Origin of the sequence: Nocardia cyriacigeorgica, assembly GCF_010858045.1 — a bacterium.
GTDB classification, from domain to species: Bacteria; Actinomycetota; Actinomycetes; order Mycobacteriales; family Mycobacteriaceae; genus Nocardia; species Nocardia cyriacigeorgica_E.
Map to the genome: position 1 here is coordinate 57,454 of NZ_JAAGVC010000008.1, position 115,343 is coordinate 172,796.

The following is a 115,343-nucleotide window of genomic DNA, read 5'->3' on the forward strand; positions in this document are numbered from 1 at the left end:
CAGGTTGACGGCCTCCAGACCCGATGCGCAGAAGCGGTTGATCTGCGTGCCGGGGACGGTCTCCTGGAGACCACTGTTGAGGGCCGCGGTGCGCGCGATCACCGAACCCTGCTCGCCGATCGGCGTGACGACACCGAGAACGACGTCGTCTACGTCAGCCGGGTCGAGGCCGCCGTGACGGGCCAGGACCTCGTCGATCAGACCCGAGACCAGATCGACCGGCTTCATACTGTGCAACGCGCCGCCGCGCTGCTTGCCACGAGGCGTGCGAACGGCCTCGTAGATGAATGCTTGCTCAGGCACTGATGTTCCTTTCCCACGAACCATGGTCACGTACGACCCGCAGCCCACACGATACCTATAACTATTAGACCTGATTGTACCTTAATGACCTATCAGCCTGTATCCTCCCCGTTATGGACATCAAGGGAACAAGTGCAATCGTCACCGGTGGCGCCTCGGGCATCGGCGAGGCCACGGCCCGTCGCCTCGCCAACCTCGGCGCCACCGTCGTGATCGCTGATGTGAACGCTGCGGACGGCGAACGGATCGCCAAGGAGATCGCCGGCAAGTTCGTGGCGGTCGACGTCACCGACACCGAGCAGATCAAGGCCGCGGTCGACACCGCGACGGATATCGCTCCACTGTGGGCCACCGTCAATTCCGCCGGCGTCGGCAAGGCGCAGCGCACGGTCGGTAAGGACGGCGAGTTCTCGTCGGCCCACGACCTCGACCTGTACAAGAGGATCGTCGCGATCAACCTGGTCGGCACTTTCGACATGGTCCGTCTCGCGGCGACGGCGATGAGCCGGAACACCCCGAATGAGAACGGCGAGCGCGGAGCGATCGTCAACCTCGCCAGCGTCGCAGCCTTCGACGGTCAGATCGGCCAGGCTTCCTATTCATCGGCGAAGGGCGGCGTGGTCGGCATGACTCTGCCGGTCGCGCGCGATCTCTCGGCCATCGGAGTGCGCGTCAACTGCATCGCTCCCGGCTTGATCGACACACCGATCTGGGGCTTCGGCCCGGAGGCGGATGCCTTCAAGGCGAAAGTCGGTGAAAGCGTCCTGTTCCCCAAGCGCTTGGGCTCGCCGGACGAACTCGCGTCCATGGTTCAGGAGCTGATCACCAATTCGTACATGAATGCCGAAGTGATTCGTGTCGACGGTGGCATCCGGATGCCACCGAAGTAGTCCGCGAGTGTCACCAGCCCGCGCCGCCCAGGCGCGGGCTCGGTACCGCCGACGTCCCCATGATCACCGCGATGAGGTTCGAGCGCATCCACCCTTCGAACCTCATCGCCTGAGCTTCTCGCCACGGCCGCTCCACGACGAGGAGTCGACGCCGCCGGCGTCGGACACGTCCGAAGACCATTTCTGACCGACGCCGAACATTCGCATGCTGCCATGCCACACGGCTACTGCGACTCCCCACCGAGGTTCCTCCTGGGCGCTGTACCGGTGTGCGCCGGACGCAGCGGCCGATCCGTCGGCCCTGGCGAATCCGAAGCTCGGCGCATGCGTGGTGGTTACCGCGTTCCTCGAACGCGGGGTAACCACCACTGTCTCGATGACGACCCCGTTACTGGAAGGGCGAATCCAGGTGACTCATCTTCGACGCGTACCGCCAGTCGGTACCGATCTTGACGAAGGTGTCGATGTAGAAACCGGTTGCCTGCACGCGAGGGCCGTTCTCCTCGACCACATACAGGGTGAGATTGGAGACGGCCACGACCCTGTCGTCCGACTCCTCTCTGAACCACGTGTTCGTGACGACGTGGCGCAGCGGCTCGCTGCGCACCGCGAACCGATCCACGAACCGCTCGCGCAGTGCCTCGCGGCCCACGGTCGGTCCGAACTGTTGCTTGCCGCCCTGCACGATCGTCGTGAAGCTACCGTCCTCGGCATACAGGTCCGCCAGCTCGTCGGCCTGCTTGGTGTCGTACAGCCAGGCGGAATAGGCGATGAGCTCGAGGATTTCGTCGCGTGTGCTCATCGGGCGGCACTTTCTGTGGGCTCGGCAGCGGCTACCTTCGTTCCGTTGCCCCGCAGTACCTGCACGTCCCGGCGGGCCGTCAGACGATAACCACACTCCGGGTCGTCGAGCGTCCAGTTGCGCAGGATGTCGAAGTAGGCGAGCGGTCCATCGGGATAGCGCAATCCTGTGAAGAGTTCGGCGCTGCTCTTGGCCGACCCTTCGGCGTTGAAGTAGCCAGGGGTGCATTCCTGGAGGAAGGCGAGCTGACTCTCCTGTTGCGGCGCATCGACGATCACCTTCACCCAGGCATCGACCGCATCGGAGTCGGCCTCGACGATCGCGGCGGCGTGCGTCGCTCCGACGATGGCTCGGGAGATGTAGTGGGCGTGTTCGTCGAGAAGGTGCACCGCGTTGAGAGCCGCCGCCGTCTGCGCGTTGCCCCCCATGAAGAACAGGTTGGGGAACTGATCGGTAGCGACGCCGTGCAGGGTACGAACACCATCGGACCAGTGCTCGCTCAGCGTGCGACCATCACTGCCGGTGATCTCGAAGCCGGTGAGCTGCTTGAAGGAATCCGGTGCGTCGAATCCGGTCGCCATGATCAGGCAGTCGATCTCGTGCTCGGTGCCGCCGACCACGACGCCGGTGCGCGTGAACGCCTCGATCCCGCGGCCATTGGTGTCGACCACGCGGACGTTGTCGCGGTTGAATGCTTCGAGATATTCGTCGTGCCAGCCTGCGCGTTTGCACCACCATCGGTACCACGGTTCGAGAATCGCAGCGGTGGCAGGGTCCTTCACCGTCTCCCGAATCCGGGCCCTGGCCTGGTTCATCAGGCGGAAGTCGTTCATCTCGGTGATGAGGTCGAGTTCTTCGGGCGTCGGCTTGCGGCCGAGCCGCGCAACGGTGACTGCTTCCGGCTCGGCCAGCACTGCGCACGCCTCGGTCCAACCGTCGGCAACCAGATTCTCCGCCGGCGGCACGTAACCCGGGGTCGTGGCGTTCTGGATGTGCAGCTGGAAGTTGTCGCGTCGCCGCCGCTGCCAGCCCGGTGTCGACCGGTCGACCCAATCCGATCCGACCTCGCGCTGACCGCGCACGCCGACGGTGGATGGTGTGCGCTGGAAGACGACGAGCTCCTTCACGTGCGGTGCCACCGCAGGCACCACCTGCAGCGCGGTCGCACCGGTGCCCACGACGCCGACGCGCTTCTCGGCCAGGCCGGTGAGCTGTCCATCGTCGCGGCCGCCGGTGTAGTCGTAATCCCAACGGCTGGTATGGAAGATGTGGCCCGCGTATTCGTCGACCCCCGGAAGACTCGGGAACTTCGGAATGCTCATCCGGCCGCAGGAGACCACGAAGAAGTCGCAGGTCAGCTTGTCACCGCGGTCGGTGGTGACCATCCACCTGTTGGCGGTGTCGTCCCAGCGCGCCGATGTCACAACCGTCTGGAAGCACGCCTTGTCGTAGAGGTGGTACGTCTCGCCGATCTTGCGGCTGAGCGCCCGCATTTCCGGTGCGTACGCGTATCGATGCTTCGGAATCCATCCGAGTTCCTCGATGAGCGGGAGATAGGTATGCGCCTCGATGTCGCACATGGCGCCCGGATACCGGTTCCAGTACCAGACGCCGCCGAAATCGCCGCCGACCTCGATGATGCGGACGTCGGTGATACCGGCTTCGTACAACCGGGCGCCCATCAGCAGACCGCCGTACCCGCCGCCGACGACGATCACCGAACTGTGCTCGGCGATCGGTTCGCGAGTGAGGGGTTCGGTCCACGGGTCGGCACCGAACCGCGCGTAATCGCCCTTGGGTGGGGTGTATTGGGACTTACCGTCGGATCGAATGCGGCGGTCGCGTTCCGCGCGGTACTTACTGCGGAGCGCCTCCGGATCGAAGTCGATCTCGCCGACGACTGGGTCGATTGTCATTGCGCCTTCGCGGGTGTGGTCGGGGAACGTCATGTCAGGCCGTCCTGCCGCCGTCGACGGCAAGGGTCTCGCCGGTGATGAAACTGCTGTCGGTCGACAAGAGGAATCGCACGGACGCGGCGATTTCGTCGGGACGGGCCAGACGATCCATCGGTTTCTGGCTGAGGCCGTCACCGGCCGGTGCGGTGACGCTCATCGAGGACTGGATCGACTCGATCATGCGGCCTTCCACTCCGGCGGGACAGACCGCATTCACCCGAATGCCCGCCCGTGCCGCCTCCATCGCCGCGGCGCGAGTCAGTCCGACCACCGCATGCTTGGACGCGACGTAAGCCGCCATGTTGGCGCCGCCTCGCAGGCCGGCGGTACTCGCCATGTTCACCACCGAACCGCCCGAGTTCATCCGTCGCAGTGCATGTTTGAGGCCCAGAAAGACGCCCTTGACGTTGACGGCGAGCACCGCGTCGAACGCCGGCCCCGGGTAGTCGGCGAGTGGGCCGATCCAGCCCTCGATACCGGCGTTGTTGACGAACCCGGTGATCTCACCATGGCTGCCCGCGACCTCGACGTACCGCGCGACATCGGCTTCGGACGTGACGTCGGCCGCCACCGTGACGATGTCGACACGATCGCTCAGCTTTTCGGCCGCAGCCGCGAGGCCGTCCGGGTCCCGATCGACCAGGACAAGCGCACCCAGATCATCGGCCAGGGCATCAGCCACCGCGGACCCGATCGTCCCCGCGGCGCCGGTGATGATGGTGACGCCGCTTCGGTTGTCGTTCATTCTCCTGCTTTCATCAGTCCGGCGCAGACTTCCGATGGCCTGCGCGCACCCGGCAGTCGACTCGTGACGAAGTCGGCGATCTCGTCGACGGCCTGCTGGGCCTCGGGCAGGAATGACCAGAACAGCGGCCAAATATGGAACAGGCCCGGATACACCGACAATGTGGCCTGGCCACCCGCGGCGGTGACACGCTCGGCCAGGTCGACGGCCTCGTCGTAGAAGAACTCGGTATCCGTCACGACGATGAGGAGCGGCGGCAGGTCGTTGCCCGAGCCGAAGTGCGGTGACGCGTAGGGCGTCGCGCGCGGATCGCGGCCACCCAGATACCTGCCGCCGTTCCTGCGGACGCTTGCCTGCTTCACAACAGGATCGCTGTCGCGGGGCCGCTGCCCGGCCGACGAGGCTGTCAGGTCGAGCTCCGGGCAGATCACCACACCGCAGGCCGGTGGGGCCACACCCGCGTCGCGAAGCGACATCAGCAGCCCGGTCGTCAACCCGCCACCCGCGCTGTCGCCGAGCACCACGACGTTCTGCGCGCCGTATTGCGCGGCCAACGAGTCGAATGCGGCGCGCGCATCGTCCAGCGCGGCCGGGAACGGGTGCTCCGGCGCCAGGCGATAGTCGCACGCGACAACTTCGGTTCCTGTCGCGTGCGCGAGCGCGCCGGCGAAACCGACGTATCCATCCGCGGAACCCATTACATACCCGCCACTGTGCAGCATCAGCATCGCTGCCGTCGGCGACGCGGTCGCACGAACCCGGAGACAGCGAACGCCGCCGAGGGGCTCGTCGACGATGACGAGTCCCTCGGGGACCGGCAGCCCGGCGAGCATGCGCTCGAATCCGGACCGGGTGTCGGCGAGCGTCGGATCCGGCCCCGGGGCGAAATTCGTGATCAGTGCCAGGGCGCGCACGAGCGGCGCCGGCTCATCTCCGGCTATCGCGCCGTTCTCGACATGCGTGGATTCCACCCGCATCCCTCCATGCTGTTGTCGGTGAGCGACAGACATATGTTCATGACCGCTATGTGAAACGGGATCCGCATCGATGCGTCAGCCGAACCGGCCTGCTGCCGACTCGCCCGTGCACAGATGGCGCAAGGCGCGCTCTTGACGTGGTCGGCACACCGCAAGCGTCAGCGCGTGCGCCGCTCGCCGCTAGGCAGAAAGGCAGCGCCCGGATCCGTGATCCCAAACCCTATCCTTTATAGGATTAATCGATTCAACTACCCTAGGTCTCCCCTGCTCGCATGTCAACAGCCGCCCAGGGCAGTCGACCTCGCGGGTTGCGCGACCATCGACCAACCCTTACATTCCTATACATATTTAGACCTATACATGTCCGTAACCCCGAGAGTGCTGGGAGTCGTATGCCGTCGAAGGATGCGCGGGCGTCGATGCTGTCGACGCCGGGTGTGGTCGACGAAGCCCTGATGCGTGAGATTCGCTCTTATGCCGATAAGCCGACCGAGAACGACCTCGGCGTGGTCACGGCATCGACGATCTCGCGCTACGCCCGTGCAGTGGGGCTGACCGATCCGATCCACTACGACAGCGAGGCTGCCCGTGCACACGGGTTCCGCGATGTCGTCGCCCCGCTGAATCTGCTGCCCTCGATCGTCGACTGGACCGCGGGCGCGCCGGTGGAAGAGCTTCGGCCCGACGGGACATCGGTAGACGAATCGACAGTGGGGGTGCCGACGAGCGGCTATCGCATCATGGGCGGCGGCGAGCGGATGGAGTTCCACGAACCACTCGTGGCCGGAGATCGGGTGATCGTGACTGCCCGCCTCGTCGACGTCGACCTACGACAGACACGAAGTGGGCCGATGCTGGTCGTTCGCTACCACAACGGCTACCGCACCGACGCGGGCGTCCTGCTGATGTCCTGCGAGCGCAGTGTGCTGGTGCGGAACGGAGAGGACGCATGACCGCGCAACTCTACTTCGAGGACCTCACGGTGGGCGATGAGCTGCCCGAGACCACGGAGCACACGACCCACGTTCAGCTCTTCCGGTACAGCGCAGTGACCTGGAATCCGCACCGCATCCACTACGACAAGGACTACGCCGCCACCGAAGGCTACCCGGACGTGCTCGTCCAGTCGCACCTGCACGGCGCGTTTCTGACTCGATTCTGCACCGAGGTCGCCGGACCGGCCGGCGCCGTGGAGATGATCGACATGTCGGTCCGCCGGTATGCCGTTCCCGGCGACGTGCTGACCTGCCGCGGCCGGGTCACCGCGCTGGAGCCGGACGACGATGGCCGCACGGGCACCGTCCTGATCGATGTGGAAGAGGTGCGTGGGAGCGACGGGGCGGTGTGCGCACCCGGGACCGCCCGCATCCGGCTTCCGCGACGGGCCGCAGGAGGAACGAAATGACTCGAGAGATGCTGCGGATCGCGAACTGTTCCGGATTCTACGGCGACCGGATCTCCGGAGCCCGGGAGATGGTCGACGGCGGCCCGATCGATGTGCTCACCGGCGACTATTTGGCGGAGCTCACGATGATGATCCTCTGGAAGACACGCCGCCGCAACCCGGATGCCGGATACGCGACAACGTTTCTCGCGCACATGGAAGAGGTGTTGGGAACCTGCCTCGACCGCGGCATCAAGGTGGTCGTGAACGCCGGCGGACTGAATCCCGCCGGGCTGTCCGAACGCCTGGGTGAACTGTCGAGCCGGCTCGGGCTGAACCCGTCGATCGCGTATGTCAGCGGCGATGACGTCTTGCGCGAGCTCACCACCGCGGATCTGCCCTTCGCGCACCTGGATACCGGGCGGCCCCTGCGCGACCTGGACAAGGAGATCGTGACCGCCAACGCATATCTCGGCGGGTGGGGGATCGCCGAAGCGCTCGGTGCGGGCGCGGATGTGGTGATCTGTCCGCGCGTGACCGATGCGGCGCTGGTGGTCGGGCCGGCCGCGTGGGCATTCGATTGGGCACGCGATGATTGGGATCGATTGGCGGGCGCGGTCGCGGCGGGCCATATCATCGAGTGCAGCGGGCAGGCCACCGGCGGCAACTACTCGTTCTCGGCCGATATTCCGGATATGCGCCATATCGGATTCCCGATCGCGGAGATGTTTCCGGACGGATCATCGGTCATCACGAAGCACGAAGGCACCGGTGGCGCCGTCACCGTGGGCACGGTGACCTCGCAATTGCTGTACGAGATCGCGGCCCCGCAGTACCCCAATCCGGATGTGACCGCGGATTTCACCACCTGCACGGTCGAGCAGGTCGGGCCCGATCGAGTCGCAGTGACCGGAACCCGCGGCACGCCGCCGCCGCCGGAGCTCAAAGTCTGCGTCAACTACCTCGGCGGATACAAGCAGACGCTGACCGTGCTGATCACCGGTGACGAGGCGGATCTGAAGGCACAGATGTTCCTCGACGGACTGTCCCACGAGCTGGGAGGCCTGGACTGTTTCGACGAGGTGGAGACGACCCTGCTACGCGCCGATCCGACGGCCACGCATAACGCCGATGCCGTCTCGCGACTGCTCGTCACGATCAAGGACCAGGACCAGGACAAGCTCGGACGCCCGCTGTTCGACGCCCTGGCATCGCTTGCGCTCACCAGCTACGCCGGTTTCGCGGCGGATCTGGACAGCAGCCGCTCCACCAGCGCCTACGGGGTCTACTGGCCCACGCTCATCCCCCGAGAAATGGTGCGCCACACGGTGAATTTCGCCGACGGGACCTCGACGGTCATCGTCGATCCGCCGGTCGCGCCGATCCCCCCGGCTCGGGAAATGACGAAAGAACCTACCGATCTCGGTGGGGAGACCATCCGGGCGCACCTCGGTCAGCTGGTCGGGGCGCGTTCCGGAGACAAGGGCGGAAACGCCAATGTCGGCCTGTTCGCCCTCGGCGATCTCGGACATGCCTGGCTGCGGGAGTATCTCACCATCGACCGGTTCCGGGACCTGTTGCCCGAGACAGCGGATCTGCACATCGACCGATACGAGCTTCCGAACCTGCGTGCGGTCAACTTCGTGATCCGCGGGCTGCTCGACGACGGAGTGGCCTCGACGACCAGGATCGATCCCCAGGCCAAAGGACTCGGGGAATTCGTGCGGTCGCGCACCGTCACCGTGCCCGAGAGCGTCCTCGACGAGGCGGTGGCGGCGCGGAAGGCCGAAGCGGCCGCGCTCGCGCGGGCGGCGGGGGTACCGGCATGAACGCCGCGTCGATCCGCCATCCGTGGGCGCCGCTGACCGCAGAGGCCGTGCGGAAGTGCCCGGTATCGGTAGGGGTGTACGAACTCGCCGACGAGGCGGGCCGCGTGATCGAAGTCGGCTATGCCGGCGGCCGCGCGCTCTTCGGCCTACGGGGCGAACTCCGCGACCGTCTGGCGTCGGCATCGGCGCCGTTGCTTTTCCGCTACGAGGTCAACGCCCAATACCTCGACCGCTATCACGATCTGCGGCGCACGCATGCTGCCGCGGACCGGACATGACAAGGGGAGACCTGGCAATGTCACTCGTTCTCACCGATGAGCAGCTCGAACTCGTCCAGATGGTGCGCAAGTTCGTCCGCACGGAGGTCGTGCCGCTCGAACATGACCTCGACCCGGACGCGAGCCGGATCGCGCCCGAGGTGCGGGACAGGCTGCGCGACCGCGTACGCCAGATGGGCCTGTACAACATCGAACTCGACGAGGACCACGGTGGACCCGGGCTCGACGTCTTCACCCGCAGTCTCATCGCCATCGAGACCTCGCAGCACCGCGCGGGGCTGTACACGCCGTGCTACGAAGCATTCGGCCCGATGCCGCTGGCCGCGCTGACCGATGCCACCGAAGACCAGAAAGAACGCTATCTCTGGCCGACGCTGAACGGTGACAAAATCGGTTGCTTCGCCTTGACCGAGCCCTCGGGCGGCAGCGACCCGCGCGGGTCGATCAGGACTTCGGCTCGCCGCGACGGTGGCGACTGGATCATCAACGGCTCCAAGATGTGGATCAGTCTTGGGGCCGATGCCGATTACGCGTTGGTGTTCGCTCGCACCGAAGCCGACGGTGACGCGAAGGCAGGCATCACCTGTTTCATCGTCGACACGGACTCTCCCGGATTCGAGGTCCGGCGCGTCATCCCGACCATCCGTACCGGCCACGAGGCCAGCGAACTGCAGTTCACCGATGTCCGGGTGCCGGGCCGCAACGTACTCGGGCAGGTCGGTCGCGGATTCGCGTTGGCCAACAAGAAGCTCACAGCCAACCGGATCCCGTACAGCGCAGGCTGCATCGGCGTCGCCGTCCGCGCCCAGGAGATGGCGATCGAATACGCCAAGGTCCGTTCGGTGTTCGGCAAAACGCTTGCCGAACACCAGGGCATCGAGTGGATGCTCATCGACAACGAGAGAGACATCCGCACCGCCACACTGCTCGTATTGGAGGCGGCGTCCCGCGCGGATGCCGGTCTCCCGTTCCGGGCCAACGCCGCGATGGCGAAGCTCGTCGCGACCGAGGCCGCCGCGCGGGTGGTCGACCGGTCGATGCAGATCCACGGCGGCATGGGCATGGCCAAGGAGATGCCGCTGGAACGCTGGTATCGAGAGCTGCGGATCCGCCGGATCGGCGAGGGACCGAACGAGGTGCAGAAGATGCTCATCGGCCGCGATTTGCTCGACAAACCATACCAATTCTTCCTGACTGCTACGTCCTGAGCGAGGTCGGCAGTGGTCAGCACACGCCGCAAGGGTTGCCCGACCGAGACGACCGGCACGAAATTCACGCGAATAGTCGAAGGGTGGCACCAATGGCCGCATTGTCCGGTGTGACAGTTCTCGATCTCGGCCAGGTATACCTGGGACCGTACTGCTCGATGCTGCTGGCACGCTTGGGTGCCGACGTCATCAAGATCGAGCCGCCCGGCGGTGAGGCGGTGCGGTTGCGGCGGACCGAGGAGCCGACCGCCGCGTTCGCACTGCTGAATGCCGGCAAGCGCGGGGTGCGCCTGGACCTCAAGACCGAGCGAGGACGTGAACTTCTCAAACGCCTCGTCGTCGATGCGGATGTGCTGGTCGAGAACTACGCGCCCGGGGCGATGAACCGCCTCGGTCTCAGCTACGACGTCCTGCGCGAGATCAACCCGCGCTTGGTGTACGCCTCGGGCACCGGGTACGGCAGCACGGGACCCAACGCGCACCTCAAGGCCATGGACCTCACCATTCAGGCGACGACCGGAGTAATGGCGGTGACGGGTTTCGCCGACCGCCCGCCGGTGAAGTCCGGGATCGCGGTCGCCGATTTCATGGGTGGTGTCCATCTGGCAGCCGGCGTACTGGCCGCATTGGTCGAGCGTGACCGGACCGGCGTCGGTACCCGGGTCGAGGTATCCATGCAGGACGCCGTTCTCCCGAGCCTGACATCCAATCTCTCGGGCTACCTCGACAGCGACGGCACCGCTCCGGAACGCACCGGCAATCGGCACGGCGGACTCGGCGTCGCGCCGTACAACGTCTATCCGACCATGGACGGCTGGGTGGCCGTACTCGGGATCAGCGACCGGCACTGGACCGCACTATGCGGGCTGATGGGGCGTCCCGAACTCGATGCGGATCCGCGTTTCACCTCCAACGAGGCGCGGGTTCAGTGGATCGACGACGTAGACGACTACCTGCAGGGGTGGACGTCCCAGCACTCGACCGACAAGGCCGTCGCGCTCTTGGAAGAAGCCGGCGTGCCCTGCGCTCCCGTCCGCTCGCTGAAGAGCCTCTTCGACGACCCGCACCTGCGCGAGCGCGGCATGCTGGCGCCGGTGACCACCCGCGGCGGAAACCAGCAGTGGGTGTTCGGCTCACCGGTGCGGGTCGGCGACGTTTCCGTGCAGGACAGTCCGGGCGAGGCACCGCGGCTGGGTCAGGACACCGACGATGTCCTGCGCGAACGACTCGGCATCGATACCGAGACGCTCGGGCGCCTGCGGCGTGACGGGGTGATCTGACAGCACATCGCCGTTCACCGTCCACTGAATCGAAGGGAAGAGAAAATGGGTCGACTCGACGGAAAAGTCGCATTCATCACGGGTGCCGCTCGGGGACAAGGTCGTTCACATGCGGTCAGAATGGCCGAGGAAGGTGCGGACATCATCGCGGTCGACATCTGCGACCAAATTCCTACCGTGCCCTATCCGATGGCCACGCCTGAGGACCTGGAGCTGACTGTGAAACAGGTAGAGGCCGCGGGTCGGCGAATCGTCGCCAGGCAAGCGGACGTTCGGGACCAGAATGCCCTGCGGACCGTTTTGCAGGCGGGCGTGGATGAGTTCGGCCACATCGATGTGGTGTGTGCGAATGCAGGTATCTCGGTGCTCAGTGTCGACGAACCAGATCCGATTCGATCCTTCCGCGATGTGGTGGATGTGAATCTCACGGGAGTGTGGAACACGATCCGCGCGGCCACTCCGATCATGATCGAGTCCGGCCGTCCGGGATCGATCGTGCTGACCGGATCGACCGCCGGGCTCAAGGGTTTCGGCCTCTTACGAGCAGGATTCGAGGGCTACACGGCAGCCAAGCACGGCGTGGTCGGCCTTACTCGAATGTTCGCCAATTCGCTTGCCGAGTACAATATTCGGGTCAATGCAGTACACCCAACGGCGGTGAATACTCCGATGACGGTCAACGCAGCGTCCGATGCCCTATTCGAAAAGTACTCGATGATGGGCGAGATCATGAAAAATGCGCTGCCGGTTCAGCTGACCGAGCCCAGTGACCTCTCGAATGCGGTTATCTGGCTGGTGTCGGATGAAGCTCGCTACATCACGGGAGTCAACCTTCCCGTCGACGCGGGTTGCACCAACAGGTAATGGTGCAGACCGTAGTAGCTGAACGTGTCGATGCCCGGGGTGCGGACGATGAGCTCGAGCGCTACTTCGGACCGGCCGCGGATCTCGTCGAGCGAGACGTCCGAAGGCGTCCGACTGCAATAACGTGTTCCCGCGCGCGGTCAGCAACCGACTGGCACACCAGGGCTGGGTCGCAAAGCTGGCCAGATATGTGCTCCTTCCCCAGGTGGCTCGCTCGCGCACCGCCTAGTTGCGATTGCAACCGATGCCGTCGCCATCGCGTCCAGCCGGTGCGGGTCGCCCCGCGCCCCGACCCCTCGCCCGGGAAATCGCTGCAGTCGGTGTCGGGGCCCAACCGCTGGGGCGTAGCCCGCCCTCCGCAGAATTGTTGCCATCGCGCCCAACGCTTCAGCGAGGCGAGAGATCTCATCGCGTGTCATCGGGTGACCGCCCTCGTGCTTCGGGTCCAACTCGCGAATCTGCGGCGTCGTCAGGACCGAACGGGGCCGATAGCACGAGACGCAGGCAGTGCGATCAGGCCGCCCGTCAGCACATCATCGGAATGTCCTTCGGTGTCTGATTTTTCGCTGGTGCGCAGCAAACCGTGGGTTCGGATGACTCTTGTGAGTGAAGGGGCGTTCATCAGTTCGACGCCCGCCTTGATATGCGCGCGAAGGCGGCGGCCGGAAGCACCGGTGTCGCTGCATGTCCCCGAGGACGCGGATGCTTCGCAGGTGTGCTCCCCCTCTCGCAGCGCCGAAGACGGTGTCGCTCGTCACCCCTTGACCTCAACGGAAGTTGAGGTAGGACCCTCGAGTGGTGCAACAAGATACCGAACCCCAGATCCGCGCACTCCTCGCGGACTACACAGATCTCTGGGTGCGCCACGACATGCGCGAGTGGGGCAACCTGTTCACCGAGGACTCCGACTTCATCACCCATCGTGGACTCTGGTGGCGCTCACGAGCGGAGAACGTGCATGGTCACGAGGACGTCCCCGAAACGGTGATCGCGCAGAAGCGCAACTATTCCCAGGACATCCTCGATATCCAGCACATCGCGCCCGATGTCGTTCTGGTCCACACCCGCTGGAAGTGGCCGGAGCACCGGATCCCCGCTACCGAGAAAGCCGAGGACCGCCATGGCCTGATCACCATGATTCTGGTACGGCGAGACGATCGCTGGCTTATTCGGGCTGCACACAACACGCGCGTCAACGGTCTCGACGACTTCACCCCACGGTAGAACAGATCGGCCCAGCCGGTCGGCGACGGCCAATTGTCGTAGGGACGCGCCGGCTAGGAGCGTTACGATCCGCAGGGTTTCCGCATGCCGATGGGCAGCGCGACCGACTACTTGTCGAGCGGTTTGTCCATCACCATCGATGCGACCTGGTAGCCGCTGCGTCGGTAGAGCGCGATCGCCGTGTAGTTGTCACCGACGACATTGAGCCCCAGCCGTGTTCGGCCCTCTTCCGCGACCAGATCCTCCACGGCGGCGAGGATCGCCGAACCGTAGCCGCGGCGGCGGTAGGACTCGACGACGTTGATGTCGTACAGCCATGCCGACTCGGCTGTTCCGGTGGTGCCTTCGGGATCGGGGCCGACCCATGCGTTTCCGACGACCTCACCGGATTCGTTTTCTGCGACGAGGAGATGATGGCCCTCAGTGTCGCGTCCGTCGGGAAGGAAGTGTGCGGTACCCTGCGTCACCCGATTTCGTGCCTCATCCTCGTCCATGAACCGGGTGAGCGCGCGAATGCCCTCGCATTCGCGTTGTTCGGTAGCTTGCCGGTACTCCGCTTCCGACATCTTCCGCACTGTCACCTTCGGCATCTCCATGCAATGTTCCTTCCCGAAATCGGATTCGCCGGCCATACACGTCTCCTCGGTATGGTCCGGCGTGTTCGAATGCCCGGCGCCTCCTGCTGCGATAGGCGTCGAACGTGTCTTCCTCGATGGCGGGGCAGCCGAGTCGATGGACTCGGCGGCCGGGCTCATTGCCTGCGCACGGCCGTGGCCTCCGGGTACAGCACTGCCTCAGCACGCATCTTGCGGGCCTGCGGGGTGGAGTTCCGCACCGGTCAGCGTTCGTCGGCCGCGCTGTGAAAGAGCGAGGACGCAGGCGAAAACTTCCGCGTCGTCGACTGCCTCGGGGCAGGTGTCGAGCCCCGCGTCCACGACAGGTCAGGGTGGTGGAGGACGACTTCCTCCACTCGGCCCTGCCCACAGGAGAAGCAGCCAACTTCAGGCACCTGCTCGCTCGGCTCGCGGACCTCGGCTACTCGGTCCGGCAGGCGGGGCTGTAGCGGTGAGGCAGACCGCTAGGCCCGGTCGATCGCCGGGCGCTTCAGGAGCCGGTACACGATGAACATCGGCACTCCCGCTACCGGACCGAGTTCGTCGGGCCACCGCTCGAGCGCCTCGGCGCTGGGTTGCGGCTCACCGATCCGGTCGACAACGAACCCGGCACCCGCGAAGGCGGTGACGACCGCCGACAGAGGCCGGCGCCAGAAGTGTTGGGTGACTTCGACTCCATTCTTGGTCCAGGTATCGCTGACGAGCTCGGTGGCGAAGTAGCCGCCGTGCTGATCGGGTAGCGGCGGCCCGAACGGATGATCCAGCGAGAGCACGAGCCAGCCACCAGGCCGTAGCGCGTCGGCGAACGATCGAAGCGGAATAGTCCAGTCGCGAACGTAGTGCAGGGCGAGCGAGCAGGTGATTCCGTCGAACGATTCTGCTTGGAGCCGAAGAGGCTCTGCCAGGTCGGCTACCATGAACCGGCCGCGTCCGGCGCAGCGGCGTTCGGCTTCCTCGACCATTCTCGGGCTGATATCGATTCCGGTCACCTCGGCGCCGGCATCGAGAAACCATTCGCACTGGGCACCGGAACCACAGCCGGCATCGAGTATGACGGCTCCCTTCAGTGGAGTAGGCACAAGCTCGCGTAGCGCGGGTCTTTCCAACCCTCCGTTGAAGGGACCCTCGTCGGTCGACGCGGACCAGACCGGCGCCAACCGGTCATAGGCCGCCCTGATTCGGCGAGTGTGTTCGGCTGGGTTCGACGACAGATCCGAAGACATGACGAAAATCCTTACTCTTCACGCTCGCGAATCGCGAAAAATGGCTGCCACGAGTCCATTCGACTGTTGACGGGAATCACGAACCGTGCCTGGCGTCGGGATCACCGCGTCATGGTGATGATCTCGGTGCCGTGCGACAGGACGGCTGTCGCGGTGAGCCCGAACAGGGCTCGGAATGTGTCACTGAAATGGCTTGCCGAGGCGAACCCGGCATCCGCGGCCGCGGTGGTCAGATCCTTGCCCTCGGCGACAGCGGACCCGACATACAGCAGCCGGGCCCACAACCGGTACCGACGATAGCTGGTGCCGGACTGAGCTGTGAAAAGGTGCAGGAATCGGGATTCCGACAATCCGGCCGTGGCGGCCGCGACCGTCGCGGCCGGCGCTCCTCTGGGATCGGCGAGTTGCGTTTCCATCGTCTGTCGGATCCGGTGGTCGATGGGTGAAGACGTGCGGTCACCGAGCACGATTCGCCGGATATCGGCGGGATCGGGCCGGCCAGGACCGGTCAGGTAGCCGATCAGCTTTGCCGTAGCTCCGTGTTCGGCGGGGGCCGATGTCGATCGGTCCCGCATCGCGCTGCGCACGCGCTCGATGCGGCCGCTGTCCGCATCCAGGTAGAAGAACAGCATTCGCCCGCTGCCTTCGATCCGGTGCGGCATCCGCGCTGGTATCAACACGCTGCGAAGCCGCCGAGCCGGCCTCCGGCTCGTTGTGATGGTGAAGGCGGCATCGATCCCGAATGCCAGAGTATGGACAGCGGCGGAATGTGTGTCGAGGTGGAAGGACGGGCCGAAGTAGGCAGCCTGGCCCGGCCACAGCCACACCACGCGGCGCCGCGCCGTCGCGGTCGTCGGTGTGATGGCATCGCCTGCTGTGGTGGCCACGATCGCGGCCCTGCTTCCGCCGCCGTGCACACGACGGACGCGCCGATCGCCATCCCGGCCAGCGCCATACCCACTGTCAAGGCCGCACCGCCCTGCGTCGCCCCGTCGCCGACGGCCGACCAGATCAGGACCATCGCCATCGCCAGTCCGAAACCGCCGTAGACTGCCCGGTTTTCATAACTCAGGATCGCGAACAGCAGTCCGCGGTGGCGCAGGAGGAGCCTGACATCATCGACGGGTTCGCGCTCGTCCATGGCGCATCCACGATCGATCGAGAAGACAGCCGCGGCCGGCGATTGGTTCACAACCGCGGCACACACCAGCAAGAGCCGGCCCCAGCAATGTCGTCGCATCGTTCTCCTCGGTGTCGAAGTCACCGACGATCCTTACCGGCAGATCAGCAACGTGCTTCCGAAAACCTGCTGTCCTCGCTCATCGTCGACGGATACCCCCCGCCGCCTGTCGTGTACGACCCCGCCGTTGTCGACGTCAGCCGTGCACTCCCCCTGAGGTCGATCGACGAGTGGGCAATCCGGCCCCGGACAGCCGGATACTCGGCGGCCAAGTGGTCGGCGAGAGCCCAGCCTGTCGTCGCCGTACAGCCAGACACCAAACCCGCGGTTGCGAGAACATACGCCTCTTAGCAGATCGAGGCGACCCGTGCGCCGCGTAACCCAGCACGGACACAACCCGCGGGGGCACCGGCCGGTCGAGATCGACACCGGGAACGGAAATACCGAAAGCTGCTCTGCCCCGCCGTTTCACGACCAACTACCACAACAGGATTCGGGTCGCATATCAAACAAGGATATTGGAACTCCAGCGCGAGGCGAATCGTCTGAGCCGACCCTCGCTGCTCCGCAGCCGAATCAGCGCTTTCAGTCGCCGGTGAGGTCGGTTCCGTCTCGGCTGGAAGAAAGCGAAATGACTTGCAGGAGTGCCGCGGCCGTTGCCTCGATGTCGGCGGTGGTGTGCGCTGTGCTGAGGAATATTTTGCCGGAAGGCATGAACAGGAAACCCTGCCGCAGCATCCCTTCCATGATCGTTGTCCAGAGCCCGCCGGTGCCGTGGAGTCCGGTGGTCCCGCCCGCGGGGACGTATTGGAGGAGCGAGCCGACGCGGTTGAAGCTGCCGCTGCCGGGAACCGAACCGAGAACAGCGCCGACGACGGAGTGGAACTCGGCGGAGATCGTCTCGAGTTCCTCGTAGACATCGGGGTCGGCCAGTACGCGCATCGTCGCCTCGACGGCCGCGAGTGCGATGGGGTTGGCGTTGAAGGTGCCGGCATGGGTGACGCCGTTGGTCACCTGGTCGACCAGGTCCGCTCGGCCGACGACGGCGCTCTGGGTGAATCCGCCGGCCATCGCCTTTCCGAAGACCGACAGGTCGGGGAGCACACCGTATTTCTCGGCGGCGCCGCCACGTGCGATCCGGAACCCGGCGATCACCTCGTCGAAAACGAGGACGACGCCGTGGCGGTCACAGAGATCTCGCAGCGTGGACAGGAACTCCGGCGCGGGCGCCTCGACACCGGCGTTGCTCATCACCGGGTCGATGAGCACCGCCGCGATGTCCCGTTCGCTGGACTCGCGCAGGAGACGCTCGGCCAGGTGGACGTCGTTGAAGCGCGCCACGACCAGATCGTCCAAAACGCTGGGCGATTGGCCTTTGCTGCCCGGGCGCGCGGGTCGGTCGCTGTCGTCCTCGGACATCCCGGCGTAGACGGTGTCGTGCCAGCCGTGGTAGCTCTTGGCGAACTTGAGGACGCGACGCCGCCCGGTCGCGGCTCGGGCGAGCCGCAGCGCGACCTGCACCGCTTCGGTTCCGGTATTGCTCCACAGCAGCCGCTCGCCATGCGGTACGGCGTCGAGAACCGCTTCCGCGGCGAGATATTCGAGGGCGTGGCCCGTGCCGACGACCTGCATCTTCGTCGCGGCCTCGGACACCGCGGACAGGATGCGCGGATCGCTGTGTCCGAGCACGAGCGGGCCCCAGGCCATCACGTAGTCGACGTAGCGGTCGCCGTCCAGGTCCCACAGCTGCGCGCCCCGTGCTTCTCGCACGAAGAGCGGATGGGGACGCATCGCGGCGCGCAGGCCGGACCCCACGCCGCCGCCGACGCTGCGGCGGGCTCGTTCGAATGCGGTCCGTGACGATTCCAGGGCCATGGACGACCAGCGCCTTTCTTCACAAAGCCGGGCAGGCTCGAGGATTTCAGTTCTTGATCACCGAGCGGAGGGCGATGCCGCTTCCGGAGCCGACGTGCGCGCGTCCGCCTGCGCGTTGAGCCGTTCGAGGGCGAGGTAGCCGCGCGAGAAGGTCACGATCATCAGTGCCCAGATCGTCAGCGAGATGATGTAGAACAGCGTGTGCTCCGCGTCGTCGCCGGGGATCGGGAAGTAGTCGTAGATGATGGCCACGTAGGCGCCGAGCGCGGCGCCCAGCGCCACCCAGGTCGCGTTGCCGCGATCGCCCCCGCGCCACAGCTTCGGCACCAGGTAGACGAACACGAACAGCGCGGCGGCGAGGTTCATCACGAGGTAGAAGATCGCCCAGCTCGGTTCCACCGGCCGGGGCTCGAGGGCACGGTTGAGGCCCACCGCGATACCGGCCACGATGGCGAGGGCCTCCACCACCCAGCTCGGGCGGTATCGGTGCGTCACCGCCATCAGGCCGACGACGAGGATCACCGTCATACCGAACGAGCGGGAGAAGGCGTCGAAGAAGACCATGGCGTGGTAGCTGAGGCTCTCGTGATCCACGTTGATCGCGGCGAGGTACAGCACGTTCACGCCGGACACCGCCATCACGACCCATTCGAGACCGAGGAGGAAGTTGCGGAAGCCGCGGAGCAACCTGATGCCGTAGTAGAACCCGGCCCCGACCATCGCGAGGTCGGCGAGCAGGACGAGAATCATGCGGGTGGTGCTCATCAGGACTCCTCGAGTGCGGTACGGACAGCGTCGGTGACCCGATCGAGCGCAGCGCGGGCCGTGGGGCTGATGCGCGTCATCGAGACATAGCCGTGCACCAGGCCGCTCTCCCGGAAGACACGAACCGGGATGCCTGCCTCCTCGAGTCGCGCGGCGTAGGCGAGCGCCTCGTCCCGGAGGGGATCGAAACCGGCCACGGTGATCAGCGTCGGCGGCGTGCCGGACAGGTCCTCGGCGAGGATCGGCGAAACCCGCGGGTCGAGTGCGTATGTCCGGTCCGGCAGGTACAGGTCCGTCAGCCAATCGATCTGCTTGGCCGACAGTGCCGCGTTGTCGGCGAACTCCTTGCGCGAGGCGTAGTTTCCCACCGCGTCCACGACCGGGTACATGAGCACCTGTAGGAAGGGCCGGACCTGTTCGCCCGCCACGATGTTGGCCAGCACGGCGCACAGATTGCCGCCTGCGCTGTCGCCGAGCAGCACGATCCGCGCGGGGTCGATCCCCCACTGGGCGCAGTGCTCGACGGCGAACCGCCAGGCGGTGACCGCGTCGTCGACGGGCCCGGGGAACGGTGATTCCGGCGCCAAGCCGTACTCGACCGAGAGCACGTTGACGCCCGCACCGTCGGCGATCAAGCGGACGGGCACGTCGTAGTCCTGCCTGCTGCTCAGGACGAAACCGCCGCCGTGCAGGAACAGAACCAGGGCATTCGAGGGCACCGCCGGCCGATACATGGTCGCGCGCAGGCCGGTCGGCAGCACGATCTCGGGCTCGACCCGCACGCCCGCTGGTGCCTTGTCGGCGAACACCCGCGAGTCGTTCGCGACCATCGCTCGCGCCTGTTCCGGAGTGCCGTCGCTGAAGTCCGGTGCGCTTGCGGTGGCCTTCAGCAGTAGCGCGATCTCGGGCGCCATCACGTCGCCGTCGGCGTTGACCACCCGCGGCGCGATCCGGCGGAGCAGACCGCCGGGGATGCTGCCGAGCGCGGCGCGCTGCAGCCGCTCGGCGACGCTCAGCGCGGCGGGCGCCTGTGCGGGCGCGGCAGCCTGCGCGGTCACGGTCATGACCGTGCTGCTTCCACGACGGTGCGGCCGCTGAGCTCGCGCTCGAGGCGGGAGCTGAACCGGAGGTTCTCATCGATCACGGAGCCGCGATACATCTTCCGGTCATCGAGAAAAACGTTCTCCGTCTTCCAGGGCATGGCGTCGCCCTGGCGCGGCAGATCGTTCTTGGCGCGCTGCATGTAGCCCGAGTTGAGATCGAGCATGGAGCGGGTGCCGACGCCTGCGGGTGCGTGCGGGACGGCGGTGTCGTAGCCGTGGGTGTCCATGTGGCGCAGCAACTCGACGATGCTCTTGCCGAGCAGTCCGATCTTGAGCGTCCAGGACGACTTGGTGTAGCCGATCGCGTTCATCCAGTTCGGCACGCCGGAGAGCATCATGCCGCGGTACACCACGGTGTTGGGCAGGTCGACGGGGCGCCCGTCCACGGTGAGGTCGATGCCGCCGAAGAGGCGCAGGTTCAGCCCGGTCGCGGTGATGATGACGTCGGCGTCCAAGTGCTCGCCGCACTCGAGTTCGATACCGGTGGCGGTGAATCGGCGAATGCGGTCGGTCACCACCGAGGCGCCGCCGTCGCGGATGGCCTGGAAGAAGTCACCGTCGGGCGCGAGACACAGGCGCTGCTCCCACGGGTTGTACGGCGGGTTGAAATGCTTGTCGACGTCGAAGCCTGCGGGCAGCTCCTTGACGTTGACGCTGCGGATGAAGCGGCGGGAGGCGTTCGGGAACCGAGTCAGCAGCTGGACAACGGTCCAGTCGGTGAGGATGTTCTTCCACCGGGTGGCCAGGTAGCCGCCGCGCTCGCCGAGCAGGCGGGTGAGCTTCAGACTCAGGGAGTCCACCCGCGGCAGCGTCAGGATGTAGGTCGGCGTGCGCTGCAGCATCGTGACGTGCGCGGCCGCGCCGTCGCCCTTGAGCATGGACGGGATCAGCGTGATCGCGGTGGCGCCGCTGCCGATCACCACGACCTTTTTCCCGGAGTAGTCGTAGCCCTCGGGCCAGTGCTGCGGGTGGATGATGTCGCCGGTGAAGTCTTCACGGCCCGGGAACTCCGGGGTGAAGCCCTTCTCGTAGTCGTAGTAGCCGGTGGCGCCGAACACCCAGCCGGCCTTGACGACATCCCGGCGCACGGTGCCGTCGGTCTCTGTCACGTCGACGTTGAGCAGCCACTCGGCGTCATCGCTCGACCATGCGGCCGAGACCACCTTGTGCCGGTAGCGGATGCGATCGGCGAGGCCGTACTCGTCGACGGTTTCCGCGAGGTAGTCGAGGATCAGCGGGGCGTCGGCGATCGCGTTCTCGTCCTTCCAGCTCTTGAACTCGTACGCGAAGGTGTGCAGGTCCGAATCGGAGCGAATGCCGGGGTACTTGAACAGATCCCACGTGCCGCCGATGGAATCGCGCCCCTCGAGGAGCACCACCTTCTTGTTCGGGAACTCCTGGGTGATGTACGTCGCGGCGCCGATACCCGAGATTCCTCCGCCGATGATGACGACGTCGAAGTACTCCGGGCCGGGTGCTGTATTGCTCATCCCCTCGCTACCTTCCTGTGCCGAGCGCGTCGTGAGGTATTCAGGTTGCCGGTCCCTGTGTGGCGCACACCACAACGAATCTCAGCGTCTTGTGGGGCGCAGTGGTGGAAATCTCACCCCTCCCGGCTCGCGCCGGACTCGGACTGGTGCGCGGAGTGCAATCTGCACCGCTTCGCCGCGCAAGTGGCTGAAACATGCTGTGGCCGATCCACGCACCGAGCCGCCACAGTGAGATGCACGCCACACCGCTTCAGCAGCTGAGCCGGCCCATGACGGGTGTGTGGTCCCACCAATCACCTTGCCCCGCAAAGGAGTCGAGTCATGCGCGCCGCATTGTTCACCGACAAACACACCGCCGTCGAGACCACCGACATCGACCTCGCTGCGCCCTTGCGCAACGAGGTCCGCGTCCGGATCGCGGCGGCGGGGGTGTGTCACTCGGAATTGCACCTCGTCCGGGGTGAGTGGCCGGTCCCCGCGCCCCTGGTGCCGGGTCACGAGGGCTCGGGTGTGATCACCGAGGTCGGCCCAGATGTCACGCATCTGGCAGTGGGCGACCACGTCGTGCTGTCGTGGAACCCGTACTGCGGTGAATGTCGCGAATGCCGCGCCGGGCGGGAGACCCGGTGCCATCAAGTCGCGACGGTCATCAACACCACCGGCAGCCTGCTCGACGGCACCAGCCGGCTCAGCCGCGGTGGGCAGCGCGTCAACCATTACCTCGGAGTGTCCTCGTGGGCCGAGGAGGTCGTCGTCCCCGCGACCGGCGCGATCAAGGTCCGCGACGACGCACCGCTCGAATCCATCGCGCTGGTGGGGTGCGCCGCCGCCACCGGCGTCGGTGCTGTCGTCAACACGGCCAAGGTGACGGCCGGATCCACCGTCGCGGTGATCGGCTGCGGCGGAGTCGGACTCAACATCGTCCAGGGCGCCCGCATGCAGGGTGCGGAGCGGATCGTCGCCGTCGATCTCTCCCCCGAACGGGCCGCGCTCGCGAAGACCTTCGGCGCCACCGACGCGATCGGCCTCGATGGCGCGGACGCGGTCGACGCGTTGCGCGACCTGATGCCCGACGGGGTGGACTTCGCCTTCGACGCGATCGGGCACGTGAGCACCACCGAGGCCGCGATCCGTGCCCTCGCCCTCGGCGGTGCCGCAGTCGTCGTCGGGCTCCCGGCCGCGGGCGCGACGGCCTCCTTCGAGCCGCTCGCGCTCGCCGAGATGGACGCGCGGATCCTCGGTTCCAACTACGGCAGCATCCGGCCGCAGTTCGACATCCCGAAACTCGTCGACCTGTACATGAGTGGCGAACTGCTCCTCGACGAGCTGATCACGGCCCGCAGGCCACTCGACGAGGCGGCGCAGGCTCTGGCGGATCTCGCCGGCGGTGCCCAGCTGCGCCAGCTGCTGATCCCCTGACCGCGGCGGCGCGGCGAATCATCGCATGAAGGATGACATGACCATCAGGACCCACGAGAGCGCGGTGTCCGAGCGTCCGGCCCGTCTGCACGGCAAGCTCGGCGTTGTCGCGATCTCTCTCATCATCATCGCGGGCGCGGCCCCGCTCTGCGTCGTCGGAGGGCCGATGGCGCTCGGGCTCGCGCTGGGCAACGGTGCAGGCCTGCCGACCGCGTACCTCGCGACGCTCGCCGTGCTCCTGCTCTTCGTCATCGGATTCACCACCATGACGCCCTTCGTCCGATCCGCGGGAGCCTTCTACTCCTACGTGCACGCGGGGCTCGGCCGGATGGCCGGGATCGGCACCGGCTACCTGGCCATGCTGTCCTACATGTGCATCTACATCGGCCTGTACGTGCTGCTCGGGATCGGCACCGATGCGATGGTGACCGCGTACGGCGGACCCTCGATGCCGTGGTGGGTCTGGGCCGCGGCCGGGCTGGCGATCATCGCTTTCCTCGGCCACCGCAACGTCGAGGTGTCGGGGAAGGTGCTGGGCGTCCTGCTGGTCGCGGAGGTAGGCCTCGTCGTCGTGTTGAACGCCGCGATCCTCGTGCGCGGCGGCGGCCCGGAGGGTCTGTCCGACGGCGTCGTCTCCCTCTCGGACACTTTCAGCGGCGCGCCCGGCGTGGCTCTCATCTTCGCCGTCCTCAGCTTCATCGGCATCGAGGCCGCCGCCGTGTTCCGCGACGAGGCGAAGGACCCCGTGTGCACCGTGCGCCGGGCGACCGTCGTCTCGGTGACCGTCGTCGGCCTGTTCTACGCGGTCAGCTCGTGGGCGGTGATCAGCGGAATCGGTGACGGTCAGGTCGTCGCGGCCGCCACCGCCGATCCCGAGGGGCTGCTGTCGTCGGTCGCGCTGCAGTACCTCGGCCGGGTCGGCGCGGACCTGATCGTGCCCCTGTTCGTCACCAGCACCTTCGCCGCAGCCCTGACCTGGCACAACATCCTGTCCCGATACACCCTGTCGCTGTCGTCGCGTGACCTGCTCCCGCGCCGCCTGGCAGCCGTTCACCCGAAACACAATTCACCGCACCGCGGTTCACTCGCCGTAACGGCGGCGGTGGTCGTGGTCGTGGCGCTCGCCGTCGCGATCGGCCTCGATCCGATGAGTCAGCTCTACACCTGGACCTCGGGGCTCGGCTCGGTCGGATACGTGATCCTGCTGGTGCTGACGTGTTCGGCCGTGCTGGCCTTCTTCCGCCGCGAGTCCCACGACACCTCGGTCTTCCGGGCCCTGGTCGCACCCGTGCTCGGCCTCGGCGGACTGCTCGTGATCCTGGCGGCGATGCTGCTCAATCTCGATCTCCTCGCGGGGGCCGAGCAGAGCGTCTCCGTCGCCATCATCGTCGCGCTCCTCGGCTCCCTCGCCCTCGGACCCGTGGTCGGGCGACTCCGACCGACTGCGGGAACCCAGGAATAGCCCCTCTCCGACGCCGGCAACCATTCTCCCTGAAGGACAAGACCTTTGACTCACACGATCGTCGTGGTCGGCCTCGGCGCCACCGGGCTAGCCATGGCCGAATCCCTGCTGCGGCGCACCGGCGTGCGGATCGTCGGCGCGCAGGCCTGCGGAGCGGTGGTCGGCCATGACGGCTTCGAACAGACCATCAGCGCACCCGCCTTCGAGTCGTTCGTGAGCACGATCGCGGCAGCGGCGAACGTCGCGACCGCGATCGTCGACGCTCCCCCCGGATTGCTCTCCATGGGCGACCTCCCGGTCGCGCGGATCGCGTCGAAGGGCACCCACCTGGCCGAGGCGGAATCGCTGTGACACATGCGTTCTCCGCGCTGACTCCGGTGCGATTCCTCGACCGCGCAGCATCGGTCCACGGCGAGCGGACCGCCGTCGTCGACGGCCCGCGCACGCTCACCTACCGCGAACTGCACGACCGCTGCCGCAGCCTCGCCGGCGCCCTCGTCGACCGCGGCGTCCAGCCGGGCGATCGCGTCGCGGTGCTCTCGCACAACACCCTCGAAATGCTCGAAGCCCACTACGGGATCCCCTATGCCGCAGGCATCCTGGTGCCGCTCAACGCCCGGCTCAGCGCGACGGAGATCGCCTTCATCCTCGATCACAGTGGGGCGCGGGTGCTGATCGCGACCGACCCGTTGACCTCGCTCGCGCTCGAGGCTGTCGCACTGACCCCGGGTCCGATAACGGTGATCGCCGGTGCCGAGGAATACGAGGCGATCGTGTCCTCCGGTGCGCCGGTGGACATCTCGTCCCACGACGAGCTCGCACCGATCGCCATCAACTACACCTCCGGGACCACCGGGAAGCCCAAAGGCGTGGTGTACACCCACCGCGGCGCCTACCTGCAGTCCGTGGCGATGGCCTTCCACTCGGGCATGGACCTCAACTCGGTCTACCTGTGGACGCTGCCCATGTTCCACTGCAACGGGTGGTGCTTCACGTGGGCGGTGACCGCAGCGGGAGCGACCCACATCTGCCTGCCCAAGGTCGAAGCGGACGCGATCTGGGCGGCGATCGGCGATGCCGGAGTCACTCACCTGTGCGCTGCGCCGACCGTCATCTCGACCATCACCTCGGATGCTCCGACGACGATCTCGCCCCGGAGGGTCTGGGTCGCCACCGGCGGCGCCCCACCCGCACCCGCACTGCTGGCGCGGGCCCGTAGCTGCGGCCTGGACGTCACGCACCTGTACGGCATGACCGAGACCTACGGGCCCGCGGTGATCAACGAGTGGGACCGCGCGTGGGACGCGGCGCCGGAGGCCGAACGCGATCGGCTCAACGCACGCCAGGGCGTCGGCAACATCATCACCGGCGGTGTCCGCGTGGTGGACGAGGCCGGTGGTGACGTACCCGCCGACGCGACGACGATCGGCGAGATCGTGCTGCGGGGGAACAACGTCACCGCCGGGTACTACCGTGATCCCGCGGCCACCGCGGCGGCGGTATCCGACGGATGGTTCCGGACCGGAGATCTCGCCGTCCGGCATTCCGACGGATATATCGAGATCCGCGATCGCGCGAAGGACCTCATCATCTCCGGCGGGGAGAACATCAGCTCCATCGAGATCGAGCGCGCGATCCTCGAGCATCCCGCGGTCCTCGAGGCCGCGGTGGTCGGTGTTCCCCACGAGCACTGGGGCGAGCGCCCCGCAGCGTTCGTCTCCCTCCGCCCGGGCGCGGAGCTCAGCAGCAGCGAGCTGCGCGCCCACCTGCTCGATCGCCTGGCGAAGTTCAAGGTCCCCGACCGGATCGAGTTCGCGACGCTCCCCAAGACCGCCACGGGAAAGATCCAGAAATTCCAGCTCGAACAACAGCTGATCGCTCACCCGCCGGACTGAGTTCCACCGGCCACCTCACCCCACCGCATCCGACAACAGGAGATCACCATGCTCGACCCCAGTGCCTACAGCGCGAACAACCTCATCAACGGCGAACTCGTCGCCGCCGAATCCGGACGGCTGCTCGATGTCCTGGAACCCGCGACCGGCGAGGTCCTGGCCCGGGTTCCCGCCAGCGGAAAGGAGGACATCGACGCGGCCGTGACCGCGGCCACGCAGGCATTCCGCTCGTTCCGGCGCACCACCCCGGGCGAGCGGGCGGAGATGCTGCTGACCCTGGCGGCCAAGATCGAGGAACACGCCGAGCACATCGCAGTGCTGGAGTCGCGCAACGTCGGCAAACCGCTCCCGGTCGCCCGCGACGAGGTGCCCTTCGCGGTGGACAACCTGCGATTCTTCGCGGGTGCGGCGCGGACGATGGAGGGCCGCGCCGGCGGTGAGTACCTGCGCGGCTACGAGTCCTACATCCGGCGTGAGCCGATCGGCGTCGTCGCCGGCATCGCCCCCTGGAACTACCCGCTGCTCATGGCGACCTGGAAGATCGGTCCGGCCCTGGCGGCGGGGAACTGCAGCATCCTCAAGCCGTCCCGCCAGACCCCGCTGACCGCCCTCTATATCGCCGCGCTCGCGCAGGACGTCTTCCCGGCCGGTGCGTTCAACGTGCTGTCGGGGTCGGCGGCCGACATCGGCGATCACCTGGTCGCCGATCGCCGCATCGGCCTGGTCTCGCTGACCGGCGACACCAGCACCGGGCGCCACATCGCCGAGGTGGCCGCGGCTCACGTCGCGCAGACGCACCTCGAGCTGGGCGGCAAGGCGCCGGTCATCGTCCTCGACGATGCCGATCTCGACGCGGTCGTCGCGGGCATCGCCACCGCGGGTTTCGCCAACAGCGGCCAGGACTGCACCGCGGCGTGCCGGGTGATCGCCACCCCGGGGATCTACGACCGGCTGCTCGAGGCGCTGGTGCCCGCGGTCCAGGCGATCCGGGTCGGCGATCCCCAGGCCGGCGACGACATCGACATGGGTCCGCTCATCTCGGCCGCGCACCGGCAGTCCATCCTCGACGTCCTCGCCAAGACCGACGGCACCATCCTGACCGGCGGCAAGGCACTGCCCGGCAACGGCTTCTTCCTCGAGCCCACGGTGGTGGCGAACCCGAGCCAGGCAGACGTGCTAGTGCAGACCGAGCAGTTCGGACCCGTCGTCACCGTGCAGCGGGCCGACGATATCGACCAGGCCTTCGAGTGGGCCAACGACGTGGAGTTCGGCCTGGCGTCGTCGATCTGGACGCAGAACCTCAGCCACGCGGCACGCGCGGTTCGCGATCTCGACTTCGGCTGCGTCTGGGTGAACGACCACATGCCCGTCCTCTCGGAGATGCCCCACGGCGGGTTCAAACAGTCCGGATACGGCAAGGACATGTCGATCTACGCACTCGAGGAGTACACCCGCATCAAGCACGTGATGACCAAGACGAACTGATCCGCTCAAATCCTCACCAGTAGAAGGGAACACACCATGACATCAGTCGATGCGACTCTCCAGCGAGTCGGCAACACGACCGGCATCACCGAGATCCGAGAGATCGTCGATCGCGACGGCGGCGTCATCATCGAGGGCCTGCTCACCGCCGACCAGGTCGCGCGGTTCAACGCCCAGATCGAGGAACCGCTGGCCGCGCTCACCCCCGGCGGGAAGCACGAGCTGGAGATCGTCAACGAGTTCCACGGCGCCAACACCAAACGCCTGACCAACCTCGTCACGCACAGCCAGGTGTTCCGGGAGGAGGTGATCGACCACGACCTGGTGCACGCATTGTGCGAGGCGACCTTCCTCGAGGAGTCCGGTACGTTCTGGATGACCACCGCCCAGGTCATCGAGATCGGCCCCGGCAACCGCGCCCAGATGCTCCACCGCGACCTGGAGAACTGGTTCCCGTTCGTCGGGATGGGTCCCGCCGGCCCGGAGGTGACCGTCAACTTCCTCATCGCACTGACCGACTTCACCGAGGAGAACGGCGCCACCCGCGTCATCCCCGGCAGCAATCACTGGCCGGACTTCCAGGACCGCGGCACCCCGGATCAGACCGTCCCGGCCACGATGAAGGCCGGCGACGCACTGTTCTTCAGTGGCAAGACCGCCCACGGCGGCGGTGCCAATATCACGACCGACCAGTACCGCCGCGGGCTCGCGTTCGCCTTCAACCCCGGCTACCTGGTCGGCGAGGAGGCGTATCCCTTCCTCGTGGACCGGGACATCGTGAAGATCCTGCCCGAGCGCGTGCAGCGCATCCTCGGCTTCCGGTCCCAGTACCCACTGGGGTCGCCCGGCCTCTGGCAGGTCGATTACCGCGAGCTCGGCGAGTACCTGGGTCTCGACTGACTCGTGCGGTCCGCGCGCGCCGCCCGATCGCCGGGGCGGCGGCGCATACTCGTTGTCACGGCGAGCGATGGAGGTTGATGGAATGACCGTGACATCCGACGAGCTGTGGCCCGAGCCCTCCGACCGGGTGCGCGAACTCTTCCGCGACGTCGCCGAGACCATGCTCACCAGGCACACCGAGATCCTGGCCGACATGGAGGAGGCGACGCTCCGGGACCCCCGTTACCTGGCGATCGCACAGGACCCCGTGCTGGCCGAGTCCAGCGACCGCGTCGGCGTCTTCGCCCTCAAGAAGTGGCTCACGTCGAACATCGCCGCACCCGGCGCGCGGGTCCCGCCACCGGACAGCGAGGAGACGCGTACCTACGCGCGCAACGTCGTTCTCCGCGGCCTCACCACCGACGAGGTCACCTCGTGGCGGGCCGGACAGTACGTCGTGTGGCGGTGGTGGCTCGCCGAATGCTTCAGGGTAGCCCGCGATCTCGACGAGCTCGAGTCGCTCGTCGCGGTCTCGGCCTGCTCGCTGACCACCGCCGTCGACGACGCCATCGCGGCACTCGCACAGCAGGTCGACGATGTCCGCGAAGAGTTCGCCGGCGGCGCGCAACTGCAGCGCTACGCCACCGTCGAACTGCTGCTGCAGGGTGCCGACATCGCGCCGGCACGGGCCGAGGCCCAGCTGGGCTACGCGCTGACCGGCTCGCACATCGGCGCTGTGGTGTGGACGGATTCGGAGCGCGACGCGCACGCGCTGGAAGCCGTGAGCGAGCAGTTGATGCGGGCCTGCGGCGCGGCGAGCCGACTGACCGTGGTGGCGGGGACCGCTGCGCAGTGGCTGTGGATTCCGGCGAAAACGGTACCGCCCGCCGCGGATCTCGAGGAGATGCTCAGTCGGCACCCCCGTGCTCGCGTGGCGCTCGGCCGCGCGGCATCGGGTATCAACGGATTCCGGCGGACTCACCTGGATGCCGCGGCGGCGCAACGCCTGCTGTCGCGGCTCCGCTCGAACCTGGCCGTGATCCGTTACGAGGACGTCCAGATGATCGACCTGATGTCGGCCGATGTCAGCCAGCTCGATCAGTTCGTCACCGATGTCCTCGGCGACTTCGAGGCCGCGAGCCCGGTCCTGCATCAGACCGTGCTCACCTACGTCGAGGAAGGCCTCAACCGGTCGAGTACCGCGGATCGGCTGTTCACCCACCGCAACACGATCGACCGGCGGCTCGCCCGCGTCGACGAACTCCTCCCCCGCCCCTTCGCCGACCGGCCGACCGAAGTCGCGACGGCGTTGACGGTCCTGCGGATCCGCGGCACGGGCTGACCGGCGCCCGCTGGCGACGGCAGAGTCGCCCCCGCTGCAGCTTGCCCGAGCCAGCGGAGGCGACCTCACGTCAGCGCTTCGCGCGTCCTCGGCGACGCAGCTGCCGCCGCGCCAGCATCTTGCTGCCGCTGAAGAAATCGTTCATCCGGTCCACGATCCAGACCAGCCGCAGCACCAAGGGGTTCATCACCACGTCCATCGATGCCGGGTACTTCGAGACGTCCGACCAGATGCCTGCGAGATCCTCGGGCATCTCGTCGTCGACGATGTAGTCGGCGAGCATCTTGCCCACATACGGAACCTGACAGAGGCCGTGGCCGTTGCAGGCCATCGAGTAGTAGACGTTGTTGCCCACCTGGCCCGCGACCGACAGCCAGTCCGCGCTGATGCCGATCCAACCGCCCCAGGCCTGCGCGATGGATACGTCGGCCAGCGTCGGGAACCGGGCGGCCAGGTCGGCCGCCATGTCTTTCACGAGGCTCGGGGACGGAATCCGATCCGGCAGCGGGTAGCCCGCGCCGCGCTCCGGCCTGCGGACTCCACAGACGATGGTGTTGCGCTCGGTGAGCCGGTAGTGGGTCATGACCTGGTGCTGGGTGATGATGCCCGACCGGCTGGTCCACTCCAGCTCGGCGAGCCGCTCGGGCGCGATGGGTTCGGTCTCGATCTCGATGACGTACAGCGGCACCGAGAGATTCTTGGGCGTGATGTCCCATTCGCCGGCGTAGGCGCTGGTCGCCAGCACCACCTTGTTCGCCCGCACCGTGCCGTTCGGGGTGGCGAGTTCGACGATGCCGCCCGTCCTGCGGACATCGCTCACCGGGGTCCGCTCGTAGAGCCTGACCGGCGAGTCGAGCACGGCGCGCCGTACACCGCGGGCGAGTTTGCCCGGGTTCAGCATGCCGCCGATGCTCTCCCGCATGCCGCCGACGAAGCCGGTCGGCAGGCCGAGCTGTTCACGGTTGCCGACGGTCCCCTTCCCGCCGACGGCGCGCAGAATCGCCGCCTGTGTGCGGACCCGGAGCATCATGATGGGAGAGACCGCACCCCACACCAGACCGTTCGGCACATAGTCGCAGTCGATGTCATGGGTCTTCATGAGATCTTCCACGTAGTGGCCCGCGTGCTCCGCCAGCTTGGCCATCACCGACAGCTTGCTGCTGGAGAACAGGCCGAGCATTCGCAGGTCCCCACCCGGCGCCCCGGCGATCTGACCGCCGTTGCGTGAGGCCGAGCCGTAACCGCAGAACTCGGCCTCCAGCAGGACGACGTCCTTGCCGCGTTCGGCGAGGCGCAAGGCGGTGGCCATGCCGCCCATGCCGCCGCCGACGACGGCGATGTCGCAGGCGAGGTCACCGTCCAAGGCGGGTCGCACATCGTCCGGGCGATCGATCCAGCCGGTGAAATTGCTGTACCTGGTGGCGTCGGTTCTCATGCTCTTCGATCTCCCTCGAATCGTGGGTATGACGGTGCGGTAGAAGCCGCGCTGAGATCACGTAATCGGGACCGTTGCCGGTGCACTATCTCTTCCTCCACTATCGCCATCCCTTCATCGGGTCACCATGGTGAGACGTGGCAGGTTGGCGAGGATCGCGGTGCGAATTGCACACACCGCCCGCTACGATCGGCTGGTCAAGGCCTACCGCGCCGACGCGGCCGCGGTCACCGCGCTGTCGCGCTGGCTCAATGGACAGATCCAGCCCTTCGCCGCAGCGGACGACGACGCATGGCCTACGTGCCGGAGACGAAGATCCGCACCCTGCTCGGGCAAAGCGGCGACGGCGCGACCTCAGTCGCGCGGGGACTGCTCGCACTCGACTCGGTGCTCACCGGTCTGATCGAGGTCGACTTCGATCGGAGCGCGACGGGCGCGGGACCGATCGAGACCGCCGGCGACCTGACCCAGCTCATCGCCGACCTGCGCACCCTCGCCGCCGGTCCGACCCGAACCCTGCTCACCCAGCTGAGCAACAAGCTCAGCGGTGCCCGGCCAGTGTGAACGATCAAGAATCGCTCCGCCAGGGCTTGGGGCTGCCGAAACACCCTGCTGCCGAGAGGAATTGACATGTCGACCACCACAACGGTGACCGTCGGCGCTCGGCTCCCCCACCCGAGCAAAGTCGCGATGGCGACGGCGGGCCTGGCGATCGGCATGCTGCTCTCGGTGCTCGACCAGACGATCGTCAGCATCGCCTGCCCGATATCGGTGCCGGCGCGTTGTTCGCCGTCCCGACGATCGCCCTCGCGGAACTGTTCCCGGTCGAGCTCCGCGGGCGAGTACAAGGCGCGGTGGGCGCCATCTTCGCCATCGCCGCCGTCGGCGGCCCGCAGCTGGGCGGCTTGATCACCGACACCGTCGGTTGGCGCTGGATCGTCTACATCAACGTGCCGCTGGGCGCGCTCGCAGCGGTTCTCGTTGCGCTAGTGCTTCGGCTGCCGCGTCCCGAGCACCGGGCCGGCTCGATGTGATCGGCTCGACCCTGCTGGTCGGCACGGTGATGGGCGTTCTGCTGATCGGGCAGATGCAATCCCGTCCACCCTGCTCTGGGTTCTGCCACTGGCAGGGGTACTGGTGCTACTGGCCATGGCTCTGCCGAACCCTGGTCGGCCCCTTCGACCCGGGAGCTGACGCCATGAGCGCCCGATAGGGTCGAGCACATCGTGTTCGGAAGGGGGCCGGCGGGCTTCGAACCGCCAGGACCGGTCAGCCCGGTTCGCAGTCGCTGTCTGCGGCCGGAAGTCTTCCCTCGGCGAGGTGGGCGCCTGTGGGCGACCCGCCGCCGGCGGTGGCGAACTAGCATCCGGCATCTACTCGGCCAGCTGAAGCGCCAGCGTCGCCGCGGCCGGTGCGAGGTACAGCAGTGGAAACACCGTGGTCTTGTAGGAATGCGCCCGCACCGTGGTAGCCGCTGCTCCGAGGAAGTACAGGATCAGGCCCACCGCGGCAACGACACCGATCGCGGGAATGAACAGTCCCAGAATCAGTCCGAGGGCGCCTGCGGATTTGGCCAGGGCCAGCCAGGGCCACCATGACCGCGGGACTCCATATTGCTCGAGTGGCTCGATGACGAACTGCCGTTGCGTGAACAGCGAGAACCCCGAGAAACCGATCCACAGTCCGGCGACGACAGCGACGATGTGGTAGGCGTTGCTCATCGAAATCTATTCCATCCTTTGCGATGCTCGCGCAGATTGCGCTAGTGGTCAGTGTCGTTGGCGTGCGTGCTTCGAAAAAGAGGAGTTCGCTGACGAGACTGTTAACCTGCAGCTTCACAATGTGGAGGACCGGTGGAGTTACGGGATATCGAGATCTTTCTGACGTTGGCGCAAGAGCTGCACTTCGGCCGCACAGCCGAACGGCTGCACGTCAGCCCGGCTCGGGTGAGTCAGGCCATCAAGCAGCAGGAGCGGCGCATCGGTACAGCGCTGTTCGAACGCACCACGCGCAAGGTCCGCCTCACTCCCGCCGGGCAGCAGCTCTATCGGGAGCTCCACGCCGGATACCGGACGATCATGCGCGGCATCGAGACAGCGTCGGCAACCGCCAGGAACTCCGGCGCGACCCTGACACTGGGCACCATGGGACCGCAGGCCTGGATGGTCGACAAGCTTGTCGAGCTGTTCCGGTCCCGCTTCCCGGACGTACTCATCGACCACCGCGATATCAACCCGGTTTCTCCGTTCACCCTGCTCCGCTCGGGCGAGATCGACATGGCGCATCTGTGGTTGCCCGTCCACGAACCGGACCTCACCGTCGGGCCTGCCACCCACACCTCGGCGATCCTGCTGATGCTGGCCACAACCCACCCTTACGCCGACCGGACATCGGTCCGGTTGGAGGACTATGGCGATCTCACCTTCGTCAACCCGACCTCGCCGGTCCCCGCGTCGATGGAAGCCGCGTTTCAGCCATTCCGGACCCCTTCCGGTCGCCCGGTCCCACGCGGTCCGGAGGTCTCGAGCTGGGACGACCAGGTCAAGGCGGTCGCCTCCGGCCAAGCCGCCCTCGCGGTTCCAGCCGAGGCTGCCCGCTTCTACGCGTGGCCCAACCTCGTGTACGTACCGGTGCTCGACGCCCCGCCTGTTCGATGGGCCTTCGCATGGCAGACCTCGGAGGAAACGCCGCTGATTCGCGCGTTCGCCCAAACCGTCCGTGAGCACGCGACGCTCACCTGATCCCAGCCGAGGTGCGCTGTACGGGCAAACCAACAGGCACCGAAACGAGACCAGCGGTGCCGCAGCCATCCTCCTGCGTGCCCTGGTAAGTGTGTCGGCGGGCGCAGCTGCCCAGGAAGCTCTCTGCCACACGGTGATGCCTCGTTCACAAGCCTGTTCACACCGTCGTCGCGTGCGGCGATCAGCTCTGTGACCGAGGTGATCGGTCCAGTTACGGATCTATCCGGCGCCCGGTGACCGTCGAGCGTGGTAGCCGGCCTGCTCGGGAATGACCCGACATGGTGGCGCCTGTGATGACGACGTCGAAGTCCAGGTTGAGTCGCATCGGCTTGGTCACTCGCTGCGACCAGGTGACGCGGTGGCCGTTGGCTGTCGCGGTGGTGCGGATATCGGACAGCGGCACGGTTTCCTTCGAACTGGAAGCGGTCCCTGCGTAACCGCCTGCGGTCGCTGCGAAGTGGTATCGAACGTGCAGTGTTCCCACAGGGGTTTTCAGGTCGAGGTCCCAGGTTCCGGGCAGGCTGCTCATGGGGCTCACAATCGTTTACAGTCGATGGGTGGGGTGCTCGTTCATCTGAATGCGGGCAGATCCCGGTGTACCCGCCAGACAGTGCCTCGGCGCTCGTATTCGAAGAGGTCTTCGACCGCGCGGGCGACCGAGGGACCGAACTCGCGATCGAGCAAATACAGTGCCACGTCCAGACCGGAGGTGACCCCGCCACCGGACACCAGGTCGCCATCGTCGACCACCCGCGCGCGCACTGGAGCGACTCCGGTGGCTTCGAGCACGTCGATACCCAGATGGTGGGTGGTGGCGTGGCGACCCTCCAGCAGGCCTGCCATCGCCAGCCCGAGCGAGCCACCGCACACGGTCCAGACCTGCACATGCGGATCGGCCAGAGCCTGGCCGATCAGTGGGATAGCCGCGCTGTCGGCGAACCTGGCCAACAGCACCGGGATCGTTTCATCGCCTGCGTCCGGGTCGCCATCGACCGGGCCGGACGCGCCCGGCACGATGATGTAGCCGCGACGGCGGGGGTCGAGGGCCGACGTCGCGGTCAGCGTGAGTCCACGGGTGCCGGACACGACCGCGCCGGGCCCGTCCGCGCAGACCAGTTCGACATCGAAAGCTCCTCCGAGCACGTCACTCCCCGCGGCGAGCACCTCGAACGGCGCGATCACATCGAGCGGGTCGAAACCGTCGAAGAGCACGATCTGAGCGATAGGGGGCCCTGCGGCCTCATCGGATTCGTGATTCATCAACCGCAATTCTGGTTTCGCCGGTTATCCGCGACCAGTGGCAGCAGTGCCACATTCCGACTGGATCTGGCCACCTCGAACGCGGCGCACGGGCGGTACAGTCGCCCCTGGCAGACTCCTGCCAATGCACACTGTCGCGGTCATCGCCGTCCCTGATGTGATCGCGTTCGATCTCGCCACACCGGTCGAGGTTTTCGGCCGCGCCCGCCTGCGGAACGGCCGCCCGGCCTACCGGGTAGTCGTATGTAGCGACCGGGCAACCGTCACCGCGGGCTCGTTCCGCATCGCGGCCGATTCGGGCCTCGACGTGCTCGATCGAGCAGACACCATCATCGTTCCGGGCCGCAACGACATCTCGGTGGCCACACCGCCGCCGGTCCTCGACGCCCTGCGGGCAGCGGCGCGGGCCGGAACCCGAATCGCCTCGATCTGCGTCGGCGCTCTGACGCTGGCCGAAGCGGGGTTACTCGACGGACGTCGCGCGACCACACACTGGGCGGCCGCCGACCTGCTGGCCGAACGCTACCCGGCGGTCGAGGTGGACCCGCAGGTGCTGTATGTCGACACCGGTGACATCCTCACCTCGGCCGGCGCAGCGGCCGGGCTCGACCTCTGCCTGCATATCGTCCGACGAGACCACGGCGCCGCGGTGGCCGCGGATACCTCGCGCGTAGCCGTCGCTCCCTTGCACCGCGCCGGGGGACAAGCGCAGTTCATCGTCCGCAACCGCCCGGCGGGGCCCGCGTCATCCCTCGACGAGGTGCTGACGTGGATCGAGGAGAACGCCCACGACAACAGTTTGTCGCTGACCGCTATCGCAGCCGCCGCGCACACCAGTGTGCGGACGCTGAACCGGCACTTCCGCGCCGTCACCCGGCAAAGCCCGATGGAATGGGTGGCGGGAGTCCGTGTGCGCCATGCGCAAGGACTCCTCGAAACCACCGACCATCCCATCGATCGCATCGCCGTCCAGGTGGGATTCACCAGCCCCAGCACCTTCCGCACTCACTTCCGCCGGCTGGCCGGGGTCACCCCACGCCAGTACCGAAGCACCTTCGCACGGCAACGAACGCCCGAGCACGGCCCGCATCGGCTCGAAGCCGAGACCACCGCGCGATAAGCGACATACGCGGATATCGTTCGGCACCGCCGAGGCGCGACGCGGGCGGCAGACCGTCGGTGCCGAGACTTCGATTCAGGCGACGACGGCCAGCAATGTCGTTGCCGCGTCGGTCAGTTCGGGGTCGCCGTCGAGATCGGCACGTCGACGTGCATCGTCGACTGTGATCCCGCGGGTGGCCAGCCGCCAGACCGTGTCCTGATTCATTCGCACGGACGCGGCGGGCGCTGTGGTCGGCGTAACCGTGAGTTCCCAGTTCGCGCCGTCGGACACGGCCGTCCAGCAGCCCCCTGCCGGACCGGTGATCTCGAATCGTACTGCGGTTCCGGACCGGCGAGTGCGTTCCCGCAGGGCGGTCGGCAGTGCGTGCAGGAACGTGACGAGCACCGGATGCATCATCGATACCTCGTCCGCGCCCGGACGGGATACCGCGTCCCGGATCTGCTGCTGATGGACCCAGAATTCGGTGTATTCACGTGCGATGTCGAGCCAGGCCGGGCTGTCACCTGAACCTGCCCAGGAGACGTCGAGGGCGGCGGGTCCCTCGAGATCGGTTGCCGCCCACAGACGATCCAGCTGCGGGCCCAGATGGTCCAGCAAGTCGATCATCAGCTGCGGGCTACATTGACGCATCGCGCGAACGAACTCATCGTTGACCCGTGCCAGATAGGCAGGCAAGGTTTCGTCGTCCTCGAAGATGGCGCCCGCGTAACCATCGCGACCGCCGGAGATCCGCCGCAGATAGTCGTTGAGGATGTGCGCCGTCACGTCATGAACCGTCCAGCCGGGGCAGATGGTCGGCTTCGCCCAGTCGGCCGCGTCCAGCGACCGCAGCAGCTCCAGCAACATCCGCCGTTCCAGCGGAAACAGCGGCCGGGTATCGAGTGGGATCACTGATTCAGTGAACCGATCATGCCGTCGTCCCGCCAGCGAATTTTGATCTGGCCGCTGCCTGTCGCCGGCGGCGATGTCGTCCAGGCACGGCAGTTGTTGTGGTCGAGGCGGAGCAGCGGGGAGCGGGCGTAGGCTTCTCCGAACCGCCCACGAGCCGCTCGAGGGCGCGGCCGGATCAGTGGTCGTGTGCTGTGTGACTCATGGCGAGTTGAGTTCTGCATGCGTTCTGTATCGCACGCTCGAGTTGCTGTTCCGTTCGGCCCCAGCCCCCTACCCACTCGTCTTCGAGATGGACTATTCGGCCGAGCGGAAGTGCGATGACGCTGTCGGCATAGTCGGACCGGGCGACGATCTCGCACACCTTGGCGAGTACCCATCTCTCGGTTGCTCGGTTGTCGGCGTGCATGCGGGCGAGTGTGGTAAACGCCACGTGGGCCGCGGCTGCGTTCGAGTCCGGGATGGCTGCGCCGCAGTCGGTCAGGGCCGCGGGCAGAATGTCGCGGACCTCGTGAGGATCCGCGCCACTCAACCCGGCCAACACCCGCAGCGTTTCACCGTCGTAGCCCTGCGTCAGCCAATGCGCTGCCCAGAGTGGGATTCGTTCGGATGGGAGAGTATCGAGCGCTACCCACGCGGCGACCAACTCCGGGCTCGGGATCTCGCCCGAGTCGGGTGCGGGCCAGTCGTGCATGCCGGCCATGATGCCCGATCGCATCCGAGGGCACACGGCTTGGCGGCCTCGGCGGCCAGATTGTCGAATGCGGCCCGAAGGGAGTGCGCCAGGGCCGAGGCGAAGTGCGCTCTGTCGGCACGAACCCGTAGCACGTTCCGCGCCATCGCCTACCGGAGGCGCAGCATGCGAAGCGCGAAGTCCGCGTACTCGGCGGCGATCTGTTCCGGGGAGGCCGGGCCGTCGAGCCGGAACCACTGCGGCAACGCGGTACACATCGTCGCGATCGCTCTGCCCGCCACCCGAGCATGCTCCGCGGGCAGGTTCGCCTCGGCGAGTGCGGCACCGATATCGGCGTCGAGAAGGTATTGAAGCTCGTTGCGGGAGGCGGTGATCCGCTGCCGATCGACAGGGTTCAGGCTGCGCATCTCGCTGGCGCCGATGAAGGCGAGTTCGCGGCGGTGGGTATGGAACAGCGCCAGGGATTCGACGACGCGCGTCAGCCGTTCGAGACCGGTGGTGGCGTCACGACGGGCTGCGCGGACCCGTCGATGCAGTTCATCCATGGTCAGGTCGAGGGCGCGGACGAGTAGATCCTGCTTGTCCCGGTAGTGGTGGTAGACGCCGGGCACGCTCATGCCCGCGCGGTCCGCGATCGAGCGCATGGTGGCCCCGTGGTAGCCGGTGTCGACGAACGAGTCGATCGCGGCGGCGAGCACAGGATCGATGGCCAGCGGGGGGAACTCGCGCCACGAGCTGAACATGCTGTCGCCGACGTCCTGGTCGGCCTCGACGTCGATGCCGGCAACCGCATCGGACCGGTATCGGCAGGACTCGCTGGTTCGGCTCGTCGGCCCGCCGACGATCAGCCAGGAAGCCGTCGTACCGAGCTCGGTGGCAAGAGCCATCAGGCGGGCGACCGATGCGCCGGTCTTGCCGTTCTCGATCGCGCTCAGTGTCGCCGGGCTTACACCGATGCGCCGTGCGGTGTCGCGCAGCGACAAGCCCGCCGCGGTCCGCGCCTGACGTACCCGCGCCCCGATCTCTTGCTGATTGACACCCAAATCCGGCATGTGTTCAGGATATCTGAACAGCAACGGCCGACGAAAATCTGTCTTTGACAGGAAATATCCGACTGTGCCACCCTCGTGGCAGTCCAACCGCCGAACGAACGTTCGGCCCGTGATGTCGAGGAGTTGAGCCGTGGCGATCGATCTGTCCCCTCCGCCCGAGGTGCGTGATCTGGCCGACCGCACCCGCGCGTTCATCCGTGAGCGCGTGCTGCCGGTCGAGGACGCGCACGACGGTGACATCGCCGCGGGTGGTGGTGAGCGGTTGCGTCTCGAATTGCAGCGGGCCGCCCGGGATGCGGGTATTTTCGCCCCGCACGCGCCGGTCGAATACGGCGGCCACGGACTCGGCATGTGCGACCGCGCCCCGGTGTTCGAAGAGGCCGGCTACTCATTGTTCGGCCCGACGGCGCTCAATATCGCCGCGCCGGACGAGGGCAACGTGCATATGCTCGCCCACATCGCCGATCCCGACCAGAAGCAGCGCTTTCTCGCCCCGCTCGCCCGTGGTGAGGTGCGTTCGGCGTTCGCGATGACCGAACCGGCACCAGGCGCGGGATCGGACCCGTCCGCGCTGACCACCCGAGCGGTCCGTGCCGCGGGCGGCTGGCGGATCACTGGGCACAAGTGGTTCATCACCGGTGCCGACGGCGCCGACTTCTTCATCATCATGGCCCGCACCTCCGGTGAGCCCGGCGACCGCGGCGGCGCGACGATGTTCCTCGCCCCCGCCGACACCGCTGGTCTGCGCGTCGGCCGTCATCTCGACACGCTCGACAAATCGATGATCGGCGGTCACTGCGAGGTGTTCTTCGACGATCTCCTCGTCCCGGATTCGGCGGTGCTCGGCGAGGTGGACCGGGGCTTCGACTACGCCCAGGTCCGGCTCGGCCCCGCCCGCATGACACACGTGATGCGTTGGCTCGGTGCCGCACGCCGCGGCCATGATGTGGCCGTGGCCCACGTCGCCGATCGCCAAGGCTTCGGCTCTCGCCTCGGCGATCTCGGCATGGTCCAGCAGATGATCGCCGACAACGAGATCGACATCGCGGCCACCCGCGCCCTGCTGACCCGCGCCTGCTGGGAACTCGACCGTGGCGAACCTTCCGGCGACGCCACCTCGATCGCGAAAACCTTTGCCGCCGAGGCGATCTTCCGCATCGTCGATCGCAGCATGCAGATGTGCGGCGGTCTCGGCGTGGCCGCCGACCTGCCGTTGGCGCGCCTCGCGCGCGAGGTGCGCCCGTTTCGGATCTACGACGGGCCCTCCGAAGTGCACCGGTGGGCCATCGCCAAGCGCGCGGTGCGCGCCGCCAGGCGGGCCGGGCGGGAGTCGGCATGACGCTGCCCGGTATGGATGTCGCCGCGCTGGCCCGCTTTCTCCGCGAGCAGGGAGTGGAGGTGCGGGGCGAACTCCGCGTCGAGCTGATCAGTGGTGGCCGATCGAATCTGACGTTCACCGCCGCCGATGACGTGTCGCGCTGGGTGGTGCGCCGCCCGCCCGTCGCCGGGCTCACCCCCTCGGCGCATGACATGGCGCGCGAGTACACCGTCACCAGTGCGTTGCAGGGCACGGCGGTGCCAGTGGCCGCGACGATCGCATTCGACGCCGCCGGTGCGACGCTCGGCGCGCCGATGACCGTTGTCGAATTCGTCGACGGAACGGTGGTCCGCGATCACGACGATCTCGCCGCGTTCACCGATCAGCAGGTCGACGCGAGCGCGGACGCACTGGTCCGGGTGCTCGCCGACCTGCATGCCGTCGAACCCGCCGCCGTCGGCCTCGCCGAGTTCGGCCGCCCGGACGGCTTCCTCACCCGCCAGGTGAAACTGTGGGCGTCGCAATGGGATCGGGTGAAGACCCGCGAACTGCCCGACGTGGCGACCTTGCACGCCGCCCTCACGGACGCGGTGCCGACCCGGTCGACGGCCGCGATCGTGCACGGCGACTTCCGTATCGACAACACCATCCTCGACAACGACGACCCGGCACGGGTGCGCGCGGTGGTCGATTGGGAGCTGTCCACGATCGGTGACCCCCTCACCGATGTCGCGCTGATGTGTGTCTACCGATCACCGGTCTTCGACCTGGTCCTCGGCTCCGCGGCGGCTTGGACCAGCGACCGGCTACCCACGCCCGACGCGCTCGCCCAGGCCTATGCCACAGCCTCCGGCCACGACCTCGACGACTGGGGTTTCTACCTCGCCCTGGCCAACTTCAAACTCGGCATCATCGGCGAGGGCATCACCCACCGCGCCCGCCTCGGCTCCGATTCCGGCGCGGCCGCCGAACGCGCGGCCGACGCGACGCCGGAATTCATGGCCGCCGGCCTGCGCGCACTGAAGGGAGCACGAACGTGAGCAGTTCCACCACCGCGCTGATCAGCGGTGCGTCCCGCGGAATCGGCCTCGGCATCGCGAACCGGCTGGCCCAGCAAGGCTTTTCCCTCACCATCACCGCCCGCGACGCCGAACGCCTCGACTCGGTGGCCGCGCAGCTGCGCGCCGCGGGCGCACCCGAGGTCGTCACCGTCGCCGCGGACATGTCCGACGAGGACGGGATCGCTCGCGTGCTCGATGCGCACACGGACCGGTTCGCCACCATGTCGGCGCTGATCCTCAACGCCGGAGTCGGCACCGGTGGCTCGCTGGCCGAGTCCTCGATGCGTCGCTACGACAAGACCTTCGCCGTGAACGTCCGCGCCCCACTGCAACTCGTCCAAGGCGCCCTGCCGCTGCTGCGCGCGAGCGCCGCCGCCCACCCGGCCCGTGGCGCGAAGGTGATCGCCCTCGCCTCGATCACCGGGGTGTACGCCGAGGCGGGCCTGTCGGTCTACGGCGCCGCCAAAGCAGCCCTCATTTCGCTGCTCACCACCCTCAACACCGAAGAATCGGGCAATGGCGTCACCGCCACGGCGATCGCCCCCGGCTACGTCGACACCGAGATGAGCGCCTGGATCCACGACCGCATTCCACCCGAGCACATGCTCGCGGTCGATGACGTGGTCGAGATGGTCGACTCCCTGCTGCGGTTGTCCGCCCGTGCCGTGGTCCCGACGATCGTCATGTCCCGGGCCGGCACCGACGGCTACCGCGCCTGATCGCCCCGGCATCGTGCACCGCGCCAACACGATGACGCTCACCGCCCGGCGGCTTCCTTCAGGTCGGGGTGGCCGCGGGCAGGTTCCGGCAGCTGTCGTGCCGGGTGGACCCGCGGCAGCAGTACGCCCGCCATCGCCGTCGTCACCAGTGCCATCACCACCATCAGCGAGTACAGCTCGGAGCCGATGACGCCGAGCTTCAAGCCGAGAGTCAGGGCGATCAGCTCGGTCAGCCCTCTGGTGTTGAGGAGGATCGCGAGTGTGCTCGCATCGCGCGGCGGCACCCGGCGCGCCCGGGCACCGAGATAGGCACCGATTCCCTTGCCCCCGATGGCGACCAACAGGATGAGCAGCAGATCGGTGAGGGCGACGCCGGTCGGTGTCGAGAGGTCGACGGCGAGGCCGGCGATGGCGAAGAACACCGGCAACAGCAGGGCGGACACCCGCTGGATCAGCGGCAGCGCGCACGAGCGGAGCCGGCGTCCGGCCTCGCGCGGCATCACGACACCGAACAGGAAGGCGCCGAATATCAGATGCAGGCCCATCCACTCGGTCGCCGAAGCGCACAGCGCGAGGCCGAGGGCCAGCACCGCCGTGGCACCCGCCCTCGCCAGGATGGTGCGCATCGGCCGCTCGGCGCGCTCACGCCCGTCCGCCCACGCGCCCCACCGCGCCAGCAGCGGCCGCAGCACACCGAACAACACTGCGACGAACGGCACGACGAGCGCGATCCGCCACGGCGCCGTGTCGCCGCCCGCCACGATCGCCACCACGGCCAGCAGCGACCAGGCCACGACGTCGTCGACTGCCGCGACGGCCACGGCCAGCGCACCGACCCCGGTGTGCAGCATCCCACGGTCGGTGAGGATGCGTGCCAGCACCGGGAACGCGGTGACCGACATCGCCGCGCCGAGGAAAAGCACGAACGCGAGGCGGTTGTCGGTGTGATGCCGGTTCAGCAGGTGCAGCGCCAGCACCACCCCGAGCCCGAACGGCAGCACGATCGAAGCGACGGCGACGCCGGAGGCAGTGCGCCCGCGCCCGCGCAGTAGCGAGCCGTCCAGCTCGATCCCGACGAGAAACATGAACAACACCACGCCGACGGTCGCCAGCGCCTGCAGGGACGGGCGGATGTCGGCGGGGAACACGGCGTCGGTCAGCGCACCGCCGAGCAGGGTGGGTCCCAGCAGGATTCCCGCCACGATCTCACCGACCACCGGTGGCTGCCCGATCCATCGCGCCAAGCGACCGAAGAGCCGCGCGAGCACGACGATGATGGCGAGGCCGAGCACCAGGTGCCCCACCGTCTGCGCGGTCATCCTTCGTTCCTTCCCCCGGTGGACCGGCATGATCGCAATGCGGCTGCCTCGCGCCGGCTCCGGGACGATCGAGCGACGGATGATCAGGCAATGACCTCGGCTACGCCGTCGCGGTGCGGGCCGGAAACCCTCCGACCATTATCGGTAATGATAACCATATTCATCAGCGCGATGTGAGTCACCGGTGGGAAACCCGACAGCGGCGAGGTTCGAACATCCGGCTGCGCAACGTCTTCCAGCCCGCCCGGGCATACCCCTACCCGATCGCCGCCGGGCAGCCGGGCCGGCGGCACCGCGCAGGTGCGCCGAAGGCTCGGCCACCACGATCGGGGCGGCAGCGAAGTGTCACAGCAGCACCTCCGCGCCGAGCCCCGTGCCCGCACCGAACTTCACCACGGCGCCCTCGTCCGCGCCGCTGCCCGCCGCACCGACAGCGGGGTGAGCCGCTCGGCCGACACGGGCCAGGCCGGCGCGGAGAGCCGGTGCAGTTACTGCGCGGACGACGAATACTCCGTGTCGCCAGTCATGACCGGACCTCCTGCACTGCGACGGCATTTTCCTTCGGCTCGGCGGCCGTCCGTGGGACGAGCAGGCCCGCGATCACCGTTCCGATGGCGATCAGCAGGCCACCGAGCAGGAACGCGACGGAGTAGCCGTCGCTGAGCCCGGCGGGCGAGCGGTCGTCACCCGCGACGGTGGCGGCCACCGTGGTGAGCACCGCCAGGCCGAGCGCGCCGCCGAGTTGGCGGGAGCTGTTCAGCAGGCCGGAGGCCATGCCGGCCTCCTCGGCGGACACACCGCGCATCGCGATGGTTCCCATGACCACGAAGCTGATACCGATGCCGACGCTGGCCACGATCGACGGGCCGAGGATGTCGGTGAGGAAGCTACCGCCCGGTCCACCCGCACCGAACCAGGCGATGCCGACCGCGCCGAGCAGGCCGCCCGTCACCAGGGCCGCTCGGTAGCCGAACCGGCCCACGATCGGCGCGACGAGGCGCATGCCGATCACGGCGCCGAGCGCGAACGGAACGAAGCAGACACCCGCGACGGCCGGCGAATACCGCAGCACCGACTGCATGTGCAGCGAGACGAAGTAGAACGCGGTCAGCTGACCCGCGGTGATCATGAAGCCGAAGATGTTCGCGCCCGCCACACTGCCGTGCGCGAGCAGACCGAGACGCATGAGCGGTTCGCGAACCCGCAGTTCCACCACGACGAACGCGGCCAGCAGCAGCGCCCCGGCGCCGAGCGTGCCGAGCGTGACCGCCGATGCCCAGCCGTGTTCGTCGGTGCGAACAACGCCGAAGATCAGCAGCAGCATGGCCGCGGTGACCAGTACGGCGCCGAGGACGTCGAGCCGGGGCCGCTGCTGCTCCACCGCGCCGCCGATGCCCCGCACGGCGGTGCCCAGCGCGGCGAGCACGATCGGGACGTTGATCAACAGGACCCACCGCCAGTCGGCGAAATCGGTGAGCAGACCGCTGGCGACGACGCCGAGGGCGCCGCCGAGCATGGTCGCCGCCGCCCACAGGCCCACGGCCTTGGTTCGAGCGGGTCCCTCCTCGAACGTCACGGTGATCAGCGCCAGCGACAGCGGCGAGAGCGCGGCTGCGCCCAGACCTTGCACCGCACGCGCACCGATGAGCACCGATTCATGGGTGGCCAGACCACCGGCGAGGCTGGCCACACCGAACAACACGAGCCCGGCGATCATCGTGCGGCGGCGGCCGATCACGTCGCCGAGCCGCCCGCCGAGCAGCAGGAAACCGCCGAAGACCACCGCGTAGGCGTTGACCACCCACTGCAGCATGGTGGCCGGGATGTCGAACTCGGCCTGGATGGCAGGCAACGCGACGTTCACCACCGACAGATCCAGCGACACCATGAACTGCACGATCACCACGGTCGCCAAGACGGCGGCCGGTTTGTTGACTTGCGACATCCGACTCTCCACCACGTGATTCGATTTTACGAACGCGTATTTTTTCTAGGTCAGCATAGCCTCGCCCTGGCTTGCGTGGGCGTGCTCCGTGGCAGCCACGAATCGGACGTCGTCGTGGTCATGGAGCGGCACCGGGTATCTAGATGCTAATGATAATCTTTTTCATTAGTGAGATTGCGCGACAACGAAACAGGAGATGCGCATGGACGACTACTACTCCCCCGTGGCCGAGTTCTACGACCTCGTTCCCCGCGCGCACGCGGAAGGCGAAGCGGCGCTGCGCAAGATCCTCGCGGAGGTCGATCCGGACGCGGGCACGGTGGTCGACATCGGAGCGGGGACGGGACGAACCTGCCGGGTGGTGGCCGAGGTGCTGCCGACCGCGAAAATCCTGGCGAGCGAACCCTCTCCGGCGATGCGCGCGGTGCTGACCCACGACGTGCTCGCCGACGAGGACCTGCGCCGCCGGGTCACCATCGTCCCGGAACCCGCGGAATCGGTGCGGCTGCCCGAGTCGATCGCGGCGCTGATCCTGTTCGGGGTGCTCGGCCACATCGGCGCCGAGGACCGCCGAGCGCTGTGGGATCGGGTGCTGCCCCGCCTGGCTCCGGGCGCGCCGGTACTGGTCGAACTGCTGCCGGTCGCGCGGCCCACCGTCCTGCCGTCGATGCCGTTGGGCCGCGAACAGATCGGGGATCTGACCTATGCGGGCACCATCGAAGCCGAGCCGATCGGCGGCGATCTCATCCGGATGACCTCGACATGGCACGTCACCGGAGACGCGGCGCCGGCGCGGACGGTCCGCAATGTCAGCGAGTGGCACACCTTCGGTATCGAGGATCTGGCCGAGGAAACCGGACTGGCCGGCGAGCAGCTCACCGAGCAGGCGGGAGTGCTGCGCGTTCGACGCTGACCCGGAGCGGGCACCCGCGCTCGGGTGCCCGCTCATCGCCTCGCCGTGATGCGCACGGTGATTCCGTCCGCGGGGTACATACCGATCAGCCCTGCGGGACGGGCATCGGTTGTCACCAGCTCCGCGTCGATACGTGCCGCGACGGCGGTGAAGGCGGCCTTGATCGCCATGGTGGCGAAGTTGGCGCCGATGCAGCGGTGCGGTCCGACCCCGAACGGCAGGAACTCGTGCGGCGCCGGACGGCGGTATCGCGCGGACCCGGGGTCCCACCTGCCGGGGTCGAACCGTTCCGGTTCCGGCCAGACCCCGGCCAGCCGGTGGGTGTGGAACGGGCTGAAGATCAGCAGGTCGCCCGGCACGAAATCGGTTCCGGCGAGGGTGAATCCGGTAGCGACCTTCCGGGAGATGACCGCCGTCGCGGGATACAGCCGCATCGCCTCCGAGACGAGGCGGTCGAGTTCGGCGGGGTCGAGCCCGGCGGTGGCCCGTGCCCAGATCTCGCGGTCGCGCAGTGTGCAGTAGAGCAGCCAGGTCAGTTGCGCAGCGGTGGTCTCCGCGCCTGCTTCGAGGAGACTGACCAGCTGGTCGGTGATCTCGTCGTCAGTGAGCCGGGAGCCCTCCACCCCGCGCAGCAGCACGCCGAGCACATCGTCGCCCGGTGTGTCACTGTCGCCGCGCCGCCGGATCTCGGCCACCACCCAGCGGTGCACCGAGGACCTGGCCAGCAGCGCCCGTCGCCAGACCCGTGAGCCGGACCCACGGTCCATGCTGCCGCCGACGACATCGGTGTCGATGGCACGGTGGATGTCGTGCAGCCAGTCGTCGAGCCCCTCGGATCGATCGACGGCGGCCGCGCCGAACAGGCTCTCCAGTGTTGCCGCGCGGGTGGCCCGGCGCAGCGGCGGGTGGATGTCGACGAGGTCGCCGGGCGCCCAGTCCGCCATCGCGGCCTCGAGGTGCCGAGTGACGGTTTCGAGGTGGCCGCTCACCCGGCGCGCGGTCAGGGCCGGGGTGACCAGTCGGCGCAGTCTGCGGTGCCGGTCGCCGTCGTTGACCAGGAGTGCGGACGGTCCGGTGAGCGGGGCCAGCGCGGTGAACGCCGCTTCCCAGCTGAACAGGTCGCTGTTGGCGAGGATGAAGGCGCTCGCCTCGGGGCCGAGAGCGAGGCGGAAACGCATCGGCCCCGCACCGAGTTCGGAGATGGCTCCGTTCTCCCGGTAGAGCCGGTCCATCGTGGTGAACGGGTCGGCCGAAAAGTCGTGCAGATCGGCCAGTTCGCGCGGTGATCCGGTCGTCGTCATGCGGAATCACCGGCGTGGCTGCGGTTCTCGGCGAGTAGCTCCGGCAGCGGCACCGGCACCGGGTCGGGCGGCCGGATCAGCTCCGGCGGGCCGAGTGCGGTGGTGAGCCGCTGCCACAGGGCGGTGACCGTCACGGCCCACTGGGCGGCGGCCGTGGACCGGCCCGGATCGGCGATATCGGCACGCAACTCCCCCAGCGCGAATCGGACGCTGCCGGGCCACACCTCGTCGAAGACGGCCCGGAAGGTCGGCGTCTCGGCCGGTCCCAGGATCTCGGTGCTGGGCACGTCGAGCCGTTCGGTACCGGGCCCGCCCATGATCAGCCGCCCGGTCGCGTCGCGGCCGGTGTGCAGGCGCGGGCTCCACAGCACCGGGCCGTGGGTGTCGGCGAGGGACAGGACGCCGCCCTCGAACGCGATCGCCAGGCGGTGCAGCAGTAGCGCGTGGTTGTCCGGGTCGCCGGGGTGGATCTGGTTCTGCACCCGCAGCGACACCGGGACACCGCCGATGACCGCGTGCACCGGCGTGTAGGGCGGGCGGGTACCGGCGAGTGCGGCGATGTCGGCCGGGAGGGGCGCCGGGTCGGCGATCGTCCACGGCCGGAGTCCACCGACGGCGCGGCCGATGATGTCGAGCAGTGAGTACACCACCTGGCTGCCCGCCGCCGCGTCCACGTGCAGCGGCCGCCCCCGCTCGCGCAGGATCTCGGCTGCCGCAAGGAACAACCGCACCGGCGGCAGGTGCGGATAGAACGCGTTGAGCCGGTAGCGCACACCGTGTTCGCGGGCGGTCCGCAGGCAGGCGGTGAGTTCGTCGGGATGCAGCAGATGCTCCTGTAGCACGTGGATGCCGCGGCTCAGCAGGCGCTGCGCCAGCTCGGCGCCGTCACCTCCCGCGGCGCCGGCGCGCACCGCGACGCAGGCGATGTCGATATCGTCCGGTAGTTCGTCGACGCTGGTGAAGTGCGGCACCCCATAGGATTTCGCGTACCCCGCCGACGCCGCGCTGCCCCGGGAGACGACGCCGGCGAGCTCGACCTCCGGGTCGTCGTGGACCGCGCGCAGATAGACCCGCCCGAATGCGGTGCCGCACACGACGATTCTCGGTGTCGCATCGTTCACAGGCAGCCTGCCTCCATCGGCTCGTCGTGGGCATGACGGTGGGTGTGGAAGACCGGCAGCGCGCCGAGGGCGGTCACCGCGTCGAGCAGTCCACGGGGGTCGAGCACGTCGTCGGCGTAGTGCAGGCCGGGGGCGACCGCGCCGGACAGCACGGCCCGCACCGTGTGCGCTGCCGTGGCCGCGGTGAGCTCGAAGCTGCTGTGGGTGCGCAACACCGCGGTATCGGTGTGGTGTGCCCGGTGCAGCGTGAACGCCATCAGGTAGAAGGGATCGAGTCCGGTCAGGTCGAGTTCCGCGGCTGCGGTGATCTCGGCGACGACCGCGGCAAGGGCCGCGGGGGTGGTCGAGACGCGGCCGCGCAGCCTGCTCAAGGTCAGCCGCAGCGCGTTGCCCACGAAGACGTTGTGCCAGTGCAATTCGGCCAGGCCGGTCGAGTGGGCCAGCCGTTCGGCGTCGGCGGTGAGGAACGGCATGGTGGTGACCCGGCCGGGGAACCCGGCGACCTCGACGTCCTCGCGGGCCGGCAGGGCATGGCGGGCGCGCCGACCAGCTATCCAGGCGGCGAGTGTTTCGCCGTACCAGTGACCGGCGCCGTCGGTGCCATCGGAGCTGTCCAGCGACAAGGCCAGATCGCCCGCCGAGGCCGGTGCGAAGGGCTCGATACCCCCCGCGTAGACGACCAGCCGGGCGTCGGTCAGGTCGGCGGCCAGCATCCGGGGCACGACGTTGGCCAGCCCGGGCAGCATGCCCGCGGAGAGCACCGCCGTCCGTTCGCCGTCCAGCAGCGGCGAACCCTCCAGCAACCGGTACGCCGGACCGTCGCCGGAGACGTCCACGTAGTCGCTGCCGGCCGCCAGCGCCGCCCGCGCCACCCGATCCGCCAGCAGGTAGGAAGGGCCCGCGCAATTGAGCACCAGCCGTGTGCCCGCGCAGAAGCCGGCCAGCGAATCCGGGTCGTCCGCATCCACCGGCCGCCAGTCGACGCCGGGTGAATCACGGTGTCGCCGGGCCGAATCCACTCGGCGGGCACCGACCCGGACCCTGTCGACGCCGAGCCGGGTGAGCATCCGCACCGCCGCCCGGCCCACCACACCGGTGCCGCCCAGCACCGCGACCTGTCCGCGTGGTTGGTCGGTCGGGGCCGGGCGCCGTCGGGTGGTGACGAGCGGCGTGGACTCGCCGTCGATGGGTGGGTGCCCCACGGAACCGGTCACGACGCGGTGCCCGCGGACGGAAGCGGCGTGGTGATCCGGGCGGCGAGCGCGGCCGCGTTGGCGGCCGACATGCTGGTCAGGTGGTCGCCCGGAATCTCCTCGATGACCAGCTCGCCGAGCCCCACCCGGGACCAGAACCGTTCCACCTCTTCCCGTGTGCCGAGCAGCGTCGCGGTGCCACTGTTGCTCAGTACCCGCACCGCGCCGAAATACGGCTCGGCCCGGTGCGCGCCCATCGCGCGCAGGTTGTGCGCGAAGATCTCGAACTGTGCGCGGAACTGCGCGAACGGGGTCCCGTTCGCCCGGTAGGGCCCGGTGCCCGCCTCCGCCGCGGCGTGCAGCGCGGTGAGGCGCTCGGCGCGCGGGACGGACGCCAGCTTCCGGAATTCCGCCGCGGGCAGCGCCGGGTCACCGTTCAGCCCGGCGAGCGCACCAGCGGGAACCCGGTCCGGGGTGCGGTCCAGGATCGTCCGCAGCGCGGCCGCGACCGCCGCGTCGTCGGCGGGGAAGCCGACCGTGGCCGGGTCGATGCCGATGGACTGGGCGAAGACGTACTCGGTCAGCAACTCGTCGTGGACGGCGGGCGGCTGGTAGGAGCCGATCACGGTGAGTTCGTCGACCGTCGCGCCCGCCTCGGTGAGGGTGCGGGCGATCTCGGCGGCGAGCAGGCCGCCGACCGAGTAGCCGATGATCCGGAAACGCCGGTCGTGGGTGAGCAATTCGGTCGCGTAGTCGGCGGCCTGTCTGCCGATCACCGTGTCGGCGGGCAGGTTCAGGTATTTCGCCGGGTCGGTGACCTCGAGCCCGAGCAGCGGCCCGGGATGCGCGGCACGCAGATGCGGTAGCAGCGCGTCGTAGGGCGACAGCGTGCCGGTCCCGCCGTGCACGAGCACCCAGGTACCGCTCGGGTGCCCGGGCTCACCGCCCAGGGAGCGCACCGCGGTCCGCTCGTGCGTCGGCGCCACGGGGTGCTGACCGCGGCGGCGGGCGGCGAGCGCGGCGACCGTGGGGTTGCGCAGGACATCGCGCAGCAGTTCCTGCCATTCGATATCGGCGACCTCGGGCACCCGATCGCGCAGCTTGCCGACCATCTGCGACAGCAGCAGCGAATCGCCGCCGAGGGTGTAGAAGTTCTGGTCGCGGCCGACCTTCGGGACGCCGAGCATCTCCTGCCACAACTGCGCGATCCGCTCCTCGATCTCGTCGGCGGGCGGAGTGTAGGACGGGTCCGCCGTCGCGGCCGGGGCGGCGGTGACGCGGGCGACCAGTGCCGCTCGGTCCAGCTTCCCGTTCGCCGAGCGCGGTAGCGCATCGAGCAGGTTCAGTTCGCCGGGCACCATGTGCTCGGGAACCAGGGTCGCGACGTGCTCGAGCAGCTGCTGTTCGGTGACGGTGCGGCGCTGCCCCTTGAACCTGGCGAGGAAGACACCCTGACCGGAGGCGGCGAGGGGGGCGTCCTCGGCGGGCAGCACCCGCACGTGCTCGGCCCCGGCCGCGTCGAGCTGGCGCAGCCACTGGTCGCGGGTGAAGAACGCCTGTCCGGTGCCCGCCCGGACGTCGGTGAACGCGGTGAGCTCACTGAAGAATTCGAATTCCATCGACACCAGCAGCGCGTAGTTGTGGCGGCGGGTGGGTTCCAGGAACACCAGCCAGCCGCCCGGGGCGAGCAGGTCCCGCAGCCGTGCGAGCACCTCGTCGGCGTTCACCGAGTTGTGCAGCACGTTCGCGCACAGGATGACATCGGCGGAGTTGGGGCGCAGCCCCTGCTCGAGCGCTTCGGCGTTGATGTCGAAACGCCCATAACGCATCCATGGGTACTGCGCGAACTTCGCGCGGGCCTCTCCGAGGAAGTACTCCGACAGATCGGTGAACAGGTAGTCCGGCTCGAACTCGGCCAGCGCGGGAATCAGGTCGGTGCTGGTGCCGGCGATACCGGCGCCGACCTCGAGCACCCGCAAGCGGTGCGGCAGCCGCGCGGCGATCTCGCGCACGGTGTCGATGACGACGCGGTGCGAGCTGCGCGCCACCAGGTTGGTGCGGTACACCGCGTGCGCCGCACCCGCCTTTCCGGCGGGGAAGAGCAGTTCGCGCACGTCGAGCTCGCCGCGCAGCAGGTCGTCGAGGCGGGAGCTGCAGGCCCGGATGTAGGAGAGGGTTTCGCTGCCGTATCCGACGATCGCCTCCAGTTCATCGATCCGCTGCCATGCCTCCTCGACCGCGCGCGGCCCGGCCGCGATCAGATCGCGGTAGCGGCCGGTGTGCGGATCGTGTTCCACCGCGCCGCCGTCCGTGAGCGCGGCGAGCCACCGTTGCAGCAGGCCGTGCTGGCGGTCGGAAACGCCGGTGGCCGTGGCGATCTCGGTGAGGTCGTGGGAGTGCTCGCGATCAGCGAACAGTCCCTTCGCGCGCAGTTCGGCGGCGATGGAGAGCATGGCCATCTCGTCGACGGCGTTCATCAACGCGACGAACGCTGCGCCGTCGATGTCGCGGTGGGCCGCCGCGGTGGCGTTCTCGGCGGCAGCGAGGACGTCGGCCGCGGCCTGGTCGCCGAGTCCCTGCTCGCCGTCGGTGGCGATCTCGGCGAAGCCGACCAGCCGCGCTGCCGGGCCTCGTCCGTCCACGAGCACCGCGGCGTCGGCGACGGCGGGGTGGCGGCGTAGCGCGGATTCGATCTCGCCCAGTTCGACCCGGTGACCACGGATCTTGACCTGGGTGTCCTCGCGGCCGAGGAACTCCAGCCGCCCGTCGGGGTGGAACCGGCCGAGATCTCCGGTGCGGTAGAGCCGGGCGCCGGTGCGCGGATGGCGGAGGAACCGGCGCGCGGTCAGCTCGTCGTCGCCCAGGTATCCCTCGGCCAATCCGCTGCCGCCGATGAAGATCTCGCCGGTCACGTGCTCGGGGCAGTCCTGCAGTGCGTCGTCGAGCACGTGCATGGTCTGGTTCCGCAACGGGGTGCCGTAGGGAATGCTGCGCCATCGGGGATCGATGTCCCGGATCGGGTGGTGCAGCGACCATATGGCGGCTTCCGTGGCGCCACCGAGACCGATGACGTCGGCCTCCGGGCAATGTGCGTGCATCCGGCCGGGCAGGTCGACGGGGATCCAGTCGCCGGAGAGCAGGACCAAGCGCAGCGACTCGGCGCGGGCTCCCGGGGTGCTCTCCAGCACGTCGAGCAGCATCTGCAGTTGGCCGGGCACGCTGTTCCACAGTGTTACCGCGTGCCGCTGCACCAGCTCCAGCCAGTGCGACGGGTCGCTCACCCGGTCCTGTTCGGGCAGCACGACGGCGCCGCCCGCGGCGAGCACGCCGAAGATGTCCCACACCGACAGGTCGAAGGCGAGACTCGCCACGCCGAGGACCCGGTCGGCTGGTGACACGGCGAAGCGTTCCTCGATGTCGTCGAGGGTGTTCGCGGCGGCTCGATGACTGACGACAACGCCTTTCGGTTCGCCCGTGGAGCCGGAGGTGAAGATGACGTAGGCGGGCGCGTCGGGATCGCCCGCCACCTCGGGCACGGTGTCCACACCGGCCAGCAGGTCCACAGCGAGCGGCGCTGCGGCCGCGGGGACCTCGCCTGCGTCGCGCAGCCAGGACTGGGTGAGCACCACGGCGGCCCCGGCGCGGTCGATGATCCGTTCCCGCCGCGCCATGGGCTGGGTGATCGCGATCGGCACGTACGCCGCGCCGAGCACCGAGGTGGCGAGCACAGCGATGACCTGTTCCGGCCCCTTGTCCATCAGGACCGCCACCTGGTCGCCGGGCCGCACCCCGGCCTTCCGCAGCGCGGCGGCGGTGGCGGCGACACGTCGGCGCAGTTCGGCGAAGTCGAGGACGGTGTCCCGGTGGATCACCGCTGGGGCGTCCGGGTCGGCGTCTGCCCGCGCCAGGATCCGTTCATGCAGCAGACGCGGCGCGTGCTCGGCGGCGGTGTCGTTGTAGGCGTCACGGCGGGCGCGTTGCGCGGGTGGCAGCGCGACCGGATACGGCTCGGTCCAGGTGCCGGGTTCCTCGGCGAGTCGGGTGAGCAGGTCGAGGAACGCCGCGAAGGCGTCGGCGGCGGTGTCGCCGGCCAGTACGCCGCGCCGCACGTCCCAGGCGATCATCAGGCCGTCGTCGTAGGGGGTGACCTGGCAGTCCAGCCAGACCTGGGGGGTGCGGGTGATGCCGCGCCGGATGCGGCCGCGCAGGGCACCCGCGTCGTCGGAGCCGAGGGTACTGGTGAAGACCACCGGCATGAGCACCGGACTGCCCGCGCGACGGGTGAGTTCGCTCAGCACCTCCACGCCGTCGAAGGACCGGTGGTCCAGATCGGCAAACAGCTGTGCGGTGATGGCGCGCGCCCGGCCGGCGAAACTGTCCTGGGCGTCGAGATCGATGCCGAGCAGTTCGACCGAGGTGAAGTCGCCGAGTACCGCGCCGATGTCGGGGTGCGCCGGAAGCCGGTTGAAAATCGGCAGGTTGAGCGTGAACTTTCGCTTGCGGCTCCAGCGGCCGATGATGTCGGCGTAGGCGGCGAGCACGGCGCCGGACGGGGTGAGCCCGTGCGGTGCCGCCGCGCGGGTCAGCCCGGTCAGTACGGCGGCCGGGAGGTGGTAGTGCAACCGGTCGAAGCCGGGGTCGGTCTCGGCGTCGTCGTCGGTCCGGGTCGGCAGGTCCGGGGCGGCGGGCAGGGTGTCGATCCGCGCCTGCCAGTAGTCGCGGTCGCGCTGGTAGCGGGCACCGTTGCGCAGCTTCTGGACGCCGAGGACGTAGTCGCGGAAACCGATCGCGGGGGCGGGCCGGACCGCTGCGTCGGCGCCGTCGGCGTGCACGAGTTCGTCCAGCTCGGCCAGCAGCAGCCGCATGCTTGCGGCATCGACCACCAGCAGTTCCACCAGCAGATGCAGGACACACCCGGTGTCGGTGCGGGTGAGCCGGGCCGCGAACGGTGGCCAGGTGCCGGGGGCGGCTGCGGGGCCGAGCAGTTCGTCGCGCTGACGGTCGAGCACGGCGTCGACGCCGACAGCGTCGCCCCGGATGTCGGTCACCGGGATCGGGTAGTGCGGGACCGTCGCGGCGACCTGCTGGTAGCCGTCGGGGTGCACGGTGGCGCGCAGCATGTCGTGACGGCGCACGAGCGCGTTCCACGCCCTCTCCACGCTGTCCGGTTCCACAGCGTCGTAGTGGATTTCGAGATAGTTCGCGCAGGCGACGCCGCCGAACGGATAGGTGGGGTCGCGGCCGACGAGGTAGGCCTGCTGCACCGGGGTGAGCGGGAACGGTTCGTGCGCGGCGGCCGGATCGGCGGTGACGGTGAGCGTCGCCTGATCCTCGGCGAGGTAGGCGAGTACGGCGGGTTTGTGCGCTACCAGGTGCTCCCGGTCACCGGCGGTCAGCACCCCCTGCGGGGCGCGGAATCGCAGTTGGTCATCGTCTGCCCACAGGTGGACGCCGCGCTGTCGCAGGTCCGTTACCAGGTCGGGGATGTTCACAGAGCACCTTCTTCGATATCGAGCGCGTTGTGCGAGTGGTTGCCGGCAAGGCCGGCGATGGTGGGTGCGAGGAAGAAATCGCGGAGGTTCACCGGTAGGCCGAGTTCGCGGGCGAGGCGGCCGACGAGCCGGGTGGCCGACAGCGAGTCGCCGCCCGCGCCCAGGAAGCTCGTGTGCCGATCGGCCGGAGGCGTGCCGAGGATGTCGGTCCAGATGCCGGCGATCCGGGTCTCCAGCCCGGCGCGGACCGGCTCGCCCACCTCCGGAGTTGTCGTACTCGAACCGTTGTCGGCACGGAGGACCAATGCGGCGTGGTCGATTTTGCCGTTGCCGGTCAGCGGCGGATCTGGCAACGCGATCAACTCGGGCAGCCAGCCCGTGGGAATCCGCTCCGCGAGGAATCCCGAAAGAGCCTGCGGCACAGTTGGTTCGACGAACGCCACCAAACGTGCGTGCGCGCGTTGGCCGATCGCGAGGACGAAGGATCGCCGCACCTCCGGATGGGCAGCAATCGCCTGCTCGATCTCACCGAGCTCGATCCGATGCCCACGAATCTTGACCTGACGATCAGCACGGCCCAGGAACTCCAGCAACCCATCCGAGCGATACCGCCCCAGATCCCCCGTCCGATACCACCGGGTACCGTCGGCGTCCTCGAAGAACGCCGCAGCCGTCAGATCGGGCCGGCCACGATAACCCCGCGCCACCCCCGCACCACCGATCAGCAACTCCCCCGGCACCCAATCCGGGCGATCATCACCGTTCCCATCGACCACCCGGAAACGCTGATTGCGCAACGGAGTTCCGTACGGAATCGACGTCCACGCCGGATCGACCGAATCGACCTCGAAGAAGTTCGACCAGATCGCCGCTTCGGTAGCTCCGCCCAGAGCGACGAATCGGCAGTGCGGTGCCCGGGCCGCGAGGCGGGCGGGAAGGTCGAGGCCGATCCAGTCGCCCGACAGCAGGGCGAGACGTAGTGATGGCAGTGCGGTGGCCTCGGTGTCGGTGACGGTGAGCAGCATGTCCAACATCGCCGGCACCGTGTTCCACACGGTCACCTCGTGCTCACGCACCAACGCCAACCAGCGGTCCGGATCGCGGCGGTCCTCGTCGGCCACGATCACCGCGCGTCCACCGGCCCCGAGGACACCGAACACGTCGAACACCGACAAATCGAAATCCGCAGCCGCAACGGCAAGGACACAATCGTGCGCGCCGAGACCGTACCGATCCTCCAGATCGGCAAGAGTGTTCACCACCTGCCGATGTTCGACCTCCACACCCTTCGGAACACCAGTCGAACCCGACGTGAAAATCACATAAGCCACATCACTCCCACCACCCCCATACAACGGCACAGGCTCACACGCGCCAGCATCCGCGATATTCAGCACCGGGACCGGAACAGCCCGGTCAGTGCTGATCACCCCCGAACCCGCGGCCTCCCCGCTGACGACCACCGAGCCCGCAAGCTCCGCGGACCGAGCGGTTGTGGCCGCCGCGTCCGGCGCACCAAGGGGCGCCAGGTCAGTGGGATTCGCGCTGCCCGCGCCCACTCCTGGCGCCTCCGCGCCGTCTGGGGCCACCACGCCCTGCGCGCCACGAGGCCCCGAAGCAGTGAAGCGGCGGGTGTCGTCGGTCAGCACCGCCGCCACCCCGGCCTGGGCCAGGATCGCGGCCCGCCGCTGCACCGGCTGGTCCACCGCGATCGGCACATACGCAGCCCCAGCGGCGAGCACCCCGTACAGCGCGGCCACCAGCGCGGAACCCTTTGCCGCGCATACTGCCACGGCGTCGCCCGGCCGGACTCCATGCTCGGCGAGCAGGGCGGCGATGCGGCGGCTGTGCTCGGCGAGCGCACCGAACGACACGGTCACCTCGCCGTCGATGAGCGCCGTTCTGGCGGGATCGGTGGCGGCGACCTCGAACATGGCCGTGTGCAGCAGCCGATCCGCCGGAAGGGCGGCCGGTGGCCGGGTGTCGTTGACGCGGTCACGGATCGCGCGCTGCGGTTCGGGCAGCACCGGTTTCAGCGGTCGCGCCCAGTCGAGTTCGCCCAATTCGAGCAGCAGTCGGTGGTAGGCGTCGAACATGTCGTCGACCAGGCCCTCGGGGAACAACTCGTCCACCGAATCCCAGCTCAGCACGAGCCCGTCCGGCAGCTCGATCACCTGGTGATCCAGCCACACCTGCGGTGTCTGGGTGCGCGTGAAGTCGGGCCAGCGCACCGAGCGCGCGAGCTCGTCGTCCACGCCGAGCATGGAGGTGAACACCACCGGTACCGGTTCGGCCGGTGTCGCGCTGTCGCGGGCGAGTTCGCGCAGGACACGGATCGCCGACACCTGTTGGTGGTCGAGGTCGCTCCACAGTTGTTCCTGCAATCGCCGCGCTCGCTGCGCCCAACTCTCGCCTGCGGCCGGGCGGTCGGCGACGAGCAGCAGGGAGCTGAAATCACCGACGATGCGCATGATGTCGGGGTGCACGTCCTTGCGGTCGAAACGCGTCAGCGTCACCGACAGGTCACGTTCGGCACTCCACTGCCCGAGAATCCACGTGTAGCACGCCAGCAACACCACGCTCGGTGTCACGCCGAGATCCCGCGCCCGCCCCACGATCCGCGCCCAGACCTCCGGTGCGAGCTGCACTTCCCGGCGAGTGAACCGCTGACGCTCGATCATCGCAGGCGACAACCGCACGGGCAGCTGCGGACCCGGCGGCAAGTCCGGTAACCGCTCCCGCCAATACGCCAGCCCCGCAGCGACTTCCGCCTCCGTCGGCGCGGACCCGAGGACATAGTCCCGGAATCCGAGCGCCAGGGGCTCGGGTTCGAATGCTGGATCGTGGTACCACTGGGTCCAGTCGGCGATCACCACCAGCGCACTGAGTCCGTCGACGACCAGGCTGTCGAAGACGACACACACGCGCGCCCGATCGCCCTCGCGCAGCACTCGGATGTCGAAGAGCGGTCCCGCCGCGGCGTCGAGAGCACCGCCGGTCATGTCCTCGCGCAGCGCGGCCGCGGCCGTGTCGAAGTCACCTCCGGCCGCTTCGACGTCGCCGGGCGTGACGACCGGGATCCGGTGGACGGACGCGTCGGGCAGGATCCGCTGCCGGCCGTCGGCGTCGATGACCGCCCGCAGCATGGGGTGGCGCAGGATGACCCGGTTCCACGCCTGTTCCAAGCGTTCGGGGTCGAGGCCGGGCCAGTCGTACTCGAAGTACAGTTGCGCGCCGATCCCACCGAGGTCGAAGTCGGCCGAGCGGCCCAACCAGTACGCGACCTGAATGTCGGTGAGCGGGAACGAGTCGAAGCGGTGCGCCGGGTCGGCGGACGGCGTGCGGGTGTTCCTCGACTGAGCTTCGCCGGTGCCGGAGCGGGCGAGTGCGGAGACGGTCGGGGCGAGGAAGAACTCGCGCAACCGCACGGTGATGCCGAGTTCGCGGGCAAGGCGGCCGACGAGCCGCGTGGCCGACAGCGAATCTCCGCCGGCGGCGAAGAAGTTGGTGGTGCGGTGCGGTATGTCGCCGCCGAGCACGTCGCCCCAGATCTGGCCGATCCGGGTCTCCAGCCCTGGTCGGAGGACCTCGTCGTGCCCGGCGTCGGATGTGGTGGAGACGGCGGCCGCCATCCGGCTCAGTGCGGCGTGGTCGATTTTGCCGTTGCCGGTCAGCGGCGGATCTGGCAACGCGATCAACTCGGGCAGCCAGCCCGTGGGAATCCGCTCCGCGAGGAATCCCGAAAGAGCCTGCGGCACAGTTGGTTCGACGAACGCCACCAAACGTGCGTGCGCGCGTTGGCCGATCGCGAGGACGAAGGATCGCCGCACCTCCGGATGGGCAGCAATCGCCTGCTCGATCTCACCGAGCTCGATCCGATGCCCACGAATCTTGACCTGACGATCAGCACGGCCCAGGAACTCCAGCAACCCATCCGAGCGATACCGCCCCAGATCCCCCGTCCGATACCACCGGGTACCGTCGGCGTCCTCGAAGAACGCCGCAGCCGTCAGATCGGGCCGGCCACGATAACCCCGCGCCACCCCCGCACCACCGATCAGCAACTCCCCCGGCACCCAATCCGGGCGATCATCACCGTTCCCATCGACCACCCGGAAACGCTGATTGCGCAACGGAGTTCCGTACGGAATCGACGTCCACGCCGGATCGACCGAATCGACCTCGAAGAAGTTCGACCAGATCGCCGCTTCGGTAGCTCCGCCCAGAGCGACGAATCGGCAGTGCGGTGCCCGGGCCGCGAGGCGGGCGGGAAGGTCGAGGCCGATCCAGTCGCCCGACAGCAGGGCGAGACGTAGTGATGGCAGTGCGGTGGCCTCGGTGTCGGTGACGGTGAGCAGCATGTCCAACATCGCCGGCACCGTGTTCCACACGGTCACCTCGTGCTCACGCACCAACCCCAACCAGCGATCCGGATCGCGGCGGTCCTCGTCGGCCACGATCACCGCGCGCCCACCGGCCCCGAGGACACCGAACACGTCGAACACCGACAAATCGAAATCCACAGCCGCAACCGCAAGAACACAATCGTGCGCGCCGAGACCGTACCGATCCTCCAGATCGGCAAGCGTATTCACCACCTGCCGATGCTCGACCTCCACACCCTTCGGAACACCAGTCGAACCCGACGTGAAAATCACATAAGCCACATCACTCCCACCACCCCCATACAACGGCACAGGCTCACACGCGCCAGCATCCGCAATGTCCACCACCGGGACCGAGACCGCCTGGTCGGTGCTGATCACCCCCGCGTTCACGGCTTGCGAGCCGGCCACACCCGCGCTGCGCACACCGAAACGCGCGGTGTCCGCAACCACAGCGGCCGCCACGTCCTGCGCACCAACCGAATCGGTGAAGCGCCCGGTGTCGTCGGTCAGCACCGCCGCCACCCCGGCCTGGGCCAGGATCGCGGCCCGCCGCTGCACCGGCTGATCCACCGCGATCGGCACATACGCAGCCCCAGCGGCGAGCACCCCGTACAGGGCAGCCACCAGCGCGAAGCCCCTGGCCCCACACACCGCGACAGCGTCACCCGGCCGCACACCGCGATGCGCGAGCAACGCCGCGATGCGGCGGCTCTCGTCGGCGAGTTCACCGAAGGAGACGGTGGCCCGGCCGTCCACGAGCGCGATCCGGTCGGGGTCGGCGGCGGCTACTTCGAACATCGCCGTGTGCAGCAGCCGACCGGCCGGAACAGCTGCGGCCGTGTCGTTGACCCGATCGCGCACGGCGCGCTGGCCGGGCGGCAGCACCAGTTCGAGCGGGCTCTCCCACTCCAGGTCCGCCAATTCGAGTAGCAGCCGGTGGTAGGCGTCGAACATGTCGTCGACCAGGCCCTCGGGGAACAACTCGTCCACCGAATCCCAGCTCAGCACGAGCCCGTCCGGCAGCTCGATCACCTGATGGTCCAGCCACACCTGCGGTGTCTGCGTGCGCATGACATCGGGCCAGCGCACCGACCGCGCCAGGTCGTCGTCCACACCGAGCATCGAGGTGAACACCACCGGTACCGGCTCGGCGGCGAGTTCGCTCTCCCGTCCCAGTTCGCGCAGTACCCGCACCGCCGACACCTGCTGGTGGTCGAGATCGCTCCACAGTTGTTGTTGCAGGCGCCGGAGACGTGCCGCCCAGCTCTCCGCTGGGCCGGGGCGGTCCGCGACCAGCAGTAGTGAGCTGAAATCGCCTACGACTCGGATGATGTCGGGGTGCACGTCCTTGCGGTCGAAACGCGTGAGCGTCACCGACAGTTCACGTTCGGCACTCCACTGCCCGAGAATCCAGGTGTAGCCCGCCAGCAACACCACGCTCGGTGTCACACCCAGGCTTCGCGCGTGCGCCGCGAGCCGCGTCCAGACCTCCCGGTCGAGCCGGACCTCCCGACGGGTGAACCGGGGACGCTCGATCATGGCGGGCAGCACCCGCATCGGCAGTTGCGGGCCCGGTGGCAATTCCGGCAATCGCTCCCGCCAATACCGCAGCGCTGCGCTGACTTCTGCTTCCGATGGCGCACAGCCGAGCACATAGTCGCGGAACTCGAGCTCGGGTACCGGCAGTTCGAGGTCGGGTTCCGCATAGAGCCGCGTCCACTCCGACAGCAGCACCAGCACGCTCAACCCGTCGGCGACCAGCGTGTCGAAGGCGGCGCAGACGGTGACGCCGGTGCCGTCGCGCACCACCCGGATGTCGAAGAGAGGCCAGGTCGCAGCGTCGAGCAGAGCGCGCGAGACCGCCTCCCTGACGGCGGTGACGTCCCCGTCGATCACCGGAATGCGGTAGGCGGGCACCGATTCGAGTACCCGCTGGGTGCCGTCCGCCTCGATCACCGCACGCAGCATCGGATGCCTGTCGACCACGTGGTTCCAGGCCGTGGCCAGGCGGGCCGGATCGACGTCTGGCCAGTCGTATTCGAGGTAGAGATGGGCGCCGATACCGCCGAGGTCGAACTCGCCGGAGCGGCCGAGCCAGTAGGCGACCTGAATATCGGTGAGTGGGAAGGGGTGGTGCCTGCGTTCGGGGTCGGCCACGATCTCCACGGGCCGGTGCGCCGGTGCCCGAGTAAGGGTGGCGGCGAATCCGGCGAGGGTCGGGGTGGCGAACAGGTGCGCCAGGGTGGCACCCGCCACGCCCTCGGCGTGCAGCCGGCGGACCAGCCGGGTCGCGAGCAGGCTGTCACCGCCGAGCGCGAAGAAGTCGTCATCGCGCCGGATGCCGGCGACGTCGAGCACCGCCGCCCATGCGGCGGCGACGGTCTGTTCCATGCCCTCGCGTGGCGCGCCGCCCTCGACCGAGTTCCGGCTCGCCGCGGCGGCAAGGGCGGCGTGGACCGCCGCACGGTCGATCTTTCCGTTGCGGGTGACCGGGAGTTCCCCGTCGCGGGCGAACCGCCGCGGCACCATGTAGCCGGGCACCCGAGCGCCGAGCCAGTCCCGCAGCGCGTCGTCGGTGAGTTCGTCATCGGCGACGACCAGTGCCCCGAGCGAGCGCGCGGGGTGCTCGAGCACCGTGGCGACCGCCGCGGTGACTGCCGGGTGGTCGGCCAGGATCGCTTCGATCTCCCCCAGTTCGATGCGGTGGCCACGGATCTTCACCTGGTGGTCGGTGCGGCCGAGGAATTCCAGCAGGCCATCCGGCCGGTACCGCACCAGGTCACCGGTCCGGTACCAGCGCACCCCGGCGTGCTCGACGAACTTCTCCGCGGTGCGCTCGGGATCACCGCGATAACCCTGTGCCAGCCCCGAACCGGTGACCCACAGTTCGCCGGGCGCCCAGTCCGGACAGTCCCGGCCGCGACCATCGACAACGCGGCAGCCGACGTGCGGCAGCGGCTGCCCGTACGGCACACACGACCAGTCCGGATCGACCGCATCGACGTCGCACACGGTGGCGTGGATGGCGGCCTCGGTCATTCCGCCGAGCCCGGCGAACCGGCAACCGGGCACCAGCGCGCGCAGCCGATCGGGCAGGTCCACCGTCACCCGGTCGCCGCCGAGCATGACCACCCGCAGCGCGGTACCGAGCCCGGATCCCACGGCCGCGGTCAGCAGCATGTCCAGGAGCGCCGGAACCGCGCTGATCACGGTGACGTCCCAGCGCCGGATCAGCTCGGCCCAGGCGACGGCGTCCCGCCGACTCGCCTCGTCCACCACGACCACCGAGCCGCCGAACGCCAGGAAGGCGAACATGTCGTACGCGGAGAGGTCGAAATCCAATGCCGACAACGCGATCGTGCGGTCGCCCGCGCCGATCCCGAACCGGGCGTTGACCGCGTCGACGGTGGCCGCGACCGCCCGATGCGGCACCTCGACGCCCTTCGGCGCCCCCGTCGAGCCCGAGGTGAAGATGACATACATCGTGTCCTCGGCGTCCACCTCCGCGATCCGCTCCGCCGGGGCCACCATGCGGGCCTGCTCCAGGAGGACCGCCTCGATGTCCTCCGGCCATCCCGCGGCCACGGTCGCGCGATCGGTGAGAACCAGCCGCGTGCCCGCGGTGCGGTAGACCCGTTCGCGCCGGGCAGGCGGCAGGTCGATACCGGACGGCACATAGGTCGCGCCCGCTGCCAGCACACCGAGGACCGCGGCGATCTGCTCGATCCCCTTGGGCAGGGTGATACCGACGCTGTCACCGCGTCCGATCCCCTTGGACCGCAGTAGTGCCGCCACCCGCCGGGCCCGTTCGGAGAGCGCGCCGTAGGAGACCGTCGCGTCGTCGGCGAGCAGCCCGGGCCGCTGCGGCTCAGCGGCGGCCAAGGCGAAGAACCGCTGATGCAGCGGTACGCCGGGTTCCCCTGTGGCCGGCAGGGATTCGCGAGGGGTCGCCGGCCACGGAGCGGGCCGGTGCCACGCGTTCTCGTCGTCCAGGAGCAGCTCGACGAATCGGGTGTAGGCATCGAACATGGCGTCCAGCAGACCGGGCGGGAACAGCGATACCCGGGCGTCCCAGTTGAGCAGGATGCCGCCGTCGAACTCGGTCACCTGCGCGTCCAGCCACACCTGCGGGCCCTGCGAGATCGTCCAGACCGGCTCACCCACACAGGCCCGTACCTCGGGCGCGTACAACTCGCCGAGGCTCAGCGCACTGGTGTAGACCACCGGTGCGTAGACGCGGTCGCCGCTGCGGCCGAGGTCGCGCAGCACCTCGACACCGGTGTAGGCGGTGTACCCCAGCACCTCGCGCAGCCGGCGCGTGATCGCGCCGGCCCGCTCGGTGACCGTCATCGGATCGGTCAGATCCACATCGAGCAGTACCGAACTGGAGAAATCGCCGACCAGTCGGTCCACGTCGTCGTGCAGCGGCTCCCGATCGAAGACCGGCAGGTTCAGCAGGAACCGGTCGGCGCTACTCCAGGCGCCGATGATCTCCGCAAAGACGGTCGCGAGCACACCAGCGGTGGTGAGCCCGGCCCGCTGCGCCCGCTCCCGCAACAGATCCGCGCGCTCCGGGGCGAGCCAGTGGTGCCGCCGGTCGACCCGCGGCCCGCCGCCCGCCTCCGCGGTGAGCAGCGGAAGCTGCGGCGCGGCAGGCAATTCCGGCAGCTGGGTCTGCCACCACCGCCGTGCCTGCTCCCGCGCGGTAGCCCGGGCGATCGCACGGTCGGCGAGGTACCGGCCGTAGTGGTATCTCAACGGGGGCAGCGCTTGCGGGCCGTGCTCGTAGGCGGTGGCCAGGTCGGCGAGCAGGTTCCGCAAACTCAGTGCGTCACCCGCGATCATGTCCAGGTCGAGATGCACACGGCTCACGCCGCCGGGCAGCAGTGAGACCCGCACGTCGATGACTTCGCCTGCCGCCACGTCCATGGCCCGGTGCGAAAGGCTGTCCCGGATATCGGCAAGACGCGCAACGCGCTCCGGCTCCGGCAACGTCCGCAGGTCCTCGACCACCAATCCCGCCGGGTGAGGGTCGACCACCCGTTGCATACCGGTGGGGTCGACAGCCACCCGCAGCATCGGGTGCCGGACCAGCAGGGCGCGCACAGCGTCCTCGAGCCGCTGCGCGTCGAGCCCTCCCGCATGGTCGAACTCGCAGTAGAAGTGCGCGGCGACCCCGCCGAGCTCGTGCGTTCCGTCGCGCCCGATCCAGAAGGCGTGCTGCATCACTGCCAGTGGAAAGGGCTCGGTGAGATCGACCGCGGCAGGTTCCGCGACGGGCGGGGCGGCGCCGGGTTGCCGCGCACGTACCAGCTCCGACCAGGCCCGCAGCGTGGGTTCGCGCACGAGATCGCGGAACTCCACCCGCGTGCCCGCACGGCGCAGCTGCCCGGAGATCCGCATGACGGTCACCGAGTCCAGGCCCAGCTCCAGCAGATTCGCGTCGTCGGCGAGTTCGTCGGTGGCCAGCCCGGCCAGCTCGGCGACAACGCGGCGCAGGCCGCCGGCTTCCTCACTCCCGGCCGTCGAGCGAGTGGGGGCGGGGAACACACCGAGCTTATGCTGCATCACGATCCTAATTCGAAACGACAATCATTTTCAGTTACGTTAGAATCTACGACGCCCGAGCAATTCGGTCAAGCGAGATGGACCGTTCGGGGACACGAAACCCGCAGGTGGACAACATCTTCGGCGCGGTACAGGAAGCAGGCATGGCAGCTCACCAGCGACTCATGAACATGATGTTCGGAACGATCTGCTCCCAGGTGGTCGGCACGGCCGCCCGTCTCGGGCTGGCCGATCACCTCGGCGACGACGAACTCGATCATCGGGAACTGGCCGCCCGCACCGGGGCCGACCCCGGTGCGCTGGCCCGGCTGCTCCGGGCATTGGCGGCTTTGGAGATCGTCGTCGAGACGGGCCCGGGCCGGTTCCGACTGGGCGAGGCGGGAATGCCGCTGCGCACCGACCGCCCCGACTCCCAGGCCGCGGCGGTGCTGCTGTTCACCGACCCGGCTCTGCTGGACTCCTGGAAGCTGACCGAGGAGGCGGTGCGCACCGGCCGTCCGACGTTCGAGGGGCTCTACGGCACCGACTTCTTCGGCTTCCTCGCCACCCGCCCGGATCTGTCGGAACGGTTCAACGCGACCATGCGGCAGGTGAGCCTGCCCATCGCACAACTGGTTCCGGTGAGCTACGACTTCACCCGGCACGGCACGGTGATCGATGTCGGCGGCGGCGACGGCACCTTGATCTCGCAGATCCTTCGGGGCGCGCCCGCGGTGGGCGGCGTCGTCTTCGACTCGCCGAGCGGCGTCGCCGAGGCCGGCGCTACGCTGGCCGCGGCCGGTGTCGCCGACCGCTGCCGAATCGAGGCGGGCGATTTCTTCGCCGCGGTACCCGAAGGCGGCGACCTGTACGTGCTGAAGAACATCCTGCACGACTGGGACGACGAGCGCTGCGCCACGATTCTCGGCCGCTGCCGCGAGGTCACCCCCGCCGACGGCAGGTTGCTGATCGTGGAATCGGTGCTACCCGACCTGGTCGACACCGCCGATCCGGCCCCCTATCTCACCGACATCAGCATGCTCGTCAACATGGGCGGCCAGGAACGCACCCGCACCGAGTACGAGACCCTGTGCAGCCGAGCGGGTTTCGCGGTCGTCGCGGTGCACCCCACGGTCATTCCCACCTCGTACTCGCTGATCGAGGCCATGCCGGTCTGAACGGATACCTCACCGATGCCCGAGACACCCCGGCCGATCGTGGTCGACCTGCTCGCCGACGATTTCCACGCCCGCGCCCATACCGTCTACGACGAGTTGCGTGCGCACGCACCGATCGTCTTCGCCGAACTGCCAGAACAACCCGGTCGCGGATTCTGGATGATCACCGGATACGCCGTCGCCGAGGCCGCGCTGCGTGCGCCCGGGCTGGCCAACAATCCCCGTGCGCTGCTCACCCCGGCGCAGCGCACCGCCCGGGCCCGGGCGGGCATCACCGATCCGCCCGACTCGATGCTGCTGTCCGACCCGCCGCAGCACACCCGATTGCGCCGAGCCGCACAGCAGGCATTCACGTCGCGGTCGGTCACCGCGTTGCGCCCTTCCGTGATCCGTCACGCCGAGCGCCTGCTGGACGAAGCGGACCGGGCCGCCCGTGACGGCGACGGCACCGTGGACCTGCTGCACACCTACGCCTATCCGCTGTCGCTGACCGTGCTCGGCGACATCCTCGGTTTTCCCGCGGAATGGCACCCCGGTCTGCACGATCTCGCGGTCCGCGCCGCCACCGCCGCCACCCCGCTGTCCGGACCGGACCCCGTGCTGCGCGAGCAGCTCGACGCGTATACCCGCGAACTCGTCGTCCGCAAACGCCGCACACCCGGCGACGATCTGGTCAGCAGGCTCGCCCACCCCGCGTCCGGCCGGGACGCGCTCTCCGACCCCGAACTGCAGGCCATGATCGGTCTGCTGGTCGCCGCGGGATTCGAGACGTCGGCGAGCCTGATCGCCAGCGCCGTGCTGTCGCTGCTCGCCCACCCGGACCAATGGGCCGCCCTGTGTGCGGATCCGTCGCTGGCCGCGCCGGCCGTGGAGGAGACGATGCGCTACTGGGGTCCGGTGGAATCGGCGACCATGCGCCTCGCGCTGGCGCCGTTGCGGCTCGGCGGGCAACGCGTCGAACGCGGTGATCGGGTGCTGGTGTGCACCGCCGCCGCCAACCGCGACCCCGCCCACGTTCCCGATCCGCACCGCTTCGACATCCACCGCGCGCCGCGCCCGCACCTGGGTTTCAGCGGCGGCATCCACAACTGCTTGGGTGCGGCGCTGGCCCGCACCGAGGTCGCGGTCGCGCTCACCACCCTGGCCGGGCGCTGGCCCGGCCTGCGTCCGGCGACCGGCCCGGCCGAGCCCCGCTGGCGCCCGGGCATGGGCCTGCGCGGCCTGCGCGCGCTCCCGGTCCGCCCACCCGACTGAGCACCGAAAGCACCATCAGCACAAGGAGTTCGACCATGACATCGCCCACCGCACCCCGATACGACGTCGCCGTTCTCGGTGCCGGGATCGCGGGCAGCACGCTCGCCACGATCCTGGCCAGGCACGGCCTGGCCGTCCTGCTCATCGACGCGGGCGTGCATCCGCGCTTCGTAGTGGGCGAATCGACCATTCCGCACGCGAGCACAACCGTGCGCGTGCTGGCCGAGCGCTACGACGTCCCCGAGCTCGCCGCGCTGTCCACTTTCCAGGACACCGCGGAGAAGGTCGTCAAGACCTGCGGGCAGAAGCAGAATTTCGGCTTCGTGTACCACGAGCAGGACCGCCCGTCCGATCCGCGCAAGGCCAACCAGGTCGTGCTGGCCTCCGGGTACCGCCGTGCCGAGTCGCACTGGTTCCGCCAGGACATCGACGCGCACGTCTACCACCTCGCCGTCCGCTACGGCGTCGCCGCGCGGATGAACACCCGGATCGACGACATCGACGTCGATCCCGACGGCGGTGCGACGCTGCGCTCGGCCTCCCGTGAGACGTTCACAGCGAACTATCTGGTCGATGCCACCGGATTCCGTTCCGTGCTGGCCGAGCGTTTCGGGCTCCGGGAACTGCCCACCCGGGCACGCACCCGCTCCCGCTCGCTGTTCACCCACATGATCGGCGTCGAGCCGTTCGACGACGTCGCGCCCGTGCCCTACGATCCGCCGACCCGCTGGCACAACGGCACCCTGCACCACATCTTCGACGGCGGCTGGCTCTGGGTGATCCCGTTCGACAACAACGACGCCTCGACCAACCCGCTGTGCAGCGTCGGACTCACCCTCACCGGAGACGCCGTCGACGACGACCGCCCGGCCCCCGAGGAAGAGTTCCAGGCCTTCCTCGACCGCTTCCCCGCGGTGGCGAAACAGTTCGCCAACGCGCGCGCGGTCCGGCCGTGGGTGAGCACCGGCCGGCTGCAATATTCCGCGACCGAGACTGTCGGCGACCGCTTCTGCCTCACCGCACAATCCGCGGGGGCGATCGACGCGCTGTTCTCCCGCGGCCTCGCCAACTCCTTCCAGACGGTGAACGCGCTGGCCTGGCGGCTCATCGAAGCGGCACGCACGGGTGACTGGTCCCGCGGGCGGTTCCTCGGTCTGGACGCGGTGCAGCAGCGGATGTTCGACGTGCACGACGATTTCGCGTACTGCTCCTACGTCGGCTTCCGCGATTACGCGCTGTGGGACGCCGTGTTCCGGGTCTGGCACACCTACAGCTTCTACGCCGACGCCGCCCTGGAACACGCGCTGTCCCGGTACTACTCGAGTCGCGACGACGCCGTGTTCCGCACTCTCGAGCGCGCCGATTCCCCGCTGGCGCGCAACATCCGCGAACTGCTGGCGTCGACGCGGGCGACCTGTGCAGCCGTCGAACGCGGCGAGCTGACCTCCGAGGCGGCCGCGACCGCGATCATCGAGCGGATCAACCAGGAACGTTTCTTCCCCGAGTACCTGCCGCACGGCAATCCGGAACACAGGTACATCGACATCGGCCAGGACACGGCGATGGAGTTCATGCGCTGGACCCGCGCCGACGCGCCGAAGTGGATCAGCGAATCCTTCGCGTGATCGCGCCGGCCGGTGCCGCTGCGGCACCGGCCGCGCATCCCCATCCCCGAATCGAACAGTGAGCACGATGAACCGGCACACCACGCTCGACGCCGACGGCTATGTACACAGCGTGCGCCCGCACACCGCCGACCCGCTCGCCCTGACGACCGCGATCGCGGCCTCTGGGCAGCTCACCGACTACATCGTCTACGAACAGCCCGGCCGCTGGTACCTGGCGGGCAACCCGGTCGGCGCGATCAGCGTCGGGCCGGATCGGCTGCACAGCACCCTCGGCGGCGACCACACCGCATCCTGGTCGGGCACGCCGTGGCCGCATATCCGCGCCGCACTCGACCGGGCGTCGATCCCCGGATGGAAGGCCTACGGCTGGGCCTGCTTCGAACTCTGGGATCCCGCACCGCGACGCCGGGCGACGTCCTCGCGCACATCATGGTGCCCGGGGTGGAACTGGAGATCACCGCCACCGAGGTCCAGATCAGGAGCTACGGCACCCCGTTCGACCTCCACCTACCCGATCCCTCCGGTGTCGCGGCCGGACTCACGCCGATGCCGGTGGGCCGAGTCGACGTCGCGTACCTGGCCAGGGTGGGCGCGGCACAGGAGCGCATCGACGGCGGCGAGTTCCACAAGGTGATCATGTCCCGCCGCGTGGACCTGCCGTTCGCGGTGGATATGCCCGCCACCTATGCGGCGGTCCGGCGCGCCAACACTCCCGCGCGCTCGTTCCTGCTCGATCTCGGCGGCTGGCAGGCGGCGGGCGTCAGCCCGGAAACCGTACTCGAGGCCGACGGCGCCGGGCTCGCCACGACCCAGCCCCTCGCGGGCACCCGAGCCAGGACCGGCGACCCCGTACGCGACCGCGCGCTCCGGGAAGAACTGCTCGCCGACCCGAAAGAGGTGTACGAGCACGCGATCTCGGTCCGGCTGGCGTTCGACGAACTGGCCGGTGTCGGCACCGCCACCCGGGTCGGTGAGTTCCTGGCCGTCAAGGAACGCGGCAGCGTTCAGCATCTCGCGTCCCGGGTCGAGACGCTGTTGCCGCCCGATCGCGACGGATGGGACGCCCTGGCCGCCGTGTTCCCGGCGATCACCGCCTCCGGCATCCCCAAGGCCCCGGCGTGCGCCGCGATCGACCAACTCGAGCCCGGCACTCGCGGCCTCTACAGTGGCACCGTCCTGCGTGCCGACCACACCGGAGTCCTGGACGCCGCACTGGTTTTGCGTGCTGTGTATCAACGGGACGGTCGCGCTTGGTTGCGCGCCGGAGCCGGCATCGTCACCGGCTCGACACCGGAGCGCGAGCACGAGGAGACCTGCGAAAAGCTCTCCTGCATCGCTCCCTATCTCGTCGCGGACCGCGCCGGGCAGCCGAGCACCTCTCCCCCGCGGCCGATCCCCGCGTGAACCAATTCGAGTGAACGCTTCGCCCGCGAGGGCAGGTCGCGCTGCCGTCCGGCACGCCCTCGGAGCCCGGTGATCCGGCCCGAGGGCGATTTCCTGTGCAGACCAGTTCGGCATTCGGGTCGACACGCAGTGCCGCAATCGCTTTCGTGGGCACCGTGGCGGTGGGCCTCCCGTGCGCCCTGGTCTGGGCCACCCACGTCGGGCGCAAGCCGCCCTCTCGTCACACCGCGGCGGTGACCTTCCAGTGCCGAGCCCTGGTCTGCGCCGCCCACATCGCGCTGTAGCGCCCCTGCTGTGCCAGCAGTTCGGCGTGGGTGCCGCGCTCGGAGACCACACCGTCCTCCAGCACCAGGATCTGATCCGCCGCCACCACGGTGGACAGCCGGTGCGCGATCACGACGACGGTCTTCGCCGCGACCAATGCGTCGATGGCTTCCTGGACGTACACCTCGCTCTCGGTGTCCAGCGCTGCGGTCGGCTCGTCCAGCACCACGATGGGCGCGTCTTTGAGGATCGCGCGCGCGATCGAAATGCGCTGGCGCTCACCGCCGGAGAGCGCGCCGCCGATCTCGCCGACGCGGGTCTCGTAGCCGTGCGGGAGCCGTTCGACGAAGGTGTGCACATTGGCGGCCCTGGCGGCGGCCTCGATCTGCTCCTGGGTGGCGTCCGGTGCGGCCATCGCGATGTTGGCCTGGATCGTGTCGTCGAACAGATACACGTCCTGGAACACCACCGCGATATTGCGGTAGATCTCTGCCGGGTCGAGGTCGCGCAGGTCGGTGCCGCCGATCCGGACGCTACCCGCGTCGGGGTCGGCGTAGCGGGTCAGCAACCGGGTCACCGTCGTCTTCCCTGAGCCGGACGGGCCGACCAACGCGGTGAGCGAGCGCGCCGGCGCGGTGAAGGACACCCCGCGCAATACCGCGCCGCCGTCGCCGTACCCGAAGTGCACGTCGGCGAATTCCAGGTCGTGCGCGGTGATCCGCGCCTCCGGGGCACCGACCGGCAGCACGGGCGTATCGAGCACGTCGCCGACGCGCTCCAGCGCCGAATCGATGACCTCGAAGATCGCCGACAGGTTCGCCATGGTCGACAGCGGTTCGGCGAAGCGCACGGCGGCGGCGACCACGGCGATCAGCAGCGCCGCCGACAGCCGCAGGTCCAGCACCAGGGCCGCGCCGACGGCCACCATCGCCACCAGGCAGAGTTGAACGACGCTGGAAGCCAGCAGGCCGGGCCAGGTCAACCGCTTCTGCATCGCCGACATGGCTTCGTTCTGCTCGCGCAGAGTCTCGACCAGCCGCTGCGACGAGCTGCCCACCTGCCCGGTCGCCCGCAGCACCGGCAGTCCCTGCACGTACTCGACCACCCGGTTCGCCGCCGCGGCATCGGCCGCGTCGGTCCGGCGGGCACCCACGCCGGTGATCTGCTGGATGCGGCGGACGAAGAACACCGCGAACGGCAACGACACCGCGAGCACCAGACCGAGGCGCCAGTCGACCGCGAAGATGATCACGCCGATGATGACGGGCACTGTCACCATCTGGATGAACAGCAGCGCCATCCCGGACGATCCCATCGTCGCGTTGGCGACATTGCTGCCCATCACCGTGGTGAGATCGCCTGCGGCGCGGCGTTCGAGGTCGGCCTGCGCCATGGTCCGCAGTCGCTCACCCAGCCGCAGCCGGGTGCCCGCGAGCACGTCGGCCCAGCGGCCGAACTCGAACCGGAGCTGCCCGTAGTGGCAGGCCGCCTGGAGCACCCAGCACACCACGAGCACCGCGAACCAGCGCCATGCGGCGGTGGTGTCGACCTCGGGCCGGCTCAGTTCGTAGAGGATCGGAACGAGGGTGGCGTAGGCGGCGGCCTGCAGGATCGACGCGAGCAGCGCGAACCACAGGGTGCGGCGGAACTCGTCTCGGTAGTCACCGGCGGCGAGCAGCATGAGCCGCAGGATTCTTCTCATCGGTGCGTGATCTCCTCGGTGGTGCCCGCGCCGAGGCCCCAGCCACGGGCGCGCTGGTGGTGCTCCCAGAGCCGGGCGTAGGTGCCGCCGGCCGCGACAAGTTCGCTGTGCGTGCCGGTTTCGGCGACCCGGCCGGATTCGAGCACCACGATCTGGTCGGCGTCGACGATCGTGGACAGCCGGTGCGCGACCACGAGCACGGTGCGGCCGCGGGTGAGTTCGGCGATGGCGCCCTGGATGGCCGCCTCGTTCTCCGGATCGGCGAACGACGTCGCCTCGTCGAGGATCACGATCGGTGCGTCCATCAGAAGCGCCCGCGCGATGGTGATCCGCTGCCGTTGGCCGCCGGAAAGCCGGGCGCCGCGCTCGCCGACCGGGGTCTCGTAGCCCTGCGGCAGTTCCGTGACGATGAAATCGTGTGCCCGCGCGGCCCGCGCCGCCGCCTCGACCTCGGCGTCGGTGGCCGACGGCCGGCCCAGCCGGATGTTCGCGGCCACGGTGTCCGACAGCAGGAACGGGTCCTGAAAGACCATCGCCAGGTGCCCGAGCAGGACCTCGGACGGGATCTGCCGCACGTCGACACCGCCGACCAGCACCTGCCCGGAGTCCACGTCCCAGAACCGCGGAATCAGCCGCGCGACCGTCGATTTCCCGGACCCCGACGGCCCCACCAGCGCGCACACGGTCCCGCTCGGCACTGTCAGATCGACACCGTCCAGGGCGGCCCGGTCCGCGCCCGCGTAGCCGAACCGGACGGACCGGAATTCGATCGACCCGTCGACCGGGCGCTGCGGGCGCTCCGGCTCCGGCAACGGCGCGATCTCGAGCACGTCGACGATCCGCGCCGCGCCGGCCTTGGAGTCGTTGATCAAATTCGACAGATTCATCAACGGCACCACCGACTCCACCGGCAGGGTGCCGATGAGGATGGCCGCGATCAGCGTGGCGGGCGACATGGACCCGGCGGAGGACAACCAGATGCCCACCGCGGTCACGATGACGATGGTCGGCAGCGGCGCGACGGTCAGGTTGGCGAAGATCATCGCGCCGCGATTGTTGTTCTGCCAGTTGGTGGTAGCGACATTGAACTGCCGAACCCGGTCCACGAACCGGCGGAAGGAGACGGTGCCGTCGTCGAAGGTCCGCACCACGGGCATGCCCTGCACGAATTCCACCGTCGCCGCGTTGATCGCCTCGTTGGCCTCGTCGTAGCGGCGCCGGGTCTCGACGTAATCGCGCAAGCTCAACTGCATCCCGACGAACACCACCGGCAGGAACAACGCGACCGCCAGCAGCAGCCGCCAGTCCACGAACCCCAGGGCGATCAGCGCCGCGACCGGCTGCGCGATGGTGAACCCGGCGAGCGGCACCGCGTCGGCCACCGCCATGTGCAGCCCGCGCACATCGTCCTGGACAACCTTTTTCACCGCGCCCGAGCCCAGCCGCTGCGCCTCCCCCAGCGGAATCCGGGCCAGATGTGTGGCGAGATCGCGGCGCAGGCGCTGCTCGAGATCGAACGAGGCCAGGTGCGAGAGCAGGAAAGACCAGGCACGCAACGCGAATCGGGCGACGAACCCGGCGGCGGCGAGCACGAGGCACAGCACGACCGTGCTGCTCGCGGGATCGGCGGCCAGGAGTTCTCGCAACGCGAGTGCCAGGCAGACGAACCCGGCGACTCCCGCCGCGCCCCCGAGCGCGGCGACCGCGAGCGCGGCCCCGAGCCGTCCGCGGACCGGTTCGGTCACCCGGAAGAGCGCGCTGCCGGGCGTCACCTCGGGTGCGTCCCCGGCCTGCTGCGGCTCCTGCTCCACCTCGTCCGCCTGGAGCGTCGCTCCGGTCCCAGTCATGTCACGGCTCCCGTCGATTCCCCGCGTACAGCTCCCGGCTCGACCGCCGGTCAATGAAAACGATTATCATTAACAAGAGCTCGACCTTAACACAGTCGGAGGCCGCCCGAGAAGGCGGCGATCAGAGCCTACGGCGATTTTCCCGACGCGTGTTTTTATCATGGGACCACACCCCGGCTCTCCTGTCGAGAGCGCCATCGGAAGAATAGAGCGCCATGCCGATCTCCACGCCCCGCCGCCGCGGCCGACCGGTCCGCCTGGAGCGCGAGGCGGTCGTCGCCGCCACCGGCGACATGCTCGCCACCGACGGTGCCGACGCGTTCAGCATGCGGCGCCTCGCCGCGCGACTCGGCGTCAGCACGGCGGCGATCTACCATCACTTTCCCACCAAGAGCGCCCTGTTCTTCGCCGTTCTCGATGCCCGCGCCGACGACCTGCAGCGCCCGGACCTCCCCACGGACCCCCGGGGCCGGCTGGTGGCGATCGTCCTCTACCTCATCGAGACCCTGCACGAATTGCCCTGGGTGGTCGACATTCTCGTCACCGGCGAGACCTACGGCCGGGCGGCGATGTGGATCCTCGACGAGTTCGTCGGCTGCGCAAGGACGCTCGGCGCCACCGATGAGCAAGCGGTCTACCTGTATTCGGTGCTCTGGCGCTTCACCCTCGGTGAACTCGCCGCCCGCCGGGCAGCCGACGACCGCGCCGCCGCGACCCGCCGCGGCCAAGCGCCTCCGCACTGGACCGAGTCCGCCGCCACCGACCTACTCGACGACTACCCCACCGCCGTCGGTGTCCTGCCGCAATGGACGACCGCGGTGGCGCGCTACGACGTCCGCAAGGCCGTCAGCGACGTCGTCGACGGTCTCGTCGCGAATCTCGCATCGGCCGACGACTGACCGCGCCGTTCATTCGGCCGTCGCCCAACCGCTCACTCGACAGATCAGCCGACAGGCCCAGCGCGGACGGCACCGCTCGAGAACACACCAGAACACCGTCATCGCCACTGTCGACCAGCGACACACCGCGCAAGGTAGCCGTGATCGCCGCGCTCGCCGATAGCGTGAACGTCGGCGCCGGCCGAGCGCGGCCGGACACCCCTTTCGTCCGGGAGGTACGTGTGTCGGTGGTGCTTCGAGGTATCGGATGGATCGTCCTGTACGTCGCGGTCGCGGTGGTGCCACTGGCGTTCGCCGTTGCCGGTCCGGTGGAAGGCGGCCGGGGCTTTTGGGTAGAGTTCTCGGTCGCGCTGGGGTTCGTCGGCATGTCCATGCTGGGGTTACAGTTCGCACTCGTCGCACGCTTCCGTGCTGTGGCAGCGCCCTTCGGCGAGGACGCGCTCGTGCAGTTCCATCGCCAGATCTCTTATGTGGCACTGGCTTTCATTCTCGCTCATCCAGTCCTGCTACAGGCGGGCGGCGTCGACATCGTGGCTCTGTTGAATCTCGCCGAGGCGCCGTGGCGGGCGCGCTGCGCGATCGCATCGACGGTGCTGCTGCTGATCGTGATCGCGACCTCGGTGTGGCGGCAGCGGCTGCGCATTCGCTACGAGGTGTGGCAGCTGATCCACGGTGGTCTCTCGGTCGCGGTGGTGGCGCTGGCACTGGCGCACATGCTGCTCGTCGGCTACTACCTCGACGCGACGTGGAAGGTGTGGCTGTGGATCGTGATGACGGTGGCGCTGGTGGGGCTGCTCGTATGGGTGCGCGTCCTCGCGCCGCTGCGACGGCTGCGCAGGCCGTGGCGTGTGGCGAAGGTGACCGCCGAACGCGGCGACGCCCACACGCTCACGCTCGTTCCGGACGGTCACCACGGATTTCCCTTCGCACCCGGGCAGTTCGGCTGGTTGACGGTCGACCGGTCCCCCTTCGCGGTGACCGCCCACCCGTTCTCGTTTTCCTCCAGTGCGGAGGACACCGGCCAGATCACGATCACCATCAAGGCACTCGGCGATTTCACCGCCACCGTCGGCGACATCACCCCCGGCACCAGGGCCTTCCTCGACGGACCGCACGGCGTGTTCACCCCCGACCGCCACGAAGGCCCCGGCTTCGTCCTCATCGCGGGCGGCGTCGGCATCACCCCCGCGATGTCGATCCTGCGCACCATGGCCGACCGCGGAGATCGGCGCCCGTTCCTGCTGTTGTACGCGGTCCGAAACCTCGCCGAACAAACCTTCGACGAGGAGATCGCCGGCTTGACCGCGCTCCTCGACCTCACCACCGTCCTCGTGCCCCAGAACCCGCCGCCGGACTGGGACGGCGAGAGCGGCTTCATCGACCGGGCGCTGCTGCAGCGACACCTACCCGCCCGGTACCGGCACCACCAATACTTCATCTGCGGCCCGGCGCCCATGGTCACCGCGATCGAGGACGCACTCGCCGCCGCCGATGTCCCCGCCGACCGCGTTCACACCGAACGCTTCACCTTCGTCTGATCCCGGAGACACGCATGCGTCACACCTACACCACCCGCGCGGTCTGGATCATCGCACTCATCCTGCTCGCCGCCTGCGCCCTCTTCGCCCTCGGTTCGGCCTGAATCGGCGCACCACTTCCATAGGTCAGCGATCTGCCCGGACAGGTCGGTGATCCAGGGTGCGCTGGTTCAAGCCCTGACGCCGGTGCACTCGTCGCTATCGCCCGCAGCGATATCCGTGTCCCGGCAGAGCGCGGCTGCCGGGTGGTCGCACCCGAGCCGTCGCGGTATGCGCATCGGCTAGGAACGAAGCAGCCCGCAAAGCCCCAGCGGGCGGAACGGTTGAGTGGTCACACATCCGCCTTCGCGAGCGACAGCAGTAACTCGATCGCGTACTGCACCGACTGGTCGAGAACCGCTGCCGGGTCTCCGTCGTATTGCCGATGACTCGCTCGGGACTCGGTGCGCGAGACCACGCAGAACCACACCGACCCGGCGGGCTCCCCGTCTTCTGGACCGGGGCCACCGACCCCCGTGGTCGCGACCGCGATATCGGCATCCATCAGTGATCGCACGCCCTCGGCCATCGCCCGCGCCGCGGTCTCGGATACCACCGGCACCTCCGGAACATCCAGCACTCGCCGCTTGACCTCGCTGGAGTAGGCCACGATTCCGCCGCGGAACCACGCCGCCGAATCCGGCGCGGCACCGAGGGCCGCGGCGAGATTGCCCGCCGTCAACGACTCGGCGACAGCGACCGTCAAGCCACGGCGATCGACGAGATCAGCAAGCTCCTTCGCGGCTTCGACCATTGTCTCCCTCGCCCTTCGCGCTTCGCCCGGCCTCGCTCCCCATCGCAGCCCGGAGCCCTCGCGCATGCGCATGGCTCATCGTTCTGCGCTGAGGTGCAGGAACCCTTCAACTCCCGACAGGCTACTAGCAGCCATCGCCGGGACGGTGTCAGGACGCCCGGCGTGTGGGTGTTCAGGGGCGCATCCGGAGGGCAGGCCGCATTCAACGTGCTACCCCGTCTGGCCACCGGTGCGATCGACGTCGTCACCGAAGCTCTGCACGCCACACCCGAAGCGCTGATGGGGCGCCTCGGGTAGCGAAGTAGAGAAACCTCCAGGCGAGCCATCACGAATCACGCGATGCGGCCGTGATCGGCATCGATGATCCCGACGTCGGAACGATTGCGTGCCTTTCTCGTTGCCGGCCCGCACGCAACCGCCGACGGGCGCACGGCGCGCGAGCGAGGACGTCGGCAAGTAGATCTACGTGCCTGTCGGTCCACGCCTTTGCTGTCGTCAAGCCGATCCCGAGCCTTTCGGCGCGGGGTTGATCGTGTCGCCGTCCCAGCTCAGGTCGGATTCCTCGGTGACCTCGAAGGTCTCGAAACGTTCGTCGGCCAGCACCGCGTCGACCAGGGTGCGTGAGCCGGCGACGATCGTGGAGTCGAAGTCGATTTCGCTGGCCACGACCCATGCCTGATCGGCGGGCCAGAGCAGCTGGGGCGTCACGCCGGGGAAGTCGGTCGTCCATCCGAGGCCGGCGGCATACACCCAGTCGGGGTCGGCGAGTTCGGTGAGACCGGTGTCGAACAGCATGTAGTCGCGCCCGGGCCACGGCAGGAACGGTCCGGCGTCGAACGCTCGTCTGACCTGCGGCGAGACCGAGGCTGCCAGTTCGGCCTCGATGCGCGCTCGCTCCCGGGCAAGAGTGTTCGGATCGCCATCGGTGGACGCGATGCACACCACACCCGTTGATGTGTTCAGCTCGCCGAATCCATGCCACACGGCGGCCGTCACCTGGTCCGGCGTCTCGGTGGTCGCGCGAAGGTGATCGGTGAGCGCGGCCAGCAAGCGCGGATCGAACCAGCCCTCGTCGGACTGGCCGACCTCCCAGCCGTCGTCGAACGTCATCGCGGCCTGATTCTCACCGTCGGTGAGGTGACGCCACTGCACCAGCGGATGCATCACTCTGCCATTGCGCGCCGCGACCTCGGCCCACGGCCACATCGCCTCCTCGACGACCGCGGATCCGCCCCACTCGTCGGTGACCTCGGCGTCGCGGCGGACCGCCTCCACCGGGTGCAGGATCCGCGCGTATGCCTCGAAGCCGATCCCGGCGACACTGCCGACCCCGTGCTCGCCGGCGCGCGCCAGCAGCCACGCGCCACGCTCGACGTCCGTTGTGAATTCCACTCGGCCAGCGTAGTGATCCACATCCTTCGGGCAGCCCTGTCTCCGTCGTCGGGCCGGTGGGTGGATCGCCCGCTCCTGCCGCACGCCACGCCCTACCGGTTCGGGCCAGGCCGGACGTGGCAGGCCTATCGAGATGCGCGGCGAGGACCGGCGAGGCGGCGTTGCAGGTTCGGCGATAGTTCCCGGAACCGTTACCGCGACCACGATTCGGCGTCAGCGCGTCGGTGTATCCGGTAGTGGGTGCGTCCCGTGCCGGATCGACCCGCGTAGCGCGAAGAAGGAGCCGCCCCGATGTCCGCGAAGCTCACCACCTCCCCCAGCTCCGGCGACGACCTGCCGGCGGCGTTGCGTTGTTTCATCCGTGCCCGAGGTGCGGGCTACCTCGACGATCCCAATATCACGTCCATCGGCGTCGGCTACAAGATCACCGATGGCGCGGCGACGGATGTGTTGTCGGTGCAGTTCACCGTCGGCAAGAAGGTGGGCCCCGAGCAGTTGGAAGCGCTGGGCACCAGCATGATTCCGGAAGCGATCGACGTCGATGGTGTCGCGGTGCCCACCGATGTGCTCGAACGCCGGTACGAGCCGTCGTTCCGCATCGTGGCCGAGGCCGAGCCGCCGCAGACCAAGGTGCGCAGGGATCCAGTGGTGCCCGGTATCAGTGTCGCCAATATCAACGGGACCGCGGGCACCCTCGGGTGCATCGGCTACGACGCCGCCGACGGCATACCGCTGGTGTTGAGTAATTGGCACGTCCTGCACGGACCCGGCGCAGCGATCGGTGACATCGTCGTCCAGCCCGGCCCGCACGACGACAACCGCACCGACCGCAACCGGCTCGGTGTGCTGCGGCGCTCGCACCTCGGGATCGCCGGCGATTGCGCGGTCGCCACCATCGAGGATCGCCGGTTCGAGACCGCGATCCTCGGACTCGATCTCACGCCGACCGACATCGGCGATCCCGAGCTCGGAGACACGGTGGTCAAGAGCGGGCGCACCACCGCCATCACCCATGGTGTGGTGCGGCGCGTCGACGTCATCGTCAAGATCGGCTACGGCGATGCCGGCGAGCACCGAATCGGCTGCTTCGAGATCGGGCCCGACCCGGCGCATCCGGCCGCCGATGGGGAGATCAGTCGCGGCGGCGACTCCGGCGCGGTGTGGATGGCCACCACCGGCACCGCGCCCACCACCGTGATGGTCGGTCTGCACTTCGGCGGCGAAACCGACTCCAGCCCGGACGAGCACGCTCTGGCCTGCCTGCCACGCTCGGTGTTCGAGAAGCTCGGAATCACCCTCACACCACCGTCGGCGACGCAAACCGTCGCTGCCACCGGCTTCGATGTGGACTTCCTCGGCACCCGCGTCGACCTACCCGAACTCGATCCCGCCCTCGTCGACGACACCGTCACCCTCGACGGCTCACCGGTTCTCACCTACACCCATTTCTCGCTGGCGTTGAGCAAGTCGCGGCGGTTCGCGCGCTGGGTCGCCTGGAATATCGATGGCAGTGATGTCAAACGTCTCGGCCGCAACGGAATCGATTTCACCCTCGATCCTCGGATCCCGGCCGAATTTCAAGCCGGCAACGAGCTCTACCGCGACAACCGCATCGATCGCGGGCACATCGCCCGCCGCGCCGACCTACTGTGGGGTCCGCGCCCCGAGGCCGAACAAGCCAACCGCGACTCGTTCTACTACACCAACATCACCCCACACATGGACGACTTCAACCAGTCGGGCCGCAACGGCATCTGGGGGCAACTCGAAGACGCCGTCTTCGCCGATGTCGACCTCGACAACCTCCGCGTCACCATCATCGCCGGCCCGATCTTCCACGACGACGACCGCAGCTACCGCGGCTTCCGTATCCCCCGCGAGTTCTTCAAAATCATCACCTACATCACCAACGGCCGACTACACAGCCGCGCGTTCCTTCTCACCCAGAACCTCGACCAACTCGAAGCACTCGACCTCGACGAATTCCGCACCTACCAAGTCACCGTCACCGAGATCGAGAAACGCACACAACTCACCTTCCCCGAAACGATCCGAACCAGCGACTCCACTACCGAAACCACCACACAACCAACACCACTCGACACCGTCGAGGGCATCCGCTGGTAGCCGCCGAGCCGATTCCGGATCGATTCGGTCTGGCGCGCGGCGAACGACTCGGGCGTGCGGCGCCCATCGCCCAGAGAGGGTTCGACAGTTGGGGGTCACGATGGTCACGGCCGCGGTGGACAGCAGGAACCCGAAAGGTGTGCCCAGTTGCATGATTCCGGCCCAGCGCCCGCGGTTGCCCGCGTCGGCGTGCTCGACGACCATGAGCGCCGCGCCACCCCACTCCCCTCCCACCACGATTCCCTGCACGATCCGCAGCAGCACCAGCCCGATTGGCGCAGCAACACCGATCGCGTGATACGTCGGTAGCAGGCCGATCGCCGCGCTGGACAGGCCCATCATGACCATGGTGATCATCAGCATCGATCTGCGGCCGAGCCGGTCACCGAAATGCCCGAATGTCTCCCCGCCGAGCGGACGAGCGATATAGCCGGTCGCGAGGGTGCCGGAGGAAGCGATTGTGCTGAGCGCCGATCTCGATACTGCCGCGGCCACGCGGACGCTCGGCAAGGCTGCAACGCAGGCGCACAATGGGCAAGGCTGAGGCCCGCTCAGCGGAATGCGCGCCCGGCACGCACTTCCCGCCCACCGGGAGCAGGGCTCGCGCTGAACTCGGGGGGTCAGTGAGATGGGCGTATGCCCCATCCAGCGATCGCGACGCCCGGTCGGTTGCTGAACGGCCGGCGCGCAGTGGTCACCGGTGGTGCCGGCGGGATCGGCACGGCTATCGCGGTATCGCCGGCCACTCGTCGACGGCGGCACGCCTGGCAGCGGCGGGTGGGTACCGCGTGCCTCGGGTGGCTGGACGAACCGTCCCCGCGACCCGTGACCGAGGAGGCCCGCCGTGATCACCGCTGAGGACCGTGCCGAGCTGTCCGATCTCGTCCACCGGTACGCGAGTTGTGCCGACCGCAGGGAACTGGGCGAGCTCGCCCACTTGTTCACCGAAGACGCGGTGCTCGCCGTGCCGGATCCACCGCGCACCATGCGCCCGACGCATGAAGCGCGCGGCCGCGCCGCGATCATCGAGACCTGCCGCACGCTCGAACGCACCCACGCCACCCTGCATGCCATCGTGGGCAACGTTTTCGACATGGCCGCGGCGCCCGACACGGCGACCGGCGACGTCGCGTGCATCGCGCACCATCTCACCGGCAAGCCCGGCAATGCCGTCGATGTCGTGTGGCATCTGCGCTACCGAGACCGCTATCGGCGCGTCGACGGACGCTGGTTGATCGCGCGCCGGGTCCTGCACCTGGGATGGACGGAGCGGCGACCGGTTCTCGCACTGGGTGATCTCGACTCCTGAAAGGGTTTTCATGAAGATTCTGATCGTCGGCGGCACCGGCATGATCGGCGCGCACGCAGCTCTACATCTGCGCGAGCACGGCAACGAGGTCACGGTGGCGGCACGCAATCGGCTGGACAGCCGTTCCCCTGTCCACGATTTCCCCGTGCTCATCGGCGATTACACCGAGCAGACCTTCACCGCGACCCAGCTCGCGGCGTTCGACGCCATCGTTTTCGCCGCCGGCCAGGACTTCCGCCATATGGGTCGCGGAGCCGACGAATCACAGTTCTGGCAGAAGACGCAATCCGAGGGTGTCCCGCGATTCGCGGCGCTGGCCAAAGCGGCCGGCGTGCACCGTTTCGTCCAGATCGGCAGCTACTACCATCATGTGCGGCCCGACCTCGCCGACGCGCTGCCCTACGTCGCGGCCCGCCGAGCCGCCGACGAGGGCGCAAGGGCACTCGCCGATGAGTCCTTCAACGTCTCGACGCTCAACCCTCCGAACATCCTCGGCGCCATCAGCGGCCGCTCCGCCAAGCGCTATCGCAAGCTGTTCTCCTGGGCGGCAGGCACCGAACCACAGATCCCTGATTTCGCACCACCCGGTGGCACGAACTACATGTCCGCTCGATCGCTCGCCCAGGCGATTCGGGGTGCGTTACAACATGCCGAACCGGGAAGGGCTTATCTGATCGGCGACGAGAACCTCACCTTCCGGGAGTACTTCCAGATGCTCGTCGACGCCGCGGGCGGTAGCCGGGTGATCGATGAGCGCGATGACGAGCATCCACTCCTGCCCGACGGATTCATTGTCCAAGGCCGCGGGAATGTGATCAGCTACCAGCCGGACCCGACCGAGACCGAGCTGCTCGGCTACGACCGCAATGACTGTTCGCGAGCGATCGAGCAAATGTACGAAACGGTCCGGGCAGAACCGGCTGTGTGATCCCTCATCGAGCGACGCCAACAGACGTGCTCAACGAGCGGCAGCGCGCGGACAGGCCGTCGACCATCCATGCCCCTGAGCTGAGCCGGATCCGACCGATAACGGCCGGGCGGCGTTACCCCAGCCGAGCGGCGCGGTGCAGGTCAGACGGCTGTCGCCACCTCGCCGACCCACGGTAGGACAGCGTCACGCACGCGCACTGTGCGCGGCAGCAGGCCGTTGGCGGCCAGTAGGTCCGCCGCGCGCTGCTGCTCGTCCAGGAAGGCCTCGTCCACCGGGTGGACGCCGAAGGGGCGGCCGCGGAGCGCTGCCTCCCAGGCGTCGAGGTCCGCGCCGGCGCCTTTGGCGCGTGCGTCGTCGACGAAGTACTGGGCGGCCGCACGGGGATTCTCGGTGATCCACGTGTCGGATTCCTCTAGTGCGGCAAGGATTTCGGCGATCGCCACGCGGTTCGACTCGGCGAAGTCGCGGCGGGTGAACCACAGTGAGGGATGGCTGAACAGCGGTTCGGTTGCCACCAGGGTGTGCAGGTCGGTGGTTGCTTCCACCGCGGCAAGGCCCGGGTAGGCGCCCACCCACGCGTCGAGCGAGCCGTCGAGCAGCGCGGCGCCGCCGTCGTGGACGTCGGTGTCGACCGGGGTGATGTCCGACCAGCGCAACCCGGCCTGGTCGAGCGCGAACAGCAACAGCGTGGTCTGCCAGGAACCGTGCGCGATGCCGACTCGTTTGCCACGCAGATCCGCCGGGGTGCGGATGCCGCTGGCGGCGGTGGTGACCAGCCTGCCGTTTTCCACCCGCGGCCCGGAGATGCCGAGGTACACCAGGTCGCGGCCGTGGGCGAGGCCGGTGATGGGCGGTGTGAAGCCGGTGCCGATCACGTCGTAGCCGCCCTCGGCGAACAGCCAGTCCGAATGCAGGGTCGGCAGGCCGGATCGTGGGTCGACGCGCTGGCCTGCGGGCAGGTCACGCAGATCGACCCATTCCACGCCGGGCAGGCGGCGCTCGAGGATGCCGCGGTGACGCAGGACGAACAGGGAGTTGTTGTGCGGGAAGTAGCCGATTCGAATGGTCATGGGAGTGGCTCCTGTGGGCTCAGAGGAGGCCGCGGCGGCGGGCCTCGTCGGCCAGGCCGGTGCGGCCCCACTGCACGGCGAGGTTGGAGGGGTCGAATTCGACCGAGCCGCCGAGGGTTTCGGCGATGGCTTGATACTGTGCGCCTTCTTCCAGCAGGACGACGAACTTCGCCAGCTCGAGCAGGCCGGCCCGGCCGATGACGTTGGCGCCGCCGTTGGCCTCGAAGATGGCGACGAGGTCGGGGTCCTCGGCCAGCCGTCGCAGGATGAACTCCCCCGCGCCGATGCTGCGATCGATATGCGGCGGGATTTCCCGGGAGAGCGTGAGCCGCTGGGCGGCGGCGTAGCGGATCGGCAGCGTTCGGTGGGTCTGGGCCCAGCCGCCCAGCCAAGGGCTGTGCACGTGGACGATCGAGGTGATCTCCGGGTGACGGCGGAACACCTCGGCGTAGCCGGTGACGAAACCGGCCGGGCCGGCGCCGTCGAGCACCGTGCCGTCGAAGGCGGCCACGATCGGGCGCACGGTCTGGTCCTCGGCCCAGGGGCCCGGGGCGTTGAGTGCGATGGCGATCTCCTCGCCTGGCACCCGTTCGACGAAGTTGACGGTGCCGTTGCCGGTGACGGTGCCGGTGTTGCGGAACACCCGCAGTGCCCGCTCGGCGTCGCGGGTTGCGGCGGCGGCGAATTCGGCGACGGCGGCGGGTAGACGGGTCTCGGTGGTGGTCACGGTGTTCTCCTCTTATCGGACTGTGGTGAGCGCGGTGGATTGGGCTCGGGCGGTGAGCCGGGAGCGACCGAGCAGCGGCAGCACCTCTTCGCCGACGCGGTAGGCCTCCTCGAGATGCGGGTTGCCCGCGAGGATGAACGCGTCGACGCCGAGCGCGATGAGCTGGTCGAGCCGTTCGGCGACCTGTTCGTAGCTGCCGACCAGCCCGAAGGCCGGTCCGCCGCGGATCAGGCTGAACCCGCACCACACATTCGGCGACACCTCGAGATCGCGGTAGCCGGTGATGGTCTCGGGCACCCAGCCCTTGATGCGGGCCGCACCGACCGAGTCGCCGCGGGCCGCGCGTTCGGCGGCGCCGCGGTCGACGAAGGCCCAGCCTTGTTCGATCTCGGCCCAAGCGGCTTCCTCGGTGTGCCTGGCGACGATGTCGATGCGGACCGCGAATTTCGGTGTCCTGCCCAGGTTTTCGGCATGCGCGCGCACGCCGTCGAATTTCGCGCGCAGATCGTCGAACGGTTCCAGCCAGGACAGGTAGTAGTCGGCGTGCCGCCCGGCGGCGGCGACGGCGGCGCCGGAAGAGCCGGAGAAGTACACCTCGGGGAACGGTTGCCCGGCCAGGCCGGGCGGCAACGCGGCGCCGTGGGTGGTGAAGAACCGGCCGTCATGGTCGTAGGGCTCGCCGTCCCAGACTCCGCGCAGCACGTCGAGGAATTCGCTGGTGCGCGCATAGCGATCGTCGTGGGCGACCTTATCGCCCCACCACAGCTGCGCCGGTCCCCCGCCGCCGCTGATGATGTTGTAGACCAGCCGGCCACCGGTGGCCCGCTGCAGACTCGCCGACATCCGCGCCGCCTGCACCGGATGCAGAAACCCGGGTTGGAAGGCGACCATGAAGCGGTAGGTGGTGGTTTCGCGGGCCAGCGCCGCCGAGACCGCCCATGGATCGTCGGTCACCGGGAAGGACGGCAGCAGCCCACCGAGAAAGCCCGCCGATTCGGAGGCGCGTGCGACGGCGGCCATATGGTCGATGTAGCCGTAGTCGTCCAGCCTGCCCCCTCGAATCGCCGGGGCGATATTGCCGGGGCGGTAGCCGTTGGCGTGGCCGCGGTTGTAGCGGCGCGGGGTGCGCAGGGAGGCGTGGTCGCCCTCCATCCCGATGCGCCAGTAGATGTCGATGGTCACGCCGGAACCTCCTCGGCGGCGGTGAGCGTGCGCCCGGCCGGGTCGGCCAGGTGCAGCAGGTGCTCGCCCGCGCGATGTACTTCTTCGATGTGCGGATGGCCGCTGAGCACGACCGTGTCGATGCCCGCCGCCGTGTACTCGCGCAACCGCGCGGCCACCTGCTCATAGCTGCCGACCAGGCCGATCGGCTGCGGGTAGCCGAGATGGGTGAAGCCGGCCCAGCGCCCGTCGCCGAGATCGAGCGTGTGCGCCGCACCGGCGTCGTGACCCAGCTCCTGCCACTGTCTGCGGACTCGTGCCCACGCTTCCTGCTCGGTCTGCCTGGCCACCACCGGTACCTCCACCGCTGCCCGGACCGTGCGGCCCGCCGCGGCGGCGCGCTCGCGCAGGGCGCCGACCGCCGCGGTGGCACCTTCCGGAGATTCGGTGAACACGTGCACGTCACCGTGACGAGCCGAGAGATCCAGTGCCGCAGCCGAATCGCCGGTCAGGTGGACCAGCGGGAACGGCAGGCCGGACAGGATGCCGCGGAAGCCGCCGTCGACCACGTCGTAGAAGCGGCCCTCGAAGGCGAAGCCCGTCCCCTCGAAGCCGGCGCCCGGCACCGGGTCGGCGTTCCACACACCACGGGCCACGGTCAGGAACTCGGCCGCGCGGGCATAGCGGTCGGCCCCGGCCACGGTGTCGCCGCGGGCGGCCGCCGCGTCGTCGTCGGTGTCGACGACCAGCCGCCAGGCGAGTCTGCCGCGCGAGATCCGTTGCAGGGTGGCCGACATCTTCGCGGCGTATACCGGTGTGCCGAAGGCGGGGTCGAATTCGACCACCACGGTGGCGTAACGGGTGCCGCGCAGCGCACCGCCGGCGACGATCCAGGACTCCTCGCCGAACGGGTCGTAGGGTGCGAGCACACCGTCGAGGCCTGCGAGTTCGGCGGCGTCGATGATCTGGGCCAGATCATCGAAGGGTCCGTAGCGGCCGGGGCGCGGATCGGTGGCGGGACTCGGCGGCCGCTGCGCGCCGAAACCGCCTCGGTGCCGTAGCTCGGGCCGGGCGCGCCTGCCGTCGCCGCGAGTAGGCAGGCGCCAGAGGAATTCGGTCATGCCGCCGCCTTCTCGGCCTCGACGAGCTCGCGGGCCCGTGCCAGTGGTTCGGCCGCCACCCAGGAATCCAGATCGAAGTCCTCGGCCAAGAATCCGTGGGAGTAGAGGAACTGCTTCTGCACCCCGAGGAGTTCGAGCCGGTCCTGCGACAACGAGGGGTGCAGGCCATGCCGGAGCCCGGCGCCATAGGCGGCGAGTACGCCCTCGGGCCCGGCGAAGGTCTCCCGTTGGAGTACGTCGCGGACACCGTCGGGGTTGTCGGCGGCCCAGTCCGCCGCGCGCAGGCTCTGCGCAAGGAATCCGACGACGACCTCGGGCCGGCGGTCGAGCAGCTCGGCGTGCACCGTGATCGGGCGCGGTGTGCCGTTGTTGACGCGCAACCGGGTGTCGGTGGTGGCGTCCAGATCCACCGCTACCCGCAGCCCGTGTTCGACGGCCACGTCCTTGGCGCGTGCACCCTTGACGTAGATCGCGTCGACTCGGCCGTCGAGCAGCTCGGCCACTCCCCAGGTGGTGGACCGGTCGCGCGCAATGCCGTTGCGCACCTGTGGATCCCGATCGACGGCGAGCTCGACCACGGTCACATCGGCCAAGGTGTGCCCGCTCAGCCGCAGGGCGTTGGCGAAGCCGTGCAGCGCCATCGCCCGCGGGAAACTCCGCGCCTGGTCGGCGGCCCACGCGGGGACACCGATCCGGATGCCGGGCAGGTCGGCGGGGCCCGCGACCGCCGAGTCCGGGCCGACCAGGATGGCCTGCGCCTCGTCGATCCAGGTGAGCCCGACCAGTCGGGTGGGTGAACCCTGCGCGCGGGCAGCCAATGCGGGCACATTGCCACCCTCGCGGATCAGGCTCGGCAGCTCGTGCAGAAAGTGGTGGCCGGCCAGTTCCGGCCCGGCGTCCTGCAATACGCCGAAGTCGAGGCCCGCGGCCGACGCGGTCTCGCCGAGCCAGCCGAGACTGTGCGCCAGACCGCTGGCGGTGGGGACCGGGCAGCGGGTGTACCAGAGAGTGTCGGTCATGGGGCGCTCCTGAGGAGGGGGCGGTCGGGGTCGCCGACGCCGAGATGGGCGAGGAAATCGGTGTGGTAGCGCAGGATGGCGGGGTCGGTGCGCTGCCGCGGGCGCGGCAGGTCGATGCTGGTGTCGACGGCGAAGCGGCCGCGATCGAGCACGATCACCCGGTCGGCCAGTCGCACCGCCTCGTCGACATCGTGGGTGACCATCAGCACGGCGGGCCGGTGCCGGGCGACCAGGTCGCCGACCAGGTCCTGCATCCGCAGCCGGGTCAGCGCGTCGAGGGCGGCGAACGGCTCGTCGAGCAGCAGTAGTTCGGGATCGCGGACCAGCGCTCGGGCCAGCGCGGCGCGCTGGGCTTCACCGCCGGACAGGGTGGCGGGCCACTGGTTCGCCTTGCCGTCCAGCTGGACCTCGGCCAGCGCGGCCAGCCCGGCCTCGCGGGTGATCCGGTTGCGGCGCAACCCGACCAGCACGTTGGCCAGCACCCGCTTGGACGGGATGAGCCGCGGCTCCTGGTAGACCGTGGTCCGCCGGCCCGGCACGAGTATCTCGCCCGCGTCAGGGGTCTCGAGCCCGGTCAGCAATCGCAGCAGTGTGGTCTTTCCGGTGCCGCTGGGTCCGAGCAGCACCACGAACTCGCCGCGCCGGATGGTCAGGTCGATCCCGTCCAGCACGGTCTTGTCGCCGAAGGACTTCCGCAGGCCGGTGAGTGACACCGCGACGGGCTGGTTGCCCAGGTCCTCGATCATCGGATCGCCACCTGCTTGCGCCACGGCATGGCGAACCGCTCGAGCAGCCGGACCAGGCCGTCGAAGACCAGACCCAGCAGCGCGTAGAGCACCACGCACAGCACCATGTAGTCGGTGCGGTTGTACTCCTGAGCGAGGGTGACCAGATAGCCGACGCCCTCGCGGGTACCCACCTGCTCGGCGGCGATCAAACCGGTGATGCTGATGGACAAGCAGACTCGCAGGGCCATGAGCACACCGGGCAACGCGGACGGCAGCACCACTTCGCGCACCAGCCGCGGACCGGAGAGCCCGAAGCCGCGGGCGGCCTCGACCATCTTCCGGTCGACGTTGCGCACACCGAGGTAGGTGTAGGCATACATCGGCGCCACGGTCGCCACCGCGATGAGCAGGATCTTGTACAGCTCGTCGATGCCGAACCAGGCGATGAACAGCGGCACCAGTGCCAGGAACGGCACGGCCCGCAATATCTGCATGGTGGAGTCGACCAGTTCCTCGCCCAGCGCGGACAACCCCGACACCAGCCCGAGCAGCAGGCCGGCCGAGACGCCGATCCCGACGCCGAGCGCGGCCCGCACGAACGAGGCGGTGGCGAAATCGATCAGCTGGCCGTTGCCGAGCAGTTCGGTGAACGCCGTCCACACCGCGGGCGGTCCGGCGATGACCCGCTCGGAGATCGCGCCCGTGGCCGAGCCGATCCACCAGGCGGCGACGAACACCGCGGGCAACAGGAAGCGCAGCGGCACCGACACCCATGCGGGCCTGGGCTTGGCGGTGCGGGCACGCGGCGCGGTCAGCGGGGTCGCCTGCGCCGCTGTGGGCAGTGGTGGGGTGAGCACGGCCATGTCAGTTCCCCGCTCGCACGGCCGCCAGCTGATCCCGGTTCAGCTTGGAACGCAGATCGTAGAAGATATCCGCCGCGGTGATCGTGCGGCTGATCACGCCGTTGGCGGCGAAAACCTCCACAACGTCGGCGAGCGCGTCGGCGTCGTCCTGATCGGGCAGATGTGGCACGGTGGCCTCGGCGCCGACCCGGAGCGCGTCGGCCAGCCGTTGGCCCGACAACGCACGCGGTCCGGTCTGCTCGAAGACGTTCTCGAACTCCGCAGGGTTGGCCCGCTGCCGTTCGCTGAGCTGCTGTAGCACCTCGAGGTACTTGGCGGCGATGTCGGGGCGCTCGTCGAGCACCTCCGTCCGGAACACCACTACCGTGTTGTCGCGGGACCCGATACTGGCCTCGGTGGCGATCTCCACCCCGCCGTTGGCCTTGGCTTCCTGATAGGGCACCAGGAACGACGCCCAGGCATCCACCTTGCCGGTCGCGAAGGCGGAGGCGGCCTCCTTCTGCTGCAACGGAACCCGGGTCACCTGATCGGCGGGCACGCCCGCTTGTGCCAGAGCCCGCAGCAGGATGTACTCCCCCTTACCCGCCGGGTTCACCGCGACGCGTTTGCCGACCAGATCCCGCACCGTGCGGATGCCCGATTCCGGGGTGGCGATGATGCCGCTCTGGTCCTTGCCCGCGGGGTCCTGCGCGGCGATGATGCGCACCCCGACATCCTTGGACAGTGCGCCGACCACCGGGCTGAACGCGGCGCCGGAGACATCCAGTTCGCCGGTGTTGAACAGTTTGAGGTTGGAGCTGAAACCCGGTGTCGTGCCGACCCATTCGATCCGCGCGCCGAGCGGGGCGAGTGCCTGGTCGAAAAGACCGTCGCGCTTGCCGACGGCGAGTGGACCGGAATTGCCGGGGTCGGTCACCTTCAGGACAAAGGTGCCGGGATCGGATGCCGGACCGGACTCGGAGCCACAGGCGGCGACGAGTGCGACGACGGGGGCGATCGCGAATGCGATACGCAAGAAGGCGCGCCTGCGGGACATCGTGGGTGACTCCTGTTCGGGGACGTGATCGAGCGAATGCCCTCGAGAGTAGGGAGACCACCCCCCGGCCGACAGGTAATCCTTGCCGGAGATCGGAAAGGTTGACAATCGCTGACTGGCGTGCGTAGCCCGGAATGGCCCGATTACCCCCAGATTCACCGACCCGGTATCTATCAGCGGGCGTAAAGACGCACCACTGCTTTCCATATAGCGGAAAGGAGGACTGCTGCTGAACAGCCGGCCGTGTTACCGTCGGTCCGTGGAACCCTCCGGTGTGCAGACCGTCACCCGTGCGCTGTCGGTCCTGGACTGCTTCCGCGGCGGCGAGACCCGCGGCGTCTCCGAAGTCGCTCGCGCCCAAGGAATTCCGGTCAGCACGACCCATCGCCTGCTCACCGCGCTCGTGCAAGCGGGGTTCCTCGAGAAGGACCCCGTCTCGAGCCGCTATCGCATCGGCCGGGCGCTGGCCGAGTACGGGCAGATCGCCTACCGGCAACACCGCATCTATCTGGCCGAACCGCTGCTCGAACAACTCGCCGCCACCACCGGCGCCAGTGCCTCCATCGCCACCCGCCACGGCATCCACGCCGTGTTGCTCGGCACCAGCCGATGGCGTGAATCCGAAGGACACCGGCTACAGGGTCTGCGCCTGCCGCTGCACGCGAGCGCCCTGGGCAAAGCGCTGCTGGCCTGGTCCGCCGACGAGAACGAGGACCTGAGCGCCCTCCCCTACGAGCAGGGCACCGAGCGCTCGGTGAGCGGGCCCGCCGAACTGCGCGCCGAACTGGAGCTGACCCGCACCCGCGGCTACGCCTACAACGACGAAGAACTCGATCCCGGGTTCCGCACCATCGGCCTGCCCATTCCGGATCCGAACGGCGGCTGCCGCTTCGCGCTCGGCCTGCGCGGAGCCACCAGCCTCATGATTCCCGAGCGGGTCCCCTTCTTCGTCGAGCTCGCCAAGGTCACCGCCCGCGACATCGCGAGTGAATTCAACACGCCATGACCGCCGGTCATGACCCGGCCGATTTGCCAGGTGGCACACCGGCCGGCCGAGGTCCGGCCTTGCCGGGGGCGCTGACAAACCGAGCGACCGCGTCGAGACCCGGCTCGTACCCATCGGTAGTGGTCACTGTCATTTGCGCGACGTCCATGGTCACGGAGATGAAGGACTCGGCGGTGCCTGTTCCGGCGGCGATCGCGGCGAGCAGGCTCGCGTCGTTGTGAGCCGCCCGGTGGGTGTCGTGCTCGGCGCGATGGGCGATCCGATCGTGGAGCACCTGTTGCGGGGCCGTGCAATGGATGATGCGGATCTCGGCGAACTCAGCCAACCGCAGCAGGTTCGGGCGCCAGAGCCGGTCTTGGAAAGCGGCTTCGGCGACCGCACTGACACCGCCGCGGGCCAGCACGGCCAGCACATCGAAGAACGTGTGCAAGACGGGCATGTCGAGGTCGTCGTAGTCGCCATCGCTCGTGGGTGCGGTGGCGGCGACCATGCCCTGTTTGATCTCGTCGCGGATGATCGCCGGAATGCCGACGCGTTCGGCCAGGGCTCGGGCGAGGGAGGTTTTACCCGATCCGGGCGGGCCGCTCACAACGGTCATCACCGGAGACTGTGCGGAAGAGGACATGTGGCATTGTGGCAGGGCACGTACTGCACCGATTGGTCGAGGACCGCTGCTGGGTCTCCGTCGTAGTGCCGGTGACTCGCTCGGGACTCGGTGGCGAGACCACGCAGAACAACACCGTGCCGCAAAGCACTGCAACAGGATCGCGGCACCGACGACGGCGCAGGCTATCGCCATGACAGCCGGGATCGGCTGAAACGCCATATCGAGCCATATCCCCGATTCCGGACGCGATCGAAGGAGCCTCACGCTTCGCGCCGAGCTCATCGACGGATTCACTGAACACGACGGTGATGCCCGATATGGCGGGCAGTATTCCTGTGCTGGGCCTTAGGTCTCGTGGGGTGAGCGATGACCGCCGTGGTCCAGTGTCCTCGTCAGCTCTCAGCGAGTCGGTATCGGCGGATGGGGTCGCCTGCGCCGGTGGTGAGCAGTTGCGGCAGGCTCTTGGTGATGTAGAAGGTCCAGCCGCGCGAGCAGGCATCGAAGCATTCGGATTCCGCTGCGGTGAGGCCCTGATGGGTGAAATGCAGCGTCGTGCCGTCGGTGGTTGCCGCGATGTCGAAGATGACCTTGGTGTCGGTCCACTCCTCGTGGTCGTCGATGAAGTTGAGGTATGCGTCCACGACGTGCCAGACCATCCGGCGGCCGGGGACGGCCTCGGTGACCTGGAAGCGGGCGAATCGGATGCCTCCCCCGGCTGTGGCGGTCTCACCGGCGTACTCGGCGTCGTCGGTGAAGATGAATTCGTCGCCGACGGCGGCGCTGTCGCCGATGAGGTTCTCGTTCCACCAGCCGCGGACGTCGGTGATGGCATCGAAGAGCTCGGCCGGCGTCCGGTCGACGGTCACGGTGGCGGTCAGATGCTCGGTGTTCGACATTGTTCTTGCCTCTCTGTTCGGTGGGTTCGCCCCACCGACGAACGAGGCGGCCGGCGATCGACATCGGCCGGGAAGAATTTTTCGGCACGATCGACCGCGACGACCTTCGCCCTGGTCAGAGGTCGGAAATTCGCCGCGTCAGATAGTTGCGTTCGGCCTCGGTCGGCGCCAGGCGCAGCGCGTCGTGGTAGGACCTGAGCGCCTCGGCGCGGCGGCCGTCTCTGCGGAGCAGGTCGGCCCGGGTCGCGGGCAGCAGATAGTAGCCATCGAGCTCGCCCGACTCCGCGAGCCGATCGACCAGGCCGAGCCCGGCGCCGATCCCTTCGGCCATGGCGACCGCCACGGCGCGGTTGAGCTCGACCACCGGAGACGGCGCCAGCCGGGCGAGCTCGGCATAGAGGGCGGCGATCTGTGGCCAATCGGTAGCCGCCGCGTCGGGAGCGGTGGCGTGGCAGGCGGCGATCGCGGCCTGCACTTGATACGGACCTGGACGCCGCATCGTCAGCGCTGCCTCGAGCGTCGCGACTCCTTCGGCGATCAGCGCGCCATCCCAGCGGGACCGGTCCTGGTCTTCCAGCGTGACCAGCACGCCGTCGTCGGTGCGCCGCGCGCGCCTGGCCTCGAGCAGCAACATCAAGGCCAACAGCCCGCGCGCCTCGGGTTCCGCGGGCATCAGGCGAGCGAGTACCCGGCCGAGGTGGATCCCTTCGGCCGCCAGCGCCCGGCGCCCGTCGGCTTCGTCGTACCCGGCATTGAAGATCAGGTAGAGCACCGCGAGGACGGCAGGCAGCCGGTGCGGCAGGAGCTCGGCCGGCGGCACCCGGTACGGGATGCCGGCCTCGGCGATCTTGCGCTTGGCGCGCACCAGGCGCTGCGCCATCGCCGGTTCGGTGGTGAGCAGCGCCTTGGCGATCTCGTCGGTGCTCAGTCCCGCCAACGTACGTAGCGTGAGGGCCACCCGGGCGGGGAACGGCAACGCGGGGTGGCAGCAGGTGAAGATCAGCCGCAGCCGCTCGTCCGGGATCTCCTCAGACCACGGCTCGATCGGATCACGCGCCAGCACCGCGAGCTGCCGCAGCTTCGCCGCGCCGGCGGTCTCCCGCCGCAACCGATCGGTCGCCCGGTGCCGCGCCGTTGTCGTGAGCCACGCACCCGGACGAGCGGGAATGCCGTCGCGGGCCCACGTCGCCAGTGCGGCGGCGAACGCGTCCTGCGCGCAGTCCTCGGCCAGATCCCAGTCTCCGGTCAACCCGATCATCGTGGCGACCACCTGGCCCCACTCGTTCCGGTATGCCGCCGCGACGGCGGCACGAACCGCCTCGGGCGCGGTCATTCCCACACGGGGCGGACCTCGATACAACCCCAGCTCGCGTAGGGATGCTTGGCCGCGAGGGCGAGCGCCTCGTCCAGATCCGCACACTCGATGATGTCGATACCGCCGATGAAGTCCTTCGTCTCCGCGAACGGGCCATCGGAGATCAGTGTCTCCCCATTGCGAACCCGGACCGTCGTCGCGTCCCGCGCCGGACGCAATCGCGCACCGCCGCGCCTGGCGCCCCGCCGATCCAGCTCCGCCGAGTACGCCTGGTGCGCCGGATCCGCCGCGATCTCCGCCATCGACGGCGACACCGACTCGTCGTCACAGATCAGCAGCACGTACTTCATAGGCCCACTATGCCGGACCACGTCGCCCGCCACCATGCCGGCCGGAACGCCCCGCGGCATGTTCGAGCCGCCGGCTCGGCACGGATTCGCGGGCCTCGCCGGCCGGGTCAGCGCACGGCGAGGGCGATGAACTGCGTGGGTGTGTCGGCGCCCGGGGTGGCGCCGAAGTTGTCGTCGGCGACCAGGATCAGCGTGCGCTCACCGGAGGGCAGTTTCGGGCCCCAGGTCATGCCTTCCACGATGCCGAGGCGGGCGAGGCCGAGCGTGCCGAGATCGGCTACGAGCTTCTTGCGGGCCGGCCGAAGATCCGATCCGGCTGTGAGCGAGTCGATCTGAGCGGTATCGGTCGCGCCGCGCAGATCGGCCTCGAATATCCGGATCGTGACGCCCGCCGCGCTGACTCCGCGTTCCAGTACGAGATAGCGGTGCGGGTCCTCGCTGCCCGAGGTCAGGATCGCGGACACACTGTTGATCCCCGGGCCGGGCCCGGCCATCGGCTCCACGGGATAGGCGACTTGCTGACGGACTCCTCCCTGCCGGTCCTGCACGGTCAGTCGCACCAGCGCGCCGTGATCGGGTGTGGCCTCCGGACCGTCCTGGGCCAGCGGACCCTCGAGGATGCTCGCGATGCGGCTGCCGCCGGCACTGAAGGTGAAGCCTTCGATGCCCTGGTTGGCGCGCGGGCCCTTGCCGTTGTCGTCGATGTGGTAGTTCACGGGCAGTTCGAGTTCGCCGTCAGCGGCGCCGTCCGGTGTCGCTCGCCGGATCGAGGGATCGGTGAGCAGACGCGGTGGATTACGGTCGCCCTCCTGACTCCACCACACGTGCGCGCCGTGTGGGTCGATCCGGATGTCTTCCGGATCGACCGGAGCGAGTCGATCGCACACCGCACGCGATTCGGTACACGGTTGCGCAGCCCATTCGGCAGCCGACGGATAGGTGCTGCCGTCGGCACGCCGCAGGCTGTGCTGCCCGGTGAGCCGGATCGGTCCGAGCCCGGCCTCGGTCACCTCGATCTCGGCGGTGTAGAACCGGGCCGGATCGATCGCGGACCGATCATCCGACAGCAGTACGAACGAGCCGGTCTTCGGATCCCGGTCGATACCGGAGAGCCCGCCGACCGTCGTGCCCGCATACTCGAGCCCCGTGGGTAGCAGCTGCTCGCCGAGCAGCCGCACTCCGTCGGCGGCCGTCGCGTGTGCCGGGTACACCAAGGTCAGTAGTGCCGCTACCGCCGTCGCGGTCAAGGATCTGGCAATCATGGGTGGCATCGAAACCCGGTTCCGGTCGCGCGCCGACCCTTCCTCCCATCTGCCGGGAGGATGTTGTCCGGGTGTCGCTCAGCGCTGAGCGCGAATGGGCAACAGCCCTAGGACGGCTGGGATAGTCGCACCGTCACCTGCAGTCCACCGGCGGTGCGCGGGGTGAGCGTGAGTGCCCCGCCGTGCGCGCGAACGATGCTGTCGACGATGGCGAGGCCGAGGCCGACGCCCGCGTGGTGGGTGCGGATGCGCTCGGTGCCACGCTGGAACGGCTCGACGAGGGTGGCGACCACCTGCGGGGTGAGCATCTCGCCGGTGTTCTCGACGGTGAGCAGCACACCTGCGGAGTGGGCGCCGGTCGTGATCCAGACCGTGCCGCCCTCGGGCAGATTGTGGACGATCGCGTTGTGCACGAGGTTGGTCGTCAACTGCTGCAGGAGAGCGGACGAGCCGATGGTCGGCGCCATCTCGCCTGCGGTCTCGAGGACGACGCCGTGGCGCTCGGCCAGCGGGAGAAGCGTTTCCACGGCTTCTTCGGCGAGCAGGGACAGGTCCACCGGCTCCCGGGTGAACGATCGTCGGTCGGCCCGGCTGAGCACGAGCAACGCTTCGGTGAGGTCGATCGCCCTGGCGTTCACCGCGTGGAGGCGGTCGACGAGTTCACCCAGGTCGGCGTCGCGATCGGTGCGGGCGACGTCCAGCAGGGTCTGCGTGATCGCCAGCGGTGTGCGCAGTTCATGGGAGGCGTTCGCCGCGAACCTCTGCTGCTCGACGACATGCGCTTCCAGACGCGCGAGCATGGTGTCGAAGGCGTCGGCGAGTTCGCGGAACTCGTCGCGGCGGCCCGGCAATCGGATGCGGTGGGAAAGTGAGCCATGCGCGGCCAGTCGAGTGGCGGCCGCGATGGGTGTCAGCGGGGCGAGCATACGGCCCGCGAGCAGCCACCCACCCAGCAGACCGAAAACGAGAAGGAAGACCAGCACAAGGCCCATGAACGGAGCGAAGGCCCGCAGGAGCAGCGAGCGGTCGATCCAGAAATTGCCACTGGCGTTGATCCAGCCGGCGGGTAGGAGGTACAGGTAGAACACCAGCACAGCTGCCAGCAGGAGGACACCGGCGAGCATGAGGAAGCCCGCGTAGCTGAGCGTGAGCTTGAGGCGGGTGCTCAATCCAGGAGCTCTATCCACCGGTGTCGCCCCCACCGTTCGATGGTGCGTCGATGCGATACCCGGCGCCGGCGACGGTCGCGATGATCCAGGGTTCGCCGAGACGTTTCCGCAGCGCCGACACGGTGATCCGCACGGCGTTGGTGAACGGGTCGGCGTTCTCGTCCCAGGCCCGTTCCAGCAGCTCTTCGGCGCTGACCACACCGCCCTCGGCGGCGACGAGCACCTCGAGCACCGCGAACTGCTTGCGGGTCAGCGCCACGTAGCGGCCGTCGCGGTAGACCTCGCGCCGGAACGGATCCAGCCGCAGCCCCGCGATCTCGCGCACCGGCGGCCGGTTGTGTGCTCGCCTGCGGTCGAGGGCTCGCAGGCGGAGCACGAGCTCGCGCAGGTCGAACGGCTTGGTGAGGTAATCATCGGCGCCGAGGCCGAACCCGCTCGCCTTGTCGTCGAGCCGGTCGGCGGCGGTGAGCATCAGGATGGGAAGACCGCTGCCGGAGGCGACGATGCGCCGCGCGACCTCGTCGCCGGAGGGCCCGGGAATGTCACGGTCGAGAACGGCGATGTCGTAGGCGTTGACGCTGAGCAACTCCAGAGCCGTCCCGCCGTCACCGGCGATATCGGCGGCGATCGCTTCCAAGCGCAGCCCATCGCGGATGGCTTCGGCCAGATAGGGTTCGTCCTCGACGATCAGTACACGCATAGGCCCTCGATCTTCTCAGTCCGGGCATATCGTCGGCGTATCCGAAATCGCATACGTGCCGGCAACACCAGGCTGTCTTCACTGACCGTATGAATCACAGCGAACCAGCACGAACCGCGCCTCACCGTAGCCGATCCGGCGTCATCGCCGCCTGCGTCCTCGCCGGTGCGGCGCTGGCCGGTGCCCTCGTCCATCAGTCGCCGGCACAGCTGTCGGCTTCGACCGCGGCAGCCATCGAGGCCCTTCGCGGCGAACGCCAGGGCCCGCCGGGTGCCGCCACGTTCGACGACGGGATTCCGTCCGTGTCCGACCTCGACCCCGCGCTGCTCGACGCGCTACGGCGCGCCTCGGCCGACGCCGCGGCCGACGGCGTCGAGTTGGTCGTCACCAGCGGCCGGCGGTCCCCGGAATACCAGGACCAGCTGTTGCGTGCGGCGGTCGCGAAGTACGGTTCGCCGGCCGAAGCCGCGCGATGGGTGGCCACCGCGGAAACGTCGGCCCATGTATCGGGCGACGCGGTCGACATCGGGCCCACCGAAGCCACGGCCTGGCTGTCGGCGCACGGCGCCGAGTACGGGCTGTGCCAGATCTATCGCAACGAGCCCTGGCACTTCGAACTGCGTCCCGCTGCCGTCGACGACGGCTGCCCGGCCCAGTACGCCGACCCCACCGAAGACCCGAGGATGGGCCGGTGACCGGCACGCGGGAAGCCACGGCCGCCGGCGCCCGAGGAGCGGCCTGGCATCCGGCGACGCGTATCGCGTTCCGATTCTGCGTCCTCTACTTCGGTTTGTTCTGTCTGCTCATCCCCTATATTCCTGCCGCACTGCTCGGTGCCTTCGGCCGCTGGGTCCAGGGCCACGCCGGGCTGTGGACCACGGCCATGACCGATCCCGTCACCGGATGGGTGGGCGAGACGATCTTCGGGGTCGACGCGCTACTGCACCGGGACTCGGGAGCGGGCGACCAGACGGCGATCTGGGTGCTGGTGTTCTGCCTGCTGATCGTCTCGGCGGTGGTCACCGCGGTGTGGACGCTCGTCGACCGCCGCAGCTCCTATCCCCGGCTGCTGGCGTGGTTCACGCTATTTCTCAGGCTGTGCCTGGCCGGGCAGATGCTGTCGTTCGGGCTCGCCAAGCTGATCCCCAACCAGATGCCCGGACCCGGTCTCGCTCAGCTGTTGCAGCCGTACGGCGAGTTCAGTCCCATGTCGGTGTTGTGGTTGCAGGTCGGTAGCGCGCCTGCCTACGAGATGGCGCTCGGTGCGGTCGAAGTGGTCGCCGGGCTGCTGCTGTTCGTGCCGCGGACCGCGATCCTCGGCGCGATCGTGAGCTTGGCGGGCACAGCGCAGATCCTGTTGCTGAATATGGCCTTCGATGTTCCGGAGAAGCTGCTGTCGGCCCACCTGCTGATGATCAGCCTGGTTCTGCTCGCCCCACATCTGCGTCGTTTGTTCGACGTGTTCGTGCGGCACCGTGCCTGCGCGCCGCTGACGTCGCCCGCGCTGTTCACCGATGCCCGCAGGAACCGCATCGCGACCTGGCTCCAGGTGGCCCTCGCCGTCTGGGTCACGCTGAGCGGCATCCAGGACAACTGGCGCGTCTGGCAAGACCAGTACGGCGCCGGAAGCCCCAGATCCCCGCTGTACGGGATATGGGACGTGCGGGACTTCCGCCTCGACGGGCAGCCGGTGGCTCCGCTCATCACCGACGAGAACCGTTGGCAGCGAGTGGTTTTCGACGGGCCCGAGGAAGCGACGTATCAGCGGATGAACGGTGATCTGGTACCGGCACACGCCCACTTCCGCCCCGACGGCCGACTGGAACTCACCACCATCCCATCGAACCGCCACGCCGAACCCGGCCCGCCGTTCGCCACAGTGTCAGCCGAACAACCCGACCCGGACCGGCTGATCCTCCGGGGCACCCTGAAGGACCGCACGGTCGCGATCACCCTCGAACGCGTCGATCCGAACACCTTCACACTGCGCAGCCGCGGATTCCACTGGGTACAGGACTACCCGTACCTCCGGTAGGCGCGAGTTCCGCACTCGGCTTCTCCGGAAGCCCTGGCGTTCTCGGCGGCGGTCACATCCGGCGGCTCGTCATCAGCGACGACGAGATCGGCGGTAGGCGGAAGCCGATGCGGCCGCCGGGTCGAATTCATCCCGCCGATCGCCGTGGCTCCGATGCCTCGTCGACACGGCACTCGCCCGATCCGGGCCCTTGACTCTGTGACCCACCACACGTACTTTCATCTGAAATCATTTCACATGAAACCATTGGTGGTGGTCATGGCCGACGTCGGTCTGCTCTATGTCGGAGCCGTTCTCCTGGTCAACGGGCTCATGCTGCTCGGGGTCGTCCCGCCGCGCTCGGCCGCCCTGCTCAATCTGTTCGTCGGGGCGTTGCAATGCGTCCTGCCGACCGTCGCACTGGCCCAGGCGGGCGGCGATAAGGCGGCGATCCTGGCCGCGTCCGGGGTGTATCTGTTCGGTTTCACCTATCTCTACGTCGGAGTCAGCACCCTCGCCGGAGGTGAGGCACAAGGAATCGGCTGGTTCTCCGCCTTCGTCGCCGCGACCGCCCTGGTGTATGCCTGGATCTCCTTCGCACGCACGGAGGACCCGGTCTTCGGCGTCATCTGGCTCGCATGGTCGCTGCTGTGGGGCTTGTTCTTTCTCGTCCTCGGCCTCGGCAGGGTCGGGCTCACGCGCTTCACCGGCTGGGCCGCCGTCCTACTGAGCCAGCCGACCTGCACCGTCCCCGCCCTGTTGGCGCTGACCGGCACCTACCACCCCACCGCGGGCATGGCGGCGATCTGGGCTGCCGGGCTCCTCGCGGCTCTCGGCGGCGCCTGGTTGCTCGCCGGCCGCTACCACCTCGCGACCACAAATGTTCCCGCGGCGTCCTGAACAGCGCCAACCGCCCGCCATGGGCCCGATAAAAGGAGAAATCGAATGCGACACGGTGATATTTCGTCCAGTCCCGACACCGTCGGCGTGGCGGTGGTCAATTACAAGATGCCGCGCTTGCACACGAAAGCAGAGGTCATCGCCAACGCGCAGAAGATCGCCGAGATGCTGATCGGCATGAAAACGGGTCTGCCGGGGATGGATCTGGTGATCTTCCCGGAGTACTCGACCCAGGGCATCATGTACGACGAGCAGGAAATGTACGCGACCGCGGCCACGGTTCCCGGTGCGGAAACCGAGATCTTCTCGGCCGCGTGCCGGCAGGCCGGCGTCTGGGGCGTCTTCTCGATCACCGGCGAACAGCACGAGGACCACCCGAACAAGCCGCCCTACAACACACTGGTCCTGATCAACGACCGGGGCGAGATCGTGCAGAAATACCGGAAGATCCTGCCCTGGTGCCCGATCGAGGGGTGGTATCCGGGTGACACCACCTACGTCACCGAGGGACCCAAAGGCCTGAAGGTATCGCTGATCATCTGCGATGACGGCAATTACCCGGAGATCTGGCGCGACTGCGCGATGAAAGGTGCGGAGCTGATCGTGCGCTGCCAGGGCTACATGTATCCGGCCAAGGATCAGCAGGTGCTCATGGCCAAAGCCATGGCCTGGGCCAACAATTGCTATGTCGCCGTGGCGAATGCCGCCGGATTCGACGGCGTCTACTCCTACTTCGGGCATTCGGCCATCATCGGGTTCGATGGCCGCACCCTCGGCGAAACGGGTGAGGAAGAGTACGGAATCCAGTACGCCCAGCTGTCGGTGGCGGCGATTCGCGACGCGCGCGCGAACGACCAATCCCAGAACCATTTGTTCAAACTGCTGCACCGCGGCTACTCCGGCGTGCATGCCGCCGGCGACGGCGATCGCGGCGTGGCCGACTGCCCCTTCGAGTTCTACAAGTTGTGGGTGACCGACGCGGTCAAGGCCCAGCAACAGGTGGAGGAGATGACCCGCGACACCGTCGGCGTCGCCGAGTGCCGGGTCGGCGCGCTACCCGTCGAGCAGACCACCGAAGCGTAGGAGGACCCGTGCCGTACCTGACCGACATGCTCCACGACCAGAATCGGTCACCCGCCGCACCGGCGCGCACCGATTCGGCCACCGGATTCGATCGGCAGGCGCTGGCAGCACGTCTGAGCGAGTCCGTCCTCGGACAAGCCGACGCCGTCGACGCCGTCGTGCGCGCGGTCACCCTCGCGCACGTCGGCGCCACGGACCCGCACGGCCCCCTGGCCAGCGTGCTGCTCGCAGGACCCACCGGAGTCGGCAAAACCGAACTCGTCCGCCGGCTGGCCGCCGAGTTGCGCAGCGGCCCGGACGATGTGTGCCGAGTGGATATGAACGCGTTCGCGCAAGAGCATTACGCCGCGTCCTTCAGCGGCGCGCCGCCCGGGTACGCCGGCAGCAAGGAGTCGCTGACGGTGTTCGACCGGGACACCGTCGAGGGCACAACCTATCGGCCGGGAATCGTGTTGTTCGACGAGATCGAGAAGGCCGACGTCACCGTGCTGCGGGCATTGCTGCATGTCCTCGACACCGGAGAACTGCGTTTGGCCAACGGGAAGGAACGCATCTCCTTCCGCAACTGCTATGTCTTCATGACCTCCAATCTCGGCTCCGCTCAATGGGTGCACCGGCGGGCCCGCCGGTGGCGGCCGTCGATGCCGCGGGGCCGCACCGATGACGGCGCGCGGCATCGAGAGCTCACACTCGAGGCGGTGCAACGGTTCCTGGATCCGGAGTTCTTCAACCGGATCGACGAAATCGTCGTATTGAATTCCATCACCGCCGACACCGCACGGCGCATCGCGCGACTGGAGACCGATCGGCTCGCCGCCCGGCTCCGCCACCGGGGCGTACAGCTCACCTGTGCGGATTCGGTCATCGATCTGCTGGCCGTGGAGGGATTCGACCCCGCGTTCGGTGCTCGCGCCATGCGGCGGCGGATCCGGAGCCGGGTCGCCGCGCCGGTCGCCGACACGATCGTGCGGTATCGAACCCCTGGCGAACCACTGACGTTGTCGGCGGCCGTTCGCGACGGCCGGGTTGTGGTCTATCGCATGGACGAGATCGACTGACGCTGCGCTGATCGGCGTGCCCCGCTCCGGATACTCCCGGCACGCCGATCAGAGGCAGGTCACGATGTCGAAATCGAAACCGTTCGCCACGGCCAGGTGGATCCGCTGACGGGCCTCGTTCCCGTGGAACTCGACCGTCCCCCGCGGCCCCTCGAAGGCGATGCCGTGGGGGACGGGGTCGGGATCGTCGAACCGTCCCGATCGCCGAGCCATCGCCGCCAGCAATTGCCCTCCCTCATAACAGGATTCGGCTGCCGCGCCGATGGCGGGAGCGACCGCGCCGTGCAATCCGGTGTATCCGCGCACCAGCTCCATCGCATTGCCGTCGGTCAGCGAACGGAAATAGCCCGAGGCCACCACGAGCCCGCGAGTCGCGTCCGCACCGCTGGCCAGCAGCATGTTCTCGTCCATCAGCGGGCTGAATCGCAAGATCGAGTCCTGCAGGCCCCGCCGCGCGAAGGCTCGATTGAACTGCACGGCGTCCTGGCCGACCAGCAGCATGAGCACCGACTCACAGCCCGAACGCGCGACCCGCTCGACCACCGTGCGCATATTGCCGCCCCCGAGCTTCACGAACGCGCCCCCGACGAGATCCAGCCCGAGCTCACTCGCGAAGTGCCGCACCGCACTCAGCGATTGCTGCGGCCACACGTAATCGTCGCCCACCACGAACCATTTCCGGGTGCCGGTATGGTCACGCAGCCATCGCAGCGCCGGCGCGATCTGCTGACGCGGCGTCTCGCCGCAGCAATACACACCGGGCCGGGTCTCCCCGCCCTCGTACAGCGAGCTGTACGCATAGGGTATCCGCCCGGCCAGTACCGGAGCCAGCGCATTGCGCACCGACGAAATGTGCCATCCGCTCACCGCGTCGATATGGCCGGCATCGGCCAGCCGGGCGACCTCCGCGGCCACCCGCTCCGGCGCCGCACCACCGTCGACGATCTCGAGCTCCACTTCGCGGCCGAGGACCCCACCGCCGGCATTCAGATCGTGGGCGAGTAGTTCGCCGACCGCCTCGCAGGAAGCGCCGAACAACCCCGCCGGCCCTTGCAGCGGAATCACCAGGGCCAGCCGCCAGACATCGGCGCGGGCGCGCCCGAGCACCGGTCCGCCGGTCATCGACTTCTCCCGCAGACCGACAGGCGTGCTGTCCCGATCGAGGCTGATATCATTTCAAGTGAAAGTATTCAGGTCGATCGACCCGGCCGCAACGGTTCGAGAGGATTCGATGGAGCACCACGTCGCAACGACCGACAGCGAGCCTTCGCTGACGACGCTGCTCCTCACCACCACCCGCGAACTGACCGCCGCCGTCGAAGGGCACCTCTCCGACACCGGACTCGGTATCGACGACTGGCTGGTCATCGCCACGCTGGCCACCGAGCCCGAACTCACGATGACCGAACTGCGCCACCGCACCCTGACCTCCGCGCCCACGCTCTCCCGGGTCACCGATCGCCTGGTGTCGAGGGCGCTGCTGTTCCGGGAGGTCGACGCCGCGGACCGGCGGCGGGTACGCCTGCACCTCACCAAACGCGGCGCGGAGCTGCATCAGAAGCTCGACCCCGTGATCCGGGCCGCCGAACGCGAGTGGACCGCCGCGAACGACGGCAACCTGCTGCTCACCTCACTCCAGCGCCACGGATTCGGTACCCGCTAGCGCGTCGCCCGAGGTGTCTTTGAGGGCGACGCCGGAGCGGCCGAGCGCGCGGGCGCCCGCGACCAGGCCCGCGGTGATGGCCGCCGCGCGGCGGTAGCCGAGGCCTTCGGGCGGGTGGATATTGGAGACGCAGTTGCGGTCGGCGTCGGTGCGGCCGGGCCGGGGCAGGTGGGTGAGATAGATGCCGAGGCTGTCGGCGACCGAGAGACCGGGGCGTTCACCGATGAGCATGATCAGCGTGCGCACGCCGAGCGCGGCGCCGATATGGTCGCCCAGCGCGACCCGGGCCTGCACGGCGAGCACCGGCAGGGCGAGGCTGTAGTGCGGGCGCAATTCCTCGGCCAGCGCCGCGAGCAGGCCGGGGCCGTGGTCGTCGAGTGCGCGCGGCGACAACCCGTCGGCCAGCACGAAGCCGATGTCGGCACCGGTCTGCGACAGCGGTGACAGGTCGGCCGGGGCGCGGCCGAGATCGGGGCGGCGCAGGTACTCACCGCGGTCGCTCGCCTTGCTGCGCACGACCGCCGGCGCGCCGAGCCCCAGACCCGCGATCCGCTCGCCGAGCACCTCGGCATCGAACGGCAGATGCACCGCATCACGGGCGGCGGCGTGCGCGGCACGAAACTCCAGCACCCGCTGGGTGGGCAGCGCGCTGCCGGCGCGGCCGAGCCCGATCCTGGCCTGGGTGGTGCGGCGCAACGGCGCCCACACGTCGGGCGGGGAATCGGCGGCGTTGTCGATCTCCACGGGCAATCCTCCTGGTCAGCGAGCGGTCAGGGCGAGCAGCGGTGACGCGGCGGCGTCCACCGGCAGGATCCGGCCCGATTCGTCGGCCATCCCGAGCCCGTGCAGCCAGGCCTCGAACTCGGGTGCGGCCCGCAGCCCCAGCACCTGACGCACATACAGCGCGTCGTGAAAAGACAGGCTCTGATAGCCGAGCATGACGTCGTCGGCGCCGGGCACCGCGATCACGAACGCCGCTCCCGCCACGCCGAGCAGGGTGAGCAGAGTGTCCATATCGTCCTGGTCGGCCTCGGCGTGGTTGGTGTAGCAGACGTCCACGCCCATCGGCAATCCGAGCAATTTGCCGCAGAAATGATCCTCGAGCCCGGCACGGATGATCTGCTTGCCGTCGTAGAGGTATTCGGGTCCGATGAAGCCGACGACGGTGTTCACCAGCAGCGGGTCCAGGGCCCGCGCCACCGCGTAGGCCCGCGCCTCCAGCGTCTGCTGATCCACCGGTCGCCCGCCGGTGCCCAGGTGGGCTCCCGCCGACAGCGCCGAGCCCTGACCGGTTTCCAGATACATCACGTTGTTCCCGGCCGTCCCCCGCCCCAGCGCACGGGCCGCGTCGTTCGCCTCGGCCAGCAGCGGCAGCGTGACGCCGAAGCTCGCGTTGGCGCCCTCGGTGCCCGCGATGGACTGGAATACCAGATCGACGGGGACGTTCTTGTCGATGAGTTCCATCGTCGTGGTCACGTGGGAGAGCACACAGGACTGCATCGGAATGTCGAAGCGGGTGCGCACGTCGTCGAGCAGATACAGCAGATCCGCTGTCGCCCTTGGTGAATCGGTGGCCGGGTTGATGCCGATGACGGCGTCGCCGCAGCCCATCAGCAGCCCGTCGAGGGTGGCGGCGGCGATGCCGCGCGGATCGTCGGTGGGATGGTTCGGTTGCAGGCGCGTGGCAATCCGGCCGGGCAGACCGATCGTGGTGCGGAACGCCGAGGTCACGGTGATCGCCTTGGCCACCGCGATCAGGTCCTGGTTGCGCATGATCTTCGAGACCGCCGCGACCATTTCCGGGGTCAGGCCCGCGGCGATCCCGGACAGGGTCGCCGCGGCATCGGGCGTGGCCGCGGTGGCCAGCAGCCAATCCCGGAAGCCGCCGACGGTGAGGTGCGCGATCGGGGCGAAGGCCGTCCGGTCGTGGCCGTCGACGATCAGCCGGGTCACGTCGTCGGTTTCGTAGGGCACCACCTGCTCGTCGAGGAAGGTGGTCAGCGGCAGGTCGGCCAGCACCCAGCAGGCGGCGGCGCGCTCGGCGTCGGACTCGGCCGCGCAGCCGGCGAGCTGGTCGCCCGAGCGCAGCGGGGTGGCCTTGGCCAGCACCTCCACCAGCGAGCCGAAACTGAAATTCCGGCCGGACACGCTCTGGTGATAGGTCATTCGAGTTCCTCCTCGGCGCGGGCCAGCACGGCGAACTCCTCATCGGGCGAGTTCGCGACCAGCCGGTGGCGGCTGTAGAGGCCGAAGTAGGCCAGGAAGGCGGCGAACACCGCCAGGCAGCACAGCGCGGCCTTGGTATCGACCAGGAAGGTGGCCACGACCGCGAACGCGGCGACAACCAGCGCGAAACCGGTGGTGGCGATGCCACCCGGGGTGCGGTAGGGCCGCGGCATCCCCGGCTCGCGGCGGCGCAGCACGATGTGGCTGGTCATCATCAACACATAGCTGAGCGCGGCGCCGAACACCGCCATATTCAGCAGCGTCGCGCCCTGACCGGTGAAGGTGAGCCCGAACCCGATCGCGCCGGGCACGATCAGCGCGAGTACCGGCGCCTTGCGAGAGTTGGTGACCGACAACGACTTCGGCAGATAACCTGCCCGCGAGAGCGCGAACAGCTGGCGGGAGTAGGCGTAGATGATGGAGAAGAAGCTGGCGATCAGGCCGGCCAGACCGATGTAGTTCACGACCGTGGCCGCGCCGCTGTCGCCGAGCGCCTCCACCAGCGGGTTGCCCGAGGACTGCATGGCCTCGGCTCCACCCGCGCCGGTGGTGAGCACCAGCACGAGGGCGCAGGTCACCAGCAGCACACCCATCGCCGCGACGATACCGCGCGGAACATTGCGCTCGGGATTCCTCGTCTCCTCGGCCGCCAGCGGAACCCCCTCCACCGCGAGGAAGAACCAGATCGCGAACGGGATCGCCGCCCAGATGCCGAGGTAGCCGTGCGGCAGCACGCTGGAGGCGCCCGCGGCGTCGCTGACCGGAATGTCGGTCAGGTTGGCCACATCGAAGTGCCCGATCGCGGCGACGACGAACACGATCAGCCCGACCAGTGCGACGGCGGTGATCACGAACATCACCTTCAGCGCCTCGCCCACACCGCTGAGGTGGATGCCGATGAACACCGCGTAGACAGCCAGATACACCCACCAGCCGTCCTGGATGCCGAACAGTCCGAGCGATTCCACGTAGGCGCCGATGAAGGTGGCGATCGCGGCGGGCGCGATGGCGTATTCGATGAGAATGGCCGTTCCGGTGGCGAATCCACCCCACGGACCGAGCGCGCGCCGGGCGAAGGTATATCCACCGCCCGCGGCGGGCAGCGCCGAACTCATCTCGGCCATTCCGAGCACCATCGCCAGATACATGGCGGCGATGATCACCGCGGCGATCGCCAGCCCACCGAAACCGCCCTGTTCCAGGCCGAAGTTCCAGCCGGAATAGTCGCCGGAGATCACATAACTCACACCGAGCCCGGCCAGCAGCAGCCAGCCGGCGCTGCCGCGCTTCAGCTGGCGTCTGGCCAGGTAATCGCTGGATTCCTCGTGCGATTCACTCCCCTGATCCCGGGATTTGTCGGCGTCGAGAACAGACATCTGCGGCTCCATACGGACATCGGATATTCGGCTGCGAGCAATCGCGGGCACAACCCGGAAATGCTCGTGTCGGCACAACGTACTGAGCGGATATGACGCGCTGCCTACGTTTGTCGAATCTGTTGTGAGAAATCGTGCGCCGGAAATTCCCACCCCGCGTAACACGGCGGAAACATTCATCCTGCGCGCTTGTGATAATCGTCGTTACGGCGCCGGCCCGCGGCGTCGTGCAGACAGGACGGAGCGCGATGCCCGAGGGGCAGGGTCGGCACCTGATCGCCGAGAAGTCGCCGGTGCGCGGACTGGACCGGCGGCGATTGCCGTTCGCGCCCGTACTGGCCCAATCGGTGGCAGCGGTGGCGCCCGCAGGCACCGCGGGGGTCACGCCCGCGCTGGTGCTCGCGACGGCGGGCGGCGGTGGCGCGCTGATCGCGTTCGTGTGCGCGGCGGTGCTGACCGTGCTGGTCGCGGCCTGCATTCGGCCGATGGCGCAGCGCATGGCGTCGGTGGGCGGGCTCTACACCTATGTCGCCCGGGGGCTCGGGCCGAAAGCCGCGGTGCCGACCGGGTGGTCGGCGATCGTCGGTTACGGGGCGGTGTCCATCGCGGGCCTGATCGCGGTGGGCGCCTATCTCGCGCATGTGGCGGCGAGTGTGGGGCCGGCGCGCGGGACGCCCGCCGTGACCGTGGGGGCGGTCGCGGTGGTGGCGGCGCTGGCCGTCGGGCTGGTCCTCATTCGTGGCATCCGGATGTCGGCGTGGACGACGCTGGGAGTGGAGTGTGTGTCGATCGTGATCGTCGCCGCGGTGCTGTTGGTGTTGCTGACGCGGCAGCACACCGGCGAACCGGTGCGTTCGGCGTTCACCTTCGACGGTGATCTCCAACTGCTCGCGGTCGGTGTGGTGGTGGCGGTGAGCGCGTTCGTCGGGTTCGAGAGCTCCACGACGCTCAGCGGCGAAGCGCAGCAACCGTTTCGGTCGATCCCGCGCGCGGTGGCGTGGACGCCCGCGCTGTCGGCGGCGATCTATCTGACCGCGGTGCCGATCCTGGCCATCGCGCTGCGGCATGCGCCTGCCTCGGGCAGCTCCACACCGTTGGTCGAACTGCTCCTCGCCGATGGTTCCCGCGCACTGGCCGCGTTCCTGGATCTCGGCATCGCCGCCTCCTTTTTCGCCTGCACGCTGGCCTCGATGAACGCGCTGGTGCGGGTGCTGTTCTGCATGGGCCGGGAGGGGGTCGCGCCGCGCACGTTCGGTCACGTGCATCCGCGGTTCCGCACGCCCTCGCACGCCGCGTTGGCCGCGCTCGCGGTGGTCGCGGTGGTGCCGGTGGTGGTGCTGGCCGTGGGTGCGACGCCGGAGGACGGCCTGCGCGCCTTCCTCACCCTGAGTGCGTGCGGATATCTGGGGAGCTATTTCGCGGTCTGCCTCTCGGCGCCGGTGCTGTTGCGGCGCATCGGGGAGAACAGTGCGCGATTGTGGGTGCTCGGTGGGCTCACCGCGACGCTGCTGTTGTTCCTCGCCGGCAATGCGGCGATCTCGACGGTGCGCGACGGCAACCGGGTGATCCTGGTCTACGGGCTCATCATGGCGGCCGCGGTGCTCTACACCGGCTATCTGGCCGTCGTCCGGCCCGCGCGGCTGGCCGCGGTCGGCATCTACGACGAGACCCAGCGCTCCGACCTCGCACGGGCGGCCACGTTCCGATGAGTCCGCTGCGCGATCCCTCCCGGCATCACCCGAGTACCGTCTCCAATTCGCTGCGCATCCTCGAGGTGGTCGCCACTCTCGGACTCGGCGTGACGGCCAAGGAGATCGCCGCGGCGCTGCACATGCCCGCGGCCACGGCCTACCGGCTGCTCAACGCCCTGGTCGCCGAGGAGTATCTGGTGCGCACCTCCGATCTGCGCGGCTTCGGGCTCGGTGCGCGGCTGGACGGATTGATCACCGCGGCCGCGCGCCCGATCATGCCGTTCGCCGCCCGTTCGGCGATCGAGGAGTTGCGCTCGTCGGTGCGCTTCGGGGTGCACGTGATGGGGTTCCGGGCAGGCGCCGTGCACGTCATCGATGCCGACCCGGATCATCCGGTGCGGGCCGAGCGAGAACTCGTCCGGTATCCGCACGCCTCGGCAGCCGGCAAGGTGCTGCTCGCGCACGACCCCGAGGCCCTCGACGCGCTCCCCTCCCGGCTCCCCCGCCTCACACCCGCCACGGTGACCGACCACGCTGCCCTGCGCGCCCACCTGGAGGCGGTGCGCCGCGACGGCGTCGCCACCCAGATCGACGAACTGGAGCCCGCACTGAGCTGCGCCGCGCTGCCGATCAGGGACGCGGAGGGGGTGGTGCGCGGCGCCCTGTGCCTGGCGGGGACGTCGGCCCGCGCCCAGGTGATCCAAGCCCACGTCGATGCCGCCGCCAGGTGTGCGAAATCCCTGGGGCCGCTGCTGTATTGAGCGACGGTTCAGGCTGATCACTCGCCGCCCGCGACACGACTCGGCTGCATCGCGCCGCGCCGGCGAGCGCGGATAGCGTTCGCGACGGCCAGTGCCGCACCGAGCGCGAGCAGCAGCAGACCGCGCGCCCAGACCTCGCCCTCGATTCGGGTGAACAGGAAAAGGCACGAGGCCAAGCCGAGCCAGGGAACGACGGTGGGGATGCGGAAATGCCCGGGCTCGCCCGCGTCCCGGCGCAGTGCCGGCACCGCCGCGTTGACGGCGGCGAAGACGAACAGCAGCAACAGCACCAATGTCGCTGCCAATGAATCGATTTCACCGGTCAGCGCCAACACCAGCGACACCGACGACGTCGCCGCGATCGCCACCCACGGCGTGCGTGTACGCGGGGAGATCCGAGCCAGGACCGGCGGCAGGAGTCCGTCACCTGCCATGCCGTACGCCAACCGCGACGACATGATGCCGGTGAGCAACGCACCGTTGGCCACCGCCACCAGTGCGACGACACTGAACAACCAGTCCGGCACCCACCCCGCGACTCGGACGACCTCGAGCAGCGGTCCACTGGAGCCCGCCAACTGCTCGGTGGGCACACACGCACTGGCGACCACACCGATCAGCGCGTACACCACGCCGGCGGTGAGCAGCGCGCCGAACAACGCCATGGGATACGAACGCCGCGGATCCTTGACCTCCTCGGCCAGGTTCACCGAGGTCTCGAACCCGACGAACGAGTAGAAGGCCAGCACCGCTCCGGCCAGTACCGCCGCGGCCGCTCCGTGGCCGGGGGTGCCCACCTGCGCGAGCCGGGCCGGGTCGGCGTCACCGCGCAGCATCACCCACACACCGAGGCCGATGATCAGCAGTAGCCCGGACAGCTCGATCGCGGTGGCGACGACGTTGGCGCCGAGGGATTCCTTGATCCCACGGATATTGAGCGCGGCCAGCGCGACCAGGAAGATCACCACCACAAGCAACGTCGGCAGCGACACCAGTGCCCGCAGATAGTCACCGGCGAAGCCTCGGGCCAACGCCGCCACCGAGACAATCCCCGCGGCCAGCATGCAGAAGCCGATGAACGATCCCGCCGCGGGACCGAACGCTCTGGTGACATAGTGTGCCGAGCCGCCTGCCCGCGGATACTTCGTGGCCATCTCGGCATACGAACCGGCGGTGAGCGTCGCCAGCCCGAGCGCGATCAGCAGCGGAAGCCACACCGCCCCACCCGACTCGCGTGCGATAGTGCCGACCAGCACGTACACCCCGGCACCGAGGACGTCGCCCAGGATGAAGAAGTACAGCAGCGGGGTGGTTACCGCCCGTTTCAGCATGACCGCCATGGGAGACACATACCCGCGCGTTCTCTCGGCAAGCGTCGATGAGAACGGCGGCCCCCGGACCGGCTTGCGGATCGTCTCATCTGCCCTGGTGAATGCGTTGTCAGCGCTCGAGATGCCCGGCTGGAGCAACCAGTGTGTGGCGCGAGCAATTCGCTGGCGCTGATCGCGGAGTCGGCACGACAATGATGTGGGTGAGACCGGAGGTCGGTGCCGCCCTGATGCGATGCGTCGAGTGTGGCGGTTATGAGTACGGTGGCGCACCCGATTGCCGTCGATGTCGGTTCCTCGTCGACGCCCTGGTCGAGGAGGAGTGGCAGGGCTTCGTCTATCAGTGGCGAGATGACACTGAACTGGACGTTGCCCGGTTGATAGCCGCCGAACCCGACCAGCACGACTGGCGAATCGTCGATGGCGCGCTCGACCGGATCGTCTGCGGCGACTGCGGTGGCCGCCTCAGCCGCGGTCCGATCGACTGCTCCCCCTGCAACCTCGCGCATGGTTTCCGTTACGCCGCACGAGAATCCGACCGGCCCGGCGTCCCACCGGGCAACGAACACGCGATCCGCGTCAACGTTTCGGTAATCCGCAGACCTCACGTGACATCGGCGCAGGAACTCGTGGCCCGCCGACTCCTTCTTCCTGCGCTCTTGGTCGGGTTCTTGCCCACAACCGCACAAGCCCAGCGCATCAGCGCCATGATCAAGAACGATCCCACGCCGGAAGGCGCTTCCGGTCTCATCGACGACTGGTTCCGCGATCAGCGGGCGCGGTGAAGGGCCTCGCGTCTGGTAGTCAGCGCCTCGGCCAGTCCCACAGACGGGATGCCCGGAGCCGAGCACGCCCGCGCCGTCGACGGTATTTCGGGCCGGCCCGCAGGCTTCCCGGTCTCCCACACTTGCACCAGATGATCACCGGGGAGTCGTCCGGGGCGAGATACGACGGTTGGCGGCACACCGGACGGTCGACAGCACGGACCGGGCGGTGCATACGATCGTCGGCATGAGATCGACCAAGCTGCCCGCCGAGGCTCGGGCTCGTCGCAGTGCCGAGATGAAGGAGTTCCTGCGGTCCCGGCGAGCCCGGGTGACGCCCGCGGAGGCCGGTTTGGCGGTCGGTGATACCCGCGGCCGGCGTACCCCCGGATTGCGCCGCGAGGAAGTCGCGATCATGGCCGGAGTCGGGGTCTCCTGGTACACCTGGCTCGAGCAGGGGCGTGACATCAATGTGTCCGGCGAGGTCCTGGATGCGATCGCACGGGTGTTGCGCCTGGACGCGACCGAGCGGGAACATCTCTACCTACTGGCCGGGCTCAACCCGCCGCGGCCGGGCCCTGCGGGCCGTCCGGTGCCCGAGGGCCTCGGCCGCCTCATCGACTCCTGGCTGCCGCGCCCGGCCTACCTGCTGGACCGGCATTGGAACCTGGTGGCGGTCAACCGCGCGGCCGAGCTGGTCTTCGGATACCGCGAAGAAGACCACAATTGCCTGGTCACCTTCTTCACCAGCACCCGCTACCGATCATCGCTGTGCCACTGGCACGATTCCGCCCGCGCCATCGTCGCCCAGTTCCGCGCCGACGCCGCACGCTATCCGGACGACCCGGAGTTCGGCCGGCTCGCGAACGACATGTGTTCGGTGAGCGCCGAATTCGCCGAGATCTGGGCTGAGCACGACGTTCGCGACACCACAACGGGGACGAAGGTGCTCACCCACCCGGAGGTCGGCGAACTCGTCTTCGACTACACCACCCTGCTGCTGCCCGACCTGCCCGACCACCGGCTGCTGCTGCACACGCCGTCGGGCGGCACCGAGACCGAGCAGCGGCTGGCCGTCCTGCTGGGCGCAGCAGTCCGATAGCGGGCAAGGGTGTCCGGCCCAGCACGCGGCACCCCGGACCTACCCGTTGCGGTGAGACGTGCACACCCCCCAGCGCTCGGTAGCGGTCAGAACAGGAGCT

Annotated in this window: 97 protein-coding genes and 1 pseudogene (2 of these 98 only partly in view); 45 read left to right on the forward strand and 53 right to left on the reverse strand. The window is 68.6% G+C overall.

Going from position 1 to position 115,343, the window contains the following annotated elements; all coding sequences use genetic code 11:
- Positions 1-303, reverse strand: partial view of an acetyl-CoA C-acetyltransferase gene (locus tag GV790_RS10470; RefSeq protein WP_163813072.1) — the 5' portion only. 909 nt of this gene lie to the left of the window's left edge; 303 of the gene's 1,212 nt are visible here — the first part of the coding sequence; it begins with the start codon at positions 301-303; its stop codon lies off the left edge, out of view.
- A 113-nt stretch (positions 304-416) separates the two neighbouring features.
- Here GV790_RS10470 and GV790_RS10475 point away from each other — a divergent pair, with 113 nt between their 5' ends.
- Positions 417-1,193: an SDR family NAD(P)-dependent oxidoreductase gene (locus GV790_RS10475; protein ID WP_163813075.1), complete on the forward strand. Its 777-nt coding sequence runs from the start codon at positions 417-419 to the stop codon at positions 1,191-1,193.
- Between the two features lie 388 nt (positions 1,194-1,581).
- Here the strand turns inward: GV790_RS10475 and GV790_RS10480 are convergent, their stop codons facing one another.
- From GV790_RS10480 to GV790_RS10495, 4 genes are read right to left on the reverse strand one after another with little or no spacing between them, the layout of a single operon-like run.
- Positions 1,582-1,995, reverse strand: coding sequence for a nuclear transport factor 2 family protein (locus GV790_RS10480; RefSeq protein WP_163813077.1), 414 nt, complete (start codon positions 1,993-1,995; stop codon positions 1,582-1,584).
- Positions 1,992-3,911 (reverse strand): flavin-containing monooxygenase, encoded by a 1,920-nt coding sequence (locus tag GV790_RS10485; RefSeq protein WP_163813079.1) that lies wholly within the window; start codon positions 3,909-3,911, stop codon positions 1,992-1,994. Before GV790_RS10485 ends, GV790_RS10480 begins: the two co-directional genes overlap by 4 nt.
- Positions 3,912-3,945: 34 nt before the next feature.
- On the reverse strand, positions 3,946-4,695 hold the full coding sequence (locus tag GV790_RS10490; protein WP_163813081.1) for an SDR family NAD(P)-dependent oxidoreductase: 750 nt from the start codon (positions 4,693-4,695) through the stop codon (positions 3,946-3,948).
- On the reverse strand, positions 4,692-5,672 hold the full coding sequence (locus tag GV790_RS10495) for an alpha/beta hydrolase (protein ID WP_163813083.1): 981 nt from the start codon (positions 5,670-5,672) through the stop codon (positions 4,692-4,694). Before GV790_RS10495 ends, GV790_RS10490 begins: the two co-directional genes overlap by 4 nt.
- 392 nt (positions 5,673-6,064) lie before the next feature.
- On the opposite strand from GV790_RS10495, the gene GV790_RS10500 reads away from it, so the two are divergent.
- From GV790_RS10500 to GV790_RS10535, 8 genes are all read left to right on the forward strand, one after another.
- Positions 6,065-6,625, forward strand: coding sequence for an FAS1-like dehydratase domain-containing protein (locus tag GV790_RS10500; protein ID WP_163813085.1), 561 nt, complete (start codon positions 6,065-6,067; stop codon positions 6,623-6,625).
- Positions 6,622-7,077: a MaoC/PaaZ C-terminal domain-containing protein gene (locus tag GV790_RS10505; RefSeq protein WP_163813088.1), complete on the forward strand. Its 456-nt coding sequence runs from the start codon at positions 6,622-6,624 to the stop codon at positions 7,075-7,077. Before GV790_RS10500 ends, GV790_RS10505 begins: the two co-directional genes overlap by 4 nt.
- Positions 7,074-8,885 (forward strand): acyclic terpene utilization AtuA family protein, encoded by a 1,812-nt coding sequence (locus GV790_RS10510; RefSeq protein ID WP_163813090.1) that lies wholly within the window; start codon positions 7,074-7,076, stop codon positions 8,883-8,885. The genes GV790_RS10505 and GV790_RS10510 overlap by 4 nt, the downstream gene beginning before the upstream one ends.
- Positions 8,882-9,163, forward strand: a complete 282-nt coding sequence (locus GV790_RS10515) for a DUF7508 domain-containing protein (protein WP_163813092.1) — start codon at positions 8,882-8,884, stop codon at positions 9,161-9,163. Before GV790_RS10510 ends, GV790_RS10515 begins: the two co-directional genes overlap by 4 nt.
- A 17-nt stretch (positions 9,164-9,180) precedes the next feature.
- The gene (locus tag GV790_RS10520) at positions 9,181-10,371 is read left to right on the forward strand and encodes an acyl-CoA dehydrogenase family protein (protein WP_163813095.1); all 1,191 of its coding nucleotides are present in this window, start codon (positions 9,181-9,183) and stop codon (positions 10,369-10,371) included.
- A gap of 92 nt (positions 10,372-10,463) precedes the next feature.
- Positions 10,464-11,651 (forward strand): CaiB/BaiF CoA transferase family protein, encoded by a 1,188-nt coding sequence (locus tag GV790_RS10525; RefSeq protein WP_163813097.1) that lies wholly within the window; start codon positions 10,464-10,466, stop codon positions 11,649-11,651.
- Positions 11,652-11,696: 45 nt separating this feature from the next.
- Positions 11,697-12,515, forward strand: coding sequence for a mycofactocin-coupled SDR family oxidoreductase (locus tag GV790_RS10530; protein WP_163813099.1), 819 nt, complete (start codon positions 11,697-11,699; stop codon positions 12,513-12,515).
- Between the two features lie 798 nt (positions 12,516-13,313).
- Positions 13,314-13,739, forward strand: a complete 426-nt coding sequence (locus GV790_RS10535; RefSeq protein WP_309138990.1) for an SgcJ/EcaC family oxidoreductase — start codon at positions 13,314-13,316, stop codon at positions 13,737-13,739.
- Between the two features lie 107 nt (positions 13,740-13,846).
- Here GV790_RS10535 and GV790_RS10540 read toward each other — a convergent pair whose 3' ends face one another.
- From GV790_RS10540 to GV790_RS10575, 8 genes are all read right to left on the reverse strand, one after another.
- Complete coding sequence (locus GV790_RS10540; protein WP_163813103.1) at positions 13,847-14,335, reverse strand: GNAT family N-acetyltransferase; 489 nt, start codon at positions 14,333-14,335, stop codon at positions 13,847-13,849.
- Between the two features lie 482 nt (positions 14,336-14,817).
- Entirely contained in the window at positions 14,818-15,576 is a 759-nt protein-coding gene (locus GV790_RS10545) for a class I SAM-dependent methyltransferase (RefSeq protein WP_163813105.1), read from the reverse strand.
- Positions 15,577-15,677: 101 nt separating this feature from the next.
- Positions 15,678-16,238 carry a helix-turn-helix domain-containing protein gene (locus GV790_RS10550; RefSeq protein WP_163813107.1) on the reverse strand — a complete coding sequence of 187 codons (561 nt, stop codon included), beginning with the start codon at positions 16,236-16,238 and terminating at the stop codon, positions 15,678-15,680.
- 11 nt (positions 16,239-16,249) lie between these two features.
- The gene (locus tag GV790_RS10555) at positions 16,250-16,840 is read right to left on the reverse strand and encodes a hypothetical protein (protein ID WP_163813109.1); all 591 of its coding nucleotides are present in this window, start codon (positions 16,838-16,840) and stop codon (positions 16,250-16,252) included.
- Positions 16,841-17,341: 501 nt separating this feature from the next.
- A complete protein-coding gene (locus GV790_RS10560; protein WP_163813111.1) occupies positions 17,342-18,631 on the reverse strand; it encodes an aspartate aminotransferase family protein in 1,290 nt (429 codons plus the stop codon).
- A 57-nt stretch (positions 18,632-18,688) separates the two neighbouring features.
- Positions 18,689-19,396: a hypothetical protein gene (locus GV790_RS10565; RefSeq protein ID WP_163813113.1), complete on the reverse strand. Its 708-nt coding sequence runs from the start codon at positions 19,394-19,396 to the stop codon at positions 18,689-18,691.
- Entirely contained in the window at positions 19,396-20,460 is a 1,065-nt protein-coding gene (locus GV790_RS10570) for an alpha/beta hydrolase fold domain-containing protein (RefSeq protein ID WP_163813115.1), read from the reverse strand. Before GV790_RS10570 ends, GV790_RS10565 begins: the two co-directional genes overlap by 1 nt.
- On the reverse strand, positions 20,457-21,989 hold the full coding sequence (locus GV790_RS10575) for a flavin-containing monooxygenase (protein ID WP_163813117.1): 1,533 nt from the start codon (positions 21,987-21,989) through the stop codon (positions 20,457-20,459). Before GV790_RS10575 ends, GV790_RS10570 begins: the two co-directional genes overlap by 4 nt.
- A 321-nt stretch (positions 21,990-22,310) precedes the next feature.
- Between GV790_RS10575 and GV790_RS10580 the strand changes: the two genes are divergently transcribed.
- The 7 genes from GV790_RS10580 to GV790_RS10610 all read left to right on the forward strand — a co-directional run bounded on the left by GV790_RS10580 (position 22,311) and on the right by GV790_RS10610 (position 30,471).
- Positions 22,311-23,408 carry a Zn-dependent alcohol dehydrogenase gene (locus tag GV790_RS10580; RefSeq protein ID WP_163813119.1) on the forward strand — a complete coding sequence of 366 codons (1,098 nt, stop codon included), beginning with the start codon at positions 22,311-22,313 and terminating at the stop codon, positions 23,406-23,408.
- A 37-nt stretch (positions 23,409-23,445) separates the two neighbouring features.
- On the forward strand, positions 23,446-24,870 hold the full coding sequence (locus tag GV790_RS10585; RefSeq protein WP_163813121.1) for an APC family permease: 1,425 nt from the start codon (positions 23,446-23,448) through the stop codon (positions 24,868-24,870).
- Positions 24,871-24,915: 45 nt separating this feature from the next.
- Positions 24,916-25,221 carry a hypothetical protein gene (locus GV790_RS30530; protein WP_175585852.1) on the forward strand — a complete coding sequence of 102 codons (306 nt, stop codon included), beginning with the start codon at positions 24,916-24,918 and terminating at the stop codon, positions 25,219-25,221.
- Positions 25,218-26,765 (forward strand): AMP-binding protein, encoded by a 1,548-nt coding sequence (locus GV790_RS10595; protein WP_163813123.1) that lies wholly within the window; start codon positions 25,218-25,220, stop codon positions 26,763-26,765. Before GV790_RS30530 ends, GV790_RS10595 begins: the two co-directional genes overlap by 4 nt.
- 48 nt (positions 26,766-26,813) lie before the next feature.
- Complete coding sequence (locus GV790_RS10600; RefSeq protein ID WP_163813127.1) at positions 26,814-28,250, forward strand: gamma-aminobutyraldehyde dehydrogenase; 1,437 nt, start codon at positions 26,814-26,816, stop codon at positions 28,248-28,250.
- 36 nt (positions 28,251-28,286) lie between these two features.
- Positions 28,287-29,150 (forward strand): phytanoyl-CoA dioxygenase family protein, encoded by an 864-nt coding sequence (locus tag GV790_RS10605; protein ID WP_163813129.1) that lies wholly within the window; start codon positions 28,287-28,289, stop codon positions 29,148-29,150.
- A gap of 82 nt (positions 29,151-29,232) precedes the next feature.
- On the forward strand, positions 29,233-30,471 hold the full coding sequence (locus GV790_RS10610; RefSeq protein ID WP_228815081.1) for a PucR family transcriptional regulator: 1,239 nt from the start codon (positions 29,233-29,235) through the stop codon (positions 30,469-30,471).
- Between the two features lie 70 nt (positions 30,472-30,541).
- Here the strand turns inward: GV790_RS10610 and GV790_RS10615 are convergent, their stop codons facing one another.
- The gene (locus GV790_RS10615) at positions 30,542-31,906 is read right to left on the reverse strand and encodes an NAD(P)/FAD-dependent oxidoreductase (RefSeq protein ID WP_163813133.1); all 1,365 of its coding nucleotides are present in this window, start codon (positions 31,904-31,906) and stop codon (positions 30,542-30,544) included.
- 291 nt (positions 31,907-32,197) lie between these two features.
- Here GV790_RS10615 and GV790_RS10620 point away from each other — a divergent pair, with 291 nt between their 5' ends.
- Positions 32,198-32,470: a hypothetical protein gene (locus tag GV790_RS10620; protein WP_163813135.1), complete on the forward strand. Its 273-nt coding sequence runs from the start codon at positions 32,198-32,200 to the stop codon at positions 32,468-32,470.
- A gap of 203 nt (positions 32,471-32,673) precedes the next feature.
- Positions 32,674-32,940 (forward strand): MFS transporter, encoded by a 267-nt coding sequence (locus GV790_RS10625; protein WP_280211360.1) that lies wholly within the window; start codon positions 32,674-32,676, stop codon positions 32,938-32,940.
- A gap of 339 nt (positions 32,941-33,279) precedes the next feature.
- Here the strand turns inward: GV790_RS10625 and GV790_RS10630 are convergent, their stop codons facing one another.
- Entirely contained in the window at positions 33,280-33,627 is a 348-nt protein-coding gene (locus GV790_RS10630) for a DoxX family protein (RefSeq protein ID WP_163813137.1), read from the reverse strand.
- 132 nt (positions 33,628-33,759) lie between these two features.
- Between GV790_RS10630 and GV790_RS10635 the strand changes: the two genes are divergently transcribed.
- Positions 33,760-34,647 carry a LysR family transcriptional regulator gene (locus GV790_RS10635; RefSeq protein ID WP_163813139.1) on the forward strand — a complete coding sequence of 296 codons (888 nt, stop codon included), beginning with the start codon at positions 33,760-33,762 and terminating at the stop codon, positions 34,645-34,647.
- Between the two features lie 211 nt (positions 34,648-34,858).
- Here GV790_RS10635 and GV790_RS10640 read toward each other — a convergent pair whose 3' ends face one another.
- Both GV790_RS10640 and GV790_RS10645 read right to left on the reverse strand, forming a co-directional pair.
- Complete coding sequence (locus GV790_RS10640) at positions 34,859-35,176, reverse strand: hypothetical protein (protein ID WP_163813141.1); 318 nt, start codon at positions 35,174-35,176, stop codon at positions 34,859-34,861.
- Positions 35,177-35,217: 41 nt separating this feature from the next.
- Positions 35,218-35,907, reverse strand: a complete 690-nt coding sequence (locus GV790_RS10645) for a DJ-1/PfpI family protein (protein ID WP_163813143.1) — start codon at positions 35,905-35,907, stop codon at positions 35,218-35,220.
- 124 nt (positions 35,908-36,031) lie between these two features.
- On the opposite strand from GV790_RS10645, the gene GV790_RS10650 reads away from it, so the two are divergent.
- On the forward strand, positions 36,032-37,027 hold the full coding sequence (locus tag GV790_RS10650) for a GlxA family transcriptional regulator (RefSeq protein WP_163813146.1): 996 nt from the start codon (positions 36,032-36,034) through the stop codon (positions 37,025-37,027).
- A gap of 75 nt (positions 37,028-37,102) precedes the next feature.
- On the opposite strand, the gene GV790_RS10655 is transcribed toward GV790_RS10650, so the two are convergent.
- The 3 genes from GV790_RS10655 to GV790_RS10665 form a co-directional block, all read right to left on the reverse strand.
- Entirely contained in the window at positions 37,103-37,921 is an 819-nt protein-coding gene (locus tag GV790_RS10655) for a maleylpyruvate isomerase N-terminal domain-containing protein (protein WP_163813148.1), read from the reverse strand.
- Positions 37,922-38,096: 175 nt separating this feature from the next.
- On the reverse strand, positions 38,097-38,621 hold the full coding sequence (locus GV790_RS10660) for a hypothetical protein (protein WP_175585853.1): 525 nt from the start codon (positions 38,619-38,621) through the stop codon (positions 38,097-38,099).
- Positions 38,622-38,761: 140 nt separating this feature from the next.
- Positions 38,762-39,664, reverse strand: coding sequence for a TetR family transcriptional regulator (locus GV790_RS10665; RefSeq protein WP_163813271.1), 903 nt, complete (start codon positions 39,662-39,664; stop codon positions 38,762-38,764).
- A 130-nt stretch (positions 39,665-39,794) separates the two neighbouring features.
- Here GV790_RS10665 and GV790_RS10670 point away from each other — a divergent pair, with 130 nt between their 5' ends.
- The 3 genes from GV790_RS10670 to GV790_RS10680 are packed head-to-tail and all read left to right on the forward strand — an operon-like array spanning position 39,795 to position 42,762.
- Positions 39,795-41,003: an acyl-CoA dehydrogenase family protein gene (locus GV790_RS10670; RefSeq protein WP_163813150.1), complete on the forward strand. Its 1,209-nt coding sequence runs from the start codon at positions 39,795-39,797 to the stop codon at positions 41,001-41,003.
- Positions 41,000-42,022 carry a phosphotransferase family protein gene (locus tag GV790_RS10675; protein ID WP_163813152.1) on the forward strand — a complete coding sequence of 341 codons (1,023 nt, stop codon included), beginning with the start codon at positions 41,000-41,002 and terminating at the stop codon, positions 42,020-42,022. The genes GV790_RS10670 and GV790_RS10675 overlap by 4 nt, the downstream gene beginning before the upstream one ends.
- Complete coding sequence (locus GV790_RS10680) at positions 42,019-42,762, forward strand: SDR family NAD(P)-dependent oxidoreductase (protein WP_163813154.1); 744 nt, start codon at positions 42,019-42,021, stop codon at positions 42,760-42,762. The genes GV790_RS10675 and GV790_RS10680 overlap by 4 nt, the downstream gene beginning before the upstream one ends.
- Positions 42,763-42,800: 38 nt before the next feature.
- On the opposite strand, the gene GV790_RS10685 is transcribed toward GV790_RS10680, so the two are convergent.
- Complete coding sequence (locus tag GV790_RS10685; RefSeq protein WP_163813156.1) at positions 42,801-44,081, reverse strand: cation:proton antiporter domain-containing protein; 1,281 nt, start codon at positions 44,079-44,081, stop codon at positions 42,801-42,803.
- Between the two features lie 523 nt (positions 44,082-44,604).
- Entirely contained in the window at positions 44,605-46,026 is a 1,422-nt protein-coding gene (locus GV790_RS10690) for an MFS transporter (protein WP_163813158.1), read from the reverse strand.
- A 202-nt stretch (positions 46,027-46,228) separates the two neighbouring features.
- Here GV790_RS10690 and GV790_RS10695 point away from each other — a divergent pair, with 202 nt between their 5' ends.
- Positions 46,229-46,939, forward strand: a complete 711-nt coding sequence (locus GV790_RS10695; protein ID WP_163813160.1) for a class I SAM-dependent methyltransferase — start codon at positions 46,229-46,231, stop codon at positions 46,937-46,939.
- Between the two features lie 32 nt (positions 46,940-46,971).
- Here GV790_RS10695 and GV790_RS10700 read toward each other — a convergent pair whose 3' ends face one another.
- The 5 genes from GV790_RS10700 to GV790_RS10720 are packed head-to-tail and all read right to left on the reverse strand — an operon-like array spanning position 46,972 to position 66,002.
- Positions 46,972-48,240, reverse strand: coding sequence for a cytochrome P450 (locus GV790_RS10700; protein ID WP_163813162.1), 1,269 nt, complete (start codon positions 48,238-48,240; stop codon positions 46,972-46,974).
- Positions 48,237-49,361, reverse strand: coding sequence for a Gfo/Idh/MocA family oxidoreductase (locus GV790_RS10705; RefSeq protein ID WP_163813164.1), 1,125 nt, complete (start codon positions 49,359-49,361; stop codon positions 48,237-48,239). Before GV790_RS10705 ends, GV790_RS10700 begins: the two co-directional genes overlap by 4 nt.
- Entirely contained in the window at positions 49,358-50,575 is a 1,218-nt protein-coding gene (locus GV790_RS10710; RefSeq protein ID WP_309138991.1) for a saccharopine dehydrogenase NADP-binding domain-containing protein, read from the reverse strand. Before GV790_RS10710 ends, GV790_RS10705 begins: the two co-directional genes overlap by 4 nt.
- Positions 50,572-56,046: a non-ribosomal peptide synthetase gene (locus tag GV790_RS10715; RefSeq protein WP_309138992.1), complete on the reverse strand. Its 5,475-nt coding sequence runs from the start codon at positions 56,044-56,046 to the stop codon at positions 50,572-50,574. Before GV790_RS10715 ends, GV790_RS10710 begins: the two co-directional genes overlap by 4 nt.
- Positions 56,043-66,002 carry a non-ribosomal peptide synthetase gene (locus GV790_RS10720; RefSeq protein WP_163813274.1) on the reverse strand — a complete coding sequence of 3,320 codons (9,960 nt, stop codon included), beginning with the start codon at positions 66,000-66,002 and terminating at the stop codon, positions 56,043-56,045. The genes GV790_RS10715 and GV790_RS10720 overlap by 4 nt, the downstream gene beginning before the upstream one ends.
- A 143-nt stretch (positions 66,003-66,145) precedes the next feature.
- Here GV790_RS10720 and GV790_RS10725 point away from each other — a divergent pair, with 143 nt between their 5' ends.
- From GV790_RS10725 to GV790_RS10740, 4 genes are all read left to right on the forward strand, one after another.
- A complete protein-coding gene (locus GV790_RS10725) occupies positions 66,146-67,159 on the forward strand; it encodes a methyltransferase (RefSeq protein WP_163813166.1) in 1,014 nt (337 codons plus the stop codon).
- Positions 67,160-67,174: 15 nt separating this feature from the next.
- Entirely contained in the window at positions 67,175-68,413 is a 1,239-nt protein-coding gene (locus GV790_RS10730) for a cytochrome P450 family protein (protein WP_163813168.1), read from the forward strand.
- Positions 68,414-68,448: 35 nt separating this feature from the next.
- Positions 68,449-70,038 (forward strand): NAD(P)/FAD-dependent oxidoreductase, encoded by a 1,590-nt coding sequence (locus tag GV790_RS10735; protein ID WP_163813170.1) that lies wholly within the window; start codon positions 68,449-68,451, stop codon positions 70,036-70,038.
- Positions 70,039-70,392: 354 nt separating this feature from the next.
- The gene (locus GV790_RS10740) at positions 70,393-71,445 is read left to right on the forward strand and encodes a salicylate synthase (RefSeq protein WP_163813172.1); all 1,053 of its coding nucleotides are present in this window, start codon (positions 70,393-70,395) and stop codon (positions 71,443-71,445) included.
- Between the two features lie 220 nt (positions 71,446-71,665).
- Here GV790_RS10740 and GV790_RS10745 read toward each other — a convergent pair whose 3' ends face one another.
- The gene (locus tag GV790_RS10745; RefSeq protein WP_163813175.1) at positions 71,666-73,411 is read right to left on the reverse strand and encodes an ABC transporter ATP-binding protein; all 1,746 of its coding nucleotides are present in this window, start codon (positions 73,409-73,411) and stop codon (positions 71,666-71,668) included.
- Complete coding sequence (locus GV790_RS10750) at positions 73,408-75,258, reverse strand: ABC transporter ATP-binding protein (RefSeq protein ID WP_163813177.1); 1,851 nt, start codon at positions 75,256-75,258, stop codon at positions 73,408-73,410. The genes GV790_RS10745 and GV790_RS10750 overlap by 4 nt, the downstream gene beginning before the upstream one ends.
- Before the next feature lie 215 nt (positions 75,259-75,473).
- On the opposite strand from GV790_RS10750, the gene GV790_RS10755 reads away from it, so the two are divergent.
- Positions 75,474-76,157, forward strand: coding sequence for a TetR/AcrR family transcriptional regulator (locus GV790_RS10755; protein WP_163813180.1), 684 nt, complete (start codon positions 75,474-75,476; stop codon positions 76,155-76,157).
- Between the two features lie 227 nt (positions 76,158-76,384).
- Positions 76,385-77,695 (forward strand): ferredoxin reductase family protein, encoded by a 1,311-nt coding sequence (locus GV790_RS10760; RefSeq protein WP_163813182.1) that lies wholly within the window; start codon positions 76,385-76,387, stop codon positions 77,693-77,695.
- Between the two features lie 331 nt (positions 77,696-78,026).
- On the opposite strand, the gene GV790_RS10765 is transcribed toward GV790_RS10760, so the two are convergent.
- On the reverse strand, positions 78,027-78,488 hold the full coding sequence (locus GV790_RS10765; protein ID WP_163813184.1) for a CinA family protein: 462 nt from the start codon (positions 78,486-78,488) through the stop codon (positions 78,027-78,029).
- 162 nt (positions 78,489-78,650) lie between these two features.
- Here GV790_RS10765 and GV790_RS31050 point away from each other — a divergent pair, with 162 nt between their 5' ends.
- Positions 78,651-78,785 carry a hypothetical protein gene (locus GV790_RS31050; protein ID WP_256673193.1) on the forward strand — a complete coding sequence of 45 codons (135 nt, stop codon included), beginning with the start codon at positions 78,651-78,653 and terminating at the stop codon, positions 78,783-78,785.
- Positions 78,786-78,983: 198 nt separating this feature from the next.
- Here GV790_RS31050 and GV790_RS10770 read toward each other — a convergent pair whose 3' ends face one another.
- A complete protein-coding gene (locus GV790_RS10770; protein ID WP_163813186.1) occupies positions 78,984-79,880 on the reverse strand; it encodes a hypothetical protein in 897 nt (298 codons plus the stop codon).
- A 291-nt stretch (positions 79,881-80,171) separates the two neighbouring features.
- On the opposite strand from GV790_RS10770, the gene GV790_RS10775 reads away from it, so the two are divergent.
- The gene (locus tag GV790_RS10775) at positions 80,172-82,007 is read left to right on the forward strand and encodes a DNA/RNA non-specific endonuclease (RefSeq protein ID WP_163813188.1); all 1,836 of its coding nucleotides are present in this window, start codon (positions 80,172-80,174) and stop codon (positions 82,005-82,007) included.
- Between the two features lie 108 nt (positions 82,008-82,115).
- On the opposite strand, the pseudogene GV790_RS10780 reads toward GV790_RS10775, so the two are convergent.
- A pseudogene (locus GV790_RS10780) lies at positions 82,116-82,652 on the reverse strand (MFS transporter); the annotation flags it as partial.
- A gap of 199 nt (positions 82,653-82,851) precedes the next feature.
- Here GV790_RS10780 and GV790_RS10785 point away from each other — a divergent pair.
- Together GV790_RS10785 and GV790_RS10790 are read left to right on the forward strand one after the other, a co-directional pair.
- Entirely contained in the window at positions 82,852-83,316 is a 465-nt protein-coding gene (locus GV790_RS10785) for a nuclear transport factor 2 family protein (protein ID WP_163813190.1), read from the forward strand.
- Positions 83,317-83,326: 10 nt separating this feature from the next.
- Entirely contained in the window at positions 83,327-84,244 is a 918-nt protein-coding gene (locus tag GV790_RS10790) for an NAD-dependent epimerase/dehydratase family protein (RefSeq protein WP_163813192.1), read from the forward strand.
- A gap of 143 nt (positions 84,245-84,387) precedes the next feature.
- Here the strand turns inward: GV790_RS10790 and GV790_RS10795 are convergent, their stop codons facing one another.
- The 8 genes from GV790_RS10795 to GV790_RS10830 are packed head-to-tail and all read right to left on the reverse strand — an operon-like array spanning position 84,388 to position 91,972.
- Positions 84,388-85,317, reverse strand: a complete 930-nt coding sequence (locus GV790_RS10795) for an ABC transporter substrate-binding protein (RefSeq protein ID WP_163813194.1) — start codon at positions 85,315-85,317, stop codon at positions 84,388-84,390.
- A gap of 19 nt (positions 85,318-85,336) precedes the next feature.
- Complete coding sequence (locus GV790_RS10800) at positions 85,337-86,044, reverse strand: class II aldolase/adducin family protein (protein WP_163813196.1); 708 nt, start codon at positions 86,042-86,044, stop codon at positions 85,337-85,339.
- A gap of 12 nt (positions 86,045-86,056) precedes the next feature.
- A complete protein-coding gene (locus GV790_RS10805; protein WP_163813198.1) occupies positions 86,057-87,226 on the reverse strand; it encodes an LLM class flavin-dependent oxidoreductase in 1,170 nt (389 codons plus the stop codon).
- Positions 87,223-88,326, reverse strand: coding sequence for an LLM class flavin-dependent oxidoreductase (locus GV790_RS10810; protein WP_163813200.1), 1,104 nt, complete (start codon positions 88,324-88,326; stop codon positions 87,223-87,225). The genes GV790_RS10805 and GV790_RS10810 overlap by 4 nt, the downstream gene beginning before the upstream one ends.
- Positions 88,323-89,345, reverse strand: a complete 1,023-nt coding sequence (locus GV790_RS10815; protein ID WP_163813202.1) for an ABC transporter substrate-binding protein — start codon at positions 89,343-89,345, stop codon at positions 88,323-88,325. Before GV790_RS10815 ends, GV790_RS10810 begins: the two co-directional genes overlap by 4 nt.
- Entirely contained in the window at positions 89,342-90,091 is a 750-nt protein-coding gene (locus GV790_RS10820; RefSeq protein WP_163813204.1) for an ABC transporter ATP-binding protein, read from the reverse strand. The genes GV790_RS10815 and GV790_RS10820 overlap by 4 nt, the downstream gene beginning before the upstream one ends.
- Positions 90,088-90,936 carry an ABC transporter permease gene (locus tag GV790_RS10825; RefSeq protein WP_163813206.1) on the reverse strand — a complete coding sequence of 283 codons (849 nt, stop codon included), beginning with the start codon at positions 90,934-90,936 and terminating at the stop codon, positions 90,088-90,090. Before GV790_RS10825 ends, GV790_RS10820 begins: the two co-directional genes overlap by 4 nt.
- A gap of 1 nt (position 90,937) precedes the next feature.
- Positions 90,938-91,972 (reverse strand): NrtA/SsuA/CpmA family ABC transporter substrate-binding protein, encoded by a 1,035-nt coding sequence (locus tag GV790_RS10830; protein ID WP_163813208.1) that lies wholly within the window; start codon positions 91,970-91,972, stop codon positions 90,938-90,940.
- A gap of 259 nt (positions 91,973-92,231) precedes the next feature.
- On the opposite strand from GV790_RS10830, the gene GV790_RS10835 reads away from it, so the two are divergent.
- Positions 92,232-92,978 carry an IclR family transcriptional regulator gene (locus tag GV790_RS10835; RefSeq protein ID WP_163813210.1) on the forward strand — a complete coding sequence of 249 codons (747 nt, stop codon included), beginning with the start codon at positions 92,232-92,234 and terminating at the stop codon, positions 92,976-92,978.
- Positions 92,979-92,985: 7 nt separating this feature from the next.
- On the opposite strand, the gene GV790_RS10840 is transcribed toward GV790_RS10835, so the two are convergent.
- The 7 genes from GV790_RS10840 to GV790_RS10870 all read right to left on the reverse strand — a co-directional run bounded on the left by GV790_RS10840 (position 92,986) and on the right by GV790_RS10870 (position 99,277).
- Entirely contained in the window at positions 92,986-93,867 is an 882-nt protein-coding gene (locus GV790_RS10840; RefSeq protein WP_339384768.1) for an AAA family ATPase, read from the reverse strand.
- 110 nt (positions 93,868-93,977) lie between these two features.
- Positions 93,978-94,481 carry an SRPBCC family protein gene (locus GV790_RS10845; RefSeq protein WP_163813214.1) on the reverse strand — a complete coding sequence of 168 codons (504 nt, stop codon included), beginning with the start codon at positions 94,479-94,481 and terminating at the stop codon, positions 93,978-93,980.
- Between the two features lie 115 nt (positions 94,482-94,596).
- Positions 94,597-95,814, reverse strand: a complete 1,218-nt coding sequence (locus GV790_RS10850) for an RNA polymerase sigma factor (protein ID WP_163813217.1) — start codon at positions 95,812-95,814, stop codon at positions 94,597-94,599.
- Positions 95,811-96,146 (reverse strand): YciI family protein, encoded by a 336-nt coding sequence (locus tag GV790_RS10855; protein WP_163813218.1) that lies wholly within the window; start codon positions 96,144-96,146, stop codon positions 95,811-95,813. Before GV790_RS10855 ends, GV790_RS10850 begins: the two co-directional genes overlap by 4 nt.
- Positions 96,147-96,253: 107 nt before the next feature.
- Entirely contained in the window at positions 96,254-97,408 is a 1,155-nt protein-coding gene (locus GV790_RS10860; RefSeq protein WP_163813219.1) for an esterase-like activity of phytase family protein, read from the reverse strand.
- Positions 97,409-97,515: 107 nt separating this feature from the next.
- Complete coding sequence (locus GV790_RS10865; RefSeq protein WP_163813220.1) at positions 97,516-98,577, reverse strand: sensor histidine kinase; 1,062 nt, start codon at positions 98,575-98,577, stop codon at positions 97,516-97,518.
- Positions 98,578-98,587: 10 nt separating this feature from the next.
- The gene (locus tag GV790_RS10870) at positions 98,588-99,277 is read right to left on the reverse strand and encodes a response regulator transcription factor (protein WP_163813221.1); all 690 of its coding nucleotides are present in this window, start codon (positions 99,275-99,277) and stop codon (positions 98,588-98,590) included.
- An 89-nt stretch (positions 99,278-99,366) separates the two neighbouring features.
- Here GV790_RS10870 and GV790_RS10875 point away from each other — a divergent pair, with 89 nt between their 5' ends.
- From GV790_RS10875 to GV790_RS10895, 5 genes are all read left to right on the forward strand, one after another.
- Complete coding sequence (locus GV790_RS10875; protein ID WP_163813222.1) at positions 99,367-99,972, forward strand: M15 family metallopeptidase; 606 nt, start codon at positions 99,367-99,369, stop codon at positions 99,970-99,972.
- Complete coding sequence (locus GV790_RS10880) at positions 99,969-101,312, forward strand: DoxX family protein (protein ID WP_163813223.1); 1,344 nt, start codon at positions 99,969-99,971, stop codon at positions 101,310-101,312. Before GV790_RS10875 ends, GV790_RS10880 begins: the two co-directional genes overlap by 4 nt.
- Positions 101,313-101,570: 258 nt before the next feature.
- Positions 101,571-102,191, forward strand: coding sequence for an AmiS/UreI family transporter (locus tag GV790_RS10885; protein ID WP_163813275.1), 621 nt, complete (start codon positions 101,571-101,573; stop codon positions 102,189-102,191).
- A gap of 45 nt (positions 102,192-102,236) precedes the next feature.
- Positions 102,237-103,274 carry an aliphatic amidase gene (locus GV790_RS10890; protein WP_163813224.1) on the forward strand — a complete coding sequence of 346 codons (1,038 nt, stop codon included), beginning with the start codon at positions 102,237-102,239 and terminating at the stop codon, positions 103,272-103,274.
- Between the two features lie 8 nt (positions 103,275-103,282).
- Positions 103,283-104,332, forward strand: a complete 1,050-nt coding sequence (locus tag GV790_RS10895; RefSeq protein ID WP_163813225.1) for an AAA family ATPase — start codon at positions 103,283-103,285, stop codon at positions 104,330-104,332.
- Between the two features lie 48 nt (positions 104,333-104,380).
- Here GV790_RS10895 and GV790_RS10900 read toward each other — a convergent pair whose 3' ends face one another.
- Positions 104,381-105,454, reverse strand: a complete 1,074-nt coding sequence (locus tag GV790_RS10900; RefSeq protein ID WP_163813226.1) for a substrate-binding domain-containing protein — start codon at positions 105,452-105,454, stop codon at positions 104,381-104,383.
- 109 nt (positions 105,455-105,563) lie between these two features.
- Between GV790_RS10900 and GV790_RS10905 the strand changes: the two genes are divergently transcribed.
- Positions 105,564-105,995 carry a MarR family transcriptional regulator gene (locus GV790_RS10905; RefSeq protein ID WP_163813227.1) on the forward strand — a complete coding sequence of 144 codons (432 nt, stop codon included), beginning with the start codon at positions 105,564-105,566 and terminating at the stop codon, positions 105,993-105,995.
- Here the strand turns inward: GV790_RS10905 and eutC are convergent.
- From eutC to eat, 3 genes are read right to left on the reverse strand one after another with little or no spacing between them, the layout of a single operon-like run.
- Positions 105,963-106,739: an ethanolamine ammonia-lyase subunit EutC gene (gene eutC / locus GV790_RS10910; protein WP_163813228.1), complete on the reverse strand. Its 777-nt coding sequence runs from the start codon at positions 106,737-106,739 to the stop codon at positions 105,963-105,965. The genes GV790_RS10905 and eutC overlap by 33 nt on opposite strands.
- A 15-nt stretch (positions 106,740-106,754) precedes the next feature.
- On the reverse strand, positions 106,755-108,161 hold the full coding sequence (locus tag GV790_RS10915) for an ethanolamine ammonia-lyase subunit EutB (protein WP_163813229.1): 1,407 nt from the start codon (positions 108,159-108,161) through the stop codon (positions 106,755-106,757).
- On the reverse strand, positions 108,158-109,597 hold the full coding sequence (gene eat / locus GV790_RS10920; protein WP_163813230.1) for an ethanolamine permease: 1,440 nt from the start codon (positions 109,595-109,597) through the stop codon (positions 108,158-108,160). Before eat ends, GV790_RS10915 begins: the two co-directional genes overlap by 4 nt.
- 248 nt (positions 109,598-109,845) lie before the next feature.
- Here eat and GV790_RS10925 point away from each other — a divergent pair, with 248 nt between their 5' ends.
- Both GV790_RS10925 and GV790_RS10930 read left to right on the forward strand, forming a co-directional pair.
- Positions 109,846-111,306 (forward strand): APC family permease, encoded by a 1,461-nt coding sequence (locus GV790_RS10925; RefSeq protein ID WP_163813231.1) that lies wholly within the window; start codon positions 109,846-109,848, stop codon positions 111,304-111,306.
- A complete protein-coding gene (locus GV790_RS10930) occupies positions 111,303-112,049 on the forward strand; it encodes an IclR family transcriptional regulator (RefSeq protein ID WP_163813232.1) in 747 nt (248 codons plus the stop codon). Before GV790_RS10925 ends, GV790_RS10930 begins: the two co-directional genes overlap by 4 nt.
- A 17-nt stretch (positions 112,050-112,066) precedes the next feature.
- Here the strand turns inward: GV790_RS10930 and GV790_RS10935 are convergent, their stop codons facing one another.
- Positions 112,067-113,389, reverse strand: coding sequence for an APC family permease (locus tag GV790_RS10935; RefSeq protein ID WP_163813233.1), 1,323 nt, complete (start codon positions 113,387-113,389; stop codon positions 112,067-112,069).
- A 191-nt stretch (positions 113,390-113,580) separates the two neighbouring features.
- On the opposite strand from GV790_RS10935, the gene GV790_RS10940 reads away from it, so the two are divergent.
- Positions 113,581-114,162, forward strand: coding sequence for a hypothetical protein (locus GV790_RS10940; RefSeq protein ID WP_163813234.1), 582 nt, complete (start codon positions 113,581-113,583; stop codon positions 114,160-114,162).
- Positions 114,163-114,388: 226 nt separating this feature from the next.
- The gene (locus GV790_RS10945; RefSeq protein WP_163813235.1) at positions 114,389-115,243 is read left to right on the forward strand and encodes a helix-turn-helix transcriptional regulator; all 855 of its coding nucleotides are present in this window, start codon (positions 114,389-114,391) and stop codon (positions 115,241-115,243) included.
- An 86-nt stretch (positions 115,244-115,329) separates the two neighbouring features.
- Here the strand turns inward: GV790_RS10945 and GV790_RS10950 are convergent, their stop codons facing one another.
- Positions 115,330-115,343: the 3' portion of a TetR/AcrR family transcriptional regulator gene (locus GV790_RS10950; protein WP_163813236.1), read on the reverse strand. Its footprint extends 586 nt past the window's final position; the window shows 14 of its 600 coding nt (coding positions 587-600); its start codon lies beyond the right edge, outside the window; its stop codon occupies positions 115,330-115,332.

Coding starts and splice junctions, on each gene's coding strand:
- GV790_RS10685 (WP_163813156.1), bottom strand. CDS start 44,081: ATGACCGCGCAGACGGTGGGGCACCTGGTGCTCGGCCTCGCCATCATC.
- GV790_RS10490 (WP_163813081.1), bottom strand. CDS start 4,695: ATGAACGACAACCGAAGCGGCGTCACCATCATCACCGGCGCCGCGGGG.
- GV790_RS10845 (WP_163813214.1), bottom strand. CDS start 94,481: ATGTCGAACACCGAGCATCTGACCGCCACCGTGACCGTCGACCGGACG.
- GV790_RS10945 (WP_163813235.1), top strand. CDS start 114,389: ATGAGATCGACCAAGCTGCCCGCCGAGGCTCGGGCTCGTCGCAGTGCC.
- GV790_RS10640 (WP_163813141.1), bottom strand. CDS start 35,176: ATGAGCAGCCTGCCCGGAACCTGGGACCTCGACCTGAAAACCCCTGTG.
- GV790_RS10615 (WP_163813133.1), bottom strand. CDS start 31,906: ATGAGAACCGACGCCACCAGGTACAGCAATTTCACCGGCTGGATCGAT.
- GV790_RS10790 (WP_163813192.1), top strand. CDS start 83,327: ATGAAGATTCTGATCGTCGGCGGCACCGGCATGATCGGCGCGCACGCA.
- GV790_RS10545 (WP_163813105.1), bottom strand. CDS start 15,576: ATGTCTTCGGATCTGTCGTCGAACCCAGCCGAACACACTCGCCGAATC.
- GV790_RS10665 (WP_163813271.1), bottom strand. CDS start 39,664: ATGCCGGATTTGGGTGTCAATCAGCAAGAGATCGGGGCGCGGGTACGT.
- GV790_RS10830 (WP_163813208.1), bottom strand. CDS start 91,972: ATGTCCCGCAGGCGCGCCTTCTTGCGTATCGCATTCGCGATCGCCCCC.
- GV790_RS10700 (WP_163813162.1), bottom strand. CDS start 48,240: ATGACGACGACCGGATCACCGCGCGAACTGGCCGATCTGCACGACTTT.
- GV790_RS10690 (WP_163813158.1), bottom strand. CDS start 46,026: ATGTCGCAAGTCAACAAACCGGCCGCCGTCTTGGCGACCGTGGTGATC.
- GV790_RS10870 (WP_163813221.1), bottom strand. CDS start 99,277: ATGCGTGTACTGATCGTCGAGGACGAACCCTATCTGGCCGAAGCCATC.
- GV790_RS10580 (WP_163813119.1), top strand. CDS start 22,311: ATGCGCGCCGCATTGTTCACCGACAAACACACCGCCGTCGAGACCACC.
- GV790_RS10875 (WP_163813222.1), top strand. CDS start 99,367: ATGAATCACAGCGAACCAGCACGAACCGCGCCTCACCGTAGCCGATCC.
- GV790_RS10660 (WP_175585853.1), bottom strand. CDS start 38,621: ATGGCCGGCATGCACGACTGGCCCGCACCCGACTCGGGCGAGATCCCG.
- GV790_RS10695 (WP_163813160.1), top strand. CDS start 46,229: ATGGACGACTACTACTCCCCCGTGGCCGAGTTCTACGACCTCGTTCCC.
- GV790_RS10825 (WP_163813206.1), bottom strand. CDS start 90,936: ATGGCCGTGCTCACCCCACCACTGCCCACAGCGGCGCAGGCGACCCCG.
- GV790_RS10610 (WP_228815081.1), top strand. CDS start 29,233: ATGACCGTGACATCCGACGAGCTGTGGCCCGAGCCCTCCGACCGGGTG.
- GV790_RS10530 (WP_163813099.1), top strand. CDS start 11,697: ATGGGTCGACTCGACGGAAAAGTCGCATTCATCACGGGTGCCGCTCGG.
- GV790_RS10885 (WP_163813275.1), top strand. CDS start 101,571: ATGGCCGACGTCGGTCTGCTCTATGTCGGAGCCGTTCTCCTGGTCAAC.
- GV790_RS10890 (WP_163813224.1), top strand. CDS start 102,237: ATGCGACACGGTGATATTTCGTCCAGTCCCGACACCGTCGGCGTGGCG.
- GV790_RS10775 (WP_163813188.1), top strand. CDS start 80,172: ATGTCCGCGAAGCTCACCACCTCCCCCAGCTCCGGCGACGACCTGCCG.
- GV790_RS10650 (WP_163813146.1), top strand. CDS start 36,032: ATGCACACTGTCGCGGTCATCGCCGTCCCTGATGTGATCGCGTTCGAT.
- GV790_RS10475 (WP_163813075.1), top strand. CDS start 417: ATGGACATCAAGGGAACAAGTGCAATCGTCACCGGTGGCGCCTCGGGC.
- GV790_RS10570 (WP_163813115.1), bottom strand. CDS start 20,460: ATGACCGTGACCGCGCAGGCTGCCGCGCCCGCACAGGCGCCCGCCGCG.
- GV790_RS10815 (WP_163813202.1), bottom strand. CDS start 89,345: ATGACCGACACTCTCTGGTACACCCGCTGCCCGGTCCCCACCGCCAGC.
- GV790_RS10480 (WP_163813077.1), bottom strand. CDS start 1,995: ATGAGCACACGCGACGAAATCCTCGAGCTCATCGCCTATTCCGCCTGG.
- GV790_RS10810 (WP_163813200.1), bottom strand. CDS start 88,326: ATGACCGAATTCCTCTGGCGCCTGCCTACTCGCGGCGACGGCAGGCGC.
- GV790_RS10930 (WP_163813232.1), top strand. CDS start 111,303: ATGAGTCCGCTGCGCGATCCCTCCCGGCATCACCCGAGTACCGTCTCC.
- GV790_RS10540 (WP_163813103.1), bottom strand. CDS start 14,335: ATGGAGATGCCGAAGGTGACAGTGCGGAAGATGTCGGAAGCGGAGTAC.
- GV790_RS10730 (WP_163813168.1), top strand. CDS start 67,175: ATGCCCGAGACACCCCGGCCGATCGTGGTCGACCTGCTCGCCGACGAT.
- GV790_RS10755 (WP_163813180.1), top strand. CDS start 75,474: ATGCCGATCTCCACGCCCCGCCGCCGCGGCCGACCGGTCCGCCTGGAG.
- GV790_RS10620 (WP_163813135.1), top strand. CDS start 32,198: ATGGCCTACGTGCCGGAGACGAAGATCCGCACCCTGCTCGGGCAAAGC.
- GV790_RS10510 (WP_163813090.1), top strand. CDS start 7,074: ATGACTCGAGAGATGCTGCGGATCGCGAACTGTTCCGGATTCTACGGC.
- GV790_RS10745 (WP_163813175.1), bottom strand. CDS start 73,411: ATGAGAAGAATCCTGCGGCTCATGCTGCTCGCCGCCGGTGACTACCGA.
- GV790_RS10515 (WP_163813092.1), top strand. CDS start 8,882: ATGAACGCCGCGTCGATCCGCCATCCGTGGGCGCCGCTGACCGCAGAG.
- GV790_RS10750 (WP_163813177.1), bottom strand. CDS start 75,258: ATGACTGGGACCGGAGCGACGCTCCAGGCGGACGAGGTGGAGCAGGAG.
- GV790_RS10915 (WP_163813229.1), bottom strand. CDS start 108,161: ATGACCTATCACCAGAGCGTGTCCGGCCGGAATTTCAGTTTCGGCTCG.
- GV790_RS10585 (WP_163813121.1), top strand. CDS start 23,446: ATGACCATCAGGACCCACGAGAGCGCGGTGTCCGAGCGTCCGGCCCGT.
- GV790_RS10505 (WP_163813088.1), top strand. CDS start 6,622: ATGACCGCGCAACTCTACTTCGAGGACCTCACGGTGGGCGATGAGCTG.
- GV790_RS10645 (WP_163813143.1), bottom strand. CDS start 35,907: ATGAATCACGAATCCGATGAGGCCGCAGGGCCCCCTATCGCTCAGATC.
- GV790_RS10550 (WP_163813107.1), bottom strand. CDS start 16,238: ATGCCGCACCGGATCGAAGGCAGCGGGCGAATGCTGTTCTTCTACCTG.
- GV790_RS10575 (WP_163813117.1), bottom strand. CDS start 21,989: ATGAGCAATACAGCACCCGGCCCGGAGTACTTCGACGTCGTCATCATC.
- GV790_RS10900 (WP_163813226.1), bottom strand. CDS start 105,454: ATGACCGGCGGACCGGTGCTCGGGCGCGCCCGCGCCGATGTCTGGCGG.
- GV790_RS10740 (WP_163813172.1), top strand. CDS start 70,393: ATGGAAGGCCTACGGCTGGGCCTGCTTCGAACTCTGGGATCCCGCACC.
- GV790_RS10525 (WP_163813097.1), top strand. CDS start 10,464: ATGGCCGCATTGTCCGGTGTGACAGTTCTCGATCTCGGCCAGGTATAC.
- GV790_RS10675 (WP_163813152.1), top strand. CDS start 41,000: ATGACGCTGCCCGGTATGGATGTCGCCGCGCTGGCCCGCTTTCTCCGC.
- GV790_RS10605 (WP_163813129.1), top strand. CDS start 28,287: ATGACATCAGTCGATGCGACTCTCCAGCGAGTCGGCAACACGACCGGC.
- GV790_RS10850 (WP_163813217.1), bottom strand. CDS start 95,814: ATGACCGCGCCCGAGGCGGTTCGTGCCGCCGTCGCGGCGGCATACCGG.
- GV790_RS10765 (WP_163813184.1), bottom strand. CDS start 78,488: ATGGTCGAAGCCGCGAAGGAGCTTGCTGATCTCGTCGATCGCCGTGGC.
- GV790_RS10520 (WP_163813095.1), top strand. CDS start 9,181: ATGTCACTCGTTCTCACCGATGAGCAGCTCGAACTCGTCCAGATGGTG.
- GV790_RS10820 (WP_163813204.1), bottom strand. CDS start 90,091: ATGATCGAGGACCTGGGCAACCAGCCCGTCGCGGTGTCACTCACCGGC.
- GV790_RS10720 (WP_163813274.1), bottom strand. CDS start 66,002: ATGCAGCATAAGCTCGGTGTGTTCCCCGCCCCCACTCGCTCGACGGCC.
- GV790_RS10600 (WP_163813127.1), top strand. CDS start 26,814: ATGCTCGACCCCAGTGCCTACAGCGCGAACAACCTCATCAACGGCGAA.
- GV790_RS10485 (WP_163813079.1), bottom strand. CDS start 3,911: ATGACAATCGACCCAGTCGTCGGCGAGATCGACTTCGATCCGGAGGCG.
- GV790_RS10630 (WP_163813137.1), bottom strand. CDS start 33,627: ATGAGCAACGCCTACCACATCGTCGCTGTCGTCGCCGGACTGTGGATC.
- eat (WP_163813230.1), bottom strand. CDS start 109,597: ATGTCTGTTCTCGACGCCGACAAATCCCGGGATCAGGGGAGTGAATCG.
- GV790_RS10725 (WP_163813166.1), top strand. CDS start 66,146: ATGGCAGCTCACCAGCGACTCATGAACATGATGTTCGGAACGATCTGC.
- GV790_RS10560 (WP_163813111.1), bottom strand. CDS start 18,631: ATGGCCCTGGAATCGTCACGGACCGCATTCGAACGAGCCCGCCGCAGC.
- GV790_RS10565 (WP_163813113.1), bottom strand. CDS start 19,396: ATGAGCACCACCCGCATGATTCTCGTCCTGCTCGCCGACCTCGCGATG.
- GV790_RS10905 (WP_163813227.1), top strand. CDS start 105,564: ATGGAGCACCACGTCGCAACGACCGACAGCGAGCCTTCGCTGACGACG.
- GV790_RS10925 (WP_163813231.1), top strand. CDS start 109,846: ATGCCCGAGGGGCAGGGTCGGCACCTGATCGCCGAGAAGTCGCCGGTG.
- GV790_RS10795 (WP_163813194.1), bottom strand. CDS start 85,317: ATGACCATTCGAATCGGCTACTTCCCGCACAACAACTCCCTGTTCGTC.
- GV790_RS10855 (WP_163813218.1), bottom strand. CDS start 96,146: ATGAAGTACGTGCTGCTGATCTGTGACGACGAGTCGGTGTCGCCGTCG.
- GV790_RS10935 (WP_163813233.1), bottom strand. CDS start 113,389: ATGGCGGTCATGCTGAAACGGGCGGTAACCACCCCGCTGCTGTACTTC.
- GV790_RS10860 (WP_163813219.1), bottom strand. CDS start 97,408: ATGATTGCCAGATCCTTGACCGCGACGGCGGTAGCGGCACTACTGACC.
- GV790_RS10735 (WP_163813170.1), top strand. CDS start 68,449: ATGACATCGCCCACCGCACCCCGATACGACGTCGCCGTTCTCGGTGCC.
- GV790_RS10500 (WP_163813085.1), top strand. CDS start 6,065: ATGCCGTCGAAGGATGCGCGGGCGTCGATGCTGTCGACGCCGGGTGTG.
- GV790_RS10495 (WP_163813083.1), bottom strand. CDS start 5,672: ATGCGGGTGGAATCCACGCATGTCGAGAACGGCGCGATAGCCGGAGAT.
- GV790_RS10840 (WP_339384768.1), bottom strand. CDS start 93,867: ATGAGCTCGGCGCGAAGCGTGAGGCTCCTTCGATCGCGTCCGGAATCG.